The sequence below is a fragment of the Pseudomonas sp. UW4 genome (genome assembly GCF_000316175.1).
GTDB classification, from domain to species: Bacteria; Pseudomonadota; Gammaproteobacteria; order Pseudomonadales; family Pseudomonadaceae; genus Aquipseudomonas; species Aquipseudomonas laurylsulfatiphila.
In genome coordinates this window covers 5,514,510-5,626,899 of record NC_019670.1, presented here as the reverse complement: position 1 = coordinate 5,626,899, position 112,390 = coordinate 5,514,510, and the positions used below count along the sequence as shown (strand labels likewise).

Here is a 112,390-nt window from a genome sequence, read left to right as displayed (position 1 = left end):
GCGCAGGAGGACATTGCCTTGCGTGCCGCCAGCGAAGAGGCGCTGCGGCTCACCCAGTTTTCCATCGATCAAAGCACCGTCGGCATCCTCTGGGTCAACTGGGACAGCCATGTGCGCTACGCCAATCGTGCGGCGGAAAGCATGCTCGGCTATCCAGCCGGCGCGATCATCGATCGGCCCTTGATCGATTTCGAACCCGGCCTGCACATGGATCGTTGGCTCAATCTGTGGAAGCGCGCCCGGGCCAGTGAAGAAGGGCCGCAAAGCTTCGAAACCAACTGCGTGCGCGCCGACGGCAGCATCCTGCCGGCCGATGTTTCGTTGAGTTTTCTGCGTTTTCGCGATGGCGAATACCTGGTGGTTTACCTCAACGATGTCACCGAGCGGCGCCGCGCCCTGGCGGCCTTGCAGGAAAGCGAGGCGCGGCTGCAAGGCATCGCCGCCAACGTTCCGGGGCTGGTTTTCCGCCTGGAGCGGGCACCGGTGACTGGCCAGATCGACTTTGCCTACATCAGCGAAGGCAGCGAAAGCCTGGTGGGTTATTCACCGGCCACACTGGCGCATCGCGACAAAGGTCTGCGCAGCCTGGTGCATCCGGATGACAAGGCCAGTTATCACCAGACCCAGGACCATGCGCTGGATACCGACAGCGACTGGTCGTGGCAAGGGCGAATCCTCACGCGTCAGGGTGAGCAGCGCTGGGCGGAAATCAAGGCCATCACCCGCCGGCTGGAAGATGGCGCCTATGTCTGGGACGGCATCGTCTGGGACATCAGCGAGAGCAAGCGCATCGAGCTTGAGCTGGCCAGCTCCCGGGAACAACTGCGCGAGCTGTCCGCGCACCTGGAAAGCGTGCGCGAAGAGGAAAAAGCGCGCATCGCTCGGGAAGTTCACGATGAACTGGGGCAGATGCTGACCGTGCTCAAGCTGGAAACCTCCATGTGCGAACTGGCTTACGCGCAACTTGATCCGGGCCTTAATGAGCGCCTGGGCAGCATGAAACGCCTGATCGCCCAGCTCTTCCAGTTGGTTCGCGACGTGGCGACTGCCTTGCGCCCGCCGATTCTCGATGCCGGCATTGCCTCGGCCATCGAATGGCAGGCCCGACGATTCGAGGCGCGCACGCAGATTCCGTGTCTGGTGCAGGTGCCGGACAATCTGCCGGTGCTCAGCGATGCCAAGGCCATCGGCCTGTTCCGGATCCTTCAGGAAGCACTGACCAATGTCATGCGCCATGCTCAGGCGCATACTGTTGAACTGACGCTGGCACTGGAAGGCGACGAGTTGTGTCTGACGGTCGCCGATGATGGCGTAGGATTTGTAGCTGCGCCTGGCAGGCCAACGTCCTTCGGGATCGTCGGAATGCGTGAGCGGGTGTTGATCATGGGGGGGGAGTTATCCCTTGAGAGTGAGCCGGGTGAAGGCACGACTCTAAGTGTGCGAGTGCCGCTGGACGAAGCCTGAAGAATTTTTGGTATCTGTGCTGACGCTTTCGCGAGCAGGCTCGCTCCCACAGGGGAAACGCATTCCAAATGTGGGCTTACTCGCGAATGATCTTGAATCTGGAGAAGAACGTGATCCGTGTACTGGTAGCCGAAGACCACACCATTGTCCGCGAAGGCATCAAGCAACTGATTGGCCTGGCCAAGGACTTGCTGGTGGTGGGGGAGGCGAGCAATGGCGAACAGTTGCTCGACACCTTGCGTCATGTGCCCTGCGAGGTGGTGTTGCTGGACATTTCCATGCCGGGCGTCAATGGCTTGGAGGCCATTCCGCGGATTCGCGCCCTGAACAATCCGCCGGCGATCCTGGTGTTGTCGATGCACGACGAAGCGCAAATGGCCGCCCGGGCGCTGAAGGTCGGGGCCGCCGGTTATGCAACCAAGGACAGCGATCCGGCACTGTTGCTGACGGCCATTCGCAAAGTGGCGTCAGGCGGGCGTTATATCGACCCGGAACTGGCCGACCGCATGGTCTTCGAGGTCGGCCTGACCGACTCGAGGCCATTGCATTCGTTGCTCTCCGAGCGCGAGTTTTCCGTGTTCGAACGCCTGGCCCAGGGCGCCAACGTCAACGACATTGCCCAGCAACTGGCACTGAGCAGCAAGACCATCAGCACCCATAAGGCGCGGCTGATGCAGAAGCTCAACATCACCTCGCTGGCGGAGCTGGTGAAGTACGCGATGGAGCACAAGCTGCTCTAAACACTACCGCCTTACCTTGTGGGAGCGAGCCTGCTCGCGAAAGCGTCTGATCAATCTATGTTCATGTCGACTGACACACCGCCTTCGCGAGCAGGCTCGCTCCCACAGGTGTCGTGGTGGCATGTCCAATTGCGACATCCTGCAAACCCGCGTTTGCCTTTACTTGCGGCTTGCAGCTGACCGCCGGTCACTGCGGTTGCCAAAACGCGCCATCCTTGTAGGGCAATCCCTACCCCCAGCCTTCCATCCGGCTGAGGCGAATCTCTCTTGCCCCCCGATTTGCGTGGTCTTCAGCGTCCACTAGGCTTAACCCCACAGCAGTCATCAATAACAAAGGTGTGGGTATGAGCCAGGTCGATTCAAGCGCAGGGGCCAATGATGTTCTGGTCAGCTTTCGTGGAGTGCAGAAGAGCTACGACGGCGAGAACCTGATCGTCAAAGACCTCAACCTGGACATTCGCAAAGGCGAATTCCTCACGTTGCTCGGGCCGTCCGGCTCCGGCAAGACCACCAGCCTGATGATGCTCGCCGGCTTCGAAACGCCGACCGCAGGCGAAATCCTGTTGGCCGGGCGCGCCATCAACAACGTGCCACCGCACAAACGCGACATCGGCATGGTGTTTCAGAACTACGCCTTGTTCCCGCACATGACGGTGGCCGAGAACCTGGCGTTCCCGCTGACCGTGCGCGGCATGAACAAGAGCGACGTCAGTGCCCGGGTCAAGCGCGTACTGAGCATGGTCCAGCTCGACAGCTTCGCCCAGCGTTACCCGGCGCAGCTCTCCGGTGGTCAGCAACAGCGTGTGGCATTGGCCCGTGCGCTGGTGTTCGAGCCGCAACTGGTGCTGATGGACGAACCCCTCGGCGCACTCGACAAACAACTGCGTGAACACATGCAGATGGAAATCAAGCACCTGCACCAGCGCCTGGGCGTCACCGTGGTCTACGTGACCCACGATCAGGGCGAAGCCCTGACCATGTCCGACCGTGTGGCGGTGTTCCATCAGGGCGAAATCCAGCAGATCGCGCCGCCGCGCACCCTCTACGAAGAGCCGAAAAACACCTTCGTCGCCAACTTCATCGGCGAGAACAACCGTCTCAATGGCCGCCTGCACAGTCAAACCGGCGACCGTTGCATTGTGGAACTCGGACGCGGTGAGAAGGTGGAAGCCCTGGCGGTCAACGTTGGCCAGACCGGCGAGCCGGTGACCCTGTCCATTCGTCCGGAACGAGTGAGCCTCAACGGTTCCAGCGATCAATGCGTCAACCGCTTCTCCGGGCGGGTCGAGGAATTCATCTATCTGGGCGACCACGTCCGGGTGCGCATGGAAGTCTGCGGCAAGACCGACTTCTTCGTGAAACAGCCGATTGCCGAGCTTGATCCTGCGCTCGCCGTCGGCGACGTGGTACCGCTTGGCTGGCAGGTCGAGCACGTGCGCGCGCTTGATCCTCTTTTAGAGGCGAACTGATCGCCCCGGCAATACCAACACCAACCCTGCACGTGGAGAGAACAATAAATGTTGAGATCCCTGAAATTCACCGCTTTGGCACTGGGCATGATGGGCGCGGCACACGCAATGGCGGCCGGCCCTGACCTGACCGTGGTGTCCTTTGGCGGGGCGAACAAGGCGGCTCAGGTCAAAGCCTTCTACGCACCGTGGGAAGCGGCAGGCAACGGCAAGATCGTGGCCGGCGAGTACAACGGCGAAATGGCCAAGGTCAAGGCCATGGTCGACACCAAGAGCGTGTCCTGGGATCTGGTAGAGGTTGAGTCGCCGGAACTGTCCCGTGGTTGCGACGAAGACATGTTCGAACAGCTTGATCCGAAGTTGTTCGGCAAGACCGAAGACTACGTCAAGGGCGCCATCCAGCCGTGCGGCGTGGGTTTCTTCGTGTGGTCGACCGTGCTGGCCTACAACGCCGACAAGCTGAAATCCGCGCCGACCAGTTGGGTGGATTTCTGGGACACCAAGCAGTTCCCGGGCAAGCGTGGCCTGCGTAAAGGCGCCAAGTACACCCTGGAATTCGCTCTGATGGCCGACGGCGTTGCGCCGAAGGACGTCTACAAAGTGCTGGCCGGTAAAGACGGTCAAGACCGCGCGTTCAAGAAGCTCGATGAACTCAAGCCGAACATCCAGTGGTGGGAAGCCGGTGCACAACCGCCGCAATACCTTGCTTCCGGTGACGTGGTCATGAGTTCGGCCTACAACGGTCGTATCGCTGCCGTGCAGAAAGAAAGCAACCTGAAAGTCGTGTGGAACGGTGGCATCTACGACTTCGACGCATGGGCCATTCCAAAAGGTCTGGATGCCAAGCGTGCTGAAGCAGCGAAGAAGTTCATCGCCTTCTCGGTGATGCCACAGCAGCAGAAGACCTACTCGGAAAACATCGCCTACGGCCCGGCCAACACCCAAGCCGTGCCGTTGCTGGCCAAGGATGTCCTGAAGGACATGCCGACCACCCCGGAAAACATCGCCAACCAGGTGCAGATCGACGTCAGCTTCTGGGCTGACAACGGCGAGCAACTGGAACAGCGCTTCAACGCCTGGGCTGCCAAGTAAGACCGCACCGCGGGCTTACGCTGTAGGAGCGAGCTTGCTCGCGAAGACGTCAGTACATTCAACATCGTTGTCGACTGACACTTCGCTTTCGCGAGCAAGCCCGCTCCCACATTTGAACAGAGTGTTTTAAACGATCGAGGTGGTTCTCCGCCTCTGTACGATCAAAGATTCCCGGAGTACGTCATGGCTATCGCCGTTCCCCTGAACGAGGGCACCAGCCCCACCTTGAAGCAGCGGCTCAAGCACGCCGAGCGGGTCAACCGCTGGAAGGCCCAGGCGTTGATCGCGCCGCTGGTGCTGTTTCTGTTGCTGGTGTTCCTGGTGCCAATCGTGGCGCTGCTCTACAAAAGTGTTGGCAACCCGGAAGTGGTCGGCGGCATGCCGCGTACCGTGGCCGCCATCGCCAGCTGGGACGGCCGCGGCCTGCCCGCTGAACCGGTTTACAAAGCGGCGGCTGAAGACCTCGCCGAAGCCCGCAAGAATCAGACCCTGGGCGATCTGTCCAAGCGCCTGAACATGGAGCTGGCCGGCTACCGCAGCCTGCTGACCAAAACCGCCCGCGCCTTGCCGCTCGCCACCGAGCCGGCCTCTTACAAAGAAGCGCTGGAAGGTCTCGATGAGCGCTGGGGCGACCCGGCCTACTGGCAAGCGGTGCGCCGCAACACCAGCAGCATCACCCCGTACTACCTGCTGGCGGCTGTCGATCATCGCATCGACGACCTCGGCGAAATCGCCCCGGCCACCCCGGACCAGGCGATCTACCTCGACATCTTCGCCCGCACCTTCTGGATGGGCCTGGTCATCACCGTGATCTGCCTGGTGCTGGCGTATCCACTGGCTTACCTGCTGGCCAATCTGCCGTCGCGCCAGAGCAACCTGCTGATGATTCTGGTGCTGTTGCCGTTCTGGACCTCGATCCTGGTACGGGTCGCGGCGTGGATCGTATTGCTGCAGTCGGGCGGCCTGATCAACAGCGGCCTGATGGCCATGGGCATCATCGACAAGCCGATCGAACTGGTGTTCAACCGCGTCGGTGTCTACATCTCCATGGTGCACATCCTGCTGCCGTTCATGATCCTGCCGATCTACAGCGTGATGAAAGGCATCTCGCCGACTTACATGCGCGCCGCGATTTCCCTCGGCTGCCATCCGTTCGCCAGTTTCTGGCGGGTGTACTTCCCGCAGACCTATGCCGGTGTCGGCGCCGGTTGCCTGTTGGTGTTCATCCTTGCCATCGGTTACTACATCACCCCGGCATTGTTGGGCAGCCCGAACGATCAGATGGTCAGCTACTTCGTCGCCTTCTACACCAACACCAGCATCAACTGGGGCATGGCGACCGCACTCGGTGGGCTGCTGTTACTCGCAACGGTCGTGCTTTATCTGATTTACAGCTGGCTGGTGGGCGCGAGCCGCCTGCGCCTGAGCTAAGGGGAGAACGAAATGCTGAGTCCTTACATGTCGCCCATCGAACGGGTGTGGTTCTACAGCTTGCGGATTCTCTGCGGCTTGATTCTGTTGTTCCTGATCCTGCCGGTGCTGGTGATCATTCCGCTGTCGTTCAACTCCGGCAGTTTCCTGGTGTACCCGCTGCAAGGTTTCTCGCTGCAGTGGTACCACGATTTCTTCGCCTCGGCGGAGTGGATGCGTGCCCTGAAGAACAGCATCATCGTCGCCCCTGCGGCCACGGTGCTGGCCATGGTTTTCGGTACGCTGGCGGCGATCGGCCTGACCCGCGGCGACTTCCCCGGCAAGGCGCTGGTGATGGCGCTGGTGATTTCGCCGATGGTGGTGCCAGTGGTGATCATCGGTGTGGCCAGTTACCTGTTCTTCGCTCCGCTGGGGCTGGGTAACAGCTTCTTCTCGCTGATCGTGGTGCATGCGGTGTTGGGTGTGCCGTTTGTGATCATTACCGTGTCGGCGACCTTGCAGGGGTTCAACCACAATCTGGTGCGGGCTGCTGCGAGCCTGGGTGCTTCGCCGCTGACCACGTTCCGCCGGGTGACCTTGCCGCTGATCGCGCCGGGCGTGATCTCGGGGGCGCTGTTCGCCTTCGCGACGTCGTTCGATGAGGTGGTGGTGACGCTGTTCCTCGCCGGTCCTGAACAAGCGACCCTGCCACGGCAGATGTTCAGCGGCATCCGCGAAAACCTCAGCCCGACCATCGCCGCCGCCGCGACGCTGCTGATTGCCTTCTCGGTGATCCTGTTGCTGACCCTGGAATGGCTGCGTGGGCGTAGCGAGAAACTGCGAACCGCGCAGGTCTAAAGCCACGCCCCGATTACCTGTAGGAGCGAGCCTGCTCGCGATGGTCGTCAACGATAACGCTGGAAGCCTGACACCCAGCGGCGTTTTCAAGTCCATCGCGAGCAAGCTCGCTCCTACATGGGTTCTCCAGTGTCTGTTCGGACATTCATGGCCTGAATGCCAGACAAACCCCAATCCCCAGCTACTATTGTGCCCAGCTCCCCTACCTATAAGAGGCTGCGCACATGAGTCTTTCCTCTTTCAAGATCGCTCACAAACTGATCACCGGCGCAGGTGCCATCGAGCAGTTGTCCGCCGAGCTGGCGCGCCTGGACATTGATAATCCGCTGATCGTCACCGATGCTGCCCTGGTCAAGTCCGGTACGGTAGAACTGGCGCTGGCGCAGTTGGGCGAACGCAGCTACGAGATTTTCGACCGGGTACTGCCGGACCCGGAAATCGCCATCGTCGAAGATTGCATGCAGGTGTATCGCGAGGGCGGGCATGACGGCCTGATCGGCCTGGGCGGCGGCAGTGCCATCGACATTGCCAAGAGCGTGGCGGCCTATGCCGGATACCACGGCGCGCTGGAGGATCTGTTCGGTATAGATCAGGTCCCGCGCAAAGGCCCGCCGCTGATCGCGATTCCGACCACGGCCGGCACCGGTTCGGAAGTGACCAACGTCGCCATCCTCTCCGACAAGGTCGCGCAACTGAAAAAGGGCATCGTCAGCGACTACCTTTTGCCGGACGTGGCGCTGGTCAGTCCGCAAATGACCCTGACCTGTCCGCGCAGCGTCACGGCGGCCAGCGGCGTCGATGCGCTGGTGCATGCCATCGAGTCCTATCTGTCGGTCAATGCCTCGCCGATTACCGATGCCCTGGCCATCGGCGCCATCAAGTTGATCGCCAAGGCCTTGCCCAAGGCCTACGCCAACCCGTCGAACCTGCAAGCCCGGGAAGACATGGCCACCGCCAGCCTGATGGCCGGCATGGCGTTCGGCAATGCCGGGGTCGGCGCGGTGCATGCGCTGGCGTATCCGCTGGGCGGACGTTTCAACATTGCCCATGGCGTGAGTAATGCCCTGCTACTGCCCTATGTCATGACCTGGAACAAGATGGCCTGTATCGAACGGATGCAGGATATCGCCGAGGCCATGGGCGTGAAGACCGCTCATCTGAGTGTCAACGAAGCGGCTGACAAAGCCGTGCAAGCCATGACCGAGCTGTGTGCCGCCGTGGAAATTCCCCAGGGACTGCGCAGTTTCGGTGTACCCGAGGACGCCATCGCGTCCATGGCCGTGGAAGCGGCGGGGATCGAGCGCCTGATGCGCAATAACCCGCGCAAGTTGAGTGCCGTCGATATCGAGAAGATCTATCGCGCGGCGTACTAGAGGCGCTGCCGTCGATGGATGATGGCAGGGTCCAATCATCGCGCTCACGGTGCGCGCGTCAAAGCATGAGGTATACAATGCGCGCCATCGTGATTCTGCTCAGAAAAGGTGCGTCATGCAGCCCTTCGTAATTGCTCCGTCGATTCTCTCCGCCGACTTCGCCCGCCTGGGTGAAGAAGTGGACAACGTCCTGGCCGCCGGCGCCGACTTCGTGCACTTCGATGTCATGGACAATCACTACGTACCGAACCTGACCATCGGCCCGATGGTCTGCTCGGCACTGCGCAAGTACGGCGTGACCGCGCCGATCGACGCGCACCTGATGGTCAGCCCGGTGGACCGCATCGTCGGCGACTTCATCGAAGCCGGTGCGACCTACATCACCTTCCACCCGGAAGCCACCCAGCACGTCGACCGCTCCCTGCAACTGATCCGTGAAGGCGGCTGCAAGTCGGGCCTGGTGTTCAACCCGGCGACCCCGCTGGACGTGCTCAAGTACGTGATGGACAAGGTCGACATGATCCTGCTGATGAGCGTCAACCCGGGCTTCGGCGGGCAGAAGTTCATCCCCGGCACCCTCGACAAACTGCGTGAAGCGCGGGCCTTGATCGACGCTTCGGGTCGTGACATTCGCCTGGAAATCGACGGCGGCGTGAACGTCAACAACATTCGCGAAATCGCTGCGGCCGGTGCTGACACCTTCGTCGCCGGTTCGGCCATCTTCAATGCGCCGAACTATCAGGAAGTCATCGACAAGATGCGCTCCGAACTGGCGCTGGCTCGCCCATGAGTGGCTTTGAGCAGCTGTTCCCGGGGCAATTGCCACGGCTGGTGATGTTCGATCTGGACGGCACGTTGATCGATTCGGTCCCGGACCTGGCAGTGGCTGTGGACAAGATGCTGCTCAATCTCGGTCGCCAACCCGCCGGCCTGGAAGCAGTGCGCGAATGGGTCGGCAATGGCGCGCCGGTATTGGTACGTCGTGCGCTGGCCGGCGGCATCGATCATTCGGCAGTCGATAACGCCGAGGCCGAACGGGCGCTGGAGTATTTCATGCAGGCCTATGGCGAGAGCCATGAGCTGACGGTGGTTTACCCCGGCGTGCGCGATACCCTCAAATGGCTGCAAAAGCAGGGTGTCGAGATGGCGCTGATCACCAACAAGCCGGAGCGTTTCGTCGCGCCGCTGCTGGATCAGATGAAGATCGGCCGTTATTTCCGCTGGATCATCGGCGGCGACACCCTGCCACAGAAAAAACCCGATCCGGCCGCGCTGTTTTTCGTAATGAAAATGGCCAACATTCCGGCTTCGCAGTCGTTGTTCGTCGGCGATTCACGCAGCGATGTGCTGGCGGCGAAAGCGGCGGGGGTCAAGTGTGTGGCCCTGAGCTACGGCTATAACCATGGGCGGCCGATCGCCGAAGAATCGCCGGCGCTGGTGATCGACGACCTGCGCAAGCTAATTCCCGGTTGCCTGGATCCGGCCGCTGAGATAACGTTGGCCGACGCTGTCAAACCCCCTTCTGGAAACGCCATCGTGGTGGTCACTCGCAAACTCTGGATGAAAGTCATCAAGGCCCTGGCCCGCTGGCGTTGGCGCGCCTGACTTGATCCTGGCCGGTTTCCGGCGCGTTTGCATACCTGACTGTTCGACCCTCAAGCCACGAGGCACCTCATGATCCGCGAAGAATTCCTGCGTTTGGCCGCTGCCGGCTACAACCGCATTCCGCTTGCCTGCGAAACCCTGGCCGACTTCGACACGCCGCTGTCGATCTACCTGAAGCTGGCCGACGAGCCCAATTCCTACTTGCTGGAGTCCGTACAGGGCGGCGAGAAGTGGGGCCGTTACTCGATCATCGGCCTGCCGTGCCGCACCGTGTTGCGGGTTCACGACCATCACGTCAGCGTGACCGTCGACGGCGTCGAGACCGAAAGCCACGACGTGGAAGACCCGCTGGCCTTCGTCGAAACCTTCAAGGCCCGCTACAACGTGCCGACCATCGCCGGCCTGCCGCGTTTCAACGGCGGCCTGGTGGGCTACTTCGGTTATGACTGCGTGCGTTACGTGGAGAAGCGTCTGGGCAAGTGCCCGAACCCGGATCCGCTGGGCGTGCCGGACATTCTGCTGATGGTCTCCGACGCCGTGGTGGTGTTCGACAACCTCGCCGGCAAGATGCACGCCATCGTCCTGGCCGACCCGGCGCAGGAAGACGCCTTCGAGCAAGGCCGCGCCCGCCTGGAAGAGCTGCTGGAAAAACTGCGCCAACCGATCACCCCGCGCCGTGGCCTGGACTTCAGCCAGCAACAATCGGCTGACCCGGTGTTCCGTTCCAGCTTCACCCAGGACGATTACGAAAAAGCGGTCGATACCATCAAGGAATACATCCTGGCCGGTGACTGCATGCAGGTCGTCCCGTCCCAGCGCATGTCGATCGACTTCAAGGCGGCGCCGATCGATCTGTACCGCGCGCTGCGCTGCTTCAACCCGACGCCTTACATGTACTTCTTCAACTTTGGCGACTTCCACGTCGTCGGCAGTTCGCCGGAAGTGCTGGTGCGGGTCGAAGACAACCTGATTACCGTGCGCCCGATTGCCGGCACCCGTCCACGCGGAGCCAATGAAGAAGCTGATCTGGCGCTGGAAAAAGACCTGCTGTCGGACGCCAAGGAAATCGCCGAACACTTGATGCTGATCGACCTCGGTCGCAACGACACTGGGCGCGTCTCGGAAATCGGCTCGGTGAAGCTCACCGAGAAAATGGTCATCGAGCGTTATTCCAACGTGATGCACATCGTGTCCAACGTTACCGGGCAACTAAAGGCCGGGCTGACGGCAATGGATGCGCTGCGGGCAATTCTGCCGGCGGGCACCTTGTCTGGCGCGCCGAAGATCCGCGCGATGGAAATCATCGACGAACTGGAGCCGGTCAAGCGTGGTGTCTACGGCGGTGCGGTCGGTTACTTCGCCTGGAACGGCAACATGGACACCGCGATTGCGATCCGCACGGCGGTGATCAAGAACGGCGAGCTGCACGTGCAGGCCGGTGGCGGCATCGTCGCCGACTCGGTGCCGGCATTGGAATGGGAAGAAACCCTGAACAAGCGCCGCGCAATGTTCCGCGCCGTGGCCTTGGCCGAACAAACGCCGAACACCTGAGTTCACGCAAAGCCCTGTGGGAGTGAGCTTGCTCGCGATGGGGCCATCACTGCCACATTGATGTTGTCTGACCCACCGCAATCGCGAGCAAGCTCGCTCCTACAGGGATTACACCACCATAAAAAAACGCGGCGCCTGTGAGGGCGCCGCGTTTTTTATTGCCTGTACATCAGAAGTCCAGAGCAACACCTACGTTGATGCCTTGTTGGGTGAAGTCGTCGTCCCTGCGAATGTTGTAGCTGGCGCGCAATGCCAGGTCGCGGGTGAGGTTATGGCTCACCCCCAGGTTCACGCGCTGCAAGTGGCTTTGCGGGGTGTAGCCTTCCAGCGTGAACTGGTTGTTCGGCAAGCTGTTGAGGTTGATGCCCACGTCCTGGGTATCGTCGTTGTACTCGCGTTCGATTGCCGCCTCGCCGAACACCTGGGTTTGCGGGGTGATCTGGTATTTGCCCTGCAGGCCAGCTCCCAGGCGTCGGGAAATCACTTCCTGATCGGCAAAGGTCAGCGCCGTGGAATCGTTGCCGTCCTCCGAGTAGCCGTCGACTTTCGCCTTGGAGAAATCAGCGCTGATAAACGGCGACACGTGCCAGGGGCTGCTGGCATGTTGTGCAATGTCGTAACCCAGGCGAGCGCTGAAGGCTTCGATGTAGCCGCTGGTATCGCCTTTTTCACTGCGTTCGTTGGCACCCAACTGGAACTTGCGCTTGAGGCTGTCGTAATCCAGATGGCCGGCTGTCAACGCCACGTCCGCCCAGACACGGTTTTGCTGGTATTGGGCGAATGCCGTGCCCAGGTAAGAGTTGAGCTTGTAGTCGGAGTCGTTGCTGCCGGCTTCGAGTTTCTGGTTATAGAAACCAGCCGCCAGGCCGACGCGCCAGGCATCATCGATGCGGTAGCTGCCCCCGATGTTCAGGTTGGCTCCGTTGCCGTCGGCACTGACCGCGCTGTCCTGACTGTCAAAGTCCTGATGCTGTCCACCGCCAGAAACAATGGCTCGCCATTGGCCCACGCCCTGCCAGTTTTGCCAATCGGCCAGCCACTGGTTGCGCAATTCATCCTGATGCGCGCGCACGGTGCCCTGGGCCATTTCCGGCAGTAATGTCAGCTCCCAGGGTGCTGCCAACAGGGAGTACGCGTAGTCGGCAATCAGACGCTGCCCGGTTTCTGTGGGGTGCACGGAGTCGTTGTAGATCAGCTTGGTCGGGTCCGGCGTGGCGCTGTTGATGCCGTAACGGGCATTCTCGGTACAACCGTTGCCGCTGAAGCAGGTAGTGATGAGGTTCTGGTCGGTGGCCAGGCCAAACTGCGCCGGGTTGGCGAACGTCTCTTTGAGCAATACCGGAATGTTGAGCGGGATGACTTCGGCATTGATGTTCTGCAGTCGGCTCACCAGTTCACTATTGAACTGGGCGCTGAGTTGGGACGTGAACGCCTGCAGCGGGGTGCCGTTGAACGCCGGGGTAAAGCCGATATCGGGCAGCAACCAGACCATGATGTATTTGGCGCCGGCGGTCTGCAGCGTCTGCACGCTGTCGGCCAGTCGGTCGGCGGCGGCACTGGCCTGGGGCAGGCTGGTGACGCGACCTTGCAGGAAGTCGTTACCACCACCCGACAGGTAATACAGTGCGTTCGGGTCGGCACGGAAGTTGTTCGACGGCAGGTATCCGGCGCGGGTGCGTTCGCCGGTGGCGGAAACGCTGGTGATCGAATCCAGGATCTGATCCGTGCGGTAACCGCCGACGGCCCAGTTGTTGCCATCGGGCTGGCCGTTGCTGGCGCGTACTGCCGAAGATGATGACGCAGTCTGGTCCGCCGAGTACCCCAGTTTCCCTCCCAGTATCTGCGTGGAGTTGAGCGAGCGGACTTCGCCGCTGCCATCCAGATACACCGGCCCCGTCCGGTTGGTAAAGCGCTGCGTCGCCCCGGCAGGCCCACCGGTGTCGGCAAAGGTCCCGGCGTCGTTGAGGCTGTCCCCGAAGACCACGAAATTTGTATAAGGATTGGGTGCGGCGTTCGCCTGGGCGCATGCCATCGCGAGCAAGCATCCTGCGAGCGGTACAAACAACGACTGTTTGATCATGAGCAAGTCCGTTTATTTATTGTTTTAGTGAACGAAACGACAGTACCAAAAACTTTCGGCCTTTTGCCATCTGTCGCGAAGCCTTTAAGAGTTTCGCGGGCAGTACCCCCGGCGATATTGCACGCTCTGCCCAGCTAAGTTACTGTGCCGGGACGTACGAACGAGACCTTCCCCGTGTTGATCATCAGCAAACTCCTGGATCAAGTCATCAAGGCACACGCCCGCTGGCGTTGGCGCGCCTGAATTCTTTTGCCGGCCTCGCCGGACCTGTACCGTTTCGCCTTCTTTACCTGTTTGAAATGCCGCTTTGCTGGCGCTCCTCCAGCACCTGACAAAGCGCAGCGCTCTGCGGGTCAATCATTCGAAGGCCATCTTTAAAGTCAGTGAATTCAAGAGGTTCTTAACGCCATGTTGCTGATGATCGATAACTACGACTCCTTTACCTACAACGTTGTGCAGTACCTGGGCGAGCTCGGCTCCCAGGTCAAAGTCGTGCGCAACGATGAACTGACCATCGCTGAAATCGAAGCCCTCAATCCAGAGCGCATCGTTGTGTCCCCCGGTCCTTGCACCCCGACCGAAGCCGGTATCTCGATTGAAGCGATCAAGCATTTCGCCGGCAAACTGCCGATTCTTGGCGTCTGCCTGGGTCACCAATCCATCGGCCAGGCCTTTGGCGGTGATGTGGTGCGCGCCCGCCAAGTGATGCACGGTAAGACTAGCCCGGTATTTCACGAGGACAAGGGTGTATTCGCAGGCCTGAACCGTCCGCTGACGGTGACCCGCTATCATTCATTGATCGTCAAGCGCGAAACCCTGCCCGATTGCCTGGAGCTGACAGCGTGGACCCAGCTTGAAGACGGCTCGGTCGACGAGATCATGGGCCTGCGTCACAAGACCCTGAACATCGAGGGCGTGCAGTTCCACCCTGAGTCGATCCTCACCGAGCAGGGCCACGAACTGTTCGCCAACTTCCTCAAACAAACCGGCGGCACGCGCTAAGGACTTATCATGAACATCAAGACAGCCCTGAGCCGTATCGTCGATCAGCTCGACCTCAGTACCGATGAAATGCGCGATGTGATGCGCGAAATCATGACCGGGCAATGCACGGACGCGCAGATTGGCGCGTTCATGATGGCCATGCGCATGAAGAGCGAAAGTATCGACGAAATCGTCGGCGCGGTGTCGGTGATGCGCGAACTGGCGGACAAGGTCGAACTCAAGACCCTCGACGGTGTAGTCGATGTGGTGGGCACCGGCGGCGACGGCGCCAATATCTTCAACGTGTCGACTGCTTCCGCTTTCGTGGTTTCCGCTGCTGGCTGCACCGTGGCCAAGCATGGCAACCGTGCGGTGTCGGGCAAGAGCGGTAGCGCCGATCTGCTGGAGGCGGCCGGCATCTACCTGAACCTGACGCCGGTGCAAGTGGCTCGCTGCATTGACAACGTTGGTATTGGTTTCATGTTTGCCCAGACTCATCACTCTGCGATGAAATACGCCGCCAGCCCGCGTCGTGAACTGGGTTTGCGCACTTTGTTCAACATGCTCGGCCCGCTTACGAATCCGGCCGGTGTGAAGCATCAGGTGGTAGGCGTATTCACCCAGGCCTTGTGCCGACCGCTGGCGGAAGTGTTGCAGCGTCTGGGCAGCAAGCATGTGCTGGTGGTGCATTCGAAGGATGGCCTGGACGAATTCAGCCTGGCCGCTCCGACGTTTGTCGCAGAGCTCAAGGATGACCAGATCACCGAGTATTGGGTCGAACCGGAAGACCTGGGCATGAAGAGCCAGAGCCTGCACGGTCTGGCCGTGGAAAGCCCGGCAGCGTCTCTGGAGCTGATTCGCGATGCCCTGGGCAAGCGCAAGACCGAGAACGGTCAGAAAGCAGCCGAAATGATCGTGCTCAATGCCGGTGCCGCACTGTATGCGGCCGACCATGCCAGCAGTTTGAAAGAGGGAGTTGCACTGGCGCACGATGCGCTGCACACCGGCCTCGCTCGAGAAAAGCTAGAGGAATTGGGTGCATTTACCGCGGTATTCAAAGTGGAGAATGAAGGATGAGTGTACCGACGGTTCTGGAAAAGATTCTGGCACGCAAGGTTGAGGAAGTGGCCGAGCGCAGCGCTCGCGTCAGCCTCGCCGAGCTGGAAAGCCTGGCCAGGACGGCCGATGCACCTCGTGGTTTTGCCAAGGCATTGCTGGCTCAGGCCAAGCTGAAGCAACCGGCAGTCATTGCTGAAATCAAGAAGGCGTCGCCGAGCAAAGGCGTGATCCGCGAGAACTTCGTTCCCGCCGACATCGCCCGCAGCTACGAGAAGGGCGGCGCGACCTGCCTGTCGGTACTCACCGACATCGACTACTTCCAGGGCGCCGATGCGTACCTGCAGCAGGCCCGCGCGGCGTGCCAGCTGCCGGTGATCCGCAAGGACTTCATGATCGACCCCTACCAGATCGTCGAAGCCCGTGCCCTGGGCGCCGATTGCGTGCTGTTGATCGTGTCCGCGCTGGATGACGTGAAAATGGCCGAACTGGCGGCTGTGGCCAAAAGCGTCAACCTTGATGTGCTGGTGGAAGTCCACGACGGCGATGAGTTGGAGCGGGCCTTGAAAACCCTCGACACTCCACTGGTTGGCGTGAACAACCGCAACCTGCACACCTTCGATGTCAGCCTGGAAACCACCCTCGACCTGTTGCCGCGTATTCCGCGCGATCGTCTGGTCATCACCGAGAGCGGCATTCTCAACCGCGCCGATGTCGAACTGATGGAAATCAGCGACGTCTACGCGTTCCTGGTCGGCGAAGCGTTCATGCGCGCCGAAAGCCCGGGTACCGAGTTGCAACGACTGTTCTTCCCGGAGCGTGGCGTGCCTGTCAGCGGCTCGACCCTCGACTAAACACATCTTCACAGGCAAACCGCTTCCACTGTGGGAGCGGGCTTGCCCGCGAAGAGGCCCGCAAATCCCCTAGAGACCTCAGGTCTGTCGGAGCCTTCCATGTCGCTGCCAACCTCCCTGATCGTCGAAGCCGGCCTGCAAGCCGAACAAGATCTGTTGGCCTCGGTTTGCGCCGGCGACGCGGAGTTCGGCCTGCTGTTCTGGCAACCGAGCGATCAGGCATTGGTGATGCCGCGCCGCTTGAATCGCTTGCCAGGCTTCGAAGCCGCCTGTGAAGTGTCAGCGGCGGCAGGTTGGCCGGTGCTGTTGCGCGATACCGGCGGTGAGCCGGTTCCACAATCGGCCACCACGATCAATATCGCCCTGGTTTACGCGCCACCACGCAGCGAAGGCGATTTGAACCGCATCGAAACCGGTTACCGGCGCCTGTGCGACCCCATCTGCCAGTTGCTGGATGAATTAGGTGGCTCGTCGTCCCTTGGTGAAATCGACGGTGCGTTCTGCGATGGCCGCTTCAACGTCAATCTCGACGGGCGCAAAATGGTTGGCACCGCCCAGCGCTGGCGTCAGAGCCAGGGGGGGCAGCGTCCGGTGGGCCTGGTGCACGGTGCGATGTTGATGGATAACGATCGGGCGTCAATGGTCGCCGCGGTCAATCGCTTCAACGAGGCCTGTGGTCTGGAGCAACGAGTACGCGCCGAAAGCCACATCGCATTGCATGAGAAGTTCACGGCACCCGATGCACAGGCGCGCCTCGACGAACTCTACCGGTTGATGTTGGCACAGATGTTCAGCTGCTAGATTTTCGAGCTTATCGCGTACCGAAGACCACCATGGTCTTGCCTTTGACGTCCACAAGGTTGCGATCTTCCAGATCCTTGAGCACGCGACCGACCATCTCCCGGGAACAACCGACAATCCGCCCGATTTCCTGACGGGTCACCTTGATTTGCATGCCATCGGGGTGGGTCATGGCGTCTGGCTGCTTGCACAGCTCCAGCAGGCAGCGGGCAACGCGGCCGGTCACGTCAAAAAATGCCAGGTCACCGACCTTGCGCGTGGTATTGCGCAGGCGCTGTGCGATTTGTCCGCTGAGGACGTAAAGAATGTCCGGATCCTGCTGGGACAATTCGCGGAATTTTGTGTAGCTGATTTCCGCAACTTCGCATTCGACCTTGGCCCGCACCCAGGCACTGCGCTCCTGCTCCAGGCCGGCTTGCTCAAACAGGCCCAACTCACCGAAAAAGTCCCCGGCGTTCAGGTAGGAAATGATCATTTCCCGCCCGTCGTCATCCTCGATCAGGATGGTGACTGATCCTTTGATGATGTAGAACAGCGTTTCCGAGCGGTCACCGGCACAAATGATGTTGCTCTTGGCCTGATAGCGGCGGCGCTGGCAATGCATCAACAGCTTGTCGAGGTTCTTGATCTTGGGGTTGGGGGCAATAGCAACCATGGTTGTATCCCGAAAAGACTGCACGGTGTGGTTTTTATAAATAGCGAACGCTGGAGTGAGGCTGGCCATGCGCCATCGAATTGGCGTCAGCTTACCAGACACTTCCTGAAATATTCGAGCATTTACCTACAAGGCCGTGGGATATGTCCTAGGACGGCGGGCGCTGTCAATCTCGGGGGCTGTGCTAAGCTGGCGACCCTTTTTTATACAGTGGAGTCTTGGCGATGAAGGCACGCATCCAATGGGCTGGCGAAGCCATGTTCCTCGGCGAATCCGGTAGCGGTCATGTCGTGGTCATGGACGGTCCGCCCGATGCCGGCGGACGTAACCTGGGTGTCCGGCCGATGGAAATGCTGCTGCTGGGTGTCGGCGGTTGCAGCAATTTCGATGTGGTCAGCATCCTCAAGAAGTCCCGCCAGGCCGTCGAGAGCTGTGAAGCCTTCCTCGAAGCCGAGCGCGCGACCGAAGATCCAAAGGTTTTCACCAGGATCCACATGCACTTCGTGGTCAAGGGCCGCGGGCTGAAAGAGGCCCAGGTCAAACGTGCCATCGAGTTGTCTGCCGAGAAGTATTGCTCGGCCTCGATCATGCTCGGCGCGGCCGGTGTCGAGATTACCCACGACTACGAAATCATCGAGCTCGGTTGAATCGACATTCAACTATCATAAAAGCAGTGCAGACTCTGGCGAACACAAGCTGACGTCTGCATAATGCGCCACTTTTTTCAGGGTAGTGGCCCGTCAGCCGACGGGCCTCGCACCCGAACAGACAACCAAAATCGCCATCGCGAAGAGGTGTTAACCGTCCTACGCAGGTGCGTTGTTCGCATCTGACGGGCATGCTTGATCACGCGGCCGGGCCGCAAACACATAGAGAGTTTTTAACGGTGAAAAGCAAACTCAAGCTCCACGGGTTCAATAACCTGACAAAGACCTTGAGCTTCAACATCTATGACATCTGCTACGCGGAAACCCCGCAAGACCAGCAGGCTTACGTCGAGTACATCAATAAAGAGTACAACGCGAAACGCCTGACGCAGATCCTCACGGAAGTTGTCGATATCATTGGTGCCAACATCCTGAACATTGCCAGTCAGGACTATGAGCCGCAGGGCGCCAGCGTCACGATCCTGATCTCCGAAGAGCCGGTAACCCCGACCGACAGTCAGATCGAAGAGTCTCCGGGCCCGCTGCCCGAAATAATTCTGGCCCACCTCGACAAGAGCCACATCACGGTGCACACCTACCCGGAAATCCATCCGGTCAGCGGTATTGCAACCTTCCGTGTGGACATCGACGTGTCGACTTGCGGGGTCATTTCACCGCTTAAAGCGCTCAACTTCCTGATTCACCAGTTCGATTCGGACATCGTGACCGTGGATTACCGTGTGCGCGGCTTCACCCGTGACGTTGAAGGCAAAAAGCACTTCATCGACCACGAGATCAACTCGATCCAGAACTACCTCTCCGATGACACTCGCGACGCGTACCAGATGACCGACGTGAACGTGTACCAGGAAAACCTGTTCCACACCAAAATGCTGCTGAAGAACTTCGAACTGGATAACTACCTGTTCGGTGATGCCACCAGCAACCTGTCCTCTGAGCAACGTGCCCAGGTGACCGAGCGGGTGAAACACGAAATGCTCGAAATCTTCTACGCACGCAACATGGCGTAAGATTCTCGAACACAAAAAAGGCGACTACCTCATGGCAGTCGCCTTTTTTATTGCCGAAACGCGGCCCCTGTGGGAGCGGGCTTGCCCGCGAAGAGGCCCTCACAGGCGACCGGGATATCAGATCCGATAAGTACTCTTGGTCATCACCTTGGCCATCAGACTCATCCCGAACTTCACCGGCGCCGGAAAGCGGAACCCGCCAGCCTCCAGCGCGCTTTCGGCATGTTGTTCTTCATCGATGCGCATCTGCTCAAGAATTGCCCGGGATTTCTCATCCTCGGCCGGCAGTTGCTCCAGGTGTTCGTTCAGGTGTTTGCACACCTGATCCTCCGTTGCCGCGACGAATCCCAGGCTGACTTTGTCGCTGATCAGGCCAGCCACGGCGCCAATTCCGAACGACATGCCATAAAACAGCGGATTGAGGATGCTGGTGTGGCTGCCCAGTTGATGGATGCGTTGTTCGCACCAGACCAGATGATCGATTTCTTCTTCGGCGGCGTGCTCCATGGCGGCACGCACCTGCGGCAGTCTGGCGGTCAGCGCCTGCCCCTGATACAACGCCTGGGCGCAGACTTCGCCGGTATGGTTGATGCGCATCAGGCCGGCAACGTGGCGCGTGTCTTCGTCGCTCATTTTTGCATCGGGCTGCACGATGGCCGGCGACGGACGGTACGGCTGGCCACTGAAGGGCAGCAGGGTGCGCATCGCGGCATCGGCTTGCAGCAGAAGGCGGTCAATGGGCGAGTAGTGACGTTGGGTAGTCATGCTGACCTCCGGGGAGAATTTCGGCGGCCAGTTTAACCCAATCGGCCGGGGATGGTTTGCGCTGGGTCATTGTGATGCAGAGGCTGTGACAGTGTTGTGATGCCTTTTGTGGGAGCGGGCTTGCTCGCGAAGTCGGAGTGTCAGTCAACAAAGATGTTGAAAGTGAGGCCCTCTTCGCGAGCAAGCCCGCTCCCACAAGGGGGTGCAGCAATCAGCCCGGCGGCCAGTGCATCTGGCGCTGGCCAAGCACGTGCATATGAATGTGGTAGACGGTTTGCCCGCCTTCTTCATTGCAGTTCATGACGACGCGGAAGCCTTTTTCGCAGCCCAGTTCCAGGGCCAGGCGCTGGGCGGTGAACAGAATGTGTCCGGCCAGTGCCTTGTCGTCCTCCGTCAGATCGTTCAGGGTGCGAACCGGCTTCTTCGGGATCACCAGGAAATGTACCGGTGCCTGTGGGGAAATGTCGTGGAAGGCCAGTACCTGGTCGTCCTCGTAAATGATCTTCGCCGGGATTTCCCGGTTGATGATCTTGGTGAACAGAGTATCCACAGCTGTTTTCTCCGTTGTTTGGGCTGGCCTGAGTGTACTCATGGCGTATGCCAGCGCCCAGCCTTTTACCTTGAGTTGGATCAGCGCGGGCAGTAAGCCTTGTTGACCATGCCGGCGATTGTGCGAGTCAGCCAGCGTGAGCCGAGCCTCGGCAGGAAAGCGAGCCAGCGGTTGCGCCGCCCCGGAATAATGATCGCTTGATTCTTTTCCAGGGCGCGCACGGTGTAGAGCGCCACTTCCTCGGGACTCATCAATAGTTTGCTGTTGGTCAGTTTGTCGCTGTCGAGTTGCGCGGTACGGAAGAACGCTGTGCGGGTCGGCCCGGGGCAGAGCACCGAAACCTTGATCGCGCACTTTTTCAGCTCGACGCGCAATCCCTCGGAAAAGTGCAGCACATAGGCCTTGCTGGCGTAATAGGTGCTCATCCATGGTCCCGGCTGAAACGCTGCAACCGAGGCCACATTCAGAATCTGCCCACCGCCTTGCAGGGCCATGCTGTTGCCGATGGCATGGCACAGGCGGGTGAGGGCGAGGATGTTCACTTCGATCAGGTCTTGCTCGGTCATCCAGTCCTGGGCCAGAAACGGGCCGCATGTACCGATGCCGGCGCAATTGACCAACAGATCGATTTGCCGGTCGCCTTCCTCCAGCTCCAGCAGGAATCCGGACAGGCGCAACGGTTCGCCCAGGTCACAGGCACGGAACAGCACTTCCACGCCGAACCTTTGGGTCAACTCAATCGCAATGCTTTCCAGCTGATCACGTTGTCGGGCCACCAGAATCAGGCTGCGGCCGCGCCGGGCCAGCGCTTCGGCCATTGCCAGGCCGATGCCGCTGGAGGCGCCAGTGATCAGAGCGTAACGGGTCATGCAGTTCTCCATCGCAACAGCTCCGCGCCGCGACGCAGGTGTCACGAGCCAGGAGCGCTGTTCATTCTTTCGCAGAGTCTACAGGGGGCTGGGCCTCTTCGGCTGCATCGTCGGTGGAATTTGGCACCGGTTCGACCTCGACGTCGATTTCATCGGTAGTGACCGAACTGCTGTCGTAGCTGCTCTGGGCGGCGTTTTCGTATTCTTCCTGTATCGCCGAGAGTCCACCGGCCAGGGAGCCGACCAGGATCAGAGCGATGACGACCAGCCACAGCGAAGACAATACTTTGACCGCGGTGCTGTTCGGCGGAGGCGGTGGACCGTAGCGGTTGGCCAGTTCGTTGCCCGGTACAACCATGGTCACGAACGGAAAGAAAGTACCCACAAACGGCACCAGGTTCAGCAGCCACAGCCAGCCGGACCAGCCGACATCGTGCAAACGTTGAACGGTGATCTGGATGCTGACGAAGGCAAATCCGACAAACAGGATCAGGGCCAGCAAGCCACCCAGGATCAGGCCGGCGGTTGAATCCGCACCGATGAGGGCCAGGGCGACCAATGCAAACACCCCGCAAACAGCCGAGAGCACCAGTGTCAGCACCAGCGTCCAGGCAAGATAACGCAAGCGACCGATACGGCCATCGAAACTGAATGGCTGGAGCGTGGCGAATTCCGCCACGGCTTCGCCGACGGGCGCGCGAGGCGCAGCGTAAGGAGACTGCGGTTCTGCCAAGGCCGCCTGGCTACTTGCCGGGGTATGGTCATGCACGTCGGCGAGATTCAACTCGATCGGTGTTTCGGCTTCGATGCGCGCGTCGATACCGGTCTTGCTCAGCGCCTGGAGATAGGTCTGGGCATCGGCCTGCGTCAGGTTGCGTTTGAGCGCTACCGGGCGCCCGGCGAACAAGCGCTCGATGGCTGTGACATCGCTTTTGAACAAATCGGCGAGATTGAGCTTTGCCGTGGTGATATCTACACCGGGCAGCAAGGCACCTTCGAATACGATCTTGAAACGATTTTCGCCCATGTGCGAAGCATCCTTGTCGCGAGAGGTTGAAAGAAGGTTGTGTCCGGGTGAGTGTAAGGCCAGCCGGGAGGGGCTGGCCAAGATTTGCTGTCAGCGCGGCCAGCGTTTTGGCAGCTGGGCCGCATGCTCCAGGGCTTGGCGGTACTCGGCGTCGAGACGTGCAATCAACTGCTCGACACTCGGCAAGTCCTCGATTTCTCCGACGCCCTGGCCAGCAGACCAAACGGTTTTCCAGGCTTTGGCCTCATCGCTCACGGGTTTGAGCTTGGAACCGAAGTTGATCTCGCCCTTGCCCTGCAACGCGGCCATGTCGAAACCGGCGGCTTCCAGGCTCTGGCGCATGAAACTTGCGGGGACACCTGACACGGCTGGAGTATGGATGATGTCTGCAGCTTTGGATGTCAGCAGCATTTCTTTGTAGGCCTCGGGCGCGTGACTTTCGGTCGTGCCGATAAACCGAGTGCCAAAGTAGGCCAGATCCGCGCCGAGTAATTGCGCGGCAAGAATTTCATGCCCGTGGTTCAAGCAGCCGGCCAGCAACAGGGTCTTGTCGAAGAACTGGCGGATTTCGGCAATCAGCGAGAACGGGCTCCAGGTCCCGGCGTGTCCACCGGCCCCGGCAGCCACGGCGATCAATCCATCCACGCCGGCTTCGGCCGCTTTCTCGGCATGACGACGTGTCGTCACGTCATGGAACACCAGGCCGCCGTAGCTGTGTACCGCATCGACCAGTTCTTTCACGGCGCCGAGGCTGGTGATCACGATCGGCACTTTGTGCTCTACACAGATCTCCAGGTCCGCCTGTAAGCGTGGATTGCTGTTATGCACGATCAGGTTCACGGCATAAGGCGCGGGGTTTTCCATTGTTGCCAGCCCGGCTTCGATCTCTTCCAGCCAGGCCTTGAAGCCGCTGCTTTCGCGCTGATTCAGCGCCGGGAAGCTGCCGACCACGCCCTGACGACAGCAGGCGAGTACCAATTGCGGATTGGAAATCAGGAACATCGGCGCAGCCACCACCGGCAGACGCAAACGTTGTTCGAGCAGAGCGGGCAGCGACATTGGAAGTACCCCGATGAGTGGTGTCTATTGGACTTAGAACGGCCGAACGACGACCAGAATTACGACTGCCAGCAATATCAGAACCGGAACCTCATTGAACCAGCGATAAAAGACATGGCTGCGGGTGTTTTCGCCACGGGCAAAACGTTTTACCTGGGCGCCGCACATGTGGTGATAGCCGATCAGGATCACCACCAGGGTCAGTTTGGCGTGTATCCAGCCACCCTGGCTGAAGATGCCTGGATTGAGGTAGATCAGCCAGCCACCGAATATCAGCGTGGCGATCATCGCCGGGCCCATGATGCCTCGGTACAGCTTGCGCTCCATTACGCTGAAGCGTTCCTTGCTGATCGTGTCTTCACTTTGTGCGTGATAAACGAACAGTCTTGGCAGGTAGAACAGGCCGGCAAACCAGCACACGACGCTGACGATATGAAACGCTTTGAGCCACAGATAGAGCATTTTTAGTTATTCCAGGTTCACGGTAGTCTGAATAGTAGAGAAAGAGTCCCGTCTCGGACATAACTGTTCAATTTTGACGGTGTCTTTTGCCGCCATACTGCGTTGCCGCTCCTCGCCATAGCGGGCTATGACTCGTCGCGGCGCCTTGTCTGGCAACAAAATCCACTCGCCAAAACTTGAACGTATGCCCGAGACGGGACTTGTGAGCGTCCGCACGTCACCTTGACGGTTGTCGCAGAGGCGCGCGGCCCCTATTATCGACGGCTTTCCAGTGGGTTCGTTGAGGGCAGGTTTATGGTCAAGGTCGGTATCGTCGGCGGCACGGGTTACACCGGTGTCGAACTGCTGCGTCTGTTGGCGCAACATCCGCAAGCTGAGGTGGTTGTCATCACTTCCCGATCCGAGGCTGGCCTGGCCGTAGCCGACATGTACCCGAACCTGCGAGGCCATTACGACGGCCTGGCGTTCAGCGTTCCGGATATCAAGACCCTGGGGGCCTGCGATGTGGTGTTCTTCGCCACGCCGCACGGTGTTGCCCATGCCCTGGCGGGCGAACTGCTGGCGGCCGGGACCAAGGTCATCGACCTGTCGGCCGACTTCCGTCTGCAAGACGCCGATGAATGGGCCAAGTGGTACGGCCAGCCGCACGGCGCACCGGAACTGCTGGACGAGGCGGTCTACGGCTTGCCGGAAGTCAATCGCGAGCAGATCAAGAAAGCGCGCCTGATTGCCGTGCCGGGCTGCTACCCAACTGCGACGCAATTGGGTTTCCTGCCATTGCTCGAAGCCGGCCTGGCCGATGCTGCGCATCTGATTGCTGACTGCAAATCCGGCGTCAGCGGTGCCGGTCGTGGTGCTTCCGTAGGTTCTCTGTACTCCGAGACGTCGGAAAGCATGAAGGCCTATGCCGTCAAAGGTCACCGTCATCTGCCGGAAATCCGCCAGGGGTTGCGTCGTGCAGCGGGCAAGGACGTCGGGCTGACTTTCGTTCCGCACCTGACACCCATGATTCGCGGCATTCACTCGACGCTCTACGCCACTGTTGTTGATCGCTCGGTGGATCTGCAGGCGTTGTTTGAAAAGCGTTATGCCAACGAACCGTTCGTCGATGTCATGCCGGCCGGCAGCCATCCGGAGACGCGTAGCGTGCGGGGCGCCAACGTCTGCCGTATTGCCGTGCATCGCCCTCAGGACGGTGATCTGGTGGTGGTGCTGTCGGTGATCGACAACCTGGTCAAAGGGGCGTCGGGGCAGGCCGTGCAGAACATGAACATTCTGTTCGGGCTGGATGAGCGTCTGGGTCTCTCCCACGCCGGCATGCTGCCGTAAGGTTTATCGCGTACAGCAAAAAGGCCCGTCAGACGGGCCTTTTTGCATTCCGGGCCGGCGATCGGATTGGTTGATATACCATAACAATAGTTGACCGCTTTTCTAGGAGAAGCGGATAATGCGCGTCATCACGCAATATGACGGCGTAACGCCGGGAGATAGTCAGCATGAGCGTCGAATCCTTCACCCCCACGGCTTTGCAATTCACCCACGGTGCCGCGCACAAGGTGAAGAGCCTGGTCGATGAAGAGGGGAATGATCGCTTGAAGCTGCGCGTATTCGTTACGGGCGGCGGTTGTTCAGGTTTTCAGTACGGTTTCACTTTCGATGAGGAAGTGGCCGATGACGACACCATCGTCGAGCGCGAAGGCGTGAGCCTGGTGGTCGATCCGATGAGCTTCCAGTACCTGGCCGGTGCCGAGGTGGACTACCAGGAAGGTCTGGAAGGTTCGCGCTTCGTCATCAAGAACCCGAATGCGACCACCACCTGTGGCTGCGGTTCTTCGTTCTCGATCTGATCAGCGCACCTGTTTCACAGAACGCCGCACGGCCTCAGGGTCTTGCGGCGTTTTGCTGTGTGGAGGATTTATGCGGGGTAGATGGCGCCGAGTACGCGCAACCCGCGGGCACCGGTAACGCTCGGACGGTTGGCCGCGATGCCTTCGAGGCAGCAATGAGCCAGCCACGCGAAGGCCATGGCCTCGACCCAGTCGGGGTCTACACCGTAAGTCGCGGTGCTGCTGACACTGGCGTTTGGCAACAGGCTGGCCAGGCGGTTCATCAAGGCTGTGTTGTGGGCGCCGCCGCCGCAGACCAGCAGTTCCTGCGTGTCTGTCTGGGCGCTTTGCAGTGATTCGATGATGGTCAGTGCGGTCAGTTCAAGCAGCGTCGCCTGAACATCTTCGGCGCAGAAGGCTGGCAGTTGCGCCAGATGCTGCGTCAGCCATGGCAGGTTGAACACTTCCCGCCCAGTACTCTTCGGGCCTTTGGTCACAAAGAATGGGTCACTCAGCAGCGCATTCAACAGCACCGGTTGAATGTTGCCGCTGGCAGCCCATTGGCCGTCACGGTCAAAGTGGTCGCCGCGTTGCTGGTGAATCCAGGCGTCCAGCAGCACATTGCCCGGGCCGCAGTCGAAACCGGCTACCGGCTTGCCGGGCTCGATAAGGCTGAGATTGCTGAAGCCGCCTACGTTCAGTACTGCACGATTCCCGCCCCGTTCTTCAAACAAGGCTTCGTGAAAGGCGGGAACCAGCGGTGCACCTTGTCCCCCGGCAGCGACGTCGCGGCTGCGGAAGTCGCTGACCACGGTGATGCCGGTCAGCTCCGTCAGCAGGGCCGGGTTGCCGATCTGCACGGTGAAGCCGCGTGCCGGTTCATGGCGGATGGTCTGGCCATGGCTGCCAATGGCGCGAATGTCGTCAGGCTTCAGTTGCTGTTGAGCGAGGAGGGTGTGAATCCCTTGCGCTGCCAGTTTCACCCAGTTCTGCTGGGCGATGGCGGAGCGGGCAATTTCGTCCGGGCCGCTGGCGCACAAGCCGAGCAGCTCGGCGCGCAGGGAGTCGGGCATCGGGATGTAGTGTGAGGCGATCAACCTGATCGCCGGGGTTTGCTCGATCAGCGCGATATCCAGGCCATCAAGGCTGGTCCCGGACATCACACCTATATAGAGCGCCATGACTTAACGCTTGCTCGAAGCCAGCATCGTGGCTTTTTCCTGATCCATGCGCGCCATCAGGGGCTGGCTTTGGGCGAGGAAGCGTGCGCGTTCGGCCTTGGCAATCGGATCGGCCATTGGCAGTTTCTGGCCCAGCGGGTCGACGTGCACACCATTGACCTGGAACTCGTAGTGCAGGTGCGGGCCAGTGGAGAGGCCTGTGGTGCCGATATAGCCAATCACCTGGCCCTGCTTCACCGTGCCGCCAGTCTTCACGCCTTTGGCGAAGCCTTGCATGTGGCCGTAGAGCGTGGTGTAGGTGTTGCCGTGCTGGAGGACGACGGTATTGCCGTAGCCACCACGGCGACCGGCCAGCAAGACCTTGCCATCACCGGCTGCCTTGATCGGCGTGCCGCGCGGTGCTGCGTAGTCGACGCCTTTGTGGGCGCGGATCTTGTTCAGGATCGGGTGCTTGCGGCCCATGGAAAATTTCGAGCTGATGCGGGCGAAGTCCACCGGTGTGCGGATGAACGCTTTGCGCATGCTGTTGCCGTCAGCGGTGTAGTAGCTGCTGTTGCCTTGTTTGTTGGTGTAGCGAACAGCGGTGTAGGTCTTGCCGCGGTTGGTAAAGCGCGCTGACAGGATCGGGCCATTGCCGACGGCCTTGCCGTTGACCACTTTTTGCTCGTAGATCACGTCGAATTCGTCGCCCTGGCGAATGTCCTGGGCGAAGTCCACGTCGTAGCCAAACACACTGGCCATGTCCATGGTCAGGCTGTGGGACAGGCCCGCTCGGGCTGCGGACTGCGACAGCGAACTGTTGATCACGCCGTGAACATAGGCGGAGCGCACGGTTGGTTTCGCAGTGATGCGATTGAACGTGTAACCCTTGTCGTTCCTGGTCAGGCTGATGCTTTCGACGTCGTTGAGCTTGCTGTGCAAGTTGGTCAACTGGCCGTCAGGGCTCAGTTCGAATTCAAGTTTTTGCCCGCGCTTGAGCTGGCTGAACTGCTTGGCCTGCTTGTCGCTGGCCAGTATTTCATGCACTGAAGTGGCTGGAAGCCCGACTTTCTCGAACAGCGTGGAGAGAGTATCGCCCTTGGCGACGATCACTTCCCTGTGGCTTGCCGGCTTCTTTTCTTCAACGACCGGCGCCGGTTCGGCTTGAGCGGTTTCCTGGGTGTCCTCGGCGCTGTTGTCGATCTGCGCGGAAGGGGGGGGTACAGGTTCATTTGTGGCTTGAACGACGTCAGCAGCGTCTTGATCTTGTGTCAGTTGTTCAGCAGGACTTTCCAGTTCAAGACTCAGGGTCGTTTTTTTGGCTTCAACATCGCTGGAAGGGAATACCAGGAGCGCCAGGCTGAGAAGGGCGGCGATTCCACTTGCGGCGAGCAGGTGGGTCTTCGGGTAAAGCGGCGGCGCTTTAGACGATTCTTTGGTCATAAGTGGTTTTGACTTTGAAAAGATGAATTGGAAAAGATGAATGACATGATGAAGATGAAATAACTGTATAAAATATAACCAAATCATCTCTGAAGCAAGTCCGTAGGTGTCCTGCCTGCGGATTGGCGTCCGTGCGCCGGGCAAACCTTGTATTTGACGCGCGATCTTGTATGGTTGGTTCCCTTTGAATCTGAGCCTTGCGGGTCTGTTATGAAGTCGGTTGAAGAGCAGCTAGCGCTGATCAAACGTGGTGCGGAAGAACTGTTGGTCGAGTCCGAGCTGATTGAAAAGCTCAAGCGTGGCCAGCCGCTACGTATTAAGGCGGGCTTCGATCCAACGGCTCCGGACCTGCACCTGGGCCACACCGTGCTTATTAATAAGCTGCGTCAGTTCCAGGAGCTGGGGCATCAGGTGATCTTCCTGATTGGTGACTTCACCGGGATGATCGGCGATCCGAGCGGCAAAAGTGCTACGCGTCCGCCGCTCACTCGCGAGCAGGTCCTCGAGAACGCCGAGACCTACAAGACTCAGGTCTTCAAGATTCTGGACCCGGCAAAGACCGAAGTGGCCTTCAACTCCACCTGGATGGATCAGATGGGTCCGGCCGACTTCATTCGCCTGACTTCGCAGTACACCGTGGCTCGCATGCTCGAGCGCGATGACTTCGACAAGCGCTACACGACCAATCAGCCGATCGCCATTCACGAATTCCTGTATCCGCTGGTTCAGGGTTACGACTCGGTAGCTTTGCGCGCGGACGTCGAACTCGGTGGTACCGATCAGAAGTTCAACCTGCTGATGGGGCGTGAGCTACAGCGTGGTTATGGCCAGGAAGCTCAGTGCATCTTGACCATGCCGCTGCTTGAGGGGCTGGATGGCGTCAAGAAGATGTCCAAGTCCTTGGGCAACTACGTCGGCATCCAGGAAGCGCCGGGTGTGATGTACAGCAAGCTGGTTTCCATTCCGGACGCGCTGATGTGGCGCTACTTCGAATTGCTCAGCTTCCGCTCCATGGATGAGATCAATGCGTTCCGCGCTGATGTGGAGGCGGGTGCCAATCCGCGCGACATCAAGATCAAGCTGGCTGAAGAGATCGTTGCGCGCTTCCATGGTGAAGAGGCTGCTGCCAACGCTCATCGTGCTGCCGGTAACCGAATGAAGGATGGCGAGCTGCCGGACGATCTGCCAGAGATCGAGTTGACTGCTGCCGAGGATATGCCGATTGCTGCTGTCCTTAATAAGGCGGGCCTGGTGAAGAACTCGGCAATGGCGCGCGATCTTCTCGGCTCGGGTGGCGTGCGTATAGATGGTGAGGTGGTTGATCGCACTTTTATATACGCAGTGGGTGCGACCCATGTTTGCCAGGCCGGCAAGAAAGCATTTGCGCGTATTACGCTCAAGGCTGAATAAAGTTGAAATTAAGTGTTGACGGCGAATTTTAGAAGCCTATAATTCGCCCCACTTCCGGCGCAGTCGAAACGGAAAACTCCTTGATAAACAAAGAGTTACGCAGTTTTCGGCAGCAGGTTGCTTCAGTTCATCGAGGCGCCAAGGAAGTTGAAAAAGAGGTGTTGACAGCAGCGAGTAACGCTGTAGAATTCGCCTCCCGCTGACGAGAGATCGAAAGCGCAAGTGGTTGAAGTTGTTAAGGATTCCTTGAAAACTTCTGAAAATAATCACTTGACAGCAAATGAGGCTGCTGTAGAATGCGCGCCTCGGTTGAGACGAAAGATCTTAACCAACCGCTCTTTAACAATTGAATCAAGCAATTCGTGTGGGTGCTTGTGGAGTCAGACTGCTAGTCAACAGATTATCAGCATCACAAGTTACTCCGCGAGAAATCAAAGATGTAACCAACGATTGCTGAGCCAAGTTTAGGGTTTTCTCAAAACCCAAAGATGTTTGAACTGAAGAGTTTGATCATGGCTCAGATTGAACGCTGGCGGCAGGCCTAACACATGCAAGTCGAGCGGATGAAGAGAGCTTGCTCTCTGATTCAGCGGCGGACGGGTGAGTAATGCCTAGGAATCTGCCTGGTAGTGGGGGACAACGTTTCGAAAGGAACGCTAATACCGCATACGTCCTACGGGAGAAAGCAGGGGACCTTCGGGCCTTGCGCTATCAGATGAGCCTAGGTCGGATTAGCTAGTTGGTGAGGTAATGGCTCACCAAGGCGACGATCCGTAACTGGTCTGAGAGGATGATCAGTCACACTGGAACTGAGACACGGTCCAGACTCCTACGGGAGGCAGCAGTGGGGAATATTGGACAATGGGCGAAAGCCTGATCCAGCCATGCCGCGTGTGTGAAGAAGGTCTTCGGATTGTAAAGCACTTTAAGTTGGGAGGAAGGGCATTAACCTAATACGTTAGTGTTTTGACGTTACCGACAGAATAAGCACCGGCTAACTCTGTGCCAGCAGCCGCGGTAATACAGAGGGTGCAAGCGTTAATCGGAATTACTGGGCGTAAAGCGCGCGTAGGTGGTTTGTTAAGTTGGATGTGAAAGCCCCGGGCTCAACCTGGGAACTGCATTCAAAACTGACAAGCTAGAGTATGGTAGAGGGTGGTGGAATTTCCTGTGTAGCGGTGAAATGCGTAGATATAGGAAGGAACACCAGTGGCGAAGGCGACCACCTGGACTGATACTGACACTGAGGTGCGAAACGGTGGGGAGCAAACAGGATTAGATACCCTGGTAGTCCACGCCGTAAACGATGTCAACTAGCCGTTGGGAGCCTTGAGCTCTTAGTGGCGCCAGTAACGCATTAAGTTGACCGCCTGGGGAGTACGGCCGCAAGTTAAAACTCAAATGAATTGACGGGGGCCCGCACAAGCGTGGAGCATGTGGTTTAATTCGAAGCAACGCGAAGAACCTTACCAGGCCTTGACATCCAATGAACTTTCCAGAGATGGATTGGTGCCTTCGGGAGCATTGAGACAGGTGCTGCATGGCTGTCGTCAGCTCGTGTCGTGAGATGTTGGGTTAAGTCCCGTAACGAGCGCAACCCTTGTCCTTAGTTACCAGCACGTAATGGTGGGCACTCTAAGGAGACTGCCGGTGACAAACCGGAGGAAGGTGGGGATGACGTCAAGTCATCATGGCCCTTACGGCCTGGGCTACACACGTGCTACAATGGTCGGTACAGAGGGTTGCCAAGCCGCGAGGTGGAGCTAATCCCACAAAACCGATCGTAGTCCGGATCGCAGTCTGCAACTCGACTGCGTGAAGTCGGAATCGCTAGTAATCGCGAATCAGAATGTCGCGGTGAATACGTTCCCGGGCCTTGTACACACCGCCCGTCACACCATGGGAGTGGGTTGCACCAGAAGTAGCTAGTCTAACCTTCGGGAGGACGGTTACCACGGTGTGATTCATGACTGGGGTGAAGTCGTAACAAGGTAGCCGTAGGGGAACCTGCGGCTGGATCACCTCCTTAATCGACGACTCAGCTGCTCCATAAGCTCCCACACGAATTGCTTGATTCATTGAAGAAGACGAAAGAAGCAGCCCGAAATTGGGTCTGTAGCTCAGTTGGTTAGAGCGCACCCCTGATAAGGGTGAGGTCGGCAGTTCGAATCTGCCCAGACCCACCAATTTTGTGTGGGAAACGCCTGTAGAAATACGGGGCCATAGCTCAGCTGGGAGAGCGCCTGCCTTGCACGCAGGAGGTCAACGGTTCGATCCCGTTTGGCTCCACCACTACTGCTTCTGATTGTATAAAGCTTAGAAATGAGCATTCCATCGGTTCGATGGTGAATGTTGATTTCTAGTCTTTGACTAGTTCGTTCTTTAAAAATTTGGGTATGTGATAGAAAGATAGACTGAACGTTACTTTCACTGGTAACGGATCAGGCTAAGGTAAAATTTGTGAGTTCTCTTAGTTGAGAAATTCGAATTTTCGGCGAATGTCGTCTTCACAGTATAACCAGATTGCTTGGGGTTATATGGTCAAGTGAAGAAGCGCATACGGTGGATGCCTTGGCAGTCAGAGGCGATGAAAGACGTGGTAGCCTGCGAAAAGCTTCGGGGAGTCGGCAAACAGACTTTGATCCGGAGATGTCTGAATGGGGGAACCCAGCCATCATAAGATGGTTATCTTGTACTGAATACATAGGTGCAAGAGGCGAACCAGGGGAACTGAAACATCTAAGTACCCTGAGGAAAAGAAATCAACCGAGATTCCCTTAGTAGTGGCGAGCGAACGGGGACTAGCCCTTAAGTGGCTTTGAGATTAGCGGAACGCTCTGGAAAGTGCGGCCATAGTGGGTGATAGCCCTGTACGCGAAAATCTCTTAGTCATGAAATCGAGTAGGACGGAGCACGAGAAACTTTGTCTGAATATGGGGGGACCATCCTCCAAGGCTAAATACTACTGACTGACCGATAGTGAACTAGTACCGTGAGGGAAAGGCGAAAAGAACCCCGGAGAGGGGAGTGAAATAGATCCTGAAACCGTATGCGTACAAGCAGTGGGAGCCTACTTTGTTAGGTGACTGCGTACCTTTTGTATAATGGGTCAGCGACTTATTTTCAGTGGCGAGCTTAACCGAATAGGGGAGGCGTAGCGAAAGCGAGTCTTAATAGGGCGTCTAGTCGCTGGGAATAGACCCGAAACCGGGCGATCTATCCATGGGCAGGTTGAAGGTTAGGTAACACTGACTGGAGGACCGAACCGACTACCGTTGAAAAGTTAGCGGATGACCTGTGGATCGGAGTGAAAGGCTAATCAAGCTCGGAGATAGCTGGTTCTCCTCGAAAGCTATTTAGGTAGCGCCTCATGTATCACTGTAGGGGGTAGAGCACTGTTTCGGCTAGGGGGTCATCCCGACTTACCAAACCGATGCAAACTCCGAATACCTACAAGTGCCGAGCATGGGAGACACACGGCGGGTGCTAACGTCCGTCGTGAAAAGGGAAACAACCCAGACCGTCAGCTAAGGTCCCAAAGTTATGGTTAAGTGGGAAACGATGTGGGAAGGCTTAGACAGCTAGGAGGTTGGCTTAGAAGCAGCCACCCTTTAAAGAAAGCGTAATAGCTCACTAGTCGAGTCGGCCTGCGCGGAAGATGTAACGGGGCTCAAACCATACACCGAAGCTACGGGTATCATCTTCGGATGATGCGGTAGAGGAGCGTTCTGTAAGCCTGTGAAGGTGAGTTGAGAAGCTTGCTGGAGGTATCAGAAGTGCGAATGCTGACATGAGTAACGACAATGGGTGTGAAAAACACCCACGCCGAAAGACCAAGGTTTCCTGCGCAACGTTAATCGACGCAGGGTTAGTCGGTCCCTAAGGCGAGGCTGAAAAGCGTAGTCGATGGAAAACAGGTTAATATTCCTGTACTTCTGGTTATTGCGATGGAGGGACGGAGAAGGCTAGGCCAGCTTGGCGTTGGTTGTCCAAGTTTAAGGTGGTAGGCTGAGATCTTAGGTAAATCCGGGATCTTAAGGCCGAGAGCTGATGACGAGTTACCCTTTGGGTGACGAAGTGGTTGATGCCATGCTTCCAAGAAAAGCTTCTAAGCTTCAGATAACCAGGAACCGTACCCCAAACCGACACAGGTGGTTGGGTAGAGAATACCAAGGCGCTTGAGAGAACTCGGGTGAAGGAACTAGGCAAAATGGCACCGTAACTTCGGGAGAAGGTGCGCCGGTGAGGGTGAAGGACTTGCTCCGTAAGCCCACGCCGGTCGAAGATACCAGGCCGCTGCGACTGTTTATTAAAAACACAGCACTCTGCAAACACGAAAGTGGACGTATAGGGTGTGACGCCTGCCCGGTGCCGGAAGGTTAATTGATGGGGTTAGCTAACGCGAAGCTCTTGATCGAAGCCCCGGTAAACGGCGGCCGTAACTATAACGGTCCTAAGGTAGCGAAATTCCTTGTCGGGTAAGTTCCGACCTGCACGAATGGCGTAACGATGGCGGCGCTGTCTCCACCCGAGACTCAGTGAAATTGAAATCGCTGTGAAGATGCAGTGTATCCGCGGCTAGACGGAAAGACCCCGTGAACCTTTACTATAGCTTTGCACTGGACTTTGAATTTGCTTGTGTAGGATAGGTGGGAGGCTTTGAAGCGTGGACGCCAGTTCGCGTGGAGCCATCCTTGAAATACCACCCTGGCAACTTTGAGGTTCTAACTCAGGTCCGTTATCCGGATCGAGGACAGTGTATGGTGGGTAGTTTGACTGGGGCGGTCTCCTCCTAAAGAGTAACGGAGGAGTACGAAGGTGCGCTCAGACCGGTCGGAAATCGGTCGTAGAGTATAAAGGCAAAAGCGCGCTTGACTGCGAGACAGACACGTCGAGCAGGTACGAAAGTAGGTCTTAGTGATCCGGTGGTTCTGTATGGAAGGGCCATCGCTCAACGGATAAAAGGTACTCCGGGGATAACAGGCTGATACCGCCCAAGAGTTCATATCGACGGCGGTGTTTGGCACCTCGATGTCGGCTCATCACATCCTGGGGCTGAAGCCGGTCCCAAGGGTATGGCTGTTCGCCATTTAAAGTGGTACGCGAGCTGGGTTTAGAACGTCGTGAGACAGTTCGGTCCCTATCTGCCGTGGACGTTTGAGATTTGAGAGGGGCTGCTCCTAGTACGAGAGGACCGGAGTGGACGAACTCTGGTGTTCCGGTTGTCACGCCAGTGGCATTGCCGGGTAGCTATGTTCGGAAAAGATAACCGCTGAAAGCATCTAAGCGGGAAACTTGCCTCAAGATGAGATCTCACTGGAACCTTGAGTTCCCTGAAGGGCCGTCGAAGACTACGACGTTGATAGGTTGGGTGTGTAAGCGCTGTGAGGCGTTGAGCTAACCAATACTAATTGCCCGTGAGGCTTGACCATATAACACCCAAGCAATTTGCTTACTTCGAAAGAAGCATCAGATTGCGGTGTGTGAAGACGAAACGAACCGAAAGTTCGAAAGACTCACAAAACACCGAAGCTATCACCTACCCAATTTGCTGAAGCGAGACCAACTGGTCACGACTCAGTACCCGAATTTCTTGACGACCATAGAGCGTTGGAACCACCTGATCCCATCCCGAACTCAGAAGTGAAACGATGCATCGCCGATGGTAGTGTGGGGTTTCCCCATGTGAGAGTAGGTCATCGTCAAGATTAAATTCCGAAACCCCAATTGCGAAAGCAGTTGGGGTTTTGTTTTTGTCCGCAGAAAAGTCACGGCTACTGGATTTCTATGCAATAGCTCGGCGCGTGGCTATCATGCGGGCCTCATTGTGAGGCGAGACCTGCATGCTGACGTTGTTAAAGCTTCTTAAAGATGGCCGATTCCATTCGGGTCAAGCATTGGGTGCTGCCCTGGGCGTCAGTCGTAGCGCCGTGTGGAAGCAGCTTCAGCATTTAGAAGCTGAGCTGGGATTGTCCATTCATAAAGTTCGTGGGCGCGGCTATCAATTGTCCGCGCCATTAGCGCTGCTCGATCCTTCCGAGATAAGTGCCCGAGCGATTTCTTGCGACTGGCCCGTCCAGGTTTACGATTCAATCGACTCCACGAACGCCGAGGCGCTGCGTGCTATAGAGCGGGGGCAGGCTGCGCCATTTCTTGTGCTTTCGGAGCGGCAGACAGCCGGGCGCGGGCGACGGGGTCGTAAATGGGTCAGTCCCTTCGCAGAGAACGTCTATTACAGCCTGGTACTGCGTATTGAGGGTGGGATGCGCCAGTTGGAGGGCTTGAGTCTCGTCGTTGGGCTCGCTGTTTTGCAGACGTTACGTGAGCTTGGTATTGCAGCCGCTGGATTGAAGTGGCCCAACGATGTTCTGGTGGGGCAGAAAAAGATCGCTGGAATACTGCTCGAGCTGGTTGGTGACCCTGCTGATGTGTGCCACGTGGTTCTGGGGGTGGGAATCAATGTGAACATGCAGTCCGCTGACGAGGTGGATCAGCAGTGGACCTCCATGCGGCTCGAATCAGGCAAATCGTTTGATCGCAACCAATTGGTCGCTATGTTGGGGGAGATGCTGCAGCGATACCTGGCTCGTCATCAGGCGGGTGGTTTTTTGGCCATTCAGTCAGAGTGGGAGCAAAATCACCTGTGGCAGGGGCGAAGCGTGTCGTTGATTGCCGGTGTCAATCAAATTGATGGTGAGGTGCTTGGTATTGATGGCCAGGGTGCCCTGCGCCTGAAGGTGAATGGTGTGGAAAAAGTCTTCAGTGGTGGTGAATTGAGCCTGAGGTTGCGTGATGATTCTTGAGCTCGATTGTGGGAATAGTTTCATCAAGTGGCGAGTGCTTGCGGCGAATGCCGGGCAGGTGCTGGGTGAGGGGGTTGTCGATTCCAATCTTGCATTGCTTGAGGGGTTGGGGGAGCTCAAAGGGCTTGCCCTCACGTTTTGCCGGCTGGTGAGCGTCAGGACTGCGGAAGAGACCGGTGCGCTGACGTCATTGCTGAAGGATACCTTTGATGTGCCGATAGTGTGCGCAGCGCCTGCTCGCGAAATGTCAGGTGTGCGCAACGGTTATGAAGAGTTTGAGCGGTTGGGCCTGGATCGGTGGCTTGCAATGCTTGGAGGCTTTCATCTGGCTTCAGGTGCGTGCCTGGTGCTCGACTTCGGTACGGCCGTGACTGCTGACTTTATCGCTTCTGATGGAGAGCACCTGGGTGGTTTCATCTGTCCGGGAATGCCGTTGATGCGCAACCAGTTGCGTACCCATACGCGTAAAATTCGTTACGGAGATCTGGCGGCGGAGCAGGCTCTGGAAAGTCTTGTTCCGGGTCGTGCGACTGTCGAGGCTGTCGAGCGTGGTTGTTTGTTGATGTTGCGCGGCTTCGTAATGACTCAGCTCGAGTTGGCGCGCAGCTACTGGGGTGAGGACTTTGTCGTATTCCTCACCGGGGGGGATGCGAGCCTGGTTTCTGAGGTCGTGCCTCGGGCCAGGGTGGTTCCGGACTTGGTGTTTGTCGGATTGGCCATGGCCTGTCCCTTGTCCTGAGGTTTTTATGCGTTGGTTGTTTCTGCTGCTGCTTGTCCTCAATGGCTTTTACTACATCTGGCATCAACAAGAGGCTCCGCTGCGCGCGAAGGATGTCACGCCTTTGAGCCTGTATCGCGGGTCCCAGCAGGATATACGTCTGTTGAGCGAAGCGGGTGACGCCTCCAAAGACAAGGCTAAGGCTGTCTCGTCAGGCAATGGCTGCCTTTACCTGGGGGGGTATGCGCGCCAGGACGCTGCGCAGGCGGTTGAGCGTCGGTTGAGCGGGATGGAGGTCAAATATCAATCCCTGCCCAGGGGCTCGGAAAGCGCAGGGTATTGGGTGCGTATTGCACCGGAAAGCCGGCGTTGGCTGGACGATCTGCAGCTGCAAAACCTTTCTAAAGAATTCAATGAGTTAAAACATAAAATAATGCCGTGCGAGGGGGTTGCACCCACCGAATAGTTTGCATAGAATGGCGCCCGCTCCACAGCGAACACCGGAAACGGCTAACGAGGTGGGGCGAGGTCAACGCAGCTAACCTCAAGATTTAATTGAGAAAATGCTTGACAGAAGGCTGGCATGATGTAGAATGCCGGCTCGCTTAGGAGGGGTTCCCGAGCGGCCAAAGGGATCAGACTGTAAATCTGACGTCTACGACTTCGAAGGTTCGAATCCTTCCCCCTCCACCATTTTTAGCGAGAGCTGTAAGCCTCGCGGGTATAGTTTAGTGGTAGAACCTCAGCCTTCCAAGCTGATGATGCGGGTTCGATTCCCGCTACCCGCTCCAAGTTTACAGGTTTTGCACGGTGTTACGCTCTTGTAGCTCAGTTGGTAGAGCACACCCTTGGTAAGGGTGAGGTCAGCGGTTCAAATCCGCTCAAGAGCTCCATATAACAAGGCAGATATGAAAATATCTGCCTTTGTTTTAGGTGGTTGTGGTTGCGCCTCGTTGTGTTTCGAGGTTGCCGGTGTCGCGGATGCTGGTGTTGCAATCGGGATTGCCTGGTAGGTGTTGTAAAGTCTTTTTCGGGTCGGCATAATGGTCGGCCTGATTTTGTTTTAGGTCAGTAGCTCAATTGGCAGAGCGACGGTCTCCAAAACCGTAGGTTGGGGGTTCGATTCCCTCCTGACCTGCCAGATTCACCTGGTGTGTCTGGCTTTCTTTTCACAGGATCTTCATAGATGACTCCTAAAGCTGAAGCTCAAGGCTCTCGTTTCGACCTCCTCAAGTGGCTTGTAGTAGTCGCTCTGGTGGTTGTTGGCGTTGTTGGCAATCAGTACTTTTCTGCTTCGCCGATCCTGTACCGTGTACTCGCGTTGCTTGCCATTGCTGCTGTAGCCGCCTTTGTAGGCTTGCAGACGGTCAAGGGCAAGTCTTTCTTTGTACTGGTTAAGGAAGCTCGCACCGAGATTCGTAAAGTCGTTTGGCCAACTCGCCAAGAAACCACGCAGACCACCCTTATTGTGGTGGCTGTTGTTCTGGTTATGGCGTTGCTGTTGTGGGGGCTTGATTCCCTGCTCGGCTGGCTTGTTTCCTTGATTGTCGGCTAAGGGTGTCCCGTGGCTAAGCGTTGGTATGTTGTGCATGCTTACTCCGGTTACGAGAAGCATGTAATGCGCTCGCTGATCGAGCGCGTAAAGCTGGCCGGTATGGAAGATGGCTTCGGCGAGATTCTGGTTCCCACTGAAGAAGTGGTTGAAATGCGCAATGGCCAGAAGCGCAAAAGCGAACGCAAATTCTTCCCTGGCTACGTGCTGGTGCAGATGGATATGAACGAGGGTACTTGGCACTTGGTCAAGGATACTCCTCGGGTGATGGGTTTCATTGGCGGTACCGCCGACAAGCCTGCACCGATCACCGATAAGGAAGCAGAAGCGATTCTGCGCCGCGTTGCTGACGGTAGCGACAAGCCGAAGCCGAAGACGTTGTTCGAGCCAGGTGAGTCGGTACGTGTCAATGATGGTCCATTCGCGGACTTTACCGGTGTTGTTGAAGAAGTTAACTACGAAAAGAGCCGGATTCAGGTCGCAGTGCTCATTTTCGGTCGCTCTACTCCGGTGGAGCTCGAGTTCAGTCAGGTCGAAAAGGTCTAACTGAGCAAAAATCCCAACCCCGCAGCCGTAGGCTGTGGGGTTTTGTCGTCACTGGGATAAACGCGCAAGTAACCGGGGAGCCTCTCGAGGCGTTCGAACCCGTAATTGGAGTGCCTCATGGCCAAGAAGATTACCGCTTACATCAAGCTGCAAGTGAAGGCCGCTCAGGCTAACCCAAGCCCACCTGTTGGTCCTGCTCTGGGTCAGCACGGCGTGAACATCATGGAATTCTGCAAGGCTTTCAACGCCCGTACCCAGGGTCTTGAGCCAGGTCTGCCGACTCCAGTGATCATCACTGTCTACAGCGACCGTAGCTTCACTTTCGAAACCAAATCCACCCCTGCTTCGGTTCTGCTGAAGAAGGCGGCCGGTCTGACCAGCGGTTCCGCTCGTCCGAACACCGTTAAGGTTGGCACCGTAACTCGTGCTCAGCTGGAAGAAATCGCGAAAACCAAAAACGCGGATCTGACTGCAGCTGATATGGAAGCAGCCGTGCGTACTATCGCCGGTTCTGCTCGTAGCATGGGCCTTAACGTGGAGGGTGTGTAATGGCTAAGCTGACCAAGCGTCAAAAGGCTATCGCCGGCAAAATCGAAGCAGGCAAGTCCTACAACTTTGTAGACGCTGCTGCTCTGCTGGCCGAGCTGTCGACTGTCAAGTTCAGCGAGTCGTTCGACGTAGCTGTAAACCTGGGTGTTGACCCGCGTAAATCCGACCAGGTCGTTCGTAGCGCTACCGTGCTGCCACACGGCACTGGCAAGACCGTTCGCGTTGCTGTGTTCACCCAGGGTCCAGCTGCTGAAGCCGCTCTGGCTGCCGGCGCTGACCGTGTAGGTATGGACGACCTGGCTGCCGAAATGAAAGGCGGCGACCTGAACTATGACGTAGTGATCGCATCCCCGGATGCAATGCGCGTTGTAGGTCAGTTGGGTCAGATCCTCGGTCCACGTGGCCTGATGCCTAACCCTAAAGTCGGCACCGTAACTCCAGACGTAGCTACCGCGGTTAAAAACGCCAAGGCTGGTCAGGTTCGTTATCGCACCGACAAAAACGGCATCATCCACACTTCCGTTGGCAAGATCGGCTTCGACGCCGTCAAGCTGAAGGAAAACGTTGAAGCCCTGATCGCTGATCTGAAGCGTATCAAGCCAGCTTCCTCGAAAGGCATCTACGTCAAGCGCGTTACCCTGAGCACCACCATGGGCCCAGGTCTGGTTATCGACCAGAGCTCGCTCGACGCTTAAGACACAGATTGGCGCAAGCGATTGCGCCAATTGAAAAATTGGGGTCCCTGCCTGGCGGGGGCTATCCAAGACCGTAGGCGACGCAAGTCTTAAACCACAAGCCTACGCAGATGGTGCTCCCGGTTCCTTACCGAATCAGACACCAAAACGACATCCGGTTTCGACCAGATGAAACGGTAACAAGCAGGAGTTAAACCCGTGGCAATTAAACTCGAAGACAAGAAGGCCATCGTCGCTGAAGTCAACGAGGCTGCCAAAGTCGCTCTGTCCGCTGTCGTGGCTGATGCCCGTGGCGTAACAGTAGGCGCGATGACCGGACTCCGTAAAGAGGCTCGTGAAGCTGGCGTTTACGTACGTGTTGTACGTAACACCCTGCTCAAGCGCGCTGTTGCTGACACTGAATTCAGTGTCCTCAACGACGTGTTCACCGGCCCTACCCTGATTGCGTTCTCCAAGGAACATCCAGGCGCTGCTGCCCGGATCTTCAAGGAATTCGCAAAGGGTCAGGACAAGTTCGAGATCAAGGCAGCTGCGTTCGAGGGCAAGTTCCTCGCAGCTAACCAAATCGACGTACTGGCAACTCTGCCGACCCGTGACGAAGCAATTTCTCAGCTGATGAGCGTGATTCAAGGCGCTACCAGCAAATTGGCTCGTACTCTGGCGGCAATTCGCGACCAGAAAGAAGCTGCTGCAGCCTAAGGCTCGTCAACTTCTCGCGTTTTTTGTTTTTTTCGATGGTCGCGTAGGCCGTCCCCAATATCAGGAATTAGATTCATGTCTATCTCTCAGAACGATATCCTTGAAGCAGTTGGCAACATGTCCGTAATGGAAGTTGTTGAGCTGATCAAAGCTTTCGAAGAAAAATTCGGTGTTACCGCTGCTGCTGCATCGGCTGGTCCAGCTGTTGCTGCTGCCGTTGCTGAAGAGCAAACCGAATTCAACGTCATGCTGACCGAAGCTGGCGAGAAGAAAGTTAACGTGATCAAGGCTGTACGTGAACTGACCGGTCTGGGCTTGAAAGAAGCCAAGGCTGTAGTTGACGGCGCACCTGCCATGGTTCTGGAAGCTGTTGCCAAAGACGCAGCTGACAAAGCCAAAGCAGCTCTGGAAGAAGCTGGCGCTAAAGTCGAGCTGAAGTAAGCATCGACTTTGCTCCTCCAGCCCGAGCGTTAAGCGACAGGCTGATGGCTGGTGGCTCTTGCCACCGGCCTTTTTCCGTTATTGGCAGCCGACTGGGTCGGTGCCGATAACGTGCTGTAACCACCCGATGCGGTGGCGCAAACCATGGGGTTTGCACGATTTTCTGGCTGCTCCCGTCGGGAGGGGCCAAACAAGCAGGTGACCAAGCTGGGGAACGCTGATGGCTTACTCATATACTGAGAAAAAACGTATCCGCAAGGACTTTAGCAAGTTGCCGGACGTCATGGATGTGCCGTACCTCCTGGCCATCCAGCTGGATTCGTATCGTGAATTCTTGCAAGCGGGAGCGACTAAAGATCAGTTCCGCGACGTGGGCCTGCATGCGGCCTTCAAATCCGTTTTCCCGATCATCAGCTACTCCGGCAATGCTGCGCTGGAGTACGTCGGATATCGTCTGGGCGAACCGGCATTTGATGTCAAAGAATGCGTATTGCGCGGTGTAACTTACGCCGTACCTTTGCGGGTAAAAGTGCGCCTGATCATTTTCGACAAAGAATCGTCGAACAAAGCGATCAAGGACATCAAAGAGCAAGAAGTCTACATGGGTGAAATCCCCCTGATGACTGAAAACGGTACCTTCGTAATCAACGGTACCGAGCGTGTAATCGTTTCCCAGCTGCACCGTTCCCCGGGCGTGTTCTTCGACCACGACCGTGGCAAGACGCACAGTTCCGGTAAACTGCTGTACTCCGCGCGCATCATTCCTTACCGCGGTTCGTGGCTGGACTTCGAGTTCGACCCGAAAGACTGCGTATTCGTGCGTATCGACCGTCGTCGCAAGCTGCCTGCATCGGTTCTGCTGCGCGCGCTCGGCTATACCACCGAAGAAGTGCTGGACGCCTTCTACACCACCAACGTATTCCACGTGAAGGGCGAGACCCTGAGCCTGGAGCTGGTGCCTCAGCGTCTGCGCGGTGAAATCGCTGTCCTCGATATTCAGGATGACAAAGGCAAGGTTATTGTCGAGCAGGGTCGTCGTATCACCGCTCGCCACATCAACCAGCTGGAAAAAGCCGGTATCAAAGAGCTGGATGTGCCTCTGGACTACGTCCTGGGTCGCACAACCGCCAAGGTCATCGTGCATCCGGCAACCGGCGAAATCCTGGCAGAGTGCAACACCGAGCTGAACACCGAGATCCTGGCAAAAATCGCCAAGGCCGGCGTTGTTCGCATCGAAACTCTGTACACCAACGATATCGACTGCGGTCCGTTCGTCTCCGACACCTTGAAGATCGACTCCACCAGCAACCAACTGGAAGCGCTGGTCGAGATCTATCGCATGATGCGTCCTGGCGAGCCGCCAACCAAAGACGCTGCCGAGACCCTGTTCAACAACCTGTTCTTCAGCCCTGAGCGCTATGACCTGTCTGCGGTCGGCCGGATGAAGTTCAACCGTCGTATCGGTCGCACCGAGATCGAAGGTTCGGGCGTGCTGTGCAAGGAAGACATCGTCGCGGTACTGAAGACCCTGGTCGACATCCGTAACGGTAAAGGCATCGTCGATGACATCGACCACCTGGGTAACCGTCGTGTTCGCTGCGTAGGCGAAATGGCCGAGAACCAGTTCCGCGTTGGCCTGGTACGTGTTGAGCGTGCGGTCAAAGAGCGTCTGTCGATGGCTGAAAGCGAAGGCTTGATGCCGCAAGACCTGATCAACGCCAAGCCAGTGGCTGCGGCGGTGAAAGAGTTCTTCGGTTCCAGCCAGCTGTCCCAGTTCATGGACCAGAACAACCCGCTGTCCGAGATCACCCACAAGCGTCGTGTTTCTGCACTCGGCCCTGGCGGTCTGACTCGTGAGCGTGCCGGCTTTGAAGTTCGTGACGTACACCCGACTCACTACGGTCGTGTATGCCCGATTGAAACGCCGGAAGGTCCGAACATCGGCCTGATCAACTCCCTGGCCGCTTATGCGCGCACCAACCAGTACGGCTTCCTCGAGAGCCCGTACCGCGTGGTGAAAGACGCTCTGGTCACCGACGAGATCGTGTTCCTGTCCGCCATCGAAGAAGCTGATCACGTGATCGCTCAGGCTTCGGCCACGATGAACGACAAGAAAGTCCTGATCGACGAGCTGGTAGCTGTTCGTCACTTGAACGAATTCACCGTCAAGGCGCCGGAAGACGTCACCCTGATGGACGTATCGCCGAAGCAGGTAGTTTCGGTTGCTGCGTCGCTGATTCCGTTCCTCGAGCACGACGACGCCAACCGTGCGTTGATGGGTTCGAACATGCAGCGTCAAGCTGTACCGACCCTGCGCGCTGACAAGCCGCTGGTAGGTACCGGCATGGAGCGTAACGTAGCCCGTGACTCCGGCGTTTGCGTCGTGGCTCGTCGTGGCGGCGTTATCGACTCCGTCGACGCCAGCCGTATCGTGGTTCGTGTTGCCGATGACGAAGTTGAAACCGGTGAAGCCGGTGTCGACATCTACAACCTGACCAAGTACACCCGCTCCAACCAGAACACCTGCATCAACCAGCGTCCGCTGGTACGTAAGGGTGATCGGGTTCAGCGTAGCGACATCATGGCCGACGGTCCGTCCACCGACATGGGTGAACTGGCTCTGGGTCAGAACATGCGCATCGCGTTCATGGCATGGAACGGCTTCAACTTCGAAGACTCCATCTGCCTGTCCGAGCGTGTTGTTCAGGAAGACCGTTTCACCACGATCCACATCCAGGAACTGACCTGTGTGGCTCGTGACACCAAGCTTGGCCCAGAGGAAATCACTGCCGACATCCCGAACGTGGGTGAAGCGGCACTGAACAAGCTGGACGAAGCCGGTATCGTTTACGTAGGTGCTGAAGTTGGCGCAGGCGACATCCTGGTCGGTAAGGTCACTCCGAAAGGCGAGACCCAGCTGACTCCGGAAGAAAAACTGCTGCGTGCGATCTTCGGTGAAAAAGCCAGCGACGTTAAAGACACCTCCCTGCGTGTACCTACCGGTACCAAAGGTACTGTCATCGACGTACAGGTCTTCACCCGCGACGGCGTTGAGCGTGATGCTCGTGCCCTGTCGATCGAGAAGTCCCAGCTGGACGAGATCCGCAAGGACCTGAACGAAGAGTTCCGTATCGTTGAAGGTGCTACTTTCGAACGTCTGCGTTCCGCTCTGGTCGGCCACAAAGCCGAAGGCGGCGCCGGTCTGAAGAAAGGCCAGGACATCACCGACGAAGTTCTCGACGGTCTTGAGCACGGCCAGTGGTTCAAACTGCGCATGGCTGAAGACGCTCTGAACGAGCAGCTCGAGAAGGCTCAGGCCTATATCGTTGATCGTCGCCGTCTGCTGGACGACAAGTTCGAAGACAAGAAGCGCAAGCTGCAGCAAGGCGATGACCTGGCTCCGGGCGTGCTGAAAATCGTCAAGGTCTACCTGGCAATCCGTCGTCGCATCCAGCCGGGCGACAAGATGGCCGGTCGTCACGGTAACAAGGGTGTGGTCTCCGTGATCATGCCGGTTGAAGACATGCCGCACGATGCCAATGGCACCCCGGTCGACGTCGTCCTCAACCCGTTGGGCGTACCTTCGCGTATGAACGTTGGTCAGATCCTTGAAACCCACCTGGGCCTCGCGGCCAAAGGTCTGGGCGAGAAGATCAACCGCATGATCGAAGAGCAGCGCAAGGTTGCGGAGCTGCGCAAGTTCCTGCACGAGATCTATAACGAGATCGGCGGTCGTCAGGAAAGCCTCGATGACTTCTCGGACCAGGAAATCCTGGACCTGGCTCAAAACCTGCGTGGCGGCGTTCCAATGGCCACTCCAGTGTTCGACGGCGCCAAGGAAAGCGAAATCAAGGCCATGCTCAAACTGGCGGACCTGCCAGAAAGCGGCCAGATGCAGCTGACCGACGGCCGTACCGGCAACAAGTTCGAGCGCCCGGTCACCGTTGGCTACATGTACATGCTGAAGCTGAACCACTTGGTAGACGACAAGATGCACGCGCGTTCTACCGGTTCGTACAGCCTGGTTACCCAGCAGCCGCTGGGTGGTAAGGCGCAGTTCGGTGGTCAGCGTTTCGGGGAGATGGAGGTCTGGGCACTGGAAGCATACGGTGCCGCTTACACTCTGCAAGAAATGCTCACAGTGAAGTCGGACGATGTGAACGGCCGTACCAAGATGTACAAAAACATCGTGGATGGCGATCACCGTATGGAGCCGGGCATGCCCGAGTCCTTCAACGTGTTGATCAAGGAAATTCGTTCCCTCGGCATCGATATCGATCTGGAAACCGAATAACACGTGACGCGAATCGAGAGCGGGGCAGGATTGCCCGCTCTCTGCTCCGCCAGGAGGAAAGGCCTTGAAAGACCTACTGAATTTGCTGAAAAACCAGGGTCAAGTCGAAGAGTTCGACGCCATCCGTATCGGATTGGCATCGCCTGAGATGATCCGTTCGTGGTCGTTCGGTGAAGTTAAAAAGCCGGAAACCATCAACTACCGTACGTTCAAACCTGAGCGTGACGGCCTGTTCTGCGCCAAGATCTTTGGCCCGGTAAAGGATTACGAGTGCCTGTGCGGTAAGTACAAGCGCTTGAAGCACCGCGGTGTGATCTGCGAGAAGTGCGGCGTTGAAGTCGCGCTGGCAAAAGTTCGTCGTGAGCGCATGGCGCACATCGAACTGGCCTCGCCGGTTGCCCACATCTGGTTCCTGAAATCGCTGCCGTCCCGTATCGGCTTGCTGATGGACATGACCCTGCGTGATATCGAGCGCGTTCTCTACTTCGAGAGCTACGTCGTTATCGATCCAGGCATGACCACCCTTGAAAAAGGTCAGCTGCTGAACGACGAGCAGTACTTCGAAGCGCTGGAAGAGTTCGGCGACGATTTCGATGCCCGCATGGGTGCCGAAGCTGTCCGCGAACTGCTGCACGCTATCGACCTGGAGCACGAGATTGGCCGCCTGCGTGAAGAAATTCCGCAAACCAACTCGGAAACCAAGATCAAGAAGCTGTCCAAGCGTCTGAAGTTGATGGAAGCCTTCCAGGGTTCCGGCAACCTGCCAGAGTGGATGGTGCTGACCGTTCTGCCGGTTCTGCCGCCAGATCTGCGTCCACTGGTCCCGCTGGATGGCGGTCGTTTCGCGACTTCCGACCTCAACGATCTGTATCGTCGAGTGATCAACCGTAACAACCGTTTGAAGCGCCTGCTGGATCTGTCCGCTCCGGACATCATCGTGCGCAACGAAAAGCGTATGTTGCAGGAAGCCGTCGACGCACTGCTCGACAACGGTCGTCGTGGCCGCGCTATCACAGGTTCCAACAAGCGTCCTCTGAAATCCCTGGCTGACATGATCAAGGGTAAGCAGGGTCGTTTCCGTCAGAACTTGCTCGGTAAGCGTGTTGACTACTCCGGCCGTTCGGTAATTACCGTAGGTCCGACCCTGCGTCTGCACCAGTGCGGTCTGCCGAAGAAGATGGCTCTCGAGCTGTTCAAGCCGTTCATTTTCGGCAAGCTGGAAATGCGTGGTCTCGCAACCACCATCAAAGCTGCCAAGAAGATGGTCGAGCGCGAGCTGCCGGAAGTTTGGGACGTTCTCGCTGAAGTGATTCGCGAACACCCGGTTCTTCTCAACCGTGCACCGACCCTTCACCGTCTGGGTATCCAGGCGTTTGAACCGGTACTGATCGAAGGTAAGGCTATCCAGCTGCACCCTCTGGTCTGCGCCGCGTACAACGCCGACTTCGACGGCGACCAAATGGCCGTGCACGTACCGCTGACGCTGGAAGCCCAGCTGGAAGCGCGTGCGTTGATGATGTCGACCAACAACATTCTGTCGCCAGCCAACGGTGAGCCAATCATCGTTCCGTCGCAGGACGTTGTATTGGGCCTGTACTACATGACGCGTGAAGCGATCAACGCCAAGGGCGAAGGTCGTGTATTCGCGGATCTGCAGGAAGTTGACCGTGTGTTCCGTGCCGGCGAAGCCGCACTGCACGCCAAGGTCAAAGTCCGGATCAACGAAACCGTCAACGACCGTGACGGCGGCAGCGTGACCAACACCCGTATCGTCGACACCACTGTCGGCCGTGCGCTGTTGTTCCAGGTTGTGCCAAAAGGTCTGTCGTACGACGTCGTCAACCTGCCGATGAAGAAAAAGGCGATCTCCAAGCTGATCAACCAGTGCTACCGCGTGGTTGGCCTGAAAGAGACCGTTATCTTCGCTGACCAGTTGATGTACACCGGTTTTGCCTACTCGACCATCTCCGGCGTTTCCATCGGTGTTAACGACTTCGTTATCCCGGATGAAAAAGCCCGCATCATCGGTGCAGCCACCGACGAAGTGAAAGAGATCGAGAGCCAGTACGCCTCCGGCCTGGTAACCCAGGGCGAGAAGTACAACAAAGTGATCGACCTTTGGTCCAAGGCGAACGACGAAGTTTCCAAGGCGATGATGGCCAACCTCTCGAAAGAGAAAGTCATCGACCGTCATGGCGTCGAAGTCGACCAGGAATCGTTCAACTCGATGTACATGATGGCCGACTCGGGTGCGCGGGGTTCCGCAGCACAGATTCGTCAGCTCGCCGGTATGCGTGGCCTGATGGCCAAGCCGGACGGCTCCATCATCGAAACGCCGATTACTGCGAACTTCCGTGAAGGTTTGAGCGTACTTCAGTACTTCATCTCCACTCACGGTGCTCGTAAAGGTCTGGCGGATACCGCGTTGAAAACGGCGAACTCTGGTTACCTGACTCGTCGTCTGGTGGACGTGGCGCAGGATCTGGTTGTAACCGAGATCGATTGCGGCACCGAGCACGGTCTGCTGATGACTCCGCACATTGAAGGCGGTGACGTTGTAGAGCCGTTGGGTGAGCGCGTTTTGGGTCGTGTTATTGCCCGTGACGTATTCAAGCCGGGTACCGAGGACGTCATCGTTCCTGCTGGCACCCTGGTAGACGAGAAGTGGGTCGAGTTCATCGAGCTGAACAGCATCGACGAAGTGATCGTGCGTTCGCCGATCAGCTGCGAAACCCGCTACGGCATTTGCGCCAAGTGCTACGGCCGTGACCTGGCTCGTGGTCACCAGGTGAACATCGGTGAAGCGGTCGGCGTAATCGCTGCCCAGTCCATCGGTGAGCCGGGTACCCAGCTGACGATGCGTACGTTCCACATCGGTGGTGCGGCAAGCCGGACCTCCGCAGCCGACAGCGTTCAGGTGAAGAATGGCGGTACCGTCCGTCTGCATAACCTGAAGCACGTTGAGCGAGTGGACGGTCACCTGGTTGCCGTGTCCCGTTCCGGTGAGCTGGCCATCGCTGATGACTTCGGTCGTGAGCGTGAGCGTTACAAGCTGCCGTACGGTGCCGTGATTTCGGTTAAAGAAGGTGACAAGGTCGACGCTGGCGCCATCGTGGCCAAGTGGGATCCGCACACTCACCCGATCGTTACCGAAATGAAAGGTACCGTGACCTACGTGGGCATGGAAGAAGGCATCACGATCAAGCGTCAGACTGACGAATTGACCGGTATGACCAACATTGAAGTACTCGACGCCAAAGACCGTCCAGCTGCCGGTAAAGATATTCGTCCTGCTGTGAAGATGGTTGATGACAACGGCAAGGATCTGTTGCTGCCAGGCACTGACGTAATCGCTCAGTACTTCCTGCCAGCCAACGCCCTGGTCGGTGTAGCGGACGGTGCGAAGATTGCGATCGGTGATGTTATCGCTCGTATTCCGCAAGAAACTTCGAAGACCCGTGACATCACCGGTGGTCTGCCGCGTGTTGCCGACCTGTTCGAAGCCCGTCGTCCGAAAGAAGCGTCGATTCTGGCTGAAGTCAGCGGCACCATCGCGTTCGGTAAAGAGACCAAGGGCAAGCGCCGTCTGGTCATTACCCCGAACGACGGTAGCGATCCGTACGAAGAGCTGATTCCGAAGTGGCGTCACCTGAACGTGTTCGAAGGCGAACAGGTAAACCGCGGCGAAGTTATCTCCGACGGTCCGAGCGATCCGCACGACATCCTGCGTCTGCTGGGTGTGAGTGCGCTGGCCAAGTACATCGTTAACGAGATCCAGGACGTTTACCGTCTGCAAGGCGTGAAGATCAACGACAAGCACATCGAGACCATCCTGCGTCAGATGCTGCGTAAAGTTGAAATCGCTGAATCCGGCGATTCCAGTTTCATCAAGGGCGACCAGATGGAACTGACTCACGTACTGGTAGAGAACGAGCGCCTGGCGACTGAAGACAAGTTTGTCTCCAAGTTCACTCGTGTACTGCTGGGTATCACCAAGGCGTCGTTGTCCACCGAATCGTTCATCTCGGCGGCTTCCTTCCAGGAAACCACTCGCGTACTGACCGAAGCGGCGGTAACCGGCAAGCGCGATTACCTGCGCGGCCTGAAAGAAAACGTGGTCGTGGGTCGTCTGATCCCGGCTGGTACCGGTCTGGCTTATCACAGCGAGCGTAAGCGTCGCCGTGATGCAGACAAACCGTTGCGCGTAAGCGCCAGTGAAGTGGAAGCTGCACTGACCGAAGCGCTGAACTCGAGCGGTAACTGAGTTCTGCGGTAAATGAGTGTGAGGCCCTGGTCACTCCGTTCATCGAATCGAGACAAATTGTCGAGATTGGATGAGCGGGGAGGGCGGGGCCTTGCCTTGACTGGGGACAAGATCCTCTTTAGACTCTTGTACCCCTAAATTTGGCGGGAACTCGTTCCTGCCATTTTGCTTTTCTTGCAAGACAATAGCGTCGCAAGACAACAGTGGAGCTAGTAGATGGCAACTATCAACCAGCTGGTACGTCAGCCGCGTAAGCGTATCGTCGAGAAATCCGACGTGCCTGCGCTGCAGAACTGCCCGCAACGCCGTGGCGTGTGCACCCGTGTGTACACCACCACGCCGAAAAAACCTAACTCGGCACTGCGTAAAGTATGCCGTGTGCGTCTGACCAACGGTTTCGAGGTTTCCTCGTACATCGGTGGTGAAGGCCACAACCTGCAAGAGCACAGCGTGGTACTGATCCGCGGCGGTCGTGTAAAAGACTTGCCAGGTGTTCGTTACCACACCGTTCGCGGTTCGTTGGATACTTCCGGTGTTAAAGGTCGTAACCAGGGTCGTTCGAAGTACGGTACCAAGCGTCCGAAGTAATCGGCCGTTTTGCAGTTATTCATTTTATTGAGTCGATAAGAGTAAGGTCGGGCACGTATCCACAGGATCTGTCCCGGGCTAACCTGAAGACCGTTTGAGGGCTTATCAATGCCAAGACGTCGCGTAGCAGCCAAGCGTGAGATTCTGGACGATCCGAAATACGGAAGCCAAATCCTCGCCAAATTCATGAACCACGTAATGGAAAGCGGCAAGAAAGCCGTTGCCGAGCGTATCGTTTATGGTGCCCTGGATACCGTGAAGGCTCGTAAGGCCGGCACCGATCCCCTGGAACTCTTCGAAAAAGCACTCGACGCCATCGCTCCGCTGGTCGAAGTGAAGTCGCGCCGCGTTGGTGGTGCTACTTACCAGGTTCCGGTCGAGGTTCGTCCTTCCCGTCGTAACGCTCTGGCAATGCGCTGGTTGGTAGACTTCGCCCGCAAGCGCGGCGAGAAGTCTATGGCTCTGCGTTTGGCTGGCGAACTGTTGGACGCCGCCGAAGGTAAAGGTGCTGCAGTTAAGAAGCGTGAAGACGTGCACCGTATGGCTGAAGCCAACAAGGCTTTCTCGCACTACCGCTTCTAATTCTAGCGTCACTCATTTTGCGAGGGCTTTATGGCTCGTACTACACCGATTAATCGCTACCGTAACATCGGTATCGTTGCTCACGTGGATGCTGGTAAAACCACCACCACCGAGCGCGTCCTTTTTTACACTGGCAAAAGCCACAAGATGGGCGAAGTGCATGACGGCGCTGCGACCACTGACTGGATGGTTCAGGAGCAGGAGCGTGGTATTACCATTACTTCTGCTGCCATTACCGCCTTCTGGCAGGGTTCGGCCAAGCAGCACAAAGACCAATACCGCTTCAACGTCATCGATACCCCGGGCCACGTAGACTTCACCATTGAAGTTGAACGTTCCCTGCGTGTACTCGACGGCGCGGTCGTTGTGTTCTGCGGCACCTCCGGCGTTGAGCCTCAGTCCGAAACCGTATGGCGTCAAGCCAACAAGTACGGCGTTCCACGTATCGTTTACGTGAACAAGATGGACCGTGCCGGTGCTAACTTCCTGCGCGTGATCGCTCAGATCAAGCAGCGTCTGGGTCACACTCCGGTGCCTATCCAGCTGGCTATCGGTTCCGAAGACAACTTCCAGGGTCAGATCGATCTGATGACCATGGAAGCCGTTTACTGGAACGATGCCGACAAGGGTATGACTCCTCGTCGTGAAGCCATCCCTGCTGAGCTGCAGGAGCTGGCTGAAGAGTGGCGCAACAACATGGTTGAGGCTGCGGCCGAAGCCAGCGAAGAGCTGATGAACAAGTACCTCGAAGGGGAAGAGCTCTCCATCGAGGAAATCAAGGGTGCTCTGCGTCAGCGTACTATCGCTGGTGAGATCGTTCTGGCTGTTTGCGGTTCTTCCTTCAAGAACAAGGGCGTTCCCCTGGTTCTCGACGCCGTTATCGACTACCTGCCTGCACCAACTGACATTCCTGCCATCAAGGGTACTGACCCGGATGACGAGGAAAAGCAGATGGAGCGTCATGCAGACGACAACGAGCCGTTCTCGGCTTTGGCGTTCAAGATCGCTACCGACCCATTCGTGGGTACCTTGACCTTCGTCCGCGTTTACTCGGGCGTGTTGGCCTCCGGCGACGGCGTGATCAACTCGGTCAAAGGCAAGAAAGAGCGTGTGGGTCGTATGGTGCAGATGCACGCAAACGCCCGTGAAGAGATCAAGGAAGTGCGCGCTGGCGACATCGCGGCCTTGATCGGCATGAAGGACGTCACCACTGGTGAAACCTTGTGCAACGCTGACAAGCCAATCATCCTGGTTCGCATGGACTTCCCGGAGCCGGTTATTTCGGTTGCCGTAGAGCCTAAGACCAAGGATGACCAGGAAAAAATGGGTATCGCTCTGGGCAAACTTGCTCAGGAAGACCCGTCTTTCCGCGTCAAGACTGATGAAGAGACTGGTCAAACGATCATCTCTGGCATGGGCGAGCTGCACCTGGACATCCTGGTTGACCGGATGCGCCGTGAGTTCAACGTCGAAGCCAACATCGGTAAGCCTCAGGTTTCCTATCGTGAGCGCATCACGAAGAACTGCGAAATCGAAGGCAAGTTCGTTCGTCAATCCGGTGGTCGTGGCCAGTTCGGTCATTGCTGGATCCGTTTTGCTCCTGCTGACGAAGGTCAGGAAGGTCTGCAATTCTTGAACGAAGTAGTGGGTGGTGTGGTTCCTAAGGAATACATCCCGGCTATCCAGAAGGGTATCGAAGAGCAGATGAAGAACGGCGTAGTTGCCGGCTATCCGCTGATCGGCCTGAAGGCTACCGTGTTTGATGGTTCTTACCACGACGTCGACTCCAACGAGATGGCGTTTAAGGTGGCTGCTTCCATGGCGACCAAGCAACTGGCCCAGAAGGGCGGTGGTGAGTTGCTCGAGCCGATCATGGCGGTAGAGGTTGTTACGCCTGAAGACTATATGGGTGACGTGATGGGCGACCTCAATCGTCGTCGCGGCATGATTCTGGGTATGGAAGACACGGTTTCCGGTAAGGTGATCCGTGCTGAAGTTCCGTTGGGCGAGATGTTCGGTTATGCGACCGACGTTCGTTCGATGTCCCAGGGTCGCGCAAGCTACTCTATGGAATTCAAAAAATACAATACGGCTCCGTCGCACATCGTCGAAACCGTTACCAAAAAACAAGGCTGATTCAGTCCTTTAGGCAAGGAGTTAATTGTCGTGGCTAAAGAAAAATTTGATCGTTCCCTACCGCACGTCAACGTTGGCACCATCGGTCACGTTGACCACGGTAAAACCACTCTGACCGCAGCTCTGACTCGCGTTTGCTCCGAAGTTTTCGGTTCCGCAATCGTTGAATTCGACAAGATCGACAGCGCGCCAGAAGAAAAAGCTCGTGGTATCACCATCAACACCGCGCACGTCGAGTACAACTCGAACATTCGTCACTACGCTCACGTTGACTGCCCAGGTCACGCTGACTACGTGAAGAACATGATCACCGGTGCTGCCCAGATGGATGGCGCGATCCTGGTTTGCTCGGCCGCTGATGGTCCGATGCCACAAACCCGTGAGCACATCCTGCTGTCCCGTCAGGTGGGCGTTCCGTACATCGTGGTTTTCCTGAACAAGGCTGACCTGGTGGACGACGCTGAGCTGCTGGAACTGGTAGAGATGGAAGTGCGCGATCTGCTGAGCACTTACGACTTCCCAGGCGACGACACTCCAATCATCATTGGTTCGGCCCGTATGGCGCTGGAAGGCAAAGATGACAACGAGATGGGCACCACTGCCGTCAAGAAGCTGGTAGAAACTCTGGACACCTACATCCCAGAGCCAGAGCGTGCTATCGACAAGCCGTTCCTGATGCCAATCGAAGACGTATTCTCGATCTCCGGTCGCGGTACTGTTGTGACTGGTCGTATCGAGCGCGGTATCGTTCGCGTGCAGGATCCACTGGAAATCGTTGGTCTGCGTGACACTACCGTCACCACCTGCACCGGTGTTGAAATGTTCCGTAAGCTGCTCGACGAAGGTCGTGCTGGCGAGAACTGCGGCGTTCTGCTGCGTGGCACCAAGCGTGACGACGTTGAGCGTGGTCAGGTTCTGGTCAAACCAGGTTCGGTTAAGCCGCACACCAAGTTCACCGCAGAAGTTTACGTTCTGAGCAAGGAAGAAGGCGGTCGTCACACTCCGTTCTTCAAAGGCTACCGTCCACAGTTCTACTTCCGTACTACTGACGTGACTGGTAACTGCGAGCTGCCAGAAGGCGTTGAAATGGTAATGCCAGGTGACAACATTCAGATGACTGTTACCCTGATCAAAACCATCGCGATGGAAGACGGTCTGCGTTTCGCTATCCGTGAAGGCGGTCGTACCGTCGGCGCTGGCGTCGTAGCCAAAATCATCGAGTAAGCATCTCTTTTGAGATAGCTTCGATGCTTTGAAAAGCCCCCGCTCAGCGGGGGCTTTTTTATTGGGTTGACACCTATCTGGGGCGTCTATAGAATTGCGCCTCCTTTTAACGGGCGTATTGCGCCCGGTGGGAATAGCAGCCGGAGTCTGAAATCCAATGCAAAATCAGCAAATCCGTATCAGGTTGAAGGCTTTCGACCATCGCCTGATCGACCAATCAACCCAGGAAATCGTGGAAACCGCGAAACGTACTGGTGCTCAAGTGCGTGGTCCAATTCCACTGCCTACCCGTAAAGAGCGGTTCACCGTTCTGGTCTCCCCGCACGTCAACAAAGACGCGCGTGACCAGTACGAGATCCGTACTCATAAGCGCGTTCTGGACATCGTCCAGCCAACGGATAAAACCGTTGATGCTCTTATGAAGCTTGATCTTGCGGCCGGTGTGGAAGTGCAGATCAGCCTCGGCTAAGACTCGGTCTTAGTCGTGTAACGCTCTGAAATGGGCGGCCATAGCGGGTGAAAGCCCCGTACACTCATGAGGTTTACAACATGACTATTGGTGTAGTCGGTCGTAAATGCGGTATGACCCGTATTTTCACCGAAGAAGGTGTCTCCATTCCGGTCACGGTCATTGAGATCGAGCCGAATCGCGTCACCCAGTTCAAAACTGAAGAGACCGATGGCTATCGTGCAGTGCAAGTCACTGTCGGCGAGCGTCGTGCTTCGCGTGTAACAGCAGCTCAGGCTGGCCACTTCGCTAAAGCGAACGTTGCCGCTGGTCGTACCGTAATGGAATTCCGCCTTGAAGAAGGCGAGTACCAGGCCGGCGATCTGATCAACGCTGAAATCTTCGCCGCTGGTCAACTGGTTGATGTAACCGGTCAGTCCAAGGGTAAAGGCTTCCAGGGTACGATCAAGCGTTGGAATTTCCGCGGGCAAGATAACACCCACGGTAACTCCGTATCCCACCGCGTTCCAGGCTCTATCGGCCAGTGCCAGACTCCTGGTCGTGTATTCAAGGGCAAAAAAATGTCCGGTCATATGGGCGCTGAGCGCGTGACCGTGCAGTCCCTCGAAGTAGTGCGCGTGGACGCTGAACGCAATCTGTTGTTGGTCAAGGGCGCTGTTCCTGGCGCTACTGGCGGCAACTTGGTTGTACGTCCAGCAGCCAAGGCTCGCGGTTAAGGGGAAGCTGACATGCAATTAAATGTAAATGACGCTCAAGCGATCGAAGTTTCCGAACTGACATTTGGCGGCGAATTCAACGAGACGCTGGTTCACCAAGCAGTCGTGGCCTACATGGCCGGCGGCCGTCAGGGTTCCAAGCAGCAAAAGACCCGTTCCGACGTTCGTGGTGGTGGCAAGCGCCCATGGCGTCAGAAAGGTACTGGCCGTGCTCGTGCCGGTACTATCCGTAGCCCAATCTGGCGTGGCGGCGGTACCACTTTCGCAGCTCGTCCTCAGGATCACTCCCAGAAGCTGAACAAGAAGATGTACCGCGCAGCAATGCGCTCCATCCTTGCTGAGCTGGTGCGTACTGATCGTCTGGTCGTGGTTCAGGATTTCGCCGTTGAAACGCCGAAAACCAAAGACCTGCTGGGCAAACTGAACAACATGAGCCTGACCGACGTTCTGATCGTGTCGGACGCTGTTGATCAGAACCTGTACCTGGCTGCTCGTAACCTGCCACACGTAGATGTACGTGACGTGCAAGGTTCCGATCCAGTTAGTCTGATCGCATACGACAAGGTGTTGATCACCGTGTCGGCCGTGAAGAAATTCGAGGAGCTGCTGGGATGAACCAGGAACGCGTATTTAAAGTTCTGCTTGGCCCGCACGTTTCCGAGAAGGCTACGGTTCTGGCAGACAAGAAAGGCCAGTTCGTTTTCAAGGTTGCTACTGACGCAACCAAGCTGGAAATCAAGAAGGCCGTCGAAAGCCTGTTCAGCGTGAAAGTAGAGCGTGTAACTACCCTGAATGTTCTGGGTAAGAGCAAGCGCACTGCTCGCGGTCTGGGCAAGCGTAATGACTGGAAGAAGGCAGTTATCTCCCTTCAGCCAGGCCAAGATCTCGATTTCAGCAGCAGTGCTGAGTAAGGAAGGGGTGCATCATGGCAATCGTTAAATGCAAACCGACTTCCCCTGGCCGCCGTTTTGTGGTCAAGGTGGTCAACCAGGAGCTGCATAAAGGCGCTCCTCACGCACCGCTGCTCGAGAAGAAATCGAAGACTGGTGGTCGTAACAACAATGGCCGTATTACCACTCGTCACATCGGTGGTGGTCATAAGCAGCATTACCGTATGGTCGATTTCCGTCGCAACGACAAAGATGGCATCGTCGCCACTGTCGAGCGTATCGAATACGATCCAAACCGTACTGCTCACATCGCACTGCTCTGCTACGCAGACGGCGAGCGCCGCTACATCATCGCCCCTAAAGGCGTGAGTGCTGGCGACCAGCTGATCGCAGGCGCTCTGGCTCCAATCAAGCCAGGCAACGCTCTGCAACTGCGCAACATTCCAGTCGGTTCTACCGTACACGGCATCGAACTGAAGCCAGGTAAAGGCGCACAGATCGCTCGTTCCGCTGGTGCTTCGGCTCAGCTGATCGCTCGTGAAGGCGTGTACGTTACCCTGCGTCTGCGTTCCGGTGAAATGCGTAAAGTCCTGGCTGAATGCCGTGCGACCCTGGGCGAAGTCTCGAACTCCGAGCACAGCCTGCGTTCGCTGGGTAAAGCCGGTGCCAAACGCTGGCGTGGCGTTCGCCCAACCGTTCGTGGTGTTGCCATGAACCCGGTTGACCACCCACATGGTGGTGGTGAAGGTCGTACCTCTGGTGGTCGTCATCCGGTATCGCCATGGGGCTTCCCGACTAAGGGCGCGAAGACTCGTGGTAATAAGCGTACCGACAAAATGATCGTCCGTCGTCGCAAGTAAATAGAGGGATACGACAGTGCCACGTTCTCTGAAAAAAGGTCCTTTTATCGATCTTCACCTACTGAAGAAGATCGAAGTGGCGGCGGAAAAGAACGATCGCAAACCGGTGAAAACCTGGTCGCGTCGTTCGATGATCCTGCCACAAATGGTCGGTCTGACCATCGCAGTACACAACGGTCGTCAGCACGTCCCAGTTCTCGTGAACGAAGACATGGTCGGCCACAAACTGGGCGAGTTCGCCGGTACCCGCACTTATCGCGGGCACGTGGCAGACAAGAAAGCCAAGCGTTAAGGGGTTAGGAAATGGAAGTAGCCGCTAAGTTGTCGGGCGCTCGAATCTCCGCCCAGAAAGCCCGCTTGGTCGCCGACCAGATCCGCGGGAAGAAGGTGGGCGAAGCGCTCAACCTGTTGGCTTTCAGCAGTAAGAAAGCCGCCGAGATCATGAAGAAAGTGCTGGAGTCGGCCGTAGCCAACGCCGAGCATAACGAAGGCGCAGACGTTGATGACCTGAAGGTCAGCACCGTTTTCGTCAACGAAGGGCGTTCGCTGAAGCGCATCATGCCACGTGCCAAAGGCCGTGCTGATCGCATCGTCAAGCGGTCTTGCCATATCACTGTCAAGGTTGCTGACAAGTAACGGAGTCGAAGAGATGGGTCAGAAAGTACATCCCATTGGCATTCGCCTGGGAATCGTCAAGGAGCACACCTCCGTCTGGTACGCAGACGGTCGGACTTATGCGGACTATTTGCTCGCAGATCTGAATGTGCGTGAGTACCTCCAAGACAAACTAAAAAGCGCGTCCGTAAGCCGTATCGATATCCATCGTCCGGCCCAAACTGCACGCATCACCATCCACACCGCTCGTCCAGGTATCGTTATCGGGAAGAAAGGTGAAGATGTTGAGAAACTGCGTCAGGACCTGACCAAGCAAATGGGTGTGCCTGTGCACATCAATATCGAAGAGATCCGCAAGCCGGAGCTCGACGGTATGCTGGTTGCGCAGAGCGTAGCTCAGCAGCTGGAGCGTCGCGTAATGTTCCGTCGTGCTATGAAGCGCGCCGTACAGAACGCCATGCGCATTGGTGCCAAAGGCATCAAAATCCAAGTGAGCGGTCGTCTCGGCGGTGCTGAAATCGCACGTACTGAATGGTATCGCGAAGGTCGTGTGCCATTGCACACCCTGCGTGCCGACATCGACTATGCCAACTACGAAGCTCACACCACTTACGGTGTGATCGGTGTAAAGGTTTGGATCTTCAAAGGCGAAGTAATTGGTGGTCGCCAAGAAGAACTGAAACCACAAGCACCAGCGCCTCGTAAAAAAGCTGCTAAGTAAGGGGTACGCCAAATGTTGCAACCAAAGCGTACGAAGTTCCGCAAGCAAATGACTGGTCACAACCGTGGCCTGGCATTGCGCGGTAGCAAAGTCAGCTTCGGCGAGTTCGCGCTGAAGTCTGTTGCTCGTGGTCGTCTCACCGCTCGTCAGATCGAGTCAGCGCGTCGTGCACTGACCCGTCACGTAAAACGTGGTGGCAAGATCTGGATCCGTGTATTCCCGGACAAGCCGATCTCCAAAAAGCCTCTCGAGGTTCGGATGGGTAAAGGTAAGGGTAACGTGGAATACTGGGTTGCCCAGATTCAGCCAGGCAAAGTCCTGTATGAAATCGAGGGTGTTTCTGAAGAGCTGGCGCGTGAGGCTTTCGCCCTGGCTGCTGCAAAGCTGCCGCTCGCCACCTCCTTTGTTAAACGGACGGTGATGTGATGAAAGCGAATGAACTTCGTGAAAAATCCGCACAGCAGCTGAACGAGCAACTGCTCGGCCTGCTGCGCGACCAGTTCAATCTGCGTATGCAGAAAGCAACTGGCCAGTTGGGGCAGTCTCATCTGCTCTCGCAAGTTAAGCGTGACATCGCTCGCGTGAAGACTGTGCTCAACCAGCAGGCAGGTAAGTAATCATGGCTGAAGCCGAAAAAACTGTCCGTACGCTGACTGGCCGTGTTGTCAGCGACAAGATGGACAAAACCATCACCGTTCTGATCGAGCGTCGCGTTAAGCACCCGATCTACGGTAAATACGTTAAGCGTTCGACTAAGCTGCACGCGCACGACGAAACCAATCAGTGCCACATCGGCGACAAAGTCACTATTCGTGAAACTCGTCCTTTGGCCAAGACCAAGTCTTGGGCGCTGGTTGATGTTCTCGAACGCGCTGTGGAAGTCTAAGGACTAGGGGTCGGAGAAATTATATGATTCAGACTCAATCCATGCTCGATGTGGCCGATAACAGCGGCGCTCGCCGCGTTATGTGCATCAAGGTGCTGGGTGGCTCCCATCGTCGTTACGCTGGTATCGGTGACATCATCAAAGTTACCGTCAAGGAAGCAATTCCTCGCGGTAAAGTGAAAAAAGGCCAAGTGATGACTGCTGTTGTAGTCCGCACTCGTCACGGCGTACGTCGTGCTGATGGCTCCATTATCCGCTTTGATGGCAACGCTGCTGTTCTGTTGAACAACAAGCAAGAGCCGATCGGCACCCGTATCTTTGGGCCAGTGACCCGTGAACTTCGTACTGAGAAGTTCATGAAGATCGTCTCGCTCGCCCCAGAAGTGCTGTAAGGAGATCCGACATGCAAAAGATTCGTCGTGACGACGAGATCATCGTGATCGCCGGCAAAGACAAAGGTAAGCGCGGTAAGGTGCTGAAGGTTCTTGCTGACAACCGTCTGGTTGTTGGTGGTCTGAACCTGGTCAAGCGTCATACCAAGCCTAACCCGATGTCGGGCGTACAGGGCGGTATCGTCGAGAAAGAAGCGCCACTGCACGCTTCCAACGTCGCCATCTTCAACGGCGAAACCAACAAGGCTGACCGCGTTGGTTTCAAAGTAGAAGACGGTAAGAAAATTCGTGTCTTCAAGTCGACCCAAAAAGCGGTTGATGCTTGAACACTGCTAGGTAGAAGACCATGGCACGACTAAAAGAGATTTACCGGAAGGAAATCGCTCCGAAACTTAAGGAAGAACTTAAGCTTTCGAACGTGATGGAAGTTCCGCGCGTTACCAAAATCACCCTGAACATGGGTCTGGGCGAAGCGATCGGCGACAAAAAAGTCATCGAGCACGCTGTTGCTGACCTGGAAAAGATCACCGGCCAGAAAGTCGTTGTGACCTACGCTCGCAAATCCATCGCTGGCTTTAAAGTCCGTGAAGGTTGGCCGATCGGCGTCAAAGTGACCCTGCGCCGTGAGCGTATGTACGAGTTCCTGGATCGTCTGCTGTCGATCTCCCTGCCTCGGGTTCGCGACTTCCGCGGCCTGAATGCCAAGTCCTTCGATGGTCGTGGCAACTACAGCATGGGCGTGAAAGAGCAGATCATCTTCCCGGAAATCGACTACGACAAGATCGATGCTCTCCGCGGTCTGGACATCACCCTGACCACCACTGCCAAGAACGATGATGAAGGCCGCGCTCTGCTGCGTGCGTTCAAATTCCCGTTCCGCAACTGATTGGAGTAGGACCATGGCCAAGATGAGCATGAAAAACCGCGAGCTGAAGCGTCAGCTCACGGTTGCCAAGTACGCCAAGAAGCGTGCAGCACTGAAAGCTATCATCGTTGATCTGAACGCAAGTCCAGAAGCGCGTTGGGAAGCTACAGTAGCCCTGCAGAAGCAGCCACGTGACGCAAGCGCTTCGCGCATGCGTAACCGCTGCCGCCTGACCGGTCGTCCACACGGCGTTTACCGCAAGTTCGGCCTCGGCCGTAACAAGCTGCGTGAAGCTGCCATGCGTGGTGACGTACCGGGTCTGGTTAAAGCCAGCTGGTAAGTACTGTCAAAGTCTCGGTGTCCAGGATCGCAAGATCCTGACCACCGGTGGCCTTGAATCTGAATCAAGCCCCTTTTGGGGCTTGATTCATTTCTGGGGTGTGTCTAGAATACCCGGCTCGCCTGAGCCCGTGTTTTTCATGCCCGGAGATTCTCGGCGACACGTAATAGCCGCAAGGCTAATTTTTTTGTATTAGGAGCGTCTAGCCCATGAGTATGCAGGACCCGTTAGCGGACATGCTAACTCGTATCCGTAATGCCCAGATGGCTGAAAAGTCCGTCGTAAGCATGCCATCTTCCACGTTGAAGGTAGCTGTTGCCAAAGTCCTGAAGGACGAAGGTTACATTGCGGGTTATCAGATCAGCAGCGAAATCAAACCACTGCTGTCCATCGAGCTGAAGTACTTCGAAGGCCGTCCGGTTATCGAAGAAGTGAAGCGCGTTAGCCGTCCAGGCCTGCGTCAGTACAAGTCCGTCGATGATCTGCCAAAAGTTCGTGGCGGTCTCGGTGTGTCTATCGTCTCCACCAACAAGGGTGTGATGACTGATCGTGCTGCGCGCGCTGCCGGTGTCGGCGGCGAAGTTCTTTGCACTGTGTTCTAAGGGGGGATAAGCATGTCTCGCGTCGCTAAGAACCCCGTTAAGCTGCCAGCCGGTGTCGAAGTAAAATTCGCAGGCCAACAGCTTTCGGTGAAGGGTGCCAAGGGCACTCTCGAACTGAACATCCATTCGTCCGTTGAGATCGTTGAAGAAGCTGGTGAGCTGCGTTTCGCTGCTCGCAATGGCGATCAACAGACTCGCGCAATGGCTGGTACCACTCGTGCGTTGGTAAACAACATGGTCCAAGGCGTAAGCCAAGGCTTCGAGCGCAAGCTCCAGCTGGTCGGTGTTGGTTACAAAGCGCAAGCAAAAGGCACAGTGCTGAACCTGGCTCTTGGCTTCTCGCACCCAGTGGATTACGAACTGCCGGAAGGCATCACCGCTGAGACTCCTAGCCAGACCGATATCCTGATCAAGGGCATCGACAAGCAGCTGGTAGGTCAAGTGGCCGCCGAGATCCGCGACTTCCGTCCACCAGAGCCGTACAAAGGCAAAGGTGTGCGCTACGCGGACGAAGTCGTCCGTCGTAAAGAAGCCAAGAAGAAGTAGGGCATAGCAAATGACCGACAAAAAAGTTACTCGACTGCGTCGCGCTCGCAAAGCACGCCTGAAAATGCACGAACTCGAAGTCGTGCGTCTCTGCGTGTTCCGCTCTTCGCAGCACATCTACGCCCAGGTCATTTCGGCCGACGGCAACAAAGTCCTGGCAAGCGCCTCGACTTTGGATAAAGAACTGCGTGATGGTGCCACCGGCAACATCGACGCGGCCACTAAGGTTGGCCAGCTGGTCGCTACGCGTGCTAAGGCCGCTGGCGTCTCGCAGGTGGCTTTCGACCGCTCTGGCTTCAAGTACCACGGCCGCGTTAAAGCGCTGGCTGATGCTGCTCGTGAAGCTGGGCTGGAGTTCTAAGTTATGTCAAATAACGACCAAAAGCGCGACGAAGGCTACATCGAGAAGCTGGTTCAAGTTAACCGCGTAGCCAAAACCGTTAAAGGCGGCCGTATCTTCACTTTCACCGCGTTGACCGTGGTTGGTGATGGTAAGGGCCGTGTTGGCTTCGGCCGTGGCAAGTCGCGTGAAGTGCCTGCTGCGATCCAGAAGGCAATGGAAGCTGCTCGCCGCAACATGATCCAGGTTGATCTGAACGGCACCACCCTGCAGTACGCAATGAAGTCCGCTCACGGCGCTTCGAAGGTGTACATGCAGCCTGCTTCTGAAGGTACCGGTATCATCGCTGGCGGCGCTATGCGTGCTGTCCTCGAAGTTGCTGGCGTTCAGAACGTTCTGGCCAAGTGCTACGGCTCGACTAACCCGGTAAACGTGGTTCACGCCACTTTCAAGGGTTTGAAAGCAATGCAGTCTCCTGAATCCATTGCCGCCAAGCGTGGCAAAAGCGTCAAGGAGATCTTCTGATCATGGCTACCGTTAAAGTTACGCTGATCAAAAGCATGACCGGCCGCATCCCTAACCACAAACTGTGCGTTAAGGGTCTGGGTCTGCGTCGCATCGGTCACACTGTAGAAGTCCAGGATACTCCCGAGAATCGCGGGATGATCAACAAGGCTTACTACATGCTGCGTGTCGAGGGTTAATCGATGAAACTCAATGATCTGAGTCCAGCGCCGGGTTCCCGTCGCGAAAAGCATCGTCCGGGCCGTGGTATCGGTAGCGGTTTGGGTAAGACTGGTGGCCGTGGTCACAAAGGTCAGACCTCTCGCTCCGGTGGCACCATTGCTCCAGGCTTTGAAGGCGGTCAACAGCCGCTGCATCGTCGCCTGCCGAAGTTCGGTTTCGTTTCCCTGAAAGCCATGGATCGCGCAGAAGTGCGTCTGTCCGAGCTGGCTAAAGTGGAAGGCGACATCGTCACCGTGCAGTCCCTGAAAGATGCCAACGTGATCAACGTCAACGTACAGCGTGTGAAAATCATGCTGTCCGGTGAAGTGACTCGCGCTGTCACTATCGGCAAGGGAATCGGCGCCACCAAAGGTGCGCGTGCGGCTATCGAAGCAGCTGGCGGCAAGTTCGAGGAATAAATGGCTAAGCAAGGTGCTCTCTCTGCGCTCGGCAAAGGCGGTATGTCTGAACTCTGGGCTCGTCTGCGTTTTCTGTTCCTGGCGATTATCGTCTACCGAATAGGCGCACACATCCCGGTTCCAGGTATCAACCCGGACCGACTCGCGGACCTGTTTCGACAGAATGAGGGGACCATTCTTAGCTTGTTCAACATGTTTTCCGGCGGCGCGCTGGAACGGATGAGCATCTTTGCACTGGGGATCATGCCGTACATCTCGGCATCGATCATCATGCAACTGATGACCGCCGTCAGTCCGCAACTGGAGCAGTTGAAGAAGGAAGGTGAAGCTGGCCGTCGCAAGATAAGCCAGTACACCCGCTACGGCACTGTCGTCCTCGCTCTCGTCCAGGCCATTGGCATGTCCATTGGTCTGGCGGGGCAGGGCGTTTCGTTCACTGCTGACTTCAGCTTTCATTTCGTTGCGGTAACCACATTTGTGGCAGGCGCGATGTTCATGATGTGGCTGGGTGAGCAGATTACTGAGCGTGGTGTAGGCAACGGTATCTCGATGTTGATCTTCGCAGGTATCGTCGCCGGTCTTCCGAGAGCGATCGGGCAGTCTTTCGAGTCTGCGCGTCAGGGTGATATCAACATCTTCGCCCTGGTTGCCATCGGTTTGCTGGCAGTAGCGATTATCGGTTTCGTGGTGTTCATTGAGCGTGGTCAGCGTCGTATTGCTGTTCACTACGCCAAGCGTCAGCAGGGCCGCAAGGTCTTCGCTGCGCAGACCAGCCACTTGCCGCTGAAGGTGAACATGGCCGGTGTTATTCCGGCTATTTTCGCGAGCAGCATTTTGCTGTTCCCGGCTTCGTTGGGTGCCTGGTTCGGTCAGTCTGAAGGTATGGGCTGGTTGCAGGACATCTCGCAGTCGATCGCTCCTGGTCAGCCGTTGAATATTCTGCTGTTTAGTGCAGGGATTATTTTCTTCTGCTTCTTCTATACGGCGTTGATGTTCAATCCGAAAGACGTAGCGGAAAACCTGAAGAAGTCCGGTGCCTTTATTCCGGGCATCCGTCCAGGTGAGCAGTCTGCGCGCTACATTGATGGCGTTCTGACTCGCTTGACCATGTTCGGTGCTCTTTACATGACGGCCGTCTGCCTGTTGCCCCAGTTCCTGGTGGTTGCAGCGAACGTACCGTTCTACCTTGGCGGGACCTCGTTGCTGATCGTCGTCGTGGTTGTGATGGACTTCATGTCCCAAGTACAATCGCACCTCGTTTCGCACCAGTACGAATCCCTGATGAAGAAAGCCAACCTGAAGGGTTACGGCAGCGGCATGCTGCGCTGACCCATAAGGTTCGAGGAGTTGGTGATGAAAGTTCGTGCATCGGTGAAAAAGCTGTGCCGTAACTGCAAGATTATTCGCCGCGAAGGTGTTGTTCGAGTAATTTGCAGCGCGGAACCGCGTCACAAACAGCGCCAAGGCTGAGTGTGATTGTGCTTCAAGCCCGGCAGCTAGTGCGCTGCCGGGTTGATTATTTGTTATTACAGCGATATTATCTCGCGCCCTATTTCTTGGCTTCCGGGGCGTAGGTAGCTGTCAATTGGAGTCCCACTGAATGGCCCGTATTGCAGGCGTTAACATTCCAGATAACAAGCATACTGTTATCTCGCTGACCTACATCTATGGTGTTGGTCGCACTACTGCACAGAAAATTTGTGCAGAGACTGGGGTAAACCCAGCAGCAAAGATCAAAGATCTGAGCGACGAGCAGATTGAACAGCTGCGTGGCGAAGTGGCGAAGTTCACCACTGAAGGTGACCTGCGTCGCGAAATCAACATGAAAATCAAGCGCTTGATGGACCTCGGTTGCTATCGCGGTCTGCGTCATCGTCGCGGTCTTCCAGTGCGCGGTCAGCGTACCAAGACCAACGCGCGTACCCGTAAAGGTCCGCGTAAGCCGATCCGCAAGTAATCGCCCCAGCGAATCGACAGGAATTTAATCATGGCAAAACCTGCTGCTCGTCCTCGTAAAAAAGTTAAAAAGACAGTGGTTGATGGCATCGCCCACATCCATGCATCTTTTAACAACACCATCGTGACCATCACCGACCGTCAAGGTAACGCTCTTTCCTGGGCTACCTCCGGTGGTTCGGGTTTCCGCGGTTCCCGCAAGTCCACCCCGTTTGCTGCTCAGGTAGCTGCTGAACGTGCTGGTCAAGCTGCGCTGGAATACGGCCTGAAAAACCTCGACGTCAACGTCAAAGGTCCAGGTCCGGGTCGTGAATCCGCAGTCCGCGCTTTGAACGGCTGTGGCTACAAGATCGCCAGCATCACCGACGTGACGCCAATCCCGCACAACGGGTGCCGTCCGCCGAAGAAGCGCCGCGTGTAATCCAGGAGATTGTAAAGAATGGCTCGTTACATTGGTCCAAAATGCAAACTCGCTCGTCGCGAAGGCACCGATCTCTTCCTGAAGAGCGGCGTGCGCGCGATCGAATCGAAGTGCAACATTGAAGCAGCACCTGGTATCCACGGCCAACGCCGCGGTCGCCAGTCCGACTACGGCACCCAACTGCGTGAAAAGCAGAAGGTCCGTCGTATCTACGGCGTTCTCGAGCGTCAATTCAGCGGCTACTACAAAGAAGCTGCTGGCAAGAAAGGTGCAACCGGTGAAAACCTGCTGCAACTGCTCGAATGCCGTCTGGACAACGTTGTATACCGTATGGGCTTTGGTTCGACTCGTGCCGAATCCCGTCAGCTGGTATCGCACAAGTCGATCAGCGTAAACGGTCAGACCGTTAACGTTCCGTCCTACCAGGTTCGTGCTGGTGACGTGGTTGCTGTTCGCGAGAAAGCAAAAAATCAACTTCGCATTGTCCAAGCTCTCGATCTGTGTGCCCAACGTGGCCGCGTAGAATGGGTAGAAGTAGACACTGAGAAGAAGTCGGGCGTTTTCAAGAACGTTCCAGCTCGCAGTGATCTGTCCGCCGACATCAACGAAAGCCTGATTGTCGAGCTCTACTCCAAGTAAGGGCTAGAAAATAGGTGCATCCATGCAGATTTCGGTAAATGAGTTCCTGACACCCCGCCACATTGATGTGCAGGTTGTCAGTCCAACCCGCGCCAAGATCACTCTCGAGCCTCTCGAGCGTGGTTTCGGCCATACCCTGGGCAACGCGCTGCGCCGCATCCTGTTGTCCTCAATGCCCGGCTGTGCAGTAGTCGAGGCCGAGATTGACGGTGTGCTCCACGAGTACAGCGCCATCGAAGGTGTACAGGAAGACGTAATTGAAATCCTGTTGAACCTTAAAGGTCTGGCTATCAAGCTGCACGGTCGTGACGAAGTTACGCTGACCTTGTCGAAGAAGGGTTCGGGGGTGGTTACCGCTGCCGATATTCAGCTGGATCATGATGTCGAGATCGTTAATCCCGATCACGTAATCGCTAACCTGGCGTCTAACGGCGCCCTGAACATGAAGCTCGTAGTAGCTCGTGGTCGTGGTTATGAACCGGCAGACTCGCGTCAGAGCGATGAAGACGAAAGCCGCAGCATCGGTCGCTTGCAGCTTGACTCTTCGTTCAGCCCGGTTCGCCGTATCGCATACGTGGTGGAAAACGCCCGTGTCGAGCAGCGTACTAACCTGGACAAGCTGGTTATTGATCTGGAAACCAACGGTACTCTGGATCCTGAAGAGGCTATTCGCCGCGCTGCAACCATCCTGCAACAGCAGTTGGCTGCGTTCGTCGACCTCAAAGGTGACAGTGAGCCAGTGGTTGTCGAGCAGGAAGACGAGATCGATCCGATCCTGCTTCGCCCGGTTGACGATCTGGAACTGACTGTACGTTCGGCTAACTGCCTTAAGGCGGAAAACATTTACTACATCGGTGACCTGATTCAGCGTACCGAAGTGGAACTGTTGAAGACTCCGAACCTGGGCAAGAAATCCTTGACTGAAATCAAGGACGTTCTGGCCTCCCGCGGTCTGTCCCTCGGCATGCGCCTCGACAACTGGCCGCCTGCAAGTCTTAAGAAGGACGACAAGGCGACTGCCTGATCGTCGTAATCACCGAACGTAGTGTTTGGTAAGGAATGAACCATGCGTCATCGTAAAAGTGGTCGTCACCTGAGCCGCACCAGCTCGCACCGCAAGGCCATGTTCCAAAACATGGCGGTGTCGCTGTTCGAGCACGAGCTGATCAAAACGACTCTGCCAAAAGCCAAAGAACTGCGCCGCGTTGCCGAGCCGCTGATCACTCTGGCCAAGACAGACAGCGTTGCTAACCGTCGTCTGGCTTTCGACCGTACTCGTTCGAAAGCTATCGTTGGTAAGCTCTTCAACGACCTGGGCAAGCGTTACGCTACCCGTGAGGGTGGCTACCTGCGCATCCTCAAGTGCGGTTTCCGCGCTGGCGACAACGCGCCTATGGCGTACGTCGAGTTGGTTGATCGTGCTACTGCTGGCGAAGCTGTATCCGCCGAGTAAGACGTCAGTCTGAAACAAGGAACCGGGCCTAGTGCCCGGTTTTTTGTGCCTGTAAGAAACGCGCCGTTTGTACAAGCGTCTTCTTTGTCCACATCGTCATGATGTGATGGGGATGATCATTAGTTTTTATCTATCGATGTCTGCAAGTTAATGAATTTGTAGCTGTCATATTGATGATCAATACTCCTTCTCAGCCGATAGCCGGCAGTTCAAGACCGACAGAGGAAGGAAGATCGCATGAGCCAAAACAAAACGCTTACCACCGCCAGTGGCGCTCCTGTTGCCGATAACCAGAATTCCCGTTCTGCTGGCCCTCGTGGCCCGCTGCTGCTCGACGACTTTCATCTAATCGAGAAGCTTGCCCATTTCAACCGTGAAAACATCCCCGAGCGCCGTGTGCACGCCAACGGCTCGGGTGCCTACGGTACGTTCACAGTGACGCGTGATATCACTCAATACACCAGTGCGAAACTGTTTGAGGCGGTCGGCAAGCAGACCCCGACTTTCCTGCGGTTTTCCACCGTGGGTGGTGAGCGCGGTTCGGCCGATACCGAGCGCGATCCACGCGGGTTTGCCTTGAAGTTCTACACCGAGGAAGGCAACTGGGACATTGTCGGCAATAACACGCCAGTGTTCTTCATTCGTGACCCATTGAAGTTTCCAGACTTTATCCACACCCAGAAGCGTTTGCCGCAAAGCAACCTGAAAAGTGCCCAGGCGATGTGGGACTTCTGGTCGCATTCGCCCGAAGCGTTGCACCAGGTCACCATCCTGTTTTCCGACCGCGGTATCCCTGACGGATATCGCCACATGCACGGCTTTGGCAGCCACACGTACAGCCTCATCAGCGCTAAAGGCGAGCGCCACTGGGTGAAGTGGCACTACAAGACCAAACAAGGGATCAAGAACCTTGCTCCAGCGGAGGCTGCGCGCCTGGCGGGTACAGATCCGGATTACGCCCAGCGCGACTTGTTCAATGCCATCGAGCAGGGTGATTTCCCGAAATGGCGCGTGTGCATTCAGATCATGAGCGAGTCTCAGGCGGCAGCGCACTACGAGAACCCGTTTGATGTCACCAAAACCTGGTCGCAAAAAGAGTTTCCACTGATTGAAGTCGGAGAGTTGGAGCTCAATCGCAATCCGCAGAACTACTTCGCGGAAGTCGAGCAGGCGGCGTTCGGTCCCAGCAACATGGTTCCAGGCGTTGGTTTGTCGCCGGATCGTATGCTGCAAGGTCGGGTCTTTGCCTACGCGGATGCTCACCGCTACCGTGTCGGCACCAATCACCAACAGTTGCCAGTCAACGCTCCGCGCAGTCCGGTCAACACTTATCAGCGCGATGGATCGATGGCCTTTGGCAGCAATGGCGGTGCGGCGCCGAACTACGAGCCAAACAGCTACGTGGAATCGCCGAAGCAGGCACCTCGTTATGCAGAGCCTGCATTGGCCCTCAGTGGTGCCGCCGATCGTTACGACCACCGCGAAGATACTGATTACTACAGTCACGCCGGCGCGTTGTTCCGCTTGATGTCTGAAGAGCAGAAATCACTGCTGGTCAGCAACATCGCCGGTGCGATGGCGGGGGTGACGAGTGATGTGGTTGATCGCCAGTTGCAACATTTCTACAAAGCTGACCCGGCGTATGGAGAAGCAATCGCAAAGCTGCTCAACGTACAGCTTAACGAAGTCTAAATGAGAAGCAGAACCGCCCTTGTTTGGGCGGTTTTTGCGTTATTTCAGCTGGTTTTCTCAGAATATCTTCGCTTTTATTGCGTCTTGCGAGTGACGATAAGGGCATGTTGGTTCAAACTACAACTTTCAAGCAGGGAGATGTAGGGCGATGCAAGGCCACCCAGATGTGATCGATTACCTCAACACGTTGCTGACCGGCGAACTGGCCGCGCGTGATCAATATTTCGTCCATTCGCGGATGTATGAGGACTGGGGTTTCACCAAGCTCTACGAACGAATCAACCACGAGATGGAAGAGGAAGCAGGGCACGCTGATGCCTTGATGCGCCGGATCCTGATGCTCGAAGGTACTCCGCGCATGCGTCCGGACGATCTCGATGTCGGCACCACGGTGACCGAGATGCTCGAGGCGGATTTGCGCCTGGAATACAAGGTGCGGGCTGCGCTGTGCAAAGGCATCAAGCTCTGCGAGCAGCACAAGGACTACGTCAGCCGCGAAATGCTGCGGGTTCAATTGCATGACACCGAAGAAGATCACACTTACTGGCTCGAAAAGCAGCTGGGTCTGATCAAGTTGATCGGGCTTGAGAACTACCTGCAATCCCACGCCTGATTCAGCGAATACAAAAAAGCCCCTGCCACCGATGAAGTGACAGGGGCTTTTTCATGGCGCCCGGTTAAGCCCGGTCCCGCTCCAGCAGCGGCTTGAGGTAGTAGCCGGTATGGGATTGCTTCATCTCTGACACTTCCTCCGGTGTACCGACGGCGATGATCTGACCGCCCTTGGAACCACCTTCCGGACCGAGGTCCACCAGCCAGTCGGCGGTCTTGATCACGTCCAGGTTGTGCTCGATGACCACCACGGTGTTGCCGTGGTCGCGCAGGCGATGCAGCACGTCCAGCAGTTGCTGGATATCCGCGAAGTGCAGCCCGGTGGTCGGTTCATCGAGGATATACAGGGTCTTGCCGGTATCACGCTTGGACAATTCGCGAGACAGCTTCACCCGCTGGGCTTCACCTCCGGAGAGCGTGGTCGCCGATTGCCCCAGCTTGATGTACGAAAGGCCGACGTCCATCAACGTTTGCAGCTTGCGCGCCAGGGCCGGTACGGCATCGAAGAACACCCGCGCTTCCTCGATGGTCATCTCGAGGGTTTCGTGGATGCTCTTGCCCTTGTACTTGATCTCCAGGGTTTCACGGTTGTAGCGCTTGCTCTTGCACACGTCGCACGGCACGTAGATGTCCGGCAGGAAGTGCATTTCGACCTTGATCAGGCCGTCGCCCTGGCAGGCTTCGCAACGCCCGCCCTTGACGTTGAAGGAGAAGCGCCCCGGGCCGTAGCCCCGCGAGCGGGACTCCGGCACGCCGGCGAACAACTCGCGGATCGGCGTGAACAGTCCGGTATAGGTCGCCGGGTTGGAGCGCGGTGTGCGGCCGATCGGGCTCTGGTCGATGTCGACGACCTTGTCCAGGTGCTCCAGGCCCTTGATGCTGTCGTGGGCGGCCGCCTCAAGCGTCGTTGCGCCGTTCAGCGCGGTGGCGCTCAACGGGAACAGCGTGTTGTTGATCAGCGTCGATTTACCCGAGCCGGATACGCCCGTGACACAGGTCAGCAGGCCGATCGGAATCTCCAGGTCGACATTGCGCAGGTTGTTGCCACGCGCGCCCTTGAGCGACAGCGTCAGCTTCTTGTTGCGCGGCGTACGTTTGGCCGGGACTTCGATCTTCACCCGGCCCGACAGGTATTTGCCCGTCAGCGAGTCCGGATGCGCCATGACCTCGGCCGGTGTGCCTTCGGCGACGATATGCCCGCCGTGCACGCCGGCGCCCGGGCCGATGTCGACCACGTAGTCGGCCAGGCGTATCGCGTCTTCGTCGTGCTCGACCACGATCACAGTGTTGCCGATATCACGCAGATGCTTGAGGGTGCCCAGCAGCCGGTCGTTATCGCGTTGATGCAGGCCGATGGAGGGTTCGTCTAGGATATACAGGACGCCCACCAGGCCGGCGCCAATCTGGCTGGCCAGGCGAATGCGCTGGGCCTCGCCACCGGACAAGGTGTCGGCACTGCGGTCCAGCGACAGATAGTCGAGGCCGACGTTGACCAGAAACTGCAGGCGTTCGCGGATTTCCTTGAGGATCTTGTCGGCAATTTCGCCACGCCGACCGGTGAGCTTGAGCCCGCCAAAATAATCGGACGCATCGCCGATCGGCAGGTTGGTCACCGCCGGCAGGGTTTTCTCGCCGACCCAGACGTGCCGCGCTTCACGCCGCAGACGGGTGCCACGGCAATCCGGGCACGACTGGGTGCTGAGGAATTTGGCCAGCTCCTCGCGCACCGATGCCGATTCTGTTTCGCGGTAACGGCGCTCCAGGTTCGGCACGATGCCTTCGAACGGGTGCGAGCGTTTGACGATGTCGCCGCGGTCGTTCAGGTATTTGAAATCGACGTTTTGCGAACCGCTGCCATGCAGGATGAATTTCTGCTGGTCGGCGGGCAGTTCGTTGAACGGCACTTCCAGGCTGAACTTGTAGTGCGCGGCCAGTGAGCCGAGCATCTGGAAGTAATAGACGTTACGCCGGTCCCAGCCACGAATCGCCCCTTCGGCCAGGGTCAGTTCGCCGTTGACCAGGCGCTTGATGTCGAAGAACTGCTTTACCCCCAGACCATCACAGGTCGGGCAGGCGCCGGCCGGGTTGTTGAAGGAGAACAGCTTGGGTTCAAGCTCGCTGATCGCGTGGCCGCAGATCGGGCAGGCGAAGCGTGCGGAGAAGATCATCTCTTCACCCGGTTCGTCGTCCATCGGCGCTACCAGGGCGATGCCGTCCGCCAGTTTCAGCGCGGTTTCGAAGGATTCGGCCAGGCGTTGTTGCAGGTCGGCGCGAACCTTGAAACGGTCGACCACGACATCGATGGTGTGTTTTTTCTGCTTGTCGAGCTTGGGGGCTTCGTCCAGCTCGTAAAGCTTGCCATTGATTCGGGCACGGACAAAACCCTGTGCGCGCAGTTCTTCGAAAACCGACAGGTGCTCGCCTTTGCGCTCGCGGATGACCGGGGCCAACAGCATCAGTTTGCTGCCCTCCGGTTCGGCGAGGACCAGGTCGACCATCTGGCTGACGGTCTGCGCTTCCAGCGGAATGTCGTGGTCCGGGCAACGGGGGATGCCCACGCGGGCATACAGCAGGCGCAGGTAATCGTAGATTTCGGTAATGGTGCCGACTGTCGAACGCGGGTTGTGCGAGGTGGACTTCTGTTCGATGGAGATCGCCGGCGACAGGCCTTCGATGGTGTCGACGTCGGGTTTTTCCATCATCGACAGGAACTGCCGGGCATAAGCCGACAGCGATTCGACGTAGCGGCGCTGGCCTTCGGCGTACAAGGTGTCGAAAGCCAGGGATGACTTGCCGGAGCCGGACAGGCCGGTGATGACGATCAGCTTGTCCCGTGGCAGGGTCAGGTCGATGTTCTTCAGGTTGTGGGTTCGAGCCCCACGAATCAGGATCTTGTCCAAGGTGGCCTCGCTCGGCGGGCGTCGAAAACGTAGGAGTATACGGCCAAATACTGGATGGATGCACACTATCAAACGAGAGGGCTACTGTCTTACATGAAGAGTGTGTCAGCAATGCGCGTCAAAGCGTCGCGATATACCCCGCCAATCGATCGGACTGGTAGAATCGCCGCCGGTTCACATGAGGTTTTTCCATGCACGATCCCCACAGCGAGCGCATGAGTGGTAGCGAGACCCGCGCAGCAAGCGGTCTGGCCCTGGTGTTCGCCTTCCGTATGCTTGGCATGTTCATGGTGTTGCCGGTACTGGCGACCTATGGGATGGATCTGGCCGGAGCCACGCCGGCCCTGATCGGACTGGCGATTGGTGCTTATGGCCTGACCCAGGCAGTTTTCCAGATTCCTTTCGGGTTCATTTCCGACCGCATCGGCCGTCGCCCGGTGATTTACCTGGGCTTGATCGTCTTTGCCCTCGGCAGTCTGCTGGCCGCCAATGCCGATTCGATCTGGGGCGTGATCGCCGGGCGAATCCTGCAGGGTGCCGGGGCGATTTCCGCCGCGGTCATGGCCTTGCTGTCCGACCTGACCCGCGAGCAGCACCGGACCAAGGCCATGGCCATGATCGGCATGACCATCGGCCTGTCGTTTGCGGTGGCCATGGTGGCCGGCCCGCTGTTGACCCGTGCCTTCGGGTTGTCCGGGCTGTTTCTCGCCACGGGCGGCATGGCGCTGTTCGGCATCGTGATCGTGATGTTCATGGTGCCGCGCTCCACCGGCCCGTTGCAGCACCGTGAGTCCGGTGTCGCGCGCCAGGCGTTGATGCCGACCCTCAAGCATCCGGATCTGCTGCGCCTGGACCTGGGCATTTTTGTCTTGCACGCGATGTTGATGTCCAGTTTCGTCGCCTTGCCCCTGGCACTGGTCGAGAAAGCCGGGTTGCCCAAAGAGCAGCACTGGTGGGTGTACCTGACCGCACTGCTGATTTCTTTCTTCGCCATGATTCCGTTCATTATCTACGGCGAGAAGAAACGCAAAATGAAACGAGTTTTACTCGGCGCCGTCGTGACGTTGATGCTCACTGAGCTATTCTTCTGGCAGTTCGGTGACAGCTTGCGGTCTCTGGTGATCGGTACGGTGGTGTTCTTCACCGCGTTCAATCTGCTGGAGGCTTCATTGCCGTCGCTGATCAGCAAGGTTTCACCGGCAGGTGGCAAGGGCACGGCGATGGGGGTTTATTCCACCAGCCAGTTCCTTGGCTCGGCACTGGGGGGAATCCTCGGTGGCTGGCTGTTCCAGCATGGCGGTCTGTCGGTTGTATTCCTCGGATGCGCCGGTCTGGCTGCCCTCTGGCTGGCCTTTGCTGTTACCATGCGCGAACCTCCCTACGTCACAAGCCTGCGCTTGCCGTTGTCGCCCGAGGCGATCCGCGAAGCGGGTCTGGTCGAGCGCCTGAAGGCGGTCGTAGGGGTAACAGATGCAGTCATCGTCGCGGAAGAGGCGGCGATTTACATCAAACTGGACACCGAACTATTGGATCGCACCACCCTTGAGCGCCTGGTGAACAACCCGGCCGGGGCAGCGTGCGTAGCCTAGGAGAACGTTATGGCCCGTGGGGTTAACAAAGTCATATTGGTCGGCACTTGCGGCCAGGATCCCGAAGTTCGCTACTTGCCTAACGGTAACGCCGTGACCAACCTGAGTCTGGCGACCAGCGAACAGTGGACCGACAAGCAAACCGGCCAGAAAGTCGAAAAGACCGAATGGCACCGTGTATCGATGTTCGGCAAAGTGGCAGAAATCGCCGGCGAATACCTGCGTAAAGGTTCGCAGGTGTACATCGAAGGCAAGCTGCAGACCCGCGAGTGGGAAAAAGACGGTATCAAGCGTTACACCACCGAAATCGTGGTCGACATGCAAGGCACCATGCAACTGCTGGGTGGCCGTCCACAGGGCGACCAGCAGGGCCAGGGCGGCGGTAACTACCAGCAATCCGCTCCGCGCCAGCAGGCTCAACGTCCTGCTCCGCAACAGCAGGCACAGCGTCCGGCCCCTCAACAGGCCGCACCGCAACCGGCTCCGGATTTCGACAGCTTTGATGACGATATTCCGTTCTAAGGCAGCTGCAAGCCTCCAGCTACAAGCAGCAAGCTGATAAAACAAAACCCGCACTTCGGTCTGAAGTGCGGGTTTTTTATGGGCAGTGAAATTTGGTGCAGACTCAGGCCGCGAGGAACTCGTCGGTCGACACCACGCTTGCATAGGCAAACGCCAGGGCCGCCATGAACGCCGCATGAACCTGGGCCGCCGGAACCGACACGCCATTGAATTCCAGGTCACGGGTGGCGCAGGCGTCGTGGATCACGGTCACCGTGTAGCCGAAGTCCGCAGCCGCACGGGTGATGCCATCGACGCACATATGGCTCATGCTGCCCACAACCACCAGTTCCGTGATGCCTTGCTCGTCGAGGATCGATTTCAGCTCGGTTTCGCGGAACGAGTTGACGAAGTGTTTGAGCACCACCGGTTCGTCAGCGCGGTTGATCACTTTGGGGTGCAGCTTCGCGCCTTCGGAGTTCGGGGTGAAGAACGGTGCCTCTGCGGAGGTGAATTCGTGGCGGATATGCACCACCGGATCACCGGCATCACGGAAGGCCTTGATCAGGCGGACGGCGTTGTCGGCGGCGGCGTCGGCGCCGACCAGTGGCCACTTGCCTTGGGGGAAGTAGTCGTTCTGGATATCGACTACGATGAGCGCTTGCTTGGCCATGACTGTTTCCTCGAAGTGTGTGTGGGTGTGGAATGAAGTATTGGCGCTGGCAGGCGGTCCGGGGATTGGCCGCACCGACAATAAGAGGGGGAAAACTGACAATGGACGCAGAAAGGGCAATCGCCGAGCTCGGTGTGCTGATCTATCCTGGCGCGCAGATGGCGGCGGTGCATGGCTTGACGGACTTGTTCGGGGTGGCGAACCGGATCGCCGCCGAGCATCAGGCTGCGCAGTTGCCCCTGCTGCGGGTCAGCCATTGGCAGGTCGAGGGTGATCAGCCGCCGGTCCGGGTCTTCGACAGCCATCCCGGCCCGGAGCGTGCCCTGGTGGCCGTGTTGATCCCGCCATCGATTGCCGGCTTTTCCGAGGGCCAGGCGCCACAAGGCTTGATCCGCTGGTTGCGCGAGCAACATGCCGGCGGCGCGACACTGGGCGGGGTTTGCGTGGGCTCGATCCTGTTGGCTGAAAGCGGCTTGCTCGACGGTCGCAGCGCCACCACTCACTGGACTTCGGCCAAGACCTTTGCCGAACGTTATCCGGCGATACGGCTCAAGGCCGATACGCCGATTGTCGATGACGGCGATCTGATCACCACCGCCGGACTGATGGCGTGGTCTGAACTGGGTTTGCGCCTGGTCAACCGGCTGCTGGGACCGAGCATTGCCACCAATACCGCGCGTTTTCTGGTGGTGGAACACAGCGATAGCGCCAGCGAGTGCGGCAGCAATTTTGCGCCGATCCTCAGTCATGGCGATGCGGCGATCCTCAAGGTGCAGCACTGGTTGCAAAGCACCGGGGCGACCGATGTGTCGCTGGCGGCGATGGCCGAAAAGGCAGGGCTGGAAGAGCGCACCTTCCTGCGACGCTTCCGCACGGCCACCGGGCTCAAACCTACCGAATACTGTCAGCATCTGCGAGTCGGCAAGGCCCGGGAAATGCTTGAGTTCACCAACGGCACCATCGATCACATCGCCTGGACGGTGGGTTATCAGGACCCCGGCGCGTTTCGCGCGACGTTCAAGAAAATTACCGGGCTGGCGCCGAGTGATTATCGGATGCGGTTTGGGGTGAGCCCTGGATCGGTTGCACGGTAGTCGCATCACCCCCGATCTCCTGTGGGAGCGAGCTTGCTCGCGATGAGGGCATGACATTCAACATTGATGTGTCTGGAACACCGCTATCGCGAGCAAGCTCGCTCCCACAGGGTCGGGTGTGTGGGCTGGAGTCGTGCAAAATGCCGGAGTATCAAAGGGCGTCGTGCAGAATAAAACAGGCCCCATGCCATCACTTTCTACGCAACGGGCTGATTTAAAACCCCTCTTTGCGTAACGGGCCTTGGCCTGATCCCTGCACCCCTTCAGCTACATTCATCAAGCGTTGATTGAAGGGGGATGCATGACCCCAACAAACCGCAAGAAACTGGTGGTTGCCCATTCGGTACTCGCCGACGCGCCGCGGCACGAAGTCGAGACCAACCGTGCGCTGGCGCGCTGGCTGGCGCAGATAATGGGACTCAAGTACGGCGGCAGTTACGATCCGCAATTGCACGACGGTCGGGATCTCTACCTGTTGCCGACCCAGACGCTGGTGGGCGCTGAGGCTGCCCGGCAACTGGGGGTCAAGGGACCACAGGATTTGTGGGGTGGTTATGTCGACCATGATTTCATCTGCACCAAAGCCATCAGTCATGGGCTGCTCAACCACCATGCCCATGCGCCGGCAGGCTGGGCTCCTTTGTTTTCCCAGCGGGTACGCAACGTCGTACTCGACGGTCTCAGCGTGTTCTGCCTGAAGGATGCTCGCCCGGCGGCGGAACATCTGTTGTACACCGGGCCGATCCGCTTGAAGCCGATACACGCTTGTGCCGGACGTGGTCAGGAAGTGATCCAGAGCCTCGACGAGTTCGATGAAATTCTGGCCAGGCCCGAGGCTGACGCGACCTTCAGCGAAGGCGTGGTGCTGGAGCAGGATCTTGATCAGGTGATTACCCACAGCGTCGGCCAGAGCTTCATCGGCGACAAGGTGCTGAGTTACTGCGGTGATCAATACTTGACCAAAGACGCTGAGGGCGAGGAGGTGTATGGCGGCTCGAACCTGTTGGTGGTGCAGGGCAGCTACGACGATTTGTTGAAGCTGGACCTTGCCGATGACGTGCGGGTGGCTATCAAGCAGGCGCAGGTGTTCGACAGCGCCGCGGATGAAGCCTATCCGCGTTTCTATGCGTCACGGCGCAACTACGACATCGCTCAGGGCATCGATAGCGACGGCAAACAGCGCAGCGGCGTGCTCGAACAATCCTGGCGCATGGGCGGTGCCAGCAGTGCCGAGGTGGCGGCCTTGCAGAGTTTCGTCAACGATCCGGGGATGCGCGCGATTCGTGTGTCTTCGGTGGAAACCTACATTGATCAGCCGCTGCCGAAAGATGCCATCGAGGTGTATCGCGGGCCGGCGCAAAGCAGTGAATTTCTCCTCAAGTACGTAACGGTTAAATCCTATGACGGCTAGAAGCGAATCCATTCAGATCGATATCGATAATGAACAGATGAGCGGGACTTTTCTGAGCCCCAAATCGAAAGTCCCCGGCGTACTTTTTGTGCACGGTTGGGGCGGCAGTCAGGAGCGGGATCTGGAGCGCGCCAAAGGCATCGCCGGTCTGGGTTGTGTATGCCTGACCTTTGACCTGCGCGGGCACACCGGTGGCACCGGCATTCCATTGTCCCGGGTAACTCGCGAAGACAATCTGCGCGACCTGCTGGCAGCCTATGACCGCTTGCTCGCGCATCCGGCCCTCGATACCTCGGCGATTGCCGTGGTCGGCACCAGTTATGGCGGTTATCTGGCCTCGATTCTGACTTCGCTGCGGCCGGTGCGCTGGCTGGCGCTTAGGGTGCCGGCGCTGTACCGCGACGAGCAATGGCACACGCCGAAACGTGACCTGGACAAGCTGGATCTGCGTGATTACCGAGGCACTCTGGTGCGTGCCGACAGCAACCGGGCCTTGCATGCCTGCTCGCAATTTCGCGGGGATGTCCTGCTGGTGCAGTCCGAGACCGACGACTATGTGCCCCACGCGACGATCATGAGCTACCGGGCGGCCTGCCAGCAGACGCATTCAATGACCCACCGCATCATCGACGGTGCCGACCACGCCTTGAGCGACCCGGTTTCCCAGCAGGCCTATACCTCGATCCTTGTCGACTGGATTACCGAGATGGTGGTCGGGGAGCGGTTGAGCATTATTCAATCCCAGTGATTTGCGGTGATCTTGCGACCAATCGCGAGCAGGCTCGCTCCCACAGTGGGCCAGGGTGAACTCAACATGTATGACTTGCGCAGATCAAAGGTGGGAGCGAGCCTGCTCGCGAAGGCGTCCGCAAACACACCCCAAATCATTTGGGTTTCCTGGCAATCCGCAACGACTTGGCCTTGGCCTCCACCAACAGGTACATCACCAGGGCAATCAACAACGGCAGGATGAAATAAATCGCCCGATAGGCCAGCAGCCCGGCCACCAGGCTACCCCGCGAAACCTCGTGTTGCAGCAGCGCCACGAACACCGCCTCGAGCACGCCGAGCCCGGCCGGGATGTGAGTGATGACCCCGGCGATGGCGCTGATCAACAGCACGCCCAGTACCAGTGGATAGTCCAGTTTGCTCGGCAGCAAGGTGAAGATCACCGCCGCCATCAGCGACCAGTTCAGCGCACCGAGGATCAGTTGCAGCACCGCCATGCGCAAGGACGGGAGGTCGATTTCGATACCGCGAATCTCCCACTCCCGACGTTTGGCAAACTGGCACGCCACCAGGTAGCCGGCGCTCAACAGCAACAACAAAACCCCTACGCCTTGCAGCGCACTGCTGCTGAGCTTCCAGCCCGGCGGCATGCGCACCAGACCGCTGCTGAACACGACGCCGGCAATGACCATGTAGCCGAACCAGTTGGTCGCCAGGCTCAGGCCAAGGATCTTCGCGATGTTGCTCTTGCTGACCCCGAGCCGCGAATACAACCGGTAACGCATGGCGATGCCGCCGACCCAGGCGCTCAGGTTCAGGTTGAAGGCGTAGCTGATGATCCCCACGGGCAGTATCTGCTTCCACGTCAGGTTCTGGCGGATGTAGGTGCGGCCGATCAGGTCGAAGCAGGCGTACACCAGAAAACTCACCAGGGTCAGCCCCGACGCAATGATCAGCGTGCGCACCTTGAAATCGGCCAGGTTATCGAACACTTCGTTCCACTCCAGGCGCTGGGCGAGCATCGTGAACAGCACGATCAGCATCAGGAAAAACAGCATCGTCAGCGGTCGTTTCCAGCGGCTCCAGTGCGACTTGCCCGGGCTTTTGGCGTCAGTTGCCATGTGAGGCTCAGCGCGGTTCATGGTCAGCGCTCCCGGTCGGAGGAGGGATGGGTTTCAGGCGAGGCTTGTGCGCCGGCAACCAACCGGCCCAAGCCGGGAAATGCCGCAGGAAGTGAAACACCAGAAAACCTATGGTCATGTGCCAGACACGCCCGCGTGGCGTGATGGCGTGAGACATGGCCCTGCAATGGTTGTCGCTGAGGTCTTCCAGGCGATCGAACAGAACTCTGTTAAAGCCACGGTCGCGGATCAGCACGTTGGCTTCCAGATTCATCGACAGGCTCAATGGGTCGAGGTTACTGGAGCCGACGGTGCTCCAGTCTTCATCCACCAATGCGACCTTGCCGTGCAACGGGCGGTCGCAATATTCGTAGATCTTCACCCCGGACCTGAGCAGGTAATCGTAGGTCATGCGCGCGGCGAGTTTGGCCACCAGCATGTCCGGTTGCCCTTGCAGGATCAGCCGCACATCCACACCCCGGCGGGCCGCGTTGCGGATATCGCGCAGCAGGCGCAAGCCGGGAAAGAAGTAGGCATTGGCGATCACCACCCGGCGCTTGGCCTGGCGTAACACCTGGCGGTAAACCTCTTCAATGTCGGTCGGGTGTTCACCGTTGTCGCGGTAGACCAGACGTACCTGGCCATCGTGATCGCTGAGGGCCAGCTCCGAGCGCCGCTGCCGACGGCGTTGCCACCAGTATTTGGCGTGCGCCGGGCGACCGCATTGCAGCAGAGTGAAGTGATGAATGTCGGCCACCGCCGGGCCTTGCACCTCCACGGAATAGTCCTGCTTGGCCTCGGGACCGAAGTCGGCAAGGTGATCGGCAGAAAAGTTGATCCCGCCGATGAAGGCAATGCTGCCGTCCACTACCACTATCTTGCGGTGCAGGCGCCGGAACCAGTTGGTGCGGATGCCCAGGCGTTTTGGTGCCGGATCGAACATTTGCAGGTGCACGCCGGCGGCGGTCAGGGCGGTAAGGAACTCGGTACTCAATTCGCCGCAGCCAAAGCCGTCGAGGCTGACGGTGGTGCGTACACCGCGCTGGGCAGCTTCGATCAGGATCTGTTGCAGCTCATTGCCAACCTTGTCCTCGAACACAATGAAGGTTTCCAGCAGGATTTCACTTTGCGCCCGGCGAAGGGCGTCAAATACCCGGGGAAAATACGCTTCACCGTTTTCCAGCAACTCGACGCGATTGCTGCCTTGCCAGCCGTATTCGACGTCGACCGCTGTCGGCTCACGGATCGGCGGAGCGGGGATGTTATCCAGTGTGGTTTTTTCCATCGACTGGCTGCTCATAACTCGATCTCCACCGACAGCGGGACGTGGTCGGAAAGGTGCGACCAGGGGCGGGTGGTCAGCACTTGCGGATGGCTGGCCTTGAGGTTGCGCAGGTAGATGCGGTCCAGACGCAATGCCGGCAGGCGCGCGGGGAAACTGCGCGCCGGTTTGCCGTGGTGCGCGGCGAAGGCTTCGCGCAGACCGCAGGGTTTGAGCAACGCATCGGCGCGCTGACGCCAGTCGTTGAAGTCCCCGGCGACGATCACCGGGGCATCGGCGGGCAGGGCGTCCAGACGCTGGGCGAGCAGCTTCAATTGCGCCGTGCGGTGACTTTCGCGCAGCCCCAAGTGCACGCAAATGGCATGCACTTCCTGGACGTCACCGGGCAGGCGCAACACACAATGCAGGATCCCGCGGTTCTCGTGACCGCTGATGGACACGTCGAGATTGTCGTGGCGGATGATCTGGAATTTCGACAACAGCGCGTTGCCGTGATCACCCGCCGGGTACACCGCATTGCGGCCATAGGCGAACTGCGGCCACAGGGTGTCGGCGAGGAATTCGTATTGCGGCATCGCCGGCCAGTTGGTGTAGCGCTTGGGGTGGTGCTCGTGGGTGCCGTGGACTTCCTGCAAAAACACCACATCGGCAGACACGCTGCGCACCGCTTCACGCAGTTCCGGCAGGATGAAACGCCGGTTGAGCGCGGTGAAACCTTTATGGGTGTTGACCGTCAGCACCTTGAAGCGATAAGTCACGGACGGATCCTGTACCCGCATGTCGGTTGCATTTGAGTGTGCGGGAATATCGGTGTGATTCGCTGTCATGTCGCCTCCCGCCTGACGGCCCCTGTTTTTGAATGACTCTGGGGCGGCGGCGAAAGTTTCGATGGGGCTACGGACGGTACACAGTTATCAGATCACAACAGATTCAATGTGGGAGCGAGCCTGCTCGCGATGGCGGTGTGTCGGACGCCTATGATGTCGACTGACACTCCTCCATCGCGAGCAAGCTCGCTCCTACAGGGTTTATCAGTGGCCCGTGATTATGCGGGCAGAACCGTCGGCCGGCTCGGCATAGGCCGGGCCAAGGCGATCAAGACGTCCGCTCCACGCAGTCAATGCCAGCGCCACCAGCACCACCAGGCCACCGATCCACGCGGTATGGATCAAACCCATGTGGGCGACGATCAGGCCACCGCCCCAGGCGCCACCGGCAATGCCGAGGTTGAACGCGGCGATGTTCAGGCCGGATGCCACGTCCACGGCATGGGGCGTGTGATGTTCGGCCTGGCGCACCACGTACACCTGCAATCCCGGTACGTTGCCGAATGCCACGGCACCCCAGACCAGTACCGTAGCCAGCGCCAGCCAGGGATTGCCGGCCGTGAAGGTCAGCGCGAACAACACGGCGGCGAGCAGGGCAAAAATGATTTTCAGGGCGCTGATCGGACCGCGTTTGTCCGCCAGTTTGCCGCCCCAGATATTGCCGACGGCCACGGAGATGCCGTAGACCAGCAACACCAGGCTGACGGCGCTGGCGCTGAAGCCGGAGAGGTCCTGAAGTATTGGCGCGAGGAAGGTAAAGGCGGTGAACGTGCCGCCGTAGCCGACGGCCGTCATCGCATACACCAGCAACAGGCGAGGTTGCTTGAGCACCTGCAATTGCTGCAAGAACGACGCGGGTTTGCTGTGGGCGATATTTTTCGGCACGTAGATCAGGCTGCCGATGAAGGCGATGACGCCCAGTGTCGAAACGGCGAGGAAGGTTTCACGCCAGCCGAAATGCTGGCCGATGAATGTCCCCAGCGGCACGCCGGTGACCAGCGCCACGGTCAGGCCGGTGAACATGATGGCAATCGCGCTGGCGGCTTTTTCCTTCGGCACTAGACTGGTGGCGATGGTCGAACCGATCGAGAAAAACACCCCGTGGGCCAGGCCGGTGACGATCCGGGCGAGGATCAGCGACTCGTAGCCCGGTGCTTGCCAGGCCAGCAGGTTGCCGAGGGTAAACAGCACCATCAGCGACAACAGCAACAACTTGCGCGGAACCTTGCCGGTGAGGGCGGTGAGCACCGGGGCGCCGACGGCAACGCCAAGGGCATACAGGCTGACCAGCAGGCCGGCGGACGGCAGGCTGACGCCGAGGTCGGCGCCAATAGTGGGTAACAGGCCAACGATGACGAACTCTGTCGTCCCGATGGCAAAGGCGCTGAGGGTCAGCGCGAGCAAGGCAATGGGCATGGCTGCAACTCCGGAGGATGATTCGATGGAGCGCAGTGTCGGGGTTCGGGTTGTGCGGAAAAATACAGGGGCGGACATTTGATATTTGCCTTGAGCGCAAAGATCACGAGCACGAGTGTTAATCTGTGGCCCTGGAAGGCAGCGCAGTCCTGCTATCCACTAGCAATGCCCGAACTTGCCCGGCATTTTTCGATCAGTTCCTTACCGACACAGCCAAAGGAGCGGGTGTTTTGATCAGGCTCAAGACCGCGATACTGCTGGGGGCGTTGCTGTTTGTGGGCAGCGAGCAACTGGAGGCCGCCGCGATACCGGGGCTGCCGGCCACCGCGACCGCTGCGACGCCGCCGGCCCACCCCGAACCGCTGGTGCAAGGCGGATTACTGGGGGCCATCAGTTCAAGCATCGACGAGGTCCAGACCAGGCTTGATCTCAATCAAAACCTGCTCGACGCCTGGCGCCTGCGTGCCGACCGCGCGGCCGATGAAGTGGATCATTTGGTCAATCAGCCTTCGGCCCGCTCGCCCTTGAGCGTCGTTGTCGATTTCCTGATACTGACCTGCGTGTGGGCCGCCGTGTTTGCCTGTCTTTGGCTACTTGGGCGATTGTTGGCCAAACGCCTGTGCGCGCATCGCCTGCTGCTCAGTCGTGAACGGGGCCAGGCGTTGCTCGGTTACGTGCTGCCCTACACCTTTGCGGCGGTGATCAGCCTGCCGCTGACGATATATGCCAGCCAGTTCTTGCCGGTTTCGGCGGGCCGGGCGCTGGCGCTGTGCCTGGCTTATGCCACCAGCGCGGGGATCTTTGCCGCGTCATTGGTGATGTCGCTGATGGTGGTGTTCAGTGCCGGCCACAAGCGCCGGGCGGTGCAGATCATCCGCGAGAAGAGCCCCAGGCCGTTATTCGTTATCGGCTTTCTGGTGGCCTTGAGCGATGCCCTGACCAGCCAGCAGATCTCTCATCTATTGGGTAGCAATCTCACCAGCAGCATTGCGGTGTTCACCGGGATGGCGGCCTCGCTTTCCTTTGGCTTGCTGGTGATCCGCATGCGTCGCCCGGTCGCTCACGTGATCCGCATCCTTCCGCTGGCCCAGCGCCAAAGTCAGCCGGCATTGCGTGAGACTCTGCGGATTTTTTCCGGGCTCTGGTATTGGCCGATCCTGTTGATGGTGCTGGTCTCGATCATCAACCTGATCGGCGTTGGCGCGGACAACCAGATGGTACTGCGTAGCGCCTTGTTCACCACGGTATTGCTGATTGCCACGGTGTTTCTCAGCACCACGCTGCACCATCTGTTCAAGGCGCGCAGCGAAGCGGACCTGCGCCGCAGCAGCGCCTACAAGGAGCGTTTTCTCAACTTGTCCCACGCTTTGCTGCGCATCGGCATGGCCATTGTGTTCATCGATATCCTCGGGCGGATCTGGGGCGTGTCGCTGTTCGAATTCGCGGTGAGCAATGCCGTGGGCCGGGCGATCAGTGATTCCCTGAGCCACATCGGTTTGATCCTCCTGGTGACCTGGATGGTCTGGGTGGTGCTCGACACGGCGATTCAGGAGGCCCTGAAACCGCCGACCAACAAGCGTTCGGCACGCCAGCCGAGTACGCGGGTGAAAACCATCCTGCCGCTGCTGCGCAATGCGATCAAAATCATCCTGGTGGTGATCTGCGCGATCACCACCATGGCCAACCTGGGCATCAACGTCGCGCCATTCCTGGCCGGTGCCGGGGTCATCGGCCTGGCAATCGGTTTCGGTTCCCAGCAACTGGTGCAGGATGTGATCACCGGGCTGTTCATCATCATCGAGGACACCCTGTCCATCGGTGATTGGGTGGTGCTTGATTCCGGGCATGCCGGCACGGTCGAAGGCCTGACCATCCGCACCTTGCGCCTGCGCGACGGCAAGGGCTTCGTGCACTCGGTACCGTTCGGGCAGATCAAGGCCGTGACCAACCAGTCGCGGCAATTCGCCTATGCGTTTTTCTCGGTGCAATTCACCTACGACACCGACGTCGACAAGGCCATTGAACTGATCCGCGAGGCCGGGCATTCCATCAGCAACGACCCGTTCCTGCGCTACAACCTGCAAGGGCCGCTGGATGTGTTTGGCGTCGACAGGATGGACCTCAATGGTGTGGTGCTGACCGCGCAATTTCGTACGGTGTCCGGTGGCCAATATGCGGTGAGCCGGGCCTTTAACCAGCGATTGAAAAAGCTTGTGGATAACTGCCCGTGGGTGAACTTCGCGCAAACTTATCCACAGCAGGCACTGGTGCCTCGGCATCCGGTTGAGCCAACACCCGAGGCTGAGCCGGAGCATGCGGCGGTGTTGATGCCGGATCGGCCGCGGTCTCAATAGCCGGTTTTGTACTTGAGGCTTTCAGTGGCTGGTCTGGCCCCATCGCGAGCAAGCTCGCTCCCACAGTGATCTCTGTTGTGCCAAAAATTTGTATTCACAGAAAATCCCCTGTGGGAGCGAGCTTGCTCGCGATGGGGCCGGTCTAGACGACATTAATGCCGGATCAGTTTGTTGCGCACCTCGGCACTCGCCTGCTGATCCAGTTCCAACCAAAAAAGCGGCTTGCCGGCAATCTCGGCAGCAACCGGCAAACCATCGCGATACACCAGCCGATTGCTCGCCAGTGCCGGGACTTTCGCACCAGGTAATAGTGTGCCGGCGAGGTTTAGCGGATCGACCCCACACACCGCGACCAAACTCCCGTCATGGGGCCGACGTCGCACCTCCCGCAGCAATGGAATCGCCTCGGGCAGGGCGAACTGCTCGCCCGCCAGGCCGCTGACAAACCGTCCCCCACGAATCTCGCCGCGTGCCTCCAGGCGATGGAAGGTGCGCAGCAGTTCGCGCCAGCTCGGCAGCCAGTCCGCCTCACGTTCCAGCAAGCGCCAGAACACCACGCCGTAACGACGCAGCAAGGTCATGGCGATGTGCTCCAGGGTATCGCCTGGCGTCGATGCGGGACGCTGGTTTCCCGCCACAGGAGCCGTTGGCGCGCGTCGCAACAAGGCCCAGCGCCCGGCATCGTCCATGCCGCCGATGAATGCGCCGCGTCCACGCCGACTGTTGCGCGGCTGGCGCTTGCTCGCCGGGGTGATCAGCGCGCGCAAACCGGCAAAGCTGTCGGCGTTCACCAACCCCGCGCCCACCAGTTCCTGCAGGGCGACTTCCAGTTCCGAACGCAGCAAGTGCGCCTCATGGATCAGCTCGTCGAAAAACAGCGCGCCGTGCTGGCTGAGGGCGGCGTGGACCTTTTGTGTTTTCGGCGACAGTTCGCTCACCGGTGTCTGTTCGGTCAAGCCGCTCCAGAGGCCGACCCGATTGCGCGGCAGCAAGACAATCGGTGTGCTGCGCAACGCGGTGCCGGCGTTTTTGTTGTGCGCAGTCAGGCGTGTCCACACCAGTCTGCCGCTGCGGCACAACTCATCGAGCCAGGTCGCCGAGTAGTCCTTGATCCGTGCGGGCAGAATGTCGCTGTCCCAGGCGGAAGCGGCGGCGGGGTAGCCTTCGAATTGCCCGACGATGGCTGGCAACACCGCAGCGCCCTGGCCCTGGCTTGCAGTCGACACATGCTGCCAATCGAACAGGAATCGCATGAAATCCTGCAACGCCACCGGTTCGATTTCCCGGCGTAGGCGCTTGACCGTATAGCGGTGAACTCGCGCCAGCAAATGCCGCTCGCACCATTCTTCTTCAGCGATGCCCGGGGTGAAGCGACCGCGCAACACGTAGCCTTCGTGTTCCAGTTGCGCCAGGGTCTGGGTCACTTGTGCTGCAGGCAAGCCGAGTGGTTCGGCAATGCGCTCGAGCGCAAGTGGGCCGAAGGCGCTGAGCCGTGCGCGGATCAGTTCGAGAATGGCTTCGTCGGGTGCCCAGGTTTCATCGAAGTCCGGCAGCGCTTGCAGCGGTGGCGTCAATTCGGCCTGTGGATAAATGGCCCGCAGGCAGGTCAGGCGCTCCAGCGCCAGCCACAGCGATTGCCCGGCGTTGATCTGTAAACGGCTCGCGCGTCCGCTGTCGGCCAGGATCTTGAGCCAGCCGAGCCATTGCGGGTTGGCGCTGACCTCGGTATCGGTGATGCACGCCAGGCTCATCAAGGCCTCGTGCATTTCATCGACACTGCAAGGCACCGGCCAGGCTTCGTCGCGCACGGCGGCAATCGCCTCGGCGTCCAGCGCTCCGAGGTCGTCGGTGGATTGCGGATCGCTCCAGCGCCGATTGAGTACCGCTTGGGTGCGGCGCTCTTCAAGCGGTGCATCGTCGAGAAAGGTGTAGGGGCGGGCGCTGAGAATCTCCGCCGCAAGCGGCGAGGGCGCCGGCAAGTCGCGGCTGATCAGGCGGATGTCACCGCGTTCCATGCGCCGCAGCAAGGCCAGCCAGCCTTCAGTGTCCATGGCTTCGTGCAGGCAATCGTCGAGGGTCTGTTCCACCAGCGGATGCTCGGGAATCTCGCGTTCGCCGGCGAGGTTTTCCACGCAGGCAATCTGATCGGGAAACACGCTGGCGATCAGGTCTTCGCTTTTCATCCGCTGGATCTGCGGCGGGACTTTGCGCCCGCCGCTGTAGCGTGGAAGGGCAAGGGCCACACCGGCATTCCAGCGCCAGCGCACGCCGAACAGCGGCGCGTCGAGCACGGCCTGGATCAGGATGTGCTCGGCGTTGTTGCTGTGCAGGTAGCGCCAGACATCGTCCAGTTCAAAGCTGTGGCTGGTGGACAGCGACAGCACGATGGCGTCTTCGCTGGCGGCGGCTTGCAGTTCGAAGTTGAAGGTGCGACAGAAACGTTTGCGCAGGGCCAGGCCCCAGGCGCGGTTGATGCGGCTGCCGAATGGCGTATGAATGACCAGCTGGGTGCCGCCGGACTCGTCGAAAAAACGCTCCATCAGCAGCGTGTCTTGCGATGGCAGGGCACCGAGCGTCTGCCGTGCGCGGGCCAGGTAGTCCACCAGTTGTTCGGCGCTGGCGAGGTTCAGGCCCAGGGTCCCGGTCAGCCAGTCGAGCGCTGGCTGCAAGTTGCCAGGCGCGGTCCCCAGCAGGTCGTCGAGTTTTGCCTGCAAGCGCGCCACCGCCGAGGACAATTCGGTGCTGCGCCCCGGCGCTTCACCGAGCCAGAACGGGATGGTCGGCGGCTGGCCCTGGGCATCTTCGACACGCACCTTGCCGGATTCCACGCGCAGGATTCGATAGGAGGTATTGCCCAGCTGGAAGATATCGCCAGCGATGCTTTCCACCGCGAAGTCTTCGTTGATGGTGCCGATGTTCAACCCTTGAGGCTCCAGCAGCACGGCGTAGTCGGCATTGTCCGGAATGGTCCCGCCACTGGTCACTGCGGTCAATTTTGCGCCTCGGCGCCCGCGCAGCGTGCGGCTTACGGCGTCGCGGTGCAGGTAGGCGCTACGCAGACCCTGACGCCCGTTGTAGCCCTCGGCGAGCATGTGCAGCAGCGCCTGGTAGTGTTTTTCGTCGAGTCCGGAGTAGGGCGCGGCGCGGCGCAGCATCTCCAGCAGCGCTTGCTCGGGCCACTCCTGGCAACTGACTTCAGCGATGATCTGCTGCGCCAGCACATCCAGCGGCGCCTGCGGTATCAACAAGGTATCGAGTTCGCCCCGGCGCACGCAGTCGAGCAGCGCGGCGCATTCGATCAGGTCGTCGCGGGTGGTGGCGAACAAACGGCCCTTGGGCGTGCCGCCGACCTGGTGCCCGGAACGGCCGACCCGTTGCAGAAACCCGGCAATCGAACGCGGCGAGGCGATCTGGCACACCAGGTCGACGTCGCCGATGTCGATCCCCAGTTCCAGCGACGCCGTGGCGATCAGCACTTGCAGGTCGCCGCGCTTGAGCCGCTGCTCGGCGTCCAGGCGAAATTCCTTGGCCAGGCTGCCGTGGTGGGCCGCTACCGCTTCCTTGCCCAGGCGTTCGCTCAGGTGACGGCTAAGGCGTTCGGCCAAACGCCGGGTGTTGACGAAAATCAGCGTGGTCCGGTGTTCCCGGGCGAGGGCGGCGAGGCGGTCGTAGACCAACTCCCAGACATCGTTGGCCATCACGGCCGAGAGCGGCACGGGCGGCACTTCGATGTCCAGGTCGCGGGGGCGGGCGTGGCCGATGTCGACGATCTCGCACGGGCGGTCGCGACCGACCAGGAAACGCGACACGGCTTCGATGGGTTTTTGCGTGGCCGACAGACCGATGCGCAGCAGCGGTTCGGGGCAGAGTGCCTGCAGGCGTTCAAGGCTCAGGGCCAGATGGCTGCCGCGCTTGCTGGCGGCCATGGCATGGATTTCGTCGATGATCACTGTTTGTGTCGTACCGAGCATCTGCCGACCGGAGTCGGAGCCAAGCAGCACGTACAGGGATTCCGGTGTGGTCACCAGAATGTGCGGCGCCGTCTTGCGCATCGCCGAGCGGTCTTTTTGCGGTGTATCGCCGGTGCGCACGGCAGTGCTGATCTGCAGTTCGGGCAACCCCATCACACGCAATTGCTCGGTAATGCCGGCCAACGGGGTTTTCAGGTTGATCCGGATGTCGTTGGACAGCGCCTTGAGCGGCGAGACGTAGACCACCAGGGTTGCATCGGGCAAGCCTTCGGGGCTTTCCAGGCCGCGGTGCACCAGGTCGTCGATGACGGCGAGAAACGCGGTGAGGGTCTTGCCGGAGCCGGTGGGCGCGGCGACCAGGGTCGAGCGCCGCTGGCGGATCAACGGCCACGCCTGGGCCTGGGCGGCGGTGACCGCTGCGAACGTGTGGCTGAACCAGGCGCTGACGGCAGGGTGGAAGCCGCTCAGGGCACTGTCTGCGGGGATGGGCAGGTTCATGCAGCAAGTTATGCGGGTGGGGGGCGCAAGATGCAAGTACCACTCAAGACCTTTGCTGGCCTTCAGGGCCCCTTCGCGAGCAGGCTCGCTCCCACATAGGGCCGGTGTACACAATTCCATTGTGGGAGCGAGCCTGCTCGCGAAGGGGCCAATGGCAGCGCCGCAAATCCCGGACATCTACACTTTACGGATGACGGTTGCGCACTAAACCCGCAAAATGCAACGATTCCGGCAATTACCAACGACATCGCCTTGGGGCGATGTCGATATAGCCATCGTTCCAATCAGACTGGGCCTGCTGACTCTATGCGAATGCGCCTTATGTTACTGGGCGGCGGAAATGCCCTTGGGCAGGCGCTGATTCGCCTCGGTGCGGAGGAAGACATCGGTTTCCTCGCCCCCCGCCCACCGCAAGACGGCTGGGATGCCGCGAGCCTGACACAACTGCTCGACGACACCCGTCCCGATGCATTGATCAACCTTGCCTACTACTTCGACTGGTTTCAGGCTGAAGCGGTCAGCGAACAGCGTCTGGCCGGCCAGGAGCGCGCGATCGAGCGTCTGGCTGAGTTGTGCCAGCACCACAACATCGTCCTGCTGCAACCTTCCAGCTATCGCGTATTCGACGGTTCCCGCGCAACGGCCTACAGCGAAAAAGACGAACCGGTGCCCTTGGGCTTGCGGGGGCAGGCGTTGTGGCGGATCGAGCAAAGCGTTCGCGCCACCTGCCCGCAACACGTGCTGCTGCGTTTCGGCTGGCTGCTGGACGACAGCCCGGATGGCGCCCTTGGCCGCTTCCTCGCCCGTGCCGAACAACCCGAGGAACTGCTGATGGCCGACGACCGGCGCGGCAATCCGACGCCGGTCGACGATGCCGCCCGCGTGATCATTTCAGTGCTCAAGCAACTCGATTGCGCAGCGCCACTGTGGGGCACCTACCACTACGCCGGGCATGAGGCGACCACACCGCTGGCGCTGGGGCAGGCGATTCTGGCCGAAGCCCGCAGCCTGCATCCGCTGGCCATCGAAGCTCCGACCGCACAGGCTCACGCCGCGCGTCCGGATGCTGCGGAAGAGCCGCAACACGCGGTATTGGCCTGCAAAAAAATTCTGCACACCTTCGGGATCAAACCACGCGCCTGGCGTGCGGCGCTTCCCGGTCTACTGGACAGGTTCTATCGCCATGGCTGACGGCCCCGTTTTGATCACCGGTGGTGCCGGTTTCATTGGTTCGCACCTGACTGACGCCCTGCTCGCCAAGGGCCATGCGGTGCGGATTCTCGATGACCTGTCCACCGGCAAGCGCAGCAATCTGCCACTGGATAATCCCAAGGTCGAACTGATCGTCGGCGACGTGGCCGATGCGGCTGTGGTCGCCCAGGCGATGGCTGGTTGCAGCGCCGTGGCGCACCTGGCCGCCGTGGCGTCGGTGCAGGCCTCGGTGGACGATCCGGTGCGCACGCACCAGAGCAACTTCATCGGCACACTGAACGTCTGCGAAGCCATGCGCCAGGCCGGTGTCAAGCGCGTGCTGTTCGCCTCCAGCGCGGCGGTGTATGGCAACAATGGCGAGGGCGAGTCGATCGACGAAGACACGCCAAAGGCGCCGCTGACGCCGTATGCGGTGGACAAACTGGCCAGCGAGCAGTACTTCGATTTCTACCGTCGCCAGCATGCACTGGAGCCGGTGATTTTCCGCTTCTTCAACATATTCGGCCCGCGTCAGGATCCGTCCTCGCCGTATTCCGGGGTGATCAGCATTTTCAGCGAGCGCGCACTGAAGGGCTTGCCGATCACGGTGTTCGGCGATGGTGAGCAGACCCGGGATTTTGTCTACGTCGAAGACCTGGTCGACTTGCTGGTGCAGGCCATCGAGAAGCCCGGGGCCGAAGTCGGTGCGGTCAACGTTGGTTGGAACCAGGCGACGACCCTCAAGCAAATGCTCGAAGCGCTTGAAGCCGTGGTCGGCCAGCTGCCGCCGGTAAGCTACGGCCCGGCGCGCTCCGGTGACATCCGTCATTCCCGGGCGAACAACCGGCGTCTGCTGGAGCGCTTCACTACCACGGAGCAGACGCCGATGCGCGTGGGGCTGGCGCGGTTGCTGGGGCGATAGATCGCTTACCCGCGGACATGAAAAAGGCGCCTTTTTACAGGCGCCTTTTTCACGGCCGGAATTTACGTTAAAGCGTGTGCAATTCCTGTGGCGCAATCCAGGCAATGCGGTTTGTCTGAGTCACCGCTTCTGCCGAATCTGGGGCTGCTTTGCAACCCAACGGGGGCAAGCCCCCTCGCCACACAAGCCTCATTCACCACCACGTGAACGTTCTTCAGAACTTGTAACCCAGGCCAACCATGTAGATGAACGGGTCTACATCGACGTCCACACGTGCCCGGGTACCTGGGGCAATCGAGTTGTTCTCGACAGTGGCGCGGGTATCGATGTCGATGTAGCGCACCTGGGCGTTGATCATGATGTTGTCGGTCAGCATGTAGTCCGCACCGACCTGCCAGGCCAGGCCCCAGGAGTTTTCCGCCTTGAAGTTGCTGAAACCGGCGGACTGCGCTTGGCTGCCAACGTGTTCGTCGTAGATATAGGTGTAGTTGATGCCGCCGCCGACGTACGGCTGGAAGGCCGACTTCGGATCCAGCGGGTAGTACACCAGGCTCAAGGTCGGCGGCAGGTGCTTGAGGGTGCCGAGTTTGCCGTTGGCTGCGCTCAGGGCCGTCCCCTTGAGTTTCACGTCATGCTCGAACGGTGTGGCCGCCAGCAGCTCGATACCCAGGTGGTTGGTGAGCATGTAGGCGAAGTTCAAGCCCAGTTGCGTGTCGCTGCTCATGGTCGCCTTGCCACCCAGGTCGGCACCTGCGAGCGGGCCTTGATCAACCTTGACGCTGGAGCTGTCAGCTTCCGGGTTGACGGTGATGGCACCGGCGCGAATGAGGATGTCACCGGCTTCGAAAGCATTGGCGAGCGGGGCTGCGAGCGCGAGGGCAACCAGCGAAGCGCTGAGCAAGGACTTGTTCATGGGGGCTCCAGAGGACGTTAAAAATGTTCGATGTCCAATGGTAAGCCGGCTAACTATTCGGTCTTTTGATGCAGCTCAATGAAAGTGGGAAGGGTGTGATTTTTGTGGTGTTTTTGATGGCCCCTTCGCGAGCAGGCTCGCTCCCACAAGGAATTGTGCTGTGCTGAAGATTTGTGTTTCAGCACCTGACCCTGTGGGAGTGAGCCTGCTCGCGATGACTGACTTTAAAGCAACCCATGACTACCGGATTCACTCCGGCAATTCATACAGATAAATCTTGTCCGCCTCCATCTGATACCCGGCATCCGCCAGTTCGCTGGTGGACGCCTTGACCTGCAATGCGCCCTCGATCCAGTACGGCTGATACAACTCGTCGAGCTTCACGCCGACTTCGCTCTTGACGTGCACGATCTGGTTCGAAGGCGGTGGCGGTACGTGGATGCAGGCGCCGAAATAGGGCACCAGCAGAAACTCCGTGGTGCGTCCTTCCTCGCTCACTTCCAACGGCACGATGTAGCCTGGCAGTCGAATGCTCTGGCCATCGAGGGTCTTGACCACCGGTGCGTTGGGCAAGTCTTGCCTGGCGGCGGGCGCCGACTCGGCCGAGAGTGCATTGCTCATCTGCGACAGGTCATGCAGCGGCGTCATGTTCGGCACTTCTTTCGGCGCATCCGGCGGAATCATCTCCGACCAGGTCAGGTCTCGCGGCTGGGCTGCCCACAGGGGCAGGGCGACCAGCATCAACAGCGCAAGTACAGCGCGGGGCATTTTCAGCGTCCTCATAAACGGATCGACAGGCCATCGGCCAGGGATTGGCGATAGGCGCGCCAGGCCGGCACGCTGCCCATCAGCAACGCGGCGATCAGGATGCCACCGAGCAGCGTCCATTCATACTCGCTCGGCCAGGACAGCGGCAGATACAGACCATAGTTGGCCTGCACATAACCCTGGGCCGCCGCGATGCACACATACAGCAACGCCACGCCGGCGATCACGCCCGACAGCGCCAGGGCGAAAGCTTCGAGCACCAGCAGCGTCGCGATGTGCCAGGGTCGTGCGCCCACCGAACGCAGAATCGCCATTTCCCGGCGGCGTTCGTTGAGACTGGTGAGAATGGCCGTGAGCATGCCGATCAACCCGGTCAGCACCACAAACAGCGAGACCACGAACAAGGCTTTTTCCGCGGTGCCCATCAGGCTCCACAGCTCCTGCAGCGCCACGCCCGGCAGGATCGCCAGCATCGGCTCACCACGGAATTCATTGATTTCCCGTTGCAGGGCAAAGGTCGAAATCTTGTTGTTCAGACCGAGCATGAACGCGGTAATCGCTTGCGGCGTGAGGTCCATGTTGCGCGCCTGATCGGCCGTGATTCGGCCCTCGCCCCGGGCCGGCACGCCGTTATGCCAGTCGATGTGAATCGCTTCCATACCGCCAAGGCTGATGTGCAGCGTGCGGTCCACCGGCGTGCCGGTGCGTTTGAGAATGCCGACCACGGTGAACGGCTTGTCGTCGTGCTTGACCAGGCTGATCGCCGCCACGCCGTGGGCCAGCACCAGTTTGTCACCGAGTTTGTAGTGCAGTGCCTCGGCCACTTCGGCACCGAGCACCACTTCGAACGGGTCGCTCGCAAACGCCCGGCCATCGGCCAGCTCCAGGTGTTGCTGGCGGCCGTACTGGTAATGCTCGAAGTAGGCTTCGGTGGTACCCATCACCCGATAGCCGCGATGGGAATCGCCGAGGGACATCGGGATCGCCCACTTCACTTTCGGGTTGTTGGCGAAGTGCTCGAAGCTGTCCCAGCGGATGTTGTTGGTAGCGTTGCCGATGCGAAACACCGAGTACAGCAGCAGGTTCACCGAGCCGGAGCGGGCGCCGACGATCAGGTCGGTGCCGCTGATGGTGCTGGCGAAACTGGCCTTGGCTTCGGTGCGCACGCGCTCCACCGCCAATAGCAGGCACACCGACAGGGCGATGGCGAACGCCGTGAGGATCGCGGTGAAGCGGCGGTTAGCCAGGCTGGCCATGGCTAGACGAAACAGATACATCTCAGACCTCGGACGGGGTGGAGGCGCGATTGAGTTCGGCCAGCGACAGGTTGTGGTCGAACAGCGGCGCCAGGCTCTGGTCGTGGCTGACGAACAACAGGCTCGAGCCGGCTTCGCGGCACTCGGCGAACAGCAGGCGAATGAAGTTCTCACGGGCGTCGTAATCGAGGGCCGAGGTCGGCTCGTCGGCGATCACCAGTTCCGGTTGACCGATCAGTGCGCGTGCGGCGGCGACCCGTTGCTGCTGGCCGATGGACAACGAATCGGCGCGGCGAGCGAGGATGTTTGCATCCTTCAGCCCCAGGTGGGCGAGCAGCGTCGCGGCCGCTTTGTCGACGCTGCCGTGACGCTGTTTCGCTCGTTCGGCACGCAGCTTCGAGAAGTGGCAGGGCAGCTCGACGTTTTCACGCACCGACAGAAACGGCAGCAGGTTGAACTGCTGGAAGATGTAGCCGGTGTGATCGACGCGGAAGTGGTCACGGGCGCCGGCCGACAGTTGCGTCAGCTCCTGGCCGAGCAGGCGAATGCTGCCGCGATCGGGCTTTTGCACGCCGCCGAGCAGGCCGAGCAGGGTGGTCTTGCCACTGCCGCTGGGACCTTTGAGAAACAGGGTTTCACCGCGCTCCAGGCGAAACGCCGGGATGTCCAGCAGTGGCGGGTGACCGGGCCAGCTGAAGCGCAGGTCGGACAGTTCGATGAGTGCTTGGGTCATGTGAAGCCGGTCAGGTTAGTGGTGAACCCTTGTGGGAGCGGGCTTGCTCGCGAATGCGGTGTGTCAGAGACATTGATGCAAACTGATACGGCGCCTTCGCGAGCAAGCCCGCTCCCACATTTGATTTGCGGTGGATCAGAACTTCAGCGCGGCAGCCTTGGCCGTCACATCAACGCCTTGCTGCCCGCTCGGGCCGATCAGTTGTACCTGAATCGTCCGAGTGGCCGGGAACGAATTGAAAATGTTCGCCAGGTCCAGGGTCTTCAATGCGTCCGGTGTGGCGCAGGTGAACTGATAGTGAGCGTGGATTTCGCTGTGGTCGTGATGATGTTCGTCCTTGGCGTCTTTGTCATGGTCATCGTCGGTCTCGGGCTGGCCGCCGAACAACGGGCTTTCCAGTTCCTGGTTTTCCACCACGCAGCCGGCGGCTTTCGGCAGGTTGAACAGGGCCAGCGGTTGCTCAAGCAGAGCGCGGGCGGCGGCGACTTTGGCTTTGTCGGCATCGCTGGTGGCGGCGTGTTCGAAACCTACCAGATTCATGGCCGGGCTTTGCAGTTCCAGCGCCAGGGTCTTGCCGTCCAGCGCCGCGTTCAGGCGTCCAACGCCATGTTCGTGGGCACCCAGGCTGCCATGCTCGTGATCGTGTTCATCGGCGGCATGGGCGACAGCCAGCGGCAGCATGGCAAACGGCAGTGCGAGAAGCAGACGACGCATGGCGAGTCTCCGAAAAGTAAAATGAAGAAAATGTTATGTGATCTTATAACGTAAGTGCGGGGAGTTTGACTGCCTGCTTGGCGTTGCACAAGTCCCATGGGAGCATGCAGGGAAGAAAAGTGCGGGAGCAGACTTATGTTGCGAATTCGCGGAAGCATCGGCGACTGGCCGGTGGATTTGACCCTGGAGATGGACGACGCGGACTGGGCGCGACTAGGGGCGCAGTTGCAGGTAGAAAAATCCCCGGTCAGCGCCCCGGTGGCGAAACCGCTGAATCAGGATGATGCGCTGTGGCAGATCGCCCGGGATTTGCTGCGTAAGGCCGGACAGCTGAGTGGACCGGATTTGCTCGATCAATTGGAAGGCCTGACCGGCAGTGCGGCGGCGGGCAAGCGCCTGCTGGTGCGCTTGCGCCATTGTGCGGATGTGAAAGTGGAAAGCGGCGGCGATACACCGTTGTACCGCTGGTTGTAGGAGCGAGCTTGCTCGCGATGGACGTCAACGATAACGAGGGCTACCTGTATGACCACGGTGCCCTTACGCCCATCGTCGGAACGCCGCCCGGAGCAAGCTCGCTCCTACAAGGGCAATTCAATACAGCGCGGCAAACAATTTGCGGCGGTACGTGCTCACCAGCGGGTGATCGTTGCCCAGCAACTCGAACACCTGCAGCAAGGTCTTGTGCGGTAAGCCTTCGCTGTAGCTGCGGTTGCGGATGAACAACTTCAGCAAAGCATCCAGCGCAGCGTCGTACTGCTGACGGGCCAGTTGCTGGATTGCCAGTTGATAGACCGCCTCATCGTCCAGCGGGTCTTTCGCCAGCCGTGCCTTCAGGTCGGCGGCGTCCGGCAGGTCCTTGGCCAAACCGAGAAACTTGATCTGCGCCTTGGCGCCGGCCAGCGCGGCCTTGTGCTCGTCGCTCTTGACCGCATCCAGCACAGCTTGCGCCTCGCCCAGTTCACCGCGCTCGGTCAGGCAGCGGGCGTACAGGATCAGCGCCTTGGCGTTGGTATTGTCTTCACCCAGGATCACTTTGAGCAGTGCTTCGGCATCGGCAAAACGGCTGTCGTCGAACAACGCCTGGGCCTGCTCGAACGGATCGGCGGCGGCCGGTGGCGGCATCTGCACATGGGGTTCGAGCAGGGCGCGCACGGCGGATTCGGGTTGGGCACCGGCAAAACCGTCGACAGGCTGGCCGTCCTTGAAGAGCACCACGGTCGGCAGGCTGCGGATGCCGAAGCGGGCGACAATGTCTTGCTCGAGGTCGCAGTTGACCTTGGCCAGCAGCAACTCACCCTGGTAGCTCTCGGCAATGCTCTGCAACATCGGCATCAGCACTTTGCAGGGTGCGCACCATTCGGCCCAGAAATCTACCAGCACCGGCTTGTGGAAAGAGTTCTCGATCACCGACTGGTCGAAATCGGCAGTCGTGGCGTCGAAGATGTACGGCGTTTCCTGACTCATGGGCAATCTCGTAGAAGCGTGAATGGGGCAACTATACGGCTTGGTGGGGGGCGGCCGGAAGCGGTTGGCCGTGAGAGGTGTGTTGCCTGACAGGGCGCCTTCGCGGGCAAGCCCGCTCCCACAGGGATTGAAGTCGCCACAAGATGTGTGGTTCACACCAACCATTGTGGGAGCGGGCTTGCCCGCGAAGCTTTTAACTAGCGCTGCGCGTGGTAGAGGCTCACATGCCGAAACTCGTGGGGCTCCGCCAGATCCGGCAGCGTCATGGCTTCGAGCATTTCGATGCGCCGGTACAACGGATGGCGAAAATCCCGTACCCGGGAATCCGCCACCAGCGCCTCTCGGCCGCGACTGAGGAACTGGTCGAGCAGCGGCAGGTTCGCCCGGTCGTACAGCACGTCCGCCACCAGAATCAGATCGAAGCGATCAGCCTCGGCGAAAAAATCCGTCGAATAGTTGAGCTGCACGTCATTGAGCTCGGCATTCGCCTGACACGCGGCAATCGCCAGTGGGTCGAGGTCGCAGGCCAGCACTTCCAGTGCGCCGGCCCTGGCGGCGGCGATCCCCGCCACACCGGAGCCAGCGCCGAAATCCAGGACCCGCTTGCCTTCGACCCAGTGCGGATTTGCGTCCAGATAGCGGGCCACGGCCAGACCACTGGCCCAGCAGAAACTCCAGTACGGGGGCTCATGCAGGATGCGCCGGGTTTCTTCGGGGCTGAAGGCGCGGTCCATGTTGTCGCCGTCGATCAGCCACAGCTTCAAATCGGTTTCCGGCAATGGGCAGGCCACCAGTTGTGCATCACCCAGCAGTTCAACCAGGGCCCGTTGCAGCTCGAGCGGTGCACTCATGGGGCTTTGACGAATTGCAATTGGCCCAGGGCCTGGGTGGTCGGCTGGGTAATCAGTTGCGACGGCAAGTGCAGGATCAATTGGCCGGACTGGCTGGCGCGGCCTCGCAGTTCCACGCGTGCGCCTGTCGGGAAGGACTCAGGATTGAAGCGCAGGTGAAACGGCAATACCTGGTTGTTGCCAATCAGGCTGGAACTGGCGAGCAATTGTTGCGGGCGGTCTTTTTCGTCGATCACCAGCAATGCCAGTTCGACTTCGGCGCCTGCCGGCACGCCTTGCAGGGTGCCGCTCAGCTCACGCTGATAGGCAGGCAGGGGGCCGAGGTCTGCAGCCTCCCGGGCTTTCTTCTGCGCTTGCTGCGGCGCCGGGCCAGGTGTTGGCGGCTGGGGTTTGGGTGCATCGCTGCTGCAAGCCACCAGGAGGCTGAAAACACTGAGCAAAATGAGCGGACGTAACGACATTGGTGGCTCCATAAAGCTGAATTCCATGGATCAAGTGATCATCCCGTCTGTATACCGCAAACCCTATGGCTTGTCTTGCCACCGGGATGCGCTACCATGGCCCTCCCTTTTTTTGTTGCCTGCCACCATGCACTGTCCCTTCTGCGGTGCCAACGACACCAAGGTCATCGACTCGCGTCTGGTCGCCGAGGGCGAACAGGTGCGCCGCCGGCGTGAATGCCTGGCCTGCGGCGAGCGTTTCACGACGTTCGAGACGGCTGAACTGGTGTTGCCGCGCCTGATCAAAACCGACGGCAGCCGCCAGCCGTTCGACGAAGAAAAACTCCGTGCCGGCATGCAGCGTGCGCTGGAGAAGCGCCCGGTGAGCGTCGAGCGCCTCGAATCGTCGCTGGTGCACATCAAACACAAACTGCGAGCCACGGGCGAGCGCGAGGTCAAATCCCTCGTGGTCGGCGAACTGGTGATGGCCGAGCTGCAGAAGCTCGACGAAGTCGCCTACATCCGCTTTGCTTCGGTGTATCGCCGCTTCCAGGACCTCAACGAGTTCCGCGAAGAGATCGATCGCCTGGCCCGTGAACCGGTGAAAGAATGACCACGCCCGCAGAACTTGCCATCCTCGATGCCCATTTCATGGCCCGTGCCCTGGAACTGGCGCGCAAGGGGCATTACACAACGGACCCCAACCCACGTGTAGGTTGCGTGATCGTGCAGGGTGGGCAGATTGTCGGCGAAGGCTGGCACGAGCGCGCCGGCGAGCCTCACGCCGAGGTTCACGCCTTGCGCGCGGCCGGTGAGCAGGCGCGTGGCGCGACCGCTTATGTGACGCTTGAACCTTGCAGCCACCACGGCCGCACGCCGCCCTGTGCCGATGCGCTGGTGAATGCCGGTGTGGCCCGCGTGGTCGCGGCGATGCAGGACCCGAACCCGGAAGTCGCCGGTCGCGGTTTGCAACGCCTGGCTCAGGCCGGTATCGCCACCGAAAGTGGTGTGCTGGAGGGCGAAGCGCGAAAGCTCAACCAAGGTTTCCTCAAGCGCATGGAGCACGGCTTGCCGTTCGTGCGGGTCAAGCTGGCCATGAGCCTCGACGGTCGCACGGCGATGGAAAGCGGCGAAAGCCAGTGGATTACCGGTCCGGCAGCACGCTCGGCGGTGCAACGCCTGCGCGCCCAGGCCAGCGTGGTGCTGACCGGCGCCGACACGGTGCTGGCGGACAACGCGCGGTTGACCGTGCGTGCCGATGAGCTCGGACTGGACGCCGAACAAACCGCACTGGCCATGAGCCGGCCGCCGCTGCGTGTGCTGGTCGATGGCCGCCTGCGCGTACCGCTGGATGCGCCGTTCTTCAAGGCCGGCCCGGCGCTGGTCGCCACCTGCGTGGCGGTGGAAGAGCAGTACGCCAACGGCCCGGAATGCCTGATCGTGCCCGGCTACGATGGCCAGGTCGACCTGCGTCAGCTGCTGGTCGAACTCGCCAACCGTGGCGTCAACGAGGTGCTGGTCGAGGCCGGTCCACGGCTGGCGGGTGCTTTCGCTCAGCTTGGGTTGGTGGACGAATTCCAGATATTCATCGCCGGCAAGTTCATGGGTTCTTCGGCGCGGCCGCTGCTGGACTGGCCGCTCGCGCAAATGAAGGATGCGCCGGAGCTCAAAATCACCGAAATTCGTGCAGTTGGCGATGACTGGCGAGTCATCGCCATCCCAGTGCCAGCAGCGAGCGTATAATTTCCGGCCATCGCTATAGCGCTGGCTTTGTTCTCGAGGAGAACCTCATGTTTACCGGCATCATCGAATCCATCGGCAGTATTCGTGCATTGACCCCAAAGGGCGGTGATGTGCGGGTTCACGTCGAAACCGGCAAGCTCGACCTGAGCGACGTCAAGCTGGGCGACAGCATCGCGGTCAACGGCGTGTGCCTGACTGCCGTTGAATTACCGGGCAATGGTTTTGCGGCGGACGTCAGTCGCGAAACCCTCGACTGCACCGCCATGAACGACCTGAAAAGCGGCAGCCCGGTCAATCTGGAAAAAGCCCTGACCCCGACCACTCGCCTCGGCGGGCATCTGGTCAGCGGTCACGTCGATGGCGTGGGTGAAGTGGTTGCCCGTACCGAAAACGCGCGCGCCGTGGAATTCCGCATTCGCGCGCCCAAGGACCTGGCCAAGTACATCGCCCATAAAGGCTCGATCACCGTCGACGGCACCAGCCTCACCGTGAACGCGGTCGATGGCGCCGAGTTCCTGCTGACCATCATTCCGCACACCCTGAGCGAAACCATCATGGCGTCGTATCAGCCTGGTCGCCGGGTGAACCTGGAAGTGGACTTGCTGGCCCGTTACCTGGAGCGTCTGCTTTTGGGCGACAAGGCCGCAGAGCCGACTGCCGGCAGCACCATTACCGAAAGCTTTCTGGCCGCCAACGGCTACCTCAAATCCTGACCCAAGGGGGTGCCTTGTGGCGCTCAATAGCATCGAAGAACTGGTTGAAGACATCCGCCAAGGCAAGATGGTCATCCTCATGGATGACGAAGACCGCGAGAACGAAGGCGACCTGATCATGGCCGCCGAGTGCTGCAAGCCCGAGCACATCAACTTCATGGCCAAGCACGCCCGTGGCCTGATCTGCATGCCGATGAGCCGCGAGCGCTGCGAACTGCTCAAGCTGCCGTTGATGGCTCCGCGCAACGGTTCCGGTTTCGGTACCAAGTTCACCGTCTCCATCGAAGCCGCCACCGGCGTGACCACCGGCATCTCCGCCGCCGACCGCGCGCGTACCGTGCAAGCGGCTGCCGCCCGTGATGCCAAGGCTGAAGACATCGTCAGCCCGGGCCACATCTTCCCGCTGATGGCCCAGGCCGGCGGCACCCTGGCCCGTGCCGGCCACACCGAAGCGGCCTGCGACCTGGCGCGCATGGCCGGTTTCGAGCCGAGTGGCGTGATCTGCGAAGTGATGAACGACGACGGCACCATGTCCCGTCGCGCCGAGCTGGAAGCTTTTGCTGCCGAACACGACATCAAGATCGGCACCATCGCCGACCTGATTCACTACCGGATGATCCACGAACGTACCGTTCAGCGGATTGCCGAGCAGCCGCTGGACAGCGAACTGGGCCAATTCAACCTGGTGACCTATCGTGATTCGGTGGAAGGCGACGTGCACATGGCGCTGACCCTGGGCAACGTGTGTGCCGAAGAGCCGACCCTGGTTCGCGTGCACAACATGGACCCGCTGCGCGACCTGTTGATGGTCAAGCAGCCGGGCCGCTGGAGCCTGCGCGCCGCCATGTCAGCGGTTGCCGAGGCTGGAAGCGGCGTGGTGCTGTTGCTCGGTCACCCGCTCGATGGCGACGTGTTGCTGGCGCATATCCGCGAAACCGCCGATCACGCCGCGGTGAAAAAACCGACCACCTACAGCACTGTCGGTGCCGGTTCGCAGATCCTGCGTGACCTGGGCGTACGCAAAATGCGCCTGATGTCGGCACCAATGAAATTTAATGCGATATCCGGTTTCGATCTGGAAGTTGTAGAATACGTGCCCTCCGAATAATGACCGGTTGTTCCCGGCCTTGAGTTCGCGGTTCAAATATCACTGAGGGACGCGTACGAGACGCGTCCCGGCTCTTTAAGAGATCTAACGAATGACCCTGAAGACCATCGAAGGTACCTTCATCGCCCCTAAAGGCCGCTACGCTCTGGTAGTGGGCCGTTTCAACAGCTTCGTCGTTGAAAGCCTGGTCAGCGGTGCCGTTGATGCCCTGGTTCGCCACGGCGTGAGCGAAAGCGACATCACCATCATCCGCGCACCTGGCGCCTTCGAAATCCCGCTGGTTGCGCAGAAAGTCGCTCAAAAGGGCGAGTTCGCGGCAATCATCGCCCTGGGCGCAGTCATTCGTGGCGGCACTCCGCATTTCGAATATGTGGCTGGCGAATGCACCAAGGGCCTGGCCCAGGTGTCCATGGAGTTCGGCGTTCCGGTTGCATTCGGCGTGCTGACCGTTGACTCCATCGAGCAAGCCATCGAGCGTTCCGGCACCAAGGCCGGCAACAAAGGTGCTGAAGCTGCCCTGTCCGCTCTGGAAATGGTCAGCCTGCTGGCGCAGTTGGAGGCCAAGTGATTAGCGACGATAGCGATCGTTTCAACCCGCGCGATCCAAAGCCTGCGGATGCCGGCAAGCCATCGAAAAGCGCCAAGCGCCGCGAAGCCCGTCAGCTCGCGACTCAGGCGCTGTACCAATGGCACATGGCCAAGCAGTCGCTGAACGAGATCGAAGCGCAGTTCCGGGTCGATAACGATTTCAGCGATGTCGACGGCGCGTACTTCCGCGAAATCCTGCACGGGGTTCCGCAGTTCAAGACCGAAATCGACACCGCACTCAAGCCTTGCCTCGACCTGACCATCGAAGAGCTGGACCCGGTTGAACTGGCGGTTCTGCGCCTGTCCACCTGGGAACTGCTCAAGCGCGTCGACGTGCCGTACCGCGTTGTGATCAACGAAGGTATCGAACTGGCCAAGGTCTTCGGTTCCACCGACGGCCACAAGTTCGTCAACGGTGTGCTCGACAAGCTGGCCCCGCGTCTGCGTGAAGCTGAAGTGAAGGCGTTCAAGCGCTGATTGGCGCTTGGAATGTCGACACGAAGCCATGGGCGAGTTTGAGCTGATCCGCAATTTCTTCGCCGCCGCGCCTTGTGCGCAGGGCGGCGAAGGCGTTGCCCTCGGGATCGGCGATGACTGCGCCTTGCTGGCTGTTCCTCCCGGGGAGCAGTTGGCGATTTCTACCGATACGCTGGTGGCCGGCGTGCATTTCGCCGATCCCTGCGATCCCTTTCTGCTCGGTCAGCGCTCGCTGGCCGTGGCCGTCAGCGACCTGGCCGCCATGGGCGCCACACCAATCGCCTTTACCCTTGCCCTGACCTTGCCGACGGTGACCGCCGATTGGCTGCAAGCCTATGCCCGTGGGTTGAACGCCATGGCGCAAAGCTGCGGCGTGGCACTGGTGGGCGGTGACACCACCCGTGGGCCGCTCAGCCTGACCATGACCGTATTCGGTCGCGTGCCGAGTGGCCAGGCGCTGACCCGCAGCGGTGCGCAGCCGGGCGATCTGCTGTGTGTCGGCGGCGATCTGGGCAATGCCGCCGGTGCCTTGCCATTGGTGCTCGGCCAACGCACGGCCGAGGCGAGCGTTGCCGAGCCGTTGTTGGCCCACTACTGGTCGCCGCAACCGCAGCTTGGCCTGGGGCAGGCGCTGCGGGGCAAGGCCACTTCGGCGATGGACATCTCCGACGGCCTGCTCGCTGATTGCGGGCATATCGCGCTGGCCTCGAAGGTCGGTATCGAAGTCGAGCGGGAGCGTTTACCGCTGTCGCAGAGCCTGGTCGACTTTCTCGGCCGATCGGACGCCCAGGTGGCGGCCCTGAGTGGTGGCGACGATTACGTGCTGGCGTTCACCCTACCGTCCGTCGAGTTGCCGCTATTGCTGGCCGACGGCTGGCCGATCCATGTGATTGGGCGGGTGGTGACGGGGCAAGGCGTGACGCTGCTGGACGCCGATGGCCAGGACATCACCCCGCAAACCCGGGGTTATCAACATTTTCGGGAGTCACCGTGACAGATCATCCCAAGCAGGTCCCGGCGGAATTCGTACCGCCGTCGGTCTGGCGTAATCCATGGCATTTCCTGGCGTTCGGCTTCGGCTCGGGCACCTTGCCAAAGGCACCCGGCACTTGGGGATCGTTAGTTGCGCTCCCCTTTATTCCGTTGTGGCAGATGTTGCCCGACTGGGGTTACTGGCTGATGCTCGGCATCACCATGCTGTTCGGCTTCTGGCTGTGCGGCAAAGTGGCCGACGATTTGCGGGTACACGACCATGAAGGCATCGTCTGGGACGAAATGGTCGGGATGTGGATCACCCTGTGGCTGGTGCCGGAAGGTTGGCAGTGGTTGCTGGCAGGCTTCTTGATGTTCCGCTTCTTCGATATCCTCAAGCCATGGCCGATTCGCTGGATTGACCGGCACGTGCATGGCGGCGTTGGCATCATGCTCGATGATGTCCTGGCCGGTGTGTTCGCCTGGTTGGCGATGCAGGGACTGGTGTGGTTTTTCGCCTGATCAAGGGTTGCCAGGCGTTAATCGGGGGAGCAGGGATGGTTCTACGCGGATTGATAGTGCTGCTCGCGATGTTTTGCTCTTTCGCCCAAGCGGGAGGAGGGGGTGCTACGCCGCCGTCGGTGATTCATCTGGCCAGCGAAGACTGGGAAGACTACACCGCCGCCGACGGTCATGGCCTGGGCTGGGACATACTGCGACAAGTGTTCGAGCCGGCAGGTGTCAAAGTGCACATCCGCACCGAGCCCTACATGCGTTCGCTGGGCCTGGCCGAGCGTGGCCAAAGATCCCTCCCGGTTGCGCAGTACCCATATCGCCGAGTTGCCGTTGTACCTTTGCTTTGCCAAGACCCCAAAGGCGCGTAGCCTGATGACCCTGTTCGATCACCGTATGGAGAAGTTGGTAAAAAGCGGTGAGCTCAAACCGATCTTCGAGCGCTGGAAACAGCCTTATCCGTTTGATTCGAACTGAAGGGCTGACACAGAGCCCTGTGGGACGCATATCAAACTTTTTGATGGTTATCGCCGATAATTCAGCCTAAGCGTCGCTCGGAACCTGCTGTTACAATGCCGGCTCTGCGAATCTTCAGAACTTTTAGATCAGGAGCACACCGGTGCCTGTCGTTTTTGTCGCCGCTTCCAAGCTGCCAACGCCTTTTGCGCAATTCACCATGCACGGCTTTCTCGATGAAGGCACTGGCCGCGAGCACGTTGTGCTGAGCCTGGGTGAGTTCGACGACGGTGCCCCTGTACTCGGCCGGTTGCACTCCGAATGCCTGACTGGCGATGCGCTGTTCAGCCAGCGTTGCGACTGCGGGTCGCAACTGGAGGCCGCTTTGCAGGCCATCGCCCGCGAAGGTCGTGGCGTGTTGCTGTACTTGCGCCAGGAAGGTCGTGGCATTGGCCTGCTGAACAAGATCCGCGCCTATGAGCTGCAGGACGGTGGCGCCGATACCGTTGAAGCCAACGAGCGTCTGGGCTTTGCCGCCGACCAGCGTGACTACGCCATGTGCCTGCCGATGCTGGAGCACCTGGGCGTGAAGTCATTGCGCCTGATGACCAACAACCCGCGCAAGGTCAAGGCCTTGACCGACATGGGGATCGCGGTCGCCGAGCGCGTGCCGTTGCACACCGGCCACAACCCGCATAATCGACTCTACCTGGCGACCAAGGCCAGCAAGCTCGACCACATGATGGGCAATGAACATCAGGGCGAGGTAGACCGGGCGTGACTCGCGGTCAGGTTCGGCGGCGACTGTCCGTCAACTGGTGGCAATACCTGGCTCTGGCCCTGTTGCCGCTGTTTGTGATCAACGCGGTGTTCGGCCAGAGCGAAGCCATTCTGCCAATGCTGGCGATGCCGTTGTTCATCGCCGGTGTCGCCTCGATGTTTGTCAGCCTGAAGTTTTTCGGCGCCTACAAACACGCGCTGATCGCCACCCAGAAAGCCCTCGATACCCCTGAAGAACCTGGCGCGTGGATCAGTCTGGCGGCGAAGCGCCGTAAAGCGTTCCTTGCCGCCGGCCTGCCGGCGTGGATCGGTGCCCTGGCGGTGTTCGTCGGGCTCGAAGCGGTGCCGCTGATGTTGCTGGCGCTGTCGACCGCCGTGCTGTTCTACCTCTACCGTATTCCGCGTCAGCTCGGTTGATGCGCGCGCTCTGGCTGGCGGTTTTGCTGCTGGCCGCCAGCCGCTCGGCCATCGCGGTCGAGCGGGTCGTCAGTCTTGCACCGTCGCTCTCTGAAATCGTCGTTGAACTGGGTTCTGCCGACCTCCTGGTGGGTGTGCTGGACGCCGGTGAGCGACCTGCCGAACTCAAGAACCTGCCCTCCGTTGGCCGCTATGGCCAGTTGGACATGGAGCGGCTGCTCAGCCTGAAGCCCGATCTGTTGCTGCTATGGCCCGGTAGTATCGGCCCGGCCCAGCGCGACCAGCTCAAGCGCCTGAACATTCCCACCTACGTCGCCGAACCCCACAGCCTGGACCAGCTCGCCGCGCAAATCGAGGCCATTGCCGCTCGGCTCGATCGGCCTGAACGCGGCGTTTCATTGGCCAGCGACTTGCGCCGACGACTGGGCGAACTGCGCCAACGCTATCGACGGGACAAGCCGCTACAGGTGTTCTATCAGGTCTGGGATCGGCCGCTGTATACGGTTGGTGGCGAGCAGATCATCAGCGACGCGCTGGAGGTCTGCGGAGCCCAAAACGTGTTCGCCGACCTGAAGCTGCCGGCACCGCAAGTCAGCGTGGAAGCCGTGTTGCAGCGTAATCCCGAGGTGATTCTGGCCAGCGATCAGGCGCAGCTCGACGCGTGGAAAGCCTGGCCGCAGGTGGCGGCGGTGGCGCAAGGACAGTTGCGATTGGTCACGGACAAGGGGCTGGAGCGGCCGAGTGGGCAGATGGTCGAGGCGACTGCAAAGCTTTGCCAATTGATCGCGCCTGGACTCTGAGACCGAGGTGATCTCTTCGCGAGCGGGCTCGCTCCCACAATGGATCTATGTTGTTTACGAGATGTAGGTCGCCGCGATCAACTGTGGGAGCGAGCCTGCTCGCGAAGAGGCCGGTCCAGACAGTACAGATTCCGGATCAGATTCCAGGCGTCCATGTCACCCCGAACATCCACGCCCGACCTTCCTCGCGATACCCGTACTGGCTGCCCTGGTAGCTGTACAACGCCCGGCTGTAACCCTTGTCCAGCAGGTTGTCGACCTTCAGTTCCAGCCGGACTTCACGATTGAGCTCCCAACTGCTGCGCAGCCCCAGCAAGGCATAGCCGCCGAGGGGCTGTTGATTGTTCTGGTCGTCATAGCTGCTGCTGACCGCTTGCCAACTGGCGCCGAGGCCCAGGCGATCGAACTGTCGGTCCAGATCCCAACTCAAGGTACGCCGCGCGCGACGGGCCAGGGTGTGGCCCGTGTCACGGTCGCGCGGATCGATGATCGCCACGCCGAGATTGCTCTGCCAGTCGAACAGTTCCTGCTTCAGCGTTGCTTCGAAGCCGTTGATCCGCGCCGAGGCAACGTTCTCGGGGCGCGAGTTGCTGCCGAAGATGATCGCGTCTTCAACGTCGGTGCGATACAGCGACGTTTCCAGACGACTGCTCTCGGTCAATTGGCTGCGCCATTGCAGCTCATAGCTTTTCGAGGTTTCAGGCTTGAGGTCCGGGTTGCTGAAGTCGGGGTAGTACAGATCGTTGAATGTCGGCGCGCGGAAGCCTTCGCTGTAGGTGAACAGCACTTCGTTGTCCGGGTTCAGCGGCAGGGTGAAGGTGCCGCTCCAGGTGTTCTGGCTGCCAAATTGCTGATTGTCATCGTGACGCAAACCCAGCTCCGTGGAGAAACGGTCGGCCCGATAGCGATGCTGGATGTACGCCGCACGGTTCCAGCGACTGTCTTCATCGAACGCGGTGCTGCTGTTGATCCGGTCTTCATACCAGTCACCTCCCAGCAGCAGACTGTTGCGCTCGTTGAGCGTCAGGTCGTTCTGCCAGTTCACCGAATCCCGGTAGGTATTGAACACGCTGCGTTCGTCACTGAGTTTGTCGAGGGTCTTCTCGCGGTTTTTGCTATGGCCGAACTCGATGCGGGTTTGCCACAGATCATTGATGCGCGCGTCGATGTAGCTGCTGACACTGCTCACATCGAATTCGTTGGCGGGCTGCTGTTGGACCGACTCGAACGTATTCATGTCGAAGCGCCCGAACGGGTTGTCGAATTCGCTTTTGCCGCGATTATCCAGCGCGTTGGCGCCGATCTCGATGTCATCGCTGAGTGCGTGGCTAAAGCTCAGGCTAAATGACTGGTTTCGGTACTCGTCATGGTCGCCATCGCTGGGGTATGACTCGTGGGTGCGATTGATCCCGGCGGTTTCGTCGAGGCTGGCGCCGAGATTGAAACGGGTTCGCTCGTCCCCGCCGGACAAGCCAAGGCTGCGCTCCCAGGTCTGGTTGCTGCCAAACGCCGTGTGCAGGCGCGGTTGCAGGCCCTGTTCGCCGCCACGGCGGGTGAAGATCTGGATTACCCCGCCAATCGCATCGCTGCCATAAATCACCGAACGGGAGCCGCGCAGCACTTCCACGCGCTCGACCTGATCAATGTTGATGTGCTGCAGGTTGCTGTCGCCGGAGGTCGAGCTGCCGATGCGCTGACCGTCCACCAGTACCAGGCTCTGGGCTGATTGCGTGCCGCGGATGTAGACACCCGGCACACTGCCGCGCCCGCCGGCCTGCACGATTTGCACGCCCGGTACGCGGCGCAGCAGGTCGGTGACGCTATCGGGTTGCAGGCGATCGATGTCGTCGCGGGTGAACACGGTGTTGGCGGCGCTGCTGTCGTTGCGCGCTTCGACCTGGCGGTTGGCGCTGATCAGCACATCGGGCAGCTTCAGCGCTTGATCGCGTTCGAAGGTGTCGGCGAGGGCGTTTGCGGTTGGCAGAAGAAACAGGGGCAGGGCGAGGCGGGAGAACTTCATGGGTGGTCCGATGGTGTTTCGTGGTGCACACAAATCAAATGTGGGAGCGGGCTTGCTCGCGAAGGCGTCGGTACAGCCAACATTGATGTTGGATATACCGGCCTCTTCGCGGGCAAGCCCGCTCCCACAGGGTTTTGCGTTTAGATGTTGAGCAGTTGCAGGCGCTCGCGGATCGATGCCTCGATCCCGGCTTCATTCAGCCCGCACTCGGCCAGCATTTGCGCAGGCTTGGCGTGCTCGACGTAGATGTCCGGCAAGCCCAGGTGCAGCATCGACTTGAGGATGTTTTCCCGGGCGAGGAACTCGCTGACCGCGCCACCGGCGCCGCCCATGACCGCGTTTTCTTCGACAGTGACCAGCAGCTCGTGACTGCCGGCGATTTCGCGAACCAGCGCTTCATCCAGCGGCTTGACGAAGCGCATGTCGACCACGGTCGCATCCAGCGTCTCGGCGACTTTCAGGGCTTCGGCCAGTTGCACGCCGAACACCAGCAGGGCGACTTTGCTGCCCTGGCGGCGGACGACGCCTTTGCCGATCTCGATCGGCTCGAGGTCTTTCTCGATGGTCGCGTTCGGGCCATTACCGCGTGGATAACGCACAGCCGCCGGGCCTTCGTACAGGTGACCGGTGGTGAGCATCTTGCGCAGCTCGTTTTCATCGCTCGGGGTCATCACCAGCATGCCGGGGATGCAG

At 58.8% G+C, this 112,390-nt stretch carries 111 protein-coding genes, 6 tRNA genes, 3 rRNA genes and 1 pseudogene (2 of these 121 only partly in view); 94 read left to right on the top strand and 27 right to left on the bottom strand.

What is annotated here, in order from left to right:
• The 10 genes from PPUTUW4_RS25045 to trpE form a co-directional block, all read left to right on the top strand.
• A protein-coding gene (locus PPUTUW4_RS25045) for a sensor histidine kinase (RefSeq protein ID WP_015097057.1) crosses the window boundary here: on the top strand, positions 1-1,464 show its 3' portion. The gene continues 933 nt to the left of window position 1, outside the view; the window shows 1,464 of its 2,397 coding nt (coding positions 934-2,397); its start codon lies beyond the left edge, outside the window; its stop codon occupies positions 1,462-1,464.
• Between the two features lie 86 nt (positions 1,465-1,550).
• The gene (locus PPUTUW4_RS25040) at positions 1,551-2,204 is read left to right on the top strand and encodes a response regulator transcription factor (RefSeq protein ID WP_007993216.1); all 654 of its coding nucleotides are present in this window, start codon (positions 1,551-1,553) and stop codon (positions 2,202-2,204) included.
• A 344-nt stretch (positions 2,205-2,548) separates the two neighbouring features.
• Positions 2,549-3,673 carry an ABC transporter ATP-binding protein gene (locus PPUTUW4_RS25035; protein WP_015097056.1) on the top strand — a complete coding sequence of 375 codons (1,125 nt, stop codon included), beginning with the start codon at positions 2,549-2,551 and terminating at the stop codon, positions 3,671-3,673.
• A 48-nt stretch (positions 3,674-3,721) separates the two neighbouring features.
• Positions 3,722-4,765, top strand: a complete 1,044-nt coding sequence (locus PPUTUW4_RS25030) for an ABC transporter substrate-binding protein (RefSeq protein WP_007980202.1) — start codon at positions 3,722-3,724, stop codon at positions 4,763-4,765.
• Positions 4,766-4,948: 183 nt separating this feature from the next.
• A complete protein-coding gene (locus PPUTUW4_RS25025) occupies positions 4,949-6,196 on the top strand; it encodes an ABC transporter permease (RefSeq protein WP_015097055.1) in 1,248 nt (415 codons plus the stop codon).
• Between the two features lie 12 nt (positions 6,197-6,208).
• On the top strand, positions 6,209-7,033 hold the full coding sequence (locus PPUTUW4_RS25020) for an ABC transporter permease (RefSeq protein WP_007980200.1): 825 nt from the start codon (positions 6,209-6,211) through the stop codon (positions 7,031-7,033).
• 224 nt (positions 7,034-7,257) lie between these two features.
• Entirely contained in the window at positions 7,258-8,406 is a 1,149-nt protein-coding gene (locus PPUTUW4_RS25015; protein ID WP_015097054.1) for an iron-containing alcohol dehydrogenase, read from the top strand.
• A 115-nt stretch (positions 8,407-8,521) separates the two neighbouring features.
• Positions 8,522-9,196, top strand: a complete 675-nt coding sequence (gene rpe, locus PPUTUW4_RS25010) for a ribulose-phosphate 3-epimerase (protein ID WP_007980198.1) — start codon at positions 8,522-8,524, stop codon at positions 9,194-9,196.
• A complete protein-coding gene (locus tag PPUTUW4_RS25005) occupies positions 9,193-10,011 on the top strand; it encodes a phosphoglycolate phosphatase (RefSeq protein WP_015097053.1) in 819 nt (272 codons plus the stop codon). Before rpe ends, PPUTUW4_RS25005 begins: the two co-directional genes overlap by 4 nt.
• Before the next feature lie 69 nt (positions 10,012-10,080).
• Complete coding sequence (gene trpE, locus PPUTUW4_RS25000; protein ID WP_015097052.1) at positions 10,081-11,562, top strand: anthranilate synthase component I; 1,482 nt, start codon at positions 10,081-10,083, stop codon at positions 11,560-11,562.
• 169 nt (positions 11,563-11,731) lie between these two features.
• Here trpE and estP read toward each other — a convergent pair whose 3' ends face one another.
• Positions 11,732-13,642 carry an esterase EstP gene (gene estP / locus PPUTUW4_RS24995; protein ID WP_015097051.1) on the bottom strand — a complete coding sequence of 637 codons (1,911 nt, stop codon included), beginning with the start codon at positions 13,640-13,642 and terminating at the stop codon, positions 11,732-11,734.
• A gap of 408 nt (positions 13,643-14,050) precedes the next feature.
• Between estP and PPUTUW4_RS24990 the strand changes: the two genes are divergently transcribed.
• The 4 genes from PPUTUW4_RS24990 to PPUTUW4_RS24975 all read left to right on the top strand — a co-directional run bounded on the left by PPUTUW4_RS24990 (position 14,051) and on the right by PPUTUW4_RS24975 (position 17,337).
• The gene (locus PPUTUW4_RS24990) at positions 14,051-14,644 is read left to right on the top strand and encodes an aminodeoxychorismate/anthranilate synthase component II (RefSeq protein WP_007980194.1); all 594 of its coding nucleotides are present in this window, start codon (positions 14,051-14,053) and stop codon (positions 14,642-14,644) included.
• Positions 14,645-14,653: 9 nt separating this feature from the next.
• A complete protein-coding gene (trpD, locus tag PPUTUW4_RS24985) occupies positions 14,654-15,703 on the top strand; it encodes an anthranilate phosphoribosyltransferase (RefSeq protein ID WP_015097050.1) in 1,050 nt (349 codons plus the stop codon).
• On the top strand, positions 15,700-16,536 hold the full coding sequence (gene trpC, locus PPUTUW4_RS24980) for an indole-3-glycerol phosphate synthase TrpC (RefSeq protein ID WP_015097049.1): 837 nt from the start codon (positions 15,700-15,702) through the stop codon (positions 16,534-16,536). The genes trpD and trpC overlap by 4 nt, the downstream gene beginning before the upstream one ends.
• 99 nt (positions 16,537-16,635) lie before the next feature.
• Positions 16,636-17,337: a lipoate--protein ligase family protein gene (locus PPUTUW4_RS24975; protein WP_015097048.1), complete on the top strand. Its 702-nt coding sequence runs from the start codon at positions 16,636-16,638 to the stop codon at positions 17,335-17,337.
• A 10-nt stretch (positions 17,338-17,347) separates the two neighbouring features.
• On the opposite strand, the gene crp is transcribed toward PPUTUW4_RS24975, so the two are convergent.
• Positions 17,348-17,992: a cAMP-activated global transcriptional regulator CRP gene (crp, locus tag PPUTUW4_RS24970; protein WP_015097047.1), complete on the bottom strand. Its 645-nt coding sequence runs from the start codon at positions 17,990-17,992 to the stop codon at positions 17,348-17,350.
• A 224-nt stretch (positions 17,993-18,216) separates the two neighbouring features.
• On the opposite strand from crp, the gene PPUTUW4_RS24965 reads away from it, so the two are divergent.
• Together PPUTUW4_RS24965 and speD are read left to right on the top strand one after the other, a co-directional pair.
• A complete protein-coding gene (locus PPUTUW4_RS24965) occupies positions 18,217-18,639 on the top strand; it encodes an OsmC family protein (RefSeq protein WP_015097046.1) in 423 nt (140 codons plus the stop codon).
• A gap of 239 nt (positions 18,640-18,878) precedes the next feature.
• Complete coding sequence (gene speD, locus PPUTUW4_RS24960) at positions 18,879-19,670, top strand: adenosylmethionine decarboxylase (RefSeq protein ID WP_007980189.1); 792 nt, start codon at positions 18,879-18,881, stop codon at positions 19,668-19,670.
• Between the two features lie 117 nt (positions 19,671-19,787).
• Here speD and coq7 read toward each other — a convergent pair whose 3' ends face one another.
• The 6 genes from coq7 to hemJ form a co-directional block, all read right to left on the bottom strand.
• Positions 19,788-20,435 carry a 2-polyprenyl-3-methyl-6-methoxy-1,4-benzoquinone monooxygenase gene (gene coq7 / locus PPUTUW4_RS24955; RefSeq protein WP_007980187.1) on the bottom strand — a complete coding sequence of 216 codons (648 nt, stop codon included), beginning with the start codon at positions 20,433-20,435 and terminating at the stop codon, positions 19,788-19,790.
• Positions 20,436-20,646: 211 nt separating this feature from the next.
• On the bottom strand, positions 20,647-20,985 hold the full coding sequence (locus PPUTUW4_RS24950; protein ID WP_007980184.1) for a histidine triad nucleotide-binding protein: 339 nt from the start codon (positions 20,983-20,985) through the stop codon (positions 20,647-20,649).
• Between the two features lie 80 nt (positions 20,986-21,065).
• On the bottom strand, positions 21,066-21,854 hold the full coding sequence (locus PPUTUW4_RS24945; protein WP_015097045.1) for an SDR family oxidoreductase: 789 nt from the start codon (positions 21,852-21,854) through the stop codon (positions 21,066-21,068).
• 61 nt (positions 21,855-21,915) lie between these two features.
• Positions 21,916-22,881 carry a DUF805 domain-containing protein gene (locus PPUTUW4_RS24940; RefSeq protein WP_015097044.1) on the bottom strand — a complete coding sequence of 322 codons (966 nt, stop codon included), beginning with the start codon at positions 22,879-22,881 and terminating at the stop codon, positions 21,916-21,918.
• Positions 22,882-22,971: 90 nt separating this feature from the next.
• A complete protein-coding gene (locus PPUTUW4_RS24935) occupies positions 22,972-23,940 on the bottom strand; it encodes a nitronate monooxygenase family protein (RefSeq protein WP_015097043.1) in 969 nt (322 codons plus the stop codon).
• Between the two features lie 33 nt (positions 23,941-23,973).
• Positions 23,974-24,402 carry a protoporphyrinogen oxidase HemJ gene (hemJ, locus tag PPUTUW4_RS24930; RefSeq protein ID WP_015097042.1) on the bottom strand — a complete coding sequence of 143 codons (429 nt, stop codon included), beginning with the start codon at positions 24,400-24,402 and terminating at the stop codon, positions 23,974-23,976.
• A 294-nt stretch (positions 24,403-24,696) separates the two neighbouring features.
• Between hemJ and argC the strand changes: the two genes are divergently transcribed.
• The gene (gene argC / locus PPUTUW4_RS24925) at positions 24,697-25,731 is read left to right on the top strand and encodes an N-acetyl-gamma-glutamyl-phosphate reductase (RefSeq protein WP_007980174.1); all 1,035 of its coding nucleotides are present in this window, start codon (positions 24,697-24,699) and stop codon (positions 25,729-25,731) included.
• Between the two features lie 167 nt (positions 25,732-25,898).
• Complete coding sequence (gene erpA, locus PPUTUW4_RS24920) at positions 25,899-26,249, top strand: iron-sulfur cluster insertion protein ErpA (RefSeq protein WP_007906865.1); 351 nt, start codon at positions 25,899-25,901, stop codon at positions 26,247-26,249.
• Positions 26,250-26,317: 68 nt separating this feature from the next.
• Here the strand turns inward: erpA and PPUTUW4_RS24915 are convergent, their stop codons facing one another.
• Entirely contained in the window at positions 26,318-27,409 is a 1,092-nt protein-coding gene (locus tag PPUTUW4_RS24915; RefSeq protein WP_015097040.1) for an anhydro-N-acetylmuramic acid kinase, read from the bottom strand.
• 3 nt (positions 27,410-27,412) lie between these two features.
• Positions 27,413-28,831, bottom strand: coding sequence for a peptidoglycan DD-metalloendopeptidase family protein (locus PPUTUW4_RS24910; RefSeq protein ID WP_041474962.1), 1,419 nt, complete (start codon positions 28,829-28,831; stop codon positions 27,413-27,415).
• Between the two features lie 210 nt (positions 28,832-29,041).
• Here PPUTUW4_RS24910 and tyrS point away from each other — a divergent pair, with 210 nt between their 5' ends.
• The 55 genes from tyrS to bfr all read left to right on the top strand — a co-directional run bounded on the left by tyrS (position 29,042) and on the right by bfr (position 71,493).
• A complete protein-coding gene (gene tyrS, locus PPUTUW4_RS24905) occupies positions 29,042-30,241 on the top strand; it encodes a tyrosine--tRNA ligase (protein WP_007980168.1) in 1,200 nt (399 codons plus the stop codon).
• Positions 30,242-30,735: 494 nt separating this feature from the next.
• A 16S ribosomal RNA gene (locus PPUTUW4_RS24900) occupies positions 30,736-32,270 on the top strand.
• Between the two features lie 80 nt (positions 32,271-32,350).
• Positions 32,351-32,427: transfer RNA gene (locus PPUTUW4_RS24895), tRNA-Ile, on the top strand.
• Between the two features lie 30 nt (positions 32,428-32,457).
• A tRNA-Ala gene (locus PPUTUW4_RS24890) sits at positions 32,458-32,533 on the top strand.
• Positions 32,534-32,780: 247 nt separating this feature from the next.
• Positions 32,781-35,673, top strand: a 23S ribosomal RNA gene (locus PPUTUW4_RS24885).
• Between the two features lie 160 nt (positions 35,674-35,833).
• Positions 35,834-35,949: ribosomal RNA gene (gene rrf / locus PPUTUW4_RS24880) — 5S ribosomal RNA — on the top strand.
• The 16S, 23S and 5S rRNA genes sit together here with 2 tRNA genes alongside, the layout of an rRNA operon.
• Before the next feature lie 135 nt (positions 35,950-36,084).
• A complete protein-coding gene (birA, locus tag PPUTUW4_RS24875) occupies positions 36,085-37,044 on the top strand; it encodes a bifunctional biotin--[acetyl-CoA-carboxylase] ligase/biotin operon repressor BirA (protein WP_015097038.1) in 960 nt (319 codons plus the stop codon).
• Positions 37,034-37,783, top strand: coding sequence for a pantothenate kinase (locus tag PPUTUW4_RS24870; protein WP_015097037.1), 750 nt, complete (start codon positions 37,034-37,036; stop codon positions 37,781-37,783). The genes birA and PPUTUW4_RS24870 overlap by 11 nt, the downstream gene beginning before the upstream one ends.
• Positions 37,784-37,790: 7 nt before the next feature.
• Complete coding sequence (locus tag PPUTUW4_RS24865; protein WP_015097036.1) at positions 37,791-38,228, top strand: hypothetical protein; 438 nt, start codon at positions 37,791-37,793, stop codon at positions 38,226-38,228.
• Between the two features lie 142 nt (positions 38,229-38,370).
• Positions 38,371-38,455, top strand: a tRNA-Tyr gene (locus tag PPUTUW4_RS24860).
• A gap of 24 nt (positions 38,456-38,479) precedes the next feature.
• Positions 38,480-38,553, top strand: a tRNA-Gly gene (locus tag PPUTUW4_RS24855).
• Between the two features lie 26 nt (positions 38,554-38,579).
• A tRNA-Thr gene (locus tag PPUTUW4_RS24850) sits at positions 38,580-38,655 on the top strand.
• 172 nt (positions 38,656-38,827) lie between these two features.
• Positions 38,828-38,903, top strand: a tRNA-Trp gene (locus PPUTUW4_RS24845).
• Between the two features lie 45 nt (positions 38,904-38,948).
• Positions 38,949-39,317 carry a preprotein translocase subunit SecE gene (secE, locus tag PPUTUW4_RS24840; protein ID WP_007984402.1) on the top strand — a complete coding sequence of 123 codons (369 nt, stop codon included), beginning with the start codon at positions 38,949-38,951 and terminating at the stop codon, positions 39,315-39,317.
• Positions 39,318-39,326: 9 nt separating this feature from the next.
• Complete coding sequence (gene nusG, locus PPUTUW4_RS24835; RefSeq protein WP_007984405.1) at positions 39,327-39,860, top strand: transcription termination/antitermination protein NusG; 534 nt, start codon at positions 39,327-39,329, stop codon at positions 39,858-39,860.
• 117 nt (positions 39,861-39,977) lie between these two features.
• Positions 39,978-40,409, top strand: a complete 432-nt coding sequence (gene rplK / locus PPUTUW4_RS24830; protein ID WP_007933726.1) for a 50S ribosomal protein L11 — start codon at positions 39,978-39,980, stop codon at positions 40,407-40,409.
• Positions 40,409-41,104, top strand: coding sequence for a 50S ribosomal protein L1 (gene rplA, locus PPUTUW4_RS24825; RefSeq protein WP_008041297.1), 696 nt, complete (start codon positions 40,409-40,411; stop codon positions 41,102-41,104). Before rplK ends, rplA begins: the two co-directional genes overlap by 1 nt.
• Before the next feature lie 198 nt (positions 41,105-41,302).
• Positions 41,303-41,803: a 50S ribosomal protein L10 gene (rplJ, locus tag PPUTUW4_RS24820; protein WP_007970413.1), complete on the top strand. Its 501-nt coding sequence runs from the start codon at positions 41,303-41,305 to the stop codon at positions 41,801-41,803.
• Between the two features lie 75 nt (positions 41,804-41,878).
• Positions 41,879-42,244: a 50S ribosomal protein L7/L12 gene (gene rplL / locus PPUTUW4_RS24815; RefSeq protein ID WP_007970414.1), complete on the top strand. Its 366-nt coding sequence runs from the start codon at positions 41,879-41,881 to the stop codon at positions 42,242-42,244.
• A gap of 220 nt (positions 42,245-42,464) precedes the next feature.
• Positions 42,465-46,538 carry a DNA-directed RNA polymerase subunit beta gene (gene rpoB, locus PPUTUW4_RS24810; RefSeq protein WP_007970415.1) on the top strand — a complete coding sequence of 1,358 codons (4,074 nt, stop codon included), beginning with the start codon at positions 42,465-42,467 and terminating at the stop codon, positions 46,536-46,538.
• Positions 46,539-46,602: 64 nt separating this feature from the next.
• Entirely contained in the window at positions 46,603-50,802 is a 4,200-nt protein-coding gene (gene rpoC, locus PPUTUW4_RS24805) for a DNA-directed RNA polymerase subunit beta' (RefSeq protein WP_007970416.1), read from the top strand.
• A gap of 216 nt (positions 50,803-51,018) precedes the next feature.
• Positions 51,019-51,390 carry a 30S ribosomal protein S12 gene (gene rpsL / locus PPUTUW4_RS24800; RefSeq protein ID WP_003186084.1) on the top strand — a complete coding sequence of 124 codons (372 nt, stop codon included), beginning with the start codon at positions 51,019-51,021 and terminating at the stop codon, positions 51,388-51,390.
• A 108-nt stretch (positions 51,391-51,498) separates the two neighbouring features.
• Positions 51,499-51,972, top strand: a complete 474-nt coding sequence (gene rpsG, locus PPUTUW4_RS24795) for a 30S ribosomal protein S7 (RefSeq protein WP_007970418.1) — start codon at positions 51,499-51,501, stop codon at positions 51,970-51,972.
• Between the two features lie 30 nt (positions 51,973-52,002).
• On the top strand, positions 52,003-54,108 hold the full coding sequence (fusA, locus tag PPUTUW4_RS24790) for an elongation factor G (protein WP_007970420.1): 2,106 nt from the start codon (positions 52,003-52,005) through the stop codon (positions 54,106-54,108).
• A gap of 30 nt (positions 54,109-54,138) precedes the next feature.
• Positions 54,139-55,332, top strand: coding sequence for an elongation factor Tu (gene tuf / locus PPUTUW4_RS24785; RefSeq protein ID WP_007970421.1), 1,194 nt, complete (start codon positions 54,139-54,141; stop codon positions 55,330-55,332).
• A 157-nt stretch (positions 55,333-55,489) separates the two neighbouring features.
• Positions 55,490-55,801: a 30S ribosomal protein S10 gene (gene rpsJ / locus PPUTUW4_RS24780; protein ID WP_003186070.1), complete on the top strand. Its 312-nt coding sequence runs from the start codon at positions 55,490-55,492 to the stop codon at positions 55,799-55,801.
• Positions 55,802-55,881: 80 nt separating this feature from the next.
• Positions 55,882-56,517 (top strand): 50S ribosomal protein L3, encoded by a 636-nt coding sequence (rplC, locus tag PPUTUW4_RS24775; protein WP_003186059.1) that lies wholly within the window; start codon positions 55,882-55,884, stop codon positions 56,515-56,517.
• Positions 56,518-56,529: 12 nt separating this feature from the next.
• Positions 56,530-57,132, top strand: coding sequence for a 50S ribosomal protein L4 (gene rplD / locus PPUTUW4_RS24770; RefSeq protein WP_003228735.1), 603 nt, complete (start codon positions 56,530-56,532; stop codon positions 57,130-57,132).
• Entirely contained in the window at positions 57,129-57,428 is a 300-nt protein-coding gene (gene rplW, locus PPUTUW4_RS24765) for a 50S ribosomal protein L23 (RefSeq protein WP_002555488.1), read from the top strand. Before rplD ends, rplW begins: the two co-directional genes overlap by 4 nt.
• A 14-nt stretch (positions 57,429-57,442) precedes the next feature.
• A complete protein-coding gene (gene rplB / locus PPUTUW4_RS24760; RefSeq protein ID WP_003228734.1) occupies positions 57,443-58,267 on the top strand; it encodes a 50S ribosomal protein L2 in 825 nt (274 codons plus the stop codon).
• A gap of 16 nt (positions 58,268-58,283) precedes the next feature.
• Complete coding sequence (gene rpsS, locus PPUTUW4_RS24755; protein ID WP_002555486.1) at positions 58,284-58,559, top strand: 30S ribosomal protein S19; 276 nt, start codon at positions 58,284-58,286, stop codon at positions 58,557-58,559.
• A gap of 11 nt (positions 58,560-58,570) precedes the next feature.
• Positions 58,571-58,903, top strand: a complete 333-nt coding sequence (gene rplV / locus PPUTUW4_RS24750; protein WP_003103908.1) for a 50S ribosomal protein L22 — start codon at positions 58,571-58,573, stop codon at positions 58,901-58,903.
• A gap of 13 nt (positions 58,904-58,916) precedes the next feature.
• Positions 58,917-59,603 carry a 30S ribosomal protein S3 gene (gene rpsC / locus PPUTUW4_RS24745; RefSeq protein ID WP_007970424.1) on the top strand — a complete coding sequence of 229 codons (687 nt, stop codon included), beginning with the start codon at positions 58,917-58,919 and terminating at the stop codon, positions 59,601-59,603.
• A 12-nt stretch (positions 59,604-59,615) separates the two neighbouring features.
• A complete protein-coding gene (gene rplP / locus PPUTUW4_RS24740; protein ID WP_003228729.1) occupies positions 59,616-60,029 on the top strand; it encodes a 50S ribosomal protein L16 in 414 nt (137 codons plus the stop codon).
• Positions 60,029-60,220 carry a 50S ribosomal protein L29 gene (gene rpmC / locus PPUTUW4_RS24735; protein WP_002555481.1) on the top strand — a complete coding sequence of 64 codons (192 nt, stop codon included), beginning with the start codon at positions 60,029-60,031 and terminating at the stop codon, positions 60,218-60,220. The genes rplP and rpmC overlap by 1 nt, the downstream gene beginning before the upstream one ends.
• A gap of 2 nt (positions 60,221-60,222) precedes the next feature.
• Complete coding sequence (gene rpsQ / locus PPUTUW4_RS24730) at positions 60,223-60,489, top strand: 30S ribosomal protein S17 (RefSeq protein WP_003176419.1); 267 nt, start codon at positions 60,223-60,225, stop codon at positions 60,487-60,489.
• A 23-nt stretch (positions 60,490-60,512) separates the two neighbouring features.
• The gene (gene rplN, locus PPUTUW4_RS24725) at positions 60,513-60,881 is read left to right on the top strand and encodes a 50S ribosomal protein L14 (protein ID WP_002555479.1); all 369 of its coding nucleotides are present in this window, start codon (positions 60,513-60,515) and stop codon (positions 60,879-60,881) included.
• A gap of 11 nt (positions 60,882-60,892) precedes the next feature.
• Positions 60,893-61,207, top strand: coding sequence for a 50S ribosomal protein L24 (gene rplX, locus PPUTUW4_RS24720; RefSeq protein ID WP_003186046.1), 315 nt, complete (start codon positions 60,893-60,895; stop codon positions 61,205-61,207).
• Positions 61,208-61,227: 20 nt separating this feature from the next.
• Positions 61,228-61,767: a 50S ribosomal protein L5 gene (gene rplE / locus PPUTUW4_RS24715; RefSeq protein ID WP_003210069.1), complete on the top strand. Its 540-nt coding sequence runs from the start codon at positions 61,228-61,230 to the stop codon at positions 61,765-61,767.
• A 13-nt stretch (positions 61,768-61,780) separates the two neighbouring features.
• Positions 61,781-62,086, top strand: a complete 306-nt coding sequence (gene rpsN / locus PPUTUW4_RS24710) for a 30S ribosomal protein S14 (RefSeq protein ID WP_003176414.1) — start codon at positions 61,781-61,783, stop codon at positions 62,084-62,086.
• Between the two features lie 209 nt (positions 62,087-62,295).
• The gene (rpsH, locus tag PPUTUW4_RS24705; RefSeq protein ID WP_003186040.1) at positions 62,296-62,688 is read left to right on the top strand and encodes a 30S ribosomal protein S8; all 393 of its coding nucleotides are present in this window, start codon (positions 62,296-62,298) and stop codon (positions 62,686-62,688) included.
• Positions 62,689-62,700: 12 nt separating this feature from the next.
• On the top strand, positions 62,701-63,234 hold the full coding sequence (rplF, locus tag PPUTUW4_RS24700; protein ID WP_003176412.1) for a 50S ribosomal protein L6: 534 nt from the start codon (positions 62,701-62,703) through the stop codon (positions 63,232-63,234).
• A 10-nt stretch (positions 63,235-63,244) separates the two neighbouring features.
• Positions 63,245-63,595, top strand: a complete 351-nt coding sequence (gene rplR, locus PPUTUW4_RS24695; RefSeq protein WP_003186037.1) for a 50S ribosomal protein L18 — start codon at positions 63,245-63,247, stop codon at positions 63,593-63,595.
• A 3-nt stretch (positions 63,596-63,598) separates the two neighbouring features.
• The gene (gene rpsE, locus PPUTUW4_RS24690) at positions 63,599-64,099 is read left to right on the top strand and encodes a 30S ribosomal protein S5 (RefSeq protein ID WP_003186035.1); all 501 of its coding nucleotides are present in this window, start codon (positions 63,599-63,601) and stop codon (positions 64,097-64,099) included.
• Between the two features lie 2 nt (positions 64,100-64,101).
• Positions 64,102-64,278 (top strand): 50S ribosomal protein L30, encoded by a 177-nt coding sequence (rpmD, locus tag PPUTUW4_RS24685; RefSeq protein WP_003176408.1) that lies wholly within the window; start codon positions 64,102-64,104, stop codon positions 64,276-64,278.
• Positions 64,279-64,281: 3 nt separating this feature from the next.
• Positions 64,282-64,719, top strand: coding sequence for a 50S ribosomal protein L15 (gene rplO, locus PPUTUW4_RS24680; RefSeq protein WP_003228720.1), 438 nt, complete (start codon positions 64,282-64,284; stop codon positions 64,717-64,719).
• Complete coding sequence (secY, locus tag PPUTUW4_RS24675; protein WP_015097035.1) at positions 64,720-66,048, top strand: preprotein translocase subunit SecY; 1,329 nt, start codon at positions 64,720-64,722, stop codon at positions 66,046-66,048.
• Between the two features lie 24 nt (positions 66,049-66,072).
• Positions 66,073-66,189, top strand: coding sequence for a 50S ribosomal protein L36 (gene rpmJ / locus PPUTUW4_RS28675; protein WP_002555468.1), 117 nt, complete (start codon positions 66,073-66,075; stop codon positions 66,187-66,189).
• Positions 66,190-66,319: 130 nt separating this feature from the next.
• Entirely contained in the window at positions 66,320-66,676 is a 357-nt protein-coding gene (gene rpsM, locus PPUTUW4_RS24670; protein ID WP_009045849.1) for a 30S ribosomal protein S13, read from the top strand.
• Between the two features lie 30 nt (positions 66,677-66,706).
• Entirely contained in the window at positions 66,707-67,096 is a 390-nt protein-coding gene (rpsK, locus tag PPUTUW4_RS24665) for a 30S ribosomal protein S11 (protein ID WP_002555466.1), read from the top strand.
• 18 nt (positions 67,097-67,114) lie between these two features.
• Positions 67,115-67,735, top strand: a complete 621-nt coding sequence (rpsD, locus tag PPUTUW4_RS24660; RefSeq protein WP_003176404.1) for a 30S ribosomal protein S4 — start codon at positions 67,115-67,117, stop codon at positions 67,733-67,735.
• A gap of 22 nt (positions 67,736-67,757) precedes the next feature.
• A complete protein-coding gene (gene rpoA / locus PPUTUW4_RS24655; protein ID WP_007970428.1) occupies positions 67,758-68,759 on the top strand; it encodes a DNA-directed RNA polymerase subunit alpha in 1,002 nt (333 codons plus the stop codon).
• Between the two features lie 42 nt (positions 68,760-68,801).
• Complete coding sequence (gene rplQ / locus PPUTUW4_RS24650; RefSeq protein WP_007970429.1) at positions 68,802-69,188, top strand: 50S ribosomal protein L17; 387 nt, start codon at positions 68,802-68,804, stop codon at positions 69,186-69,188.
• Between the two features lie 237 nt (positions 69,189-69,425).
• A complete protein-coding gene (locus PPUTUW4_RS24645) occupies positions 69,426-70,880 on the top strand; it encodes a catalase (RefSeq protein WP_015097034.1) in 1,455 nt (484 codons plus the stop codon).
• Positions 70,881-71,028: 148 nt separating this feature from the next.
• Positions 71,029-71,493 carry a bacterioferritin gene (gene bfr, locus PPUTUW4_RS24640; RefSeq protein WP_007970123.1) on the top strand — a complete coding sequence of 155 codons (465 nt, stop codon included), beginning with the start codon at positions 71,029-71,031 and terminating at the stop codon, positions 71,491-71,493.
• 64 nt (positions 71,494-71,557) lie between these two features.
• On the opposite strand, the gene uvrA is transcribed toward bfr, so the two are convergent.
• Positions 71,558-74,392 carry an excinuclease ABC subunit UvrA gene (gene uvrA / locus PPUTUW4_RS24635; protein WP_015097033.1) on the bottom strand — a complete coding sequence of 945 codons (2,835 nt, stop codon included), beginning with the start codon at positions 74,390-74,392 and terminating at the stop codon, positions 71,558-71,560.
• A 191-nt stretch (positions 74,393-74,583) separates the two neighbouring features.
• Here uvrA and PPUTUW4_RS24630 point away from each other — a divergent pair, with 191 nt between their 5' ends.
• Together PPUTUW4_RS24630 and PPUTUW4_RS24625 are read left to right on the top strand one after the other, a co-directional pair.
• Positions 74,584-75,981, top strand: coding sequence for an MFS transporter (locus PPUTUW4_RS24630; protein ID WP_015097032.1), 1,398 nt, complete (start codon positions 74,584-74,586; stop codon positions 75,979-75,981).
• Between the two features lie 9 nt (positions 75,982-75,990).
• On the top strand, positions 75,991-76,503 hold the full coding sequence (locus PPUTUW4_RS24625; RefSeq protein ID WP_015097031.1) for a single-stranded DNA-binding protein: 513 nt from the start codon (positions 75,991-75,993) through the stop codon (positions 76,501-76,503).
• Positions 76,504-76,606: 103 nt separating this feature from the next.
• Here PPUTUW4_RS24625 and PPUTUW4_RS24620 read toward each other — a convergent pair whose 3' ends face one another.
• The gene (locus PPUTUW4_RS24620; RefSeq protein ID WP_015097030.1) at positions 76,607-77,155 is read right to left on the bottom strand and encodes a cysteine hydrolase family protein; all 549 of its coding nucleotides are present in this window, start codon (positions 77,153-77,155) and stop codon (positions 76,607-76,609) included.
• A 101-nt stretch (positions 77,156-77,256) separates the two neighbouring features.
• Between PPUTUW4_RS24620 and PPUTUW4_RS24615 the strand changes: the two genes are divergently transcribed.
• The 3 genes from PPUTUW4_RS24615 (at position 77,257) to PPUTUW4_RS24605 (ending at position 80,408) form a co-directional block, all read left to right on the top strand.
• Positions 77,257-78,249 (top strand): GlxA family transcriptional regulator, encoded by a 993-nt coding sequence (locus tag PPUTUW4_RS24615; RefSeq protein WP_015097029.1) that lies wholly within the window; start codon positions 77,257-77,259, stop codon positions 78,247-78,249.
• Positions 78,250-78,550: 301 nt separating this feature from the next.
• Complete coding sequence (locus PPUTUW4_RS24610; RefSeq protein WP_015097028.1) at positions 78,551-79,660, top strand: DUF3182 family protein; 1,110 nt, start codon at positions 78,551-78,553, stop codon at positions 79,658-79,660.
• Positions 79,650-80,408, top strand: a complete 759-nt coding sequence (locus PPUTUW4_RS24605; RefSeq protein ID WP_007970134.1) for an alpha/beta fold hydrolase — start codon at positions 79,650-79,652, stop codon at positions 80,406-80,408. Before PPUTUW4_RS24610 ends, PPUTUW4_RS24605 begins: the two co-directional genes overlap by 11 nt.
• Before the next feature lie 136 nt (positions 80,409-80,544).
• On the opposite strand, the gene PPUTUW4_RS24600 is transcribed toward PPUTUW4_RS24605, so the two are convergent.
• The 4 genes from PPUTUW4_RS24600 to PPUTUW4_RS24585 all read right to left on the bottom strand — a co-directional run bounded on the left by PPUTUW4_RS24600 (position 80,545) and on the right by PPUTUW4_RS24585 (position 85,035).
• Positions 80,545-81,531: a lysylphosphatidylglycerol synthase domain-containing protein gene (locus PPUTUW4_RS24600; protein WP_015097027.1), complete on the bottom strand. Its 987-nt coding sequence runs from the start codon at positions 81,529-81,531 to the stop codon at positions 80,545-80,547.
• On the bottom strand, positions 81,518-82,810 hold the full coding sequence (clsB, locus tag PPUTUW4_RS24595; RefSeq protein ID WP_015097026.1) for a cardiolipin synthase ClsB: 1,293 nt from the start codon (positions 82,808-82,810) through the stop codon (positions 81,518-81,520). The genes PPUTUW4_RS24600 and clsB overlap by 14 nt, the downstream gene beginning before the upstream one ends.
• Positions 82,807-83,571 carry an endonuclease/exonuclease/phosphatase family protein gene (locus PPUTUW4_RS24590; RefSeq protein ID WP_041474961.1) on the bottom strand — a complete coding sequence of 255 codons (765 nt, stop codon included), beginning with the start codon at positions 83,569-83,571 and terminating at the stop codon, positions 82,807-82,809. The genes clsB and PPUTUW4_RS24590 overlap by 4 nt, the downstream gene beginning before the upstream one ends.
• Positions 83,572-83,823: 252 nt before the next feature.
• Positions 83,824-85,035 (bottom strand): MFS transporter, encoded by a 1,212-nt coding sequence (locus tag PPUTUW4_RS24585; RefSeq protein WP_015097024.1) that lies wholly within the window; start codon positions 85,033-85,035, stop codon positions 83,824-83,826.
• 230 nt (positions 85,036-85,265) lie between these two features.
• Here PPUTUW4_RS24585 and PPUTUW4_RS24580 point away from each other — a divergent pair, with 230 nt between their 5' ends.
• Entirely contained in the window at positions 85,266-87,389 is a 2,124-nt protein-coding gene (locus PPUTUW4_RS24580) for a mechanosensitive ion channel domain-containing protein (protein ID WP_015097023.1), read from the top strand.
• A 152-nt stretch (positions 87,390-87,541) separates the two neighbouring features.
• On the opposite strand, the gene PPUTUW4_RS24575 is transcribed toward PPUTUW4_RS24580, so the two are convergent.
• The gene (locus PPUTUW4_RS24575) at positions 87,542-91,858 is read right to left on the bottom strand and encodes a DEAD/DEAH box helicase (protein WP_015097022.1); all 4,317 of its coding nucleotides are present in this window, start codon (positions 91,856-91,858) and stop codon (positions 87,542-87,544) included.
• Between the two features lie 306 nt (positions 91,859-92,164).
• Between PPUTUW4_RS24575 and PPUTUW4_RS24570 the strand changes: the two genes are divergently transcribed.
• Positions 92,165-93,049, top strand: a complete 885-nt coding sequence (locus PPUTUW4_RS24570) for a sugar nucleotide-binding protein (RefSeq protein ID WP_015097021.1) — start codon at positions 92,165-92,167, stop codon at positions 93,047-93,049.
• Positions 93,042-93,971: an NAD-dependent epimerase/dehydratase family protein gene (locus PPUTUW4_RS24565; RefSeq protein ID WP_015097020.1), complete on the top strand. Its 930-nt coding sequence runs from the start codon at positions 93,042-93,044 to the stop codon at positions 93,969-93,971. The genes PPUTUW4_RS24570 and PPUTUW4_RS24565 overlap by 8 nt, the downstream gene beginning before the upstream one ends.
• Before the next feature lie 214 nt (positions 93,972-94,185).
• On the opposite strand, the gene PPUTUW4_RS24560 is transcribed toward PPUTUW4_RS24565, so the two are convergent.
• From PPUTUW4_RS24560 to PPUTUW4_RS24540, 5 genes are all read right to left on the bottom strand, one after another.
• Complete coding sequence (locus PPUTUW4_RS24560) at positions 94,186-94,884, bottom strand: OmpW family outer membrane protein (RefSeq protein WP_015097019.1); 699 nt, start codon at positions 94,882-94,884, stop codon at positions 94,186-94,188.
• A 249-nt stretch (positions 94,885-95,133) separates the two neighbouring features.
• Positions 95,134-95,652, bottom strand: a complete 519-nt coding sequence (locus tag PPUTUW4_RS24555; protein ID WP_015097018.1) for a DUF3299 domain-containing protein — start codon at positions 95,650-95,652, stop codon at positions 95,134-95,136.
• An 11-nt stretch (positions 95,653-95,663) separates the two neighbouring features.
• Complete coding sequence (locus PPUTUW4_RS24550) at positions 95,664-96,929, bottom strand: ABC transporter permease (protein ID WP_015097017.1); 1,266 nt, start codon at positions 96,927-96,929, stop codon at positions 95,664-95,666.
• A 1-nt stretch (position 96,930) separates the two neighbouring features.
• On the bottom strand, positions 96,931-97,641 hold the full coding sequence (locus PPUTUW4_RS24545) for an ABC transporter ATP-binding protein (RefSeq protein WP_015097016.1): 711 nt from the start codon (positions 97,639-97,641) through the stop codon (positions 96,931-96,933).
• 135 nt (positions 97,642-97,776) lie between these two features.
• Positions 97,777-98,355 (bottom strand): DUF2796 domain-containing protein, encoded by a 579-nt coding sequence (locus PPUTUW4_RS24540; RefSeq protein ID WP_015097015.1) that lies wholly within the window; start codon positions 98,353-98,355, stop codon positions 97,777-97,779.
• 135 nt (positions 98,356-98,490) lie between these two features.
• Here PPUTUW4_RS24540 and PPUTUW4_RS24535 point away from each other — a divergent pair, with 135 nt between their 5' ends.
• On the top strand, positions 98,491-98,829 hold the full coding sequence (locus PPUTUW4_RS24535) for a hypothetical protein (RefSeq protein WP_008053845.1): 339 nt from the start codon (positions 98,491-98,493) through the stop codon (positions 98,827-98,829).
• 117 nt (positions 98,830-98,946) lie between these two features.
• On the opposite strand, the gene trxA is transcribed toward PPUTUW4_RS24535, so the two are convergent.
• The 3 genes from trxA to PPUTUW4_RS24520 all read right to left on the bottom strand — a co-directional run bounded on the left by trxA (position 98,947) and on the right by PPUTUW4_RS24520 (position 101,131).
• Positions 98,947-99,819, bottom strand: a complete 873-nt coding sequence (gene trxA / locus PPUTUW4_RS24530; protein WP_007970158.1) for a thioredoxin — start codon at positions 99,817-99,819, stop codon at positions 98,947-98,949.
• 197 nt (positions 99,820-100,016) lie between these two features.
• A complete protein-coding gene (locus PPUTUW4_RS24525) occupies positions 100,017-100,670 on the bottom strand; it encodes a 50S ribosomal protein L11 methyltransferase (RefSeq protein WP_015097014.1) in 654 nt (217 codons plus the stop codon).
• A complete protein-coding gene (locus PPUTUW4_RS24520) occupies positions 100,667-101,131 on the bottom strand; it encodes a YbaY family lipoprotein (RefSeq protein WP_015097013.1) in 465 nt (154 codons plus the stop codon). Before PPUTUW4_RS24520 ends, PPUTUW4_RS24525 begins: the two co-directional genes overlap by 4 nt.
• Positions 101,132-101,258: 127 nt before the next feature.
• Here PPUTUW4_RS24520 and nrdR point away from each other — a divergent pair, with 127 nt between their 5' ends.
• The 12 genes and pseudogenes from nrdR to PPUTUW4_RS24460 all read left to right on the top strand — a co-directional run bounded on the left by nrdR (position 101,259) and on the right by PPUTUW4_RS24460 (position 109,677).
• Positions 101,259-101,723 (top strand): transcriptional regulator NrdR, encoded by a 465-nt coding sequence (nrdR, locus tag PPUTUW4_RS24515; RefSeq protein WP_003228656.1) that lies wholly within the window; start codon positions 101,259-101,261, stop codon positions 101,721-101,723.
• Positions 101,720-102,853 carry a bifunctional diaminohydroxyphosphoribosylaminopyrimidine deaminase/5-amino-6-(5-phosphoribosylamino)uracil reductase RibD gene (gene ribD, locus PPUTUW4_RS24510; RefSeq protein ID WP_015097012.1) on the top strand — a complete coding sequence of 378 codons (1,134 nt, stop codon included), beginning with the start codon at positions 101,720-101,722 and terminating at the stop codon, positions 102,851-102,853. The genes nrdR and ribD overlap by 4 nt, the downstream gene beginning before the upstream one ends.
• A 47-nt stretch (positions 102,854-102,900) precedes the next feature.
• A complete protein-coding gene (locus PPUTUW4_RS24505; RefSeq protein WP_008018158.1) occupies positions 102,901-103,566 on the top strand; it encodes a riboflavin synthase in 666 nt (221 codons plus the stop codon).
• A 16-nt stretch (positions 103,567-103,582) separates the two neighbouring features.
• The gene (gene ribBA, locus PPUTUW4_RS24500; protein WP_007970163.1) at positions 103,583-104,674 is read left to right on the top strand and encodes a bifunctional 3,4-dihydroxy-2-butanone-4-phosphate synthase/GTP cyclohydrolase II; all 1,092 of its coding nucleotides are present in this window, start codon (positions 103,583-103,585) and stop codon (positions 104,672-104,674) included.
• A gap of 91 nt (positions 104,675-104,765) precedes the next feature.
• On the top strand, positions 104,766-105,242 hold the full coding sequence (gene ribE / locus PPUTUW4_RS24495; protein ID WP_003228649.1) for a 6,7-dimethyl-8-ribityllumazine synthase: 477 nt from the start codon (positions 104,766-104,768) through the stop codon (positions 105,240-105,242).
• A complete protein-coding gene (gene nusB, locus PPUTUW4_RS24490; protein WP_007970164.1) occupies positions 105,239-105,739 on the top strand; it encodes a transcription antitermination factor NusB in 501 nt (166 codons plus the stop codon). The genes ribE and nusB overlap by 4 nt, the downstream gene beginning before the upstream one ends.
• A gap of 28 nt (positions 105,740-105,767) precedes the next feature.
• On the top strand, positions 105,768-106,733 hold the full coding sequence (gene thiL / locus PPUTUW4_RS24485) for a thiamine-phosphate kinase (protein ID WP_015097011.1): 966 nt from the start codon (positions 105,768-105,770) through the stop codon (positions 106,731-106,733).
• The gene (locus PPUTUW4_RS24480; protein WP_007970166.1) at positions 106,730-107,233 is read left to right on the top strand and encodes a phosphatidylglycerophosphatase A; all 504 of its coding nucleotides are present in this window, start codon (positions 106,730-106,732) and stop codon (positions 107,231-107,233) included. The genes thiL and PPUTUW4_RS24480 overlap by 4 nt, the downstream gene beginning before the upstream one ends.
• Before the next feature lie 35 nt (positions 107,234-107,268).
• Positions 107,269-107,701 (top strand): annotated as a pseudogene (locus PPUTUW4_RS24475) (hypothetical protein).
• 142 nt (positions 107,702-107,843) lie between these two features.
• Complete coding sequence (gene ribA / locus PPUTUW4_RS24470; protein WP_007970170.1) at positions 107,844-108,461, top strand: GTP cyclohydrolase II; 618 nt, start codon at positions 107,844-107,846, stop codon at positions 108,459-108,461.
• Positions 108,458-108,877 carry a hypothetical protein gene (locus tag PPUTUW4_RS24465; protein WP_015097009.1) on the top strand — a complete coding sequence of 140 codons (420 nt, stop codon included), beginning with the start codon at positions 108,458-108,460 and terminating at the stop codon, positions 108,875-108,877. The genes ribA and PPUTUW4_RS24465 overlap by 4 nt, the downstream gene beginning before the upstream one ends.
• Entirely contained in the window at positions 108,877-109,677 is an 801-nt protein-coding gene (locus PPUTUW4_RS24460; RefSeq protein WP_015097008.1) for a cobalamin-binding protein, read from the top strand. Before PPUTUW4_RS24465 ends, PPUTUW4_RS24460 begins: the two co-directional genes overlap by 1 nt.
• Before the next feature lie 136 nt (positions 109,678-109,813).
• Here PPUTUW4_RS24460 and PPUTUW4_RS24455 read toward each other — a convergent pair whose 3' ends face one another.
• Both PPUTUW4_RS24455 and dxs read right to left on the bottom strand, forming a co-directional pair.
• On the bottom strand, positions 109,814-111,697 hold the full coding sequence (locus PPUTUW4_RS24455) for a TonB-dependent receptor (protein ID WP_015097007.1): 1,884 nt from the start codon (positions 111,695-111,697) through the stop codon (positions 109,814-109,816).
• 140 nt (positions 111,698-111,837) lie between these two features.
• On the bottom strand, positions 111,838-112,390 hold the final stretch of the coding sequence (gene dxs / locus PPUTUW4_RS24450; protein ID WP_015097006.1) for a 1-deoxy-D-xylulose-5-phosphate synthase. Its footprint extends 1,346 nt past the window's final position; 553 of the gene's 1,899 nt are visible here — the last part of the coding sequence; its start codon lies beyond the right edge, outside the window; the stop codon is at positions 111,838-111,840.

Excerpts from the sequence above, each read along its gene's own strand:
- PPUTUW4_RS24460 (WP_015097008.1), top strand. The coding sequence starts at position 108,877 with ATGCGCGCGCTCTGGCTGGCGGTTTTGCTGCTGGCCGCCAGCCGCTCG.
- rpoB (WP_007970415.1), top strand. The coding sequence starts at position 42,465 with ATGGCTTACTCATATACTGAGAAAAAACGTATCCGCAAGGACTTTAGC.
- rpsD (WP_003176404.1), top strand. The coding sequence starts at position 67,115 with ATGGCTCGTTACATTGGTCCAAAATGCAAACTCGCTCGTCGCGAAGGC.
- rplQ (WP_007970429.1), top strand. The coding sequence starts at position 68,802 with ATGCGTCATCGTAAAAGTGGTCGTCACCTGAGCCGCACCAGCTCGCAC.
- rplA (WP_008041297.1), top strand. The coding sequence starts at position 40,409 with ATGGCTAAGCTGACCAAGCGTCAAAAGGCTATCGCCGGCAAAATCGAA.
- PPUTUW4_RS25035 (WP_015097056.1), top strand. The coding sequence starts at position 2,549 with ATGAGCCAGGTCGATTCAAGCGCAGGGGCCAATGATGTTCTGGTCAGC.
- PPUTUW4_RS24945 (WP_015097045.1), bottom strand. The coding sequence starts at position 21,854 with ATGACCCGTTACGCTCTGATCACTGGCGCCTCCAGCGGCATCGGCCTG.
- PPUTUW4_RS24565 (WP_015097020.1), top strand. The coding sequence starts at position 93,042 with ATGGCTGACGGCCCCGTTTTGATCACCGGTGGTGCCGGTTTCATTGGT.
- rpsN (WP_003176414.1), top strand. The coding sequence starts at position 61,781 with ATGGCCAAGATGAGCATGAAAAACCGCGAGCTGAAGCGTCAGCTCACG.
- tyrS (WP_007980168.1), top strand. The coding sequence starts at position 29,042 with ATGAAGTCGGTTGAAGAGCAGCTAGCGCTGATCAAACGTGGTGCGGAA.
- birA (WP_015097038.1), top strand. The coding sequence starts at position 36,085 with ATGCTGACGTTGTTAAAGCTTCTTAAAGATGGCCGATTCCATTCGGGT.
- hemJ (WP_015097042.1), bottom strand. The coding sequence starts at position 24,402 with ATGCTCTATCTGTGGCTCAAAGCGTTTCATATCGTCAGCGTCGTGTGC.
- rpsH (WP_003186040.1), top strand. The coding sequence starts at position 62,296 with ATGAGTATGCAGGACCCGTTAGCGGACATGCTAACTCGTATCCGTAAT.
- PPUTUW4_RS24455 (WP_015097007.1), bottom strand. The coding sequence starts at position 111,697 with ATGAAGTTCTCCCGCCTCGCCCTGCCCCTGTTTCTTCTGCCAACCGCA.
- PPUTUW4_RS24910 (WP_041474962.1), bottom strand. The coding sequence starts at position 28,831 with ATGACCAAAGAATCGTCTAAAGCGCCGCCGCTTTACCCGAAGACCCAC.
- thiL (WP_015097011.1), top strand. The coding sequence starts at position 105,768 with ATGGGCGAGTTTGAGCTGATCCGCAATTTCTTCGCCGCCGCGCCTTGT.
- nrdR (WP_003228656.1), top strand. The coding sequence starts at position 101,259 with ATGCACTGTCCCTTCTGCGGTGCCAACGACACCAAGGTCATCGACTCG.
- PPUTUW4_RS24550 (WP_015097017.1), bottom strand. The coding sequence starts at position 96,929 with ATGTATCTGTTTCGTCTAGCCATGGCCAGCCTGGCTAACCGCCGCTTC.
- rplV (WP_003103908.1), top strand. The coding sequence starts at position 58,571 with ATGGAAGTAGCCGCTAAGTTGTCGGGCGCTCGAATCTCCGCCCAGAAA.
- crp (WP_015097047.1), bottom strand. The coding sequence starts at position 17,992 with ATGGTTGCTATTGCCCCCAACCCCAAGATCAAGAACCTCGACAAGCTG.
- rpsG (WP_007970418.1), top strand. The coding sequence starts at position 51,499 with ATGCCAAGACGTCGCGTAGCAGCCAAGCGTGAGATTCTGGACGATCCG.
- PPUTUW4_RS24630 (WP_015097032.1), top strand. The coding sequence starts at position 74,584 with ATGCACGATCCCCACAGCGAGCGCATGAGTGGTAGCGAGACCCGCGCA.
- rpmJ (WP_002555468.1), top strand. The coding sequence starts at position 66,073 with ATGAAAGTTCGTGCATCGGTGAAAAAGCTGTGCCGTAACTGCAAGATT.
- PPUTUW4_RS24535 (WP_008053845.1), top strand. The coding sequence starts at position 98,491 with ATGTTGCGAATTCGCGGAAGCATCGGCGACTGGCCGGTGGATTTGACC.
- rpsK (WP_002555466.1), top strand. The coding sequence starts at position 66,707 with ATGGCAAAACCTGCTGCTCGTCCTCGTAAAAAAGTTAAAAAGACAGTG.
- PPUTUW4_RS24965 (WP_015097046.1), top strand. The coding sequence starts at position 18,217 with ATGAAGGCACGCATCCAATGGGCTGGCGAAGCCATGTTCCTCGGCGAA.
- PPUTUW4_RS24570 (WP_015097021.1), top strand. The coding sequence starts at position 92,165 with ATGCGAATGCGCCTTATGTTACTGGGCGGCGGAAATGCCCTTGGGCAG.
- rpmC (WP_002555481.1), top strand. The coding sequence starts at position 60,029 with ATGAAAGCGAATGAACTTCGTGAAAAATCCGCACAGCAGCTGAACGAG.
- rpsM (WP_009045849.1), top strand. The coding sequence starts at position 66,320 with ATGGCCCGTATTGCAGGCGTTAACATTCCAGATAACAAGCATACTGTT.
- rplB (WP_003228734.1), top strand. The coding sequence starts at position 57,443 with ATGGCAATCGTTAAATGCAAACCGACTTCCCCTGGCCGCCGTTTTGTG.
- PPUTUW4_RS25030 (WP_007980202.1), top strand. The coding sequence starts at position 3,722 with ATGTTGAGATCCCTGAAATTCACCGCTTTGGCACTGGGCATGATGGGC.
- PPUTUW4_RS24520 (WP_015097013.1), bottom strand. The coding sequence starts at position 101,131 with ATGTCGTTACGTCCGCTCATTTTGCTCAGTGTTTTCAGCCTCCTGGTG.
- PPUTUW4_RS24645 (WP_015097034.1), top strand. The coding sequence starts at position 69,426 with ATGAGCCAAAACAAAACGCTTACCACCGCCAGTGGCGCTCCTGTTGCC.
- PPUTUW4_RS24620 (WP_015097030.1), bottom strand. The coding sequence starts at position 77,155 with ATGGCCAAGCAAGCGCTCATCGTAGTCGATATCCAGAACGACTACTTC.
- rpmD (WP_003176408.1), top strand. The coding sequence starts at position 64,102 with ATGGCTACCGTTAAAGTTACGCTGATCAAAAGCATGACCGGCCGCATC.
- PPUTUW4_RS25025 (WP_015097055.1), top strand. The coding sequence starts at position 4,949 with ATGGCTATCGCCGTTCCCCTGAACGAGGGCACCAGCCCCACCTTGAAG.
- rplP (WP_003228729.1), top strand. The coding sequence starts at position 59,616 with ATGTTGCAACCAAAGCGTACGAAGTTCCGCAAGCAAATGACTGGTCAC.
- estP (WP_015097051.1), bottom strand. The coding sequence starts at position 13,642 with ATGATCAAACAGTCGTTGTTTGTACCGCTCGCAGGATGCTTGCTCGCG.
- PPUTUW4_RS24575 (WP_015097022.1), bottom strand. The coding sequence starts at position 91,858 with ATGAACCTGCCCATCCCCGCAGACAGTGCCCTGAGCGGCTTCCACCCT.
- coq7 (WP_007980187.1), bottom strand. The coding sequence starts at position 20,435 with ATGACTACCCAACGTCACTACTCGCCCATTGACCGCCTTCTGCTGCAA.
- PPUTUW4_RS24610 (WP_015097028.1), top strand. The coding sequence starts at position 78,551 with ATGACCCCAACAAACCGCAAGAAACTGGTGGTTGCCCATTCGGTACTC.
- PPUTUW4_RS24545 (WP_015097016.1), bottom strand. The coding sequence starts at position 97,641 with ATGACCCAAGCACTCATCGAACTGTCCGACCTGCGCTTCAGCTGGCCC.
- PPUTUW4_RS24615 (WP_015097029.1), top strand. The coding sequence starts at position 77,257 with ATGGACGCAGAAAGGGCAATCGCCGAGCTCGGTGTGCTGATCTATCCT.
- PPUTUW4_RS25040 (WP_007993216.1), top strand. The coding sequence starts at position 1,551 with ATGATCTTGAATCTGGAGAAGAACGTGATCCGTGTACTGGTAGCCGAA.
- rplW (WP_002555488.1), top strand. The coding sequence starts at position 57,129 with ATGAACCAGGAACGCGTATTTAAAGTTCTGCTTGGCCCGCACGTTTCC.
- bfr (WP_007970123.1), top strand. The coding sequence starts at position 71,029 with ATGCAAGGCCACCCAGATGTGATCGATTACCTCAACACGTTGCTGACC.
- PPUTUW4_RS24935 (WP_015097043.1), bottom strand. The coding sequence starts at position 23,940 with ATGTCGCTGCCCGCTCTGCTCGAACAACGTTTGCGTCTGCCGGTGGTG.
- trxA (WP_007970158.1), bottom strand. The coding sequence starts at position 99,819 with ATGAGTCAGGAAACGCCGTACATCTTCGACGCCACGACTGCCGATTTC.
- PPUTUW4_RS24525 (WP_015097014.1), bottom strand. The coding sequence starts at position 100,670 with ATGAGTGCACCGCTCGAGCTGCAACGGGCCCTGGTTGAACTGCTGGGT.
- PPUTUW4_RS24990 (WP_007980194.1), top strand. The coding sequence starts at position 14,051 with ATGTTGCTGATGATCGATAACTACGACTCCTTTACCTACAACGTTGTG.
- clsB (WP_015097026.1), bottom strand. The coding sequence starts at position 82,810 with ATGAGCAGCCAGTCGATGGAAAAAACCACACTGGATAACATCCCCGCT.
- PPUTUW4_RS24560 (WP_015097019.1), bottom strand. The coding sequence starts at position 94,884 with ATGAACAAGTCCTTGCTCAGCGCTTCGCTGGTTGCCCTCGCGCTCGCA.
- rpsL (WP_003186084.1), top strand. The coding sequence starts at position 51,019 with ATGGCAACTATCAACCAGCTGGTACGTCAGCCGCGTAAGCGTATCGTC.
- PPUTUW4_RS24915 (WP_015097040.1), bottom strand. The coding sequence starts at position 27,409 with ATGGCGCTCTATATAGGTGTGATGTCCGGGACCAGCCTTGATGGCCTG.
- rplO (WP_003228720.1), top strand. The coding sequence starts at position 64,282 with ATGAAACTCAATGATCTGAGTCCAGCGCCGGGTTCCCGTCGCGAAAAG.
- PPUTUW4_RS25020 (WP_007980200.1), top strand. The coding sequence starts at position 6,209 with ATGCTGAGTCCTTACATGTCGCCCATCGAACGGGTGTGGTTCTACAGC.
- PPUTUW4_RS24605 (WP_007970134.1), top strand. The coding sequence starts at position 79,650 with ATGACGGCTAGAAGCGAATCCATTCAGATCGATATCGATAATGAACAG.
- rplD (WP_003228735.1), top strand. The coding sequence starts at position 56,530 with ATGCAATTAAATGTAAATGACGCTCAAGCGATCGAAGTTTCCGAACTG.
- PPUTUW4_RS24625 (WP_015097031.1), top strand. The coding sequence starts at position 75,991 with ATGGCCCGTGGGGTTAACAAAGTCATATTGGTCGGCACTTGCGGCCAG.
- secY (WP_015097035.1), top strand. The coding sequence starts at position 64,720 with ATGGCTAAGCAAGGTGCTCTCTCTGCGCTCGGCAAAGGCGGTATGTCT.
- PPUTUW4_RS24975 (WP_015097048.1), top strand. The coding sequence starts at position 16,636 with ATGTCGCTGCCAACCTCCCTGATCGTCGAAGCCGGCCTGCAAGCCGAA.
- trpD (WP_015097050.1), top strand. The coding sequence starts at position 14,654 with ATGAACATCAAGACAGCCCTGAGCCGTATCGTCGATCAGCTCGACCTC.
- rplX (WP_003186046.1), top strand. The coding sequence starts at position 60,893 with ATGCAAAAGATTCGTCGTGACGACGAGATCATCGTGATCGCCGGCAAA.
- rplE (WP_003210069.1), top strand. The coding sequence starts at position 61,228 with ATGGCACGACTAAAAGAGATTTACCGGAAGGAAATCGCTCCGAAACTT.
- PPUTUW4_RS24870 (WP_015097037.1), top strand. The coding sequence starts at position 37,034 with ATGATTCTTGAGCTCGATTGTGGGAATAGTTTCATCAAGTGGCGAGTG.
- trpC (WP_015097049.1), top strand. The coding sequence starts at position 15,700 with ATGAGTGTACCGACGGTTCTGGAAAAGATTCTGGCACGCAAGGTTGAG.
- PPUTUW4_RS24600 (WP_015097027.1), bottom strand. The coding sequence starts at position 81,531 with ATGAACCGCGCTGAGCCTCACATGGCAACTGACGCCAAAAGCCCGGGC.
- ribD (WP_015097012.1), top strand. The coding sequence starts at position 101,720 with ATGACCACGCCCGCAGAACTTGCCATCCTCGATGCCCATTTCATGGCC.
- trpE (WP_015097052.1), top strand. The coding sequence starts at position 10,081 with ATGATCCGCGAAGAATTCCTGCGTTTGGCCGCTGCCGGCTACAACCGC.
- rpsE (WP_003186035.1), top strand. The coding sequence starts at position 63,599 with ATGTCAAATAACGACCAAAAGCGCGACGAAGGCTACATCGAGAAGCTG.
- rpoA (WP_007970428.1), top strand. The coding sequence starts at position 67,758 with ATGCAGATTTCGGTAAATGAGTTCCTGACACCCCGCCACATTGATGTG.
- PPUTUW4_RS24555 (WP_015097018.1), bottom strand. The coding sequence starts at position 95,652 with ATGCCCCGCGCTGTACTTGCGCTGTTGATGCTGGTCGCCCTGCCCCTG.
- rplL (WP_007970414.1), top strand. The coding sequence starts at position 41,879 with ATGTCTATCTCTCAGAACGATATCCTTGAAGCAGTTGGCAACATGTCC.
- rpe (WP_007980198.1), top strand. The coding sequence starts at position 8,522 with ATGCAGCCCTTCGTAATTGCTCCGTCGATTCTCTCCGCCGACTTCGCC.
- PPUTUW4_RS24940 (WP_015097044.1), bottom strand. The coding sequence starts at position 22,881 with ATGGGCGAAAATCGTTTCAAGATCGTATTCGAAGGTGCCTTGCTGCCC.
- PPUTUW4_RS24540 (WP_015097015.1), bottom strand. The coding sequence starts at position 98,355 with ATGCGTCGTCTGCTTCTCGCACTGCCGTTTGCCATGCTGCCGCTGGCT.
- PPUTUW4_RS24590 (WP_041474961.1), bottom strand. The coding sequence starts at position 83,571 with ATGCGGGTACAGGATCCGTCCGTGACTTATCGCTTCAAGGTGCTGACG.
- PPUTUW4_RS25005 (WP_015097053.1), top strand. The coding sequence starts at position 9,193 with ATGAGTGGCTTTGAGCAGCTGTTCCCGGGGCAATTGCCACGGCTGGTG.
- erpA (WP_007906865.1), top strand. The coding sequence starts at position 25,899 with ATGAGCGTCGAATCCTTCACCCCCACGGCTTTGCAATTCACCCACGGT.
- rplC (WP_003186059.1), top strand. The coding sequence starts at position 55,882 with ATGACTATTGGTGTAGTCGGTCGTAAATGCGGTATGACCCGTATTTTC.
- ribE (WP_003228649.1), top strand. The coding sequence starts at position 104,766 with ATGACCCTGAAGACCATCGAAGGTACCTTCATCGCCCCTAAAGGCCGC.
- rplF (WP_003176412.1), top strand. The coding sequence starts at position 62,701 with ATGTCTCGCGTCGCTAAGAACCCCGTTAAGCTGCCAGCCGGTGTCGAA.
- rplK (WP_007933726.1), top strand. The coding sequence starts at position 39,978 with ATGGCCAAGAAGATTACCGCTTACATCAAGCTGCAAGTGAAGGCCGCT.
- rplN (WP_002555479.1), top strand. The coding sequence starts at position 60,513 with ATGATTCAGACTCAATCCATGCTCGATGTGGCCGATAACAGCGGCGCT.
- secE (WP_007984402.1), top strand. The coding sequence starts at position 38,949 with ATGACTCCTAAAGCTGAAGCTCAAGGCTCTCGTTTCGACCTCCTCAAG.
- PPUTUW4_RS24865 (WP_015097036.1), top strand. The coding sequence starts at position 37,791 with ATGCGTTGGTTGTTTCTGCTGCTGCTTGTCCTCAATGGCTTTTACTAC.
- PPUTUW4_RS24505 (WP_008018158.1), top strand. The coding sequence starts at position 102,901 with ATGTTTACCGGCATCATCGAATCCATCGGCAGTATTCGTGCATTGACC.
- PPUTUW4_RS24585 (WP_015097024.1), bottom strand. The coding sequence starts at position 85,035 with ATGCCCATTGCCTTGCTCGCGCTGACCCTCAGCGCCTTTGCCATCGGG.
- PPUTUW4_RS25015 (WP_015097054.1), top strand. The coding sequence starts at position 7,258 with ATGAGTCTTTCCTCTTTCAAGATCGCTCACAAACTGATCACCGGCGCA.
- argC (WP_007980174.1), top strand. The coding sequence starts at position 24,697 with ATGGTCAAGGTCGGTATCGTCGGCGGCACGGGTTACACCGGTGTCGAA.
- fusA (WP_007970420.1), top strand. The coding sequence starts at position 52,003 with ATGGCTCGTACTACACCGATTAATCGCTACCGTAACATCGGTATCGTT.
- rplR (WP_003186037.1), top strand. The coding sequence starts at position 63,245 with ATGACCGACAAAAAAGTTACTCGACTGCGTCGCGCTCGCAAAGCACGC.
- rpsC (WP_007970424.1), top strand. The coding sequence starts at position 58,917 with ATGGGTCAGAAAGTACATCCCATTGGCATTCGCCTGGGAATCGTCAAG.
- rpsQ (WP_003176419.1), top strand. The coding sequence starts at position 60,223 with ATGGCTGAAGCCGAAAAAACTGTCCGTACGCTGACTGGCCGTGTTGTC.
- rpsJ (WP_003186070.1), top strand. The coding sequence starts at position 55,490 with ATGCAAAATCAGCAAATCCGTATCAGGTTGAAGGCTTTCGACCATCGC.